At 57.3% G+C, this 93,847-nt stretch carries 94 protein-coding genes, 3 tRNA genes and 1 pseudogene; 62 read left to right on the plus strand and 36 right to left on the minus strand.

The window, feature by feature from the left end; translation table 11 throughout:
- Positions 1-19: 19 nt before the first annotated feature.
- From GRPL_RS24285 to GRPL_RS24255, 8 genes are all read right to left on the minus strand, one after another.
- A complete protein-coding gene (locus tag GRPL_RS24285; protein ID WP_032698204.1) occupies positions 20-799 on the minus strand; it encodes a TatD family hydrolase in 780 nt (259 codons plus the stop codon).
- Positions 796-1,869 carry a patatin-like phospholipase family protein gene (locus tag GRPL_RS24280; protein ID WP_032689578.1) on the minus strand — a complete coding sequence of 358 codons (1,074 nt, stop codon included), beginning with the start codon at positions 1,867-1,869 and terminating at the stop codon, positions 796-798. Before GRPL_RS24280 ends, GRPL_RS24285 begins: the two co-directional genes overlap by 4 nt.
- Before the next feature lie 250 nt (positions 1,870-2,119).
- Positions 2,120-2,281 (minus strand): DUF1328 domain-containing protein, encoded by a 162-nt coding sequence (locus tag GRPL_RS26390; protein ID WP_004857650.1) that lies wholly within the window; start codon positions 2,279-2,281, stop codon positions 2,120-2,122.
- Between the two features lie 254 nt (positions 2,282-2,535).
- A complete protein-coding gene (gene osmY, locus GRPL_RS24275; protein ID WP_032689579.1) occupies positions 2,536-3,147 on the minus strand; it encodes a molecular chaperone OsmY in 612 nt (203 codons plus the stop codon).
- 217 nt (positions 3,148-3,364) lie between these two features.
- Positions 3,365-4,954 carry a peptide chain release factor 3 gene (prfC, locus tag GRPL_RS24270; protein WP_004857644.1) on the minus strand — a complete coding sequence of 530 codons (1,590 nt, stop codon included), beginning with the start codon at positions 4,952-4,954 and terminating at the stop codon, positions 3,365-3,367.
- Positions 4,955-5,045: 91 nt separating this feature from the next.
- On the minus strand, positions 5,046-5,723 hold the full coding sequence (yjjG, locus tag GRPL_RS24265) for a pyrimidine 5'-nucleotidase (protein ID WP_032698205.1): 678 nt from the start codon (positions 5,721-5,723) through the stop codon (positions 5,046-5,048).
- Positions 5,724-5,824: 101 nt separating this feature from the next.
- Positions 5,825-6,271 (minus strand): ribosomal protein S18-alanine N-acetyltransferase, encoded by a 447-nt coding sequence (gene rimI / locus GRPL_RS24260; protein WP_032689581.1) that lies wholly within the window; start codon positions 6,269-6,271, stop codon positions 5,825-5,827.
- Complete coding sequence (locus GRPL_RS24255) at positions 6,240-6,653, minus strand: DNA polymerase III subunit psi (protein WP_032698206.1); 414 nt, start codon at positions 6,651-6,653, stop codon at positions 6,240-6,242. Before GRPL_RS24255 ends, rimI begins: the two co-directional genes overlap by 32 nt.
- Before the next feature lie 205 nt (positions 6,654-6,858).
- Here GRPL_RS24255 and rsmC point away from each other — a divergent pair, with 205 nt between their 5' ends.
- From rsmC to GRPL_RS24235, 4 genes are all read left to right on the plus strand, one after another.
- On the plus strand, positions 6,859-7,887 hold the full coding sequence (gene rsmC / locus GRPL_RS24250; RefSeq protein ID WP_032697940.1) for a 16S rRNA (guanine(1207)-N(2))-methyltransferase RsmC: 1,029 nt from the start codon (positions 6,859-6,861) through the stop codon (positions 7,885-7,887).
- Between the two features lie 169 nt (positions 7,888-8,056).
- Positions 8,057-8,143 (plus strand) — tRNA-Leu (locus GRPL_RS24245).
- Between the two features lie 28 nt (positions 8,144-8,171).
- Positions 8,172-8,258 (plus strand) — tRNA-Leu (locus GRPL_RS24240).
- 31 nt (positions 8,259-8,289) lie between these two features.
- Positions 8,290-8,376 (plus strand) — tRNA-Leu (locus GRPL_RS24235).
- Between the two features lie 21 nt (positions 8,377-8,397).
- On the opposite strand, the gene GRPL_RS24230 is transcribed toward GRPL_RS24235, so the two are convergent.
- Positions 8,398-8,637 carry a DUF1435 domain-containing protein gene (locus tag GRPL_RS24230; protein ID WP_032689583.1) on the minus strand — a complete coding sequence of 80 codons (240 nt, stop codon included), beginning with the start codon at positions 8,635-8,637 and terminating at the stop codon, positions 8,398-8,400.
- A gap of 263 nt (positions 8,638-8,900) precedes the next feature.
- Between GRPL_RS24230 and GRPL_RS24225 the strand changes: the two genes are divergently transcribed.
- Together GRPL_RS24225 and fhuF are read left to right on the plus strand one after the other, a co-directional pair.
- Complete coding sequence (locus GRPL_RS24225; protein ID WP_032689584.1) at positions 8,901-9,947, plus strand: GGDEF domain-containing protein; 1,047 nt, start codon at positions 8,901-8,903, stop codon at positions 9,945-9,947.
- 117 nt (positions 9,948-10,064) lie between these two features.
- A complete protein-coding gene (fhuF, locus tag GRPL_RS24220; RefSeq protein ID WP_032698207.1) occupies positions 10,065-10,859 on the plus strand; it encodes a siderophore-iron reductase FhuF in 795 nt (264 codons plus the stop codon).
- A 43-nt stretch (positions 10,860-10,902) separates the two neighbouring features.
- Here the strand turns inward: fhuF and GRPL_RS24215 are convergent, their stop codons facing one another.
- Positions 10,903-12,246: a PTS sugar transporter subunit IIC gene (locus GRPL_RS24215; protein ID WP_032689586.1), complete on the minus strand. Its 1,344-nt coding sequence runs from the start codon at positions 12,244-12,246 to the stop codon at positions 10,903-10,905.
- Positions 12,247-12,585: 339 nt separating this feature from the next.
- On the opposite strand from GRPL_RS24215, the gene GRPL_RS24210 reads away from it, so the two are divergent.
- Positions 12,586-13,044, plus strand: coding sequence for a YbaK/EbsC family protein (locus tag GRPL_RS24210; protein WP_032689587.1), 459 nt, complete (start codon positions 12,586-12,588; stop codon positions 13,042-13,044).
- A gap of 16 nt (positions 13,045-13,060) precedes the next feature.
- Here the strand turns inward: GRPL_RS24210 and bglJ are convergent, their stop codons facing one another.
- The 4 genes from bglJ to pobA all read right to left on the minus strand — a co-directional run bounded on the left by bglJ (position 13,061) and on the right by pobA (position 16,777).
- Complete coding sequence (gene bglJ / locus GRPL_RS24205; protein ID WP_032698208.1) at positions 13,061-13,738, minus strand: DNA-binding transcriptional activator BglJ; 678 nt, start codon at positions 13,736-13,738, stop codon at positions 13,061-13,063.
- The gene (locus GRPL_RS24200) at positions 13,687-14,439 is read right to left on the minus strand and encodes a helix-turn-helix domain-containing protein (protein ID WP_032698209.1); all 753 of its coding nucleotides are present in this window, start codon (positions 14,437-14,439) and stop codon (positions 13,687-13,689) included. Before GRPL_RS24200 ends, bglJ begins: the two co-directional genes overlap by 52 nt.
- Positions 14,440-14,700: 261 nt before the next feature.
- Positions 14,701-15,570 (minus strand): helix-turn-helix domain-containing protein, encoded by an 870-nt coding sequence (locus GRPL_RS24195; protein WP_032689590.1) that lies wholly within the window; start codon positions 15,568-15,570, stop codon positions 14,701-14,703.
- A 22-nt stretch (positions 15,571-15,592) separates the two neighbouring features.
- Positions 15,593-16,777, minus strand: a complete 1,185-nt coding sequence (pobA, locus tag GRPL_RS24190) for a 4-hydroxybenzoate 3-monooxygenase (RefSeq protein ID WP_032689591.1) — start codon at positions 16,775-16,777, stop codon at positions 15,593-15,595.
- 286 nt (positions 16,778-17,063) lie between these two features.
- Between pobA and GRPL_RS24185 the strand changes: the two genes are divergently transcribed.
- The 6 genes from GRPL_RS24185 to opgB all read left to right on the plus strand — a co-directional run bounded on the left by GRPL_RS24185 (position 17,064) and on the right by opgB (position 22,893).
- A complete protein-coding gene (locus GRPL_RS24185) occupies positions 17,064-17,840 on the plus strand; it encodes a threonine/serine exporter family protein (RefSeq protein ID WP_032689592.1) in 777 nt (258 codons plus the stop codon).
- On the plus strand, positions 17,831-18,304 hold the full coding sequence (locus GRPL_RS24180) for a threonine/serine exporter (RefSeq protein ID WP_032689593.1): 474 nt from the start codon (positions 17,831-17,833) through the stop codon (positions 18,302-18,304). The genes GRPL_RS24185 and GRPL_RS24180 overlap by 10 nt, the downstream gene beginning before the upstream one ends.
- A gap of 201 nt (positions 18,305-18,505) precedes the next feature.
- On the plus strand, positions 18,506-19,045 hold the full coding sequence (dnaT, locus tag GRPL_RS24175; protein ID WP_032697935.1) for a primosomal protein DnaT: 540 nt from the start codon (positions 18,506-18,508) through the stop codon (positions 19,043-19,045).
- 2 nt (positions 19,046-19,047) lie between these two features.
- On the plus strand, positions 19,048-19,785 hold the full coding sequence (gene dnaC / locus GRPL_RS24170; protein ID WP_015585195.1) for a replicative helicase loader DnaC: 738 nt from the start codon (positions 19,048-19,050) through the stop codon (positions 19,783-19,785).
- A gap of 65 nt (positions 19,786-19,850) precedes the next feature.
- The gene (locus GRPL_RS24165; protein ID WP_032689595.1) at positions 19,851-20,345 is read left to right on the plus strand and encodes a YjjA family protein; all 495 of its coding nucleotides are present in this window, start codon (positions 19,851-19,853) and stop codon (positions 20,343-20,345) included.
- A 256-nt stretch (positions 20,346-20,601) separates the two neighbouring features.
- Positions 20,602-22,893, plus strand: coding sequence for a phosphatidylglycerol--membrane-oligosaccharide glycerophosphotransferase (gene opgB / locus GRPL_RS24160; RefSeq protein ID WP_032698210.1), 2,292 nt, complete (start codon positions 20,602-20,604; stop codon positions 22,891-22,893).
- A 59-nt stretch (positions 22,894-22,952) separates the two neighbouring features.
- On the opposite strand, the gene GRPL_RS24155 is transcribed toward opgB, so the two are convergent.
- Complete coding sequence (locus GRPL_RS24155) at positions 22,953-23,771, minus strand: GNAT family N-acetyltransferase (protein ID WP_032689597.1); 819 nt, start codon at positions 23,769-23,771, stop codon at positions 22,953-22,955.
- Positions 23,772-23,803: 32 nt separating this feature from the next.
- Here GRPL_RS24155 and GRPL_RS24150 point away from each other — a divergent pair, with 32 nt between their 5' ends.
- Positions 23,804-24,337 (plus strand): GNAT family N-acetyltransferase, encoded by a 534-nt coding sequence (locus tag GRPL_RS24150; RefSeq protein ID WP_032689598.1) that lies wholly within the window; start codon positions 23,804-23,806, stop codon positions 24,335-24,337.
- 280 nt (positions 24,338-24,617) lie between these two features.
- On the opposite strand, the gene GRPL_RS24145 is transcribed toward GRPL_RS24150, so the two are convergent.
- The 5 genes from GRPL_RS24145 to GRPL_RS24125 form a co-directional block, all read right to left on the minus strand.
- Positions 24,618-25,628, minus strand: a complete 1,011-nt coding sequence (locus tag GRPL_RS24145; RefSeq protein WP_032698211.1) for an Ldh family oxidoreductase — start codon at positions 25,626-25,628, stop codon at positions 24,618-24,620.
- An 11-nt stretch (positions 25,629-25,639) separates the two neighbouring features.
- Entirely contained in the window at positions 25,640-27,241 is a 1,602-nt protein-coding gene (locus tag GRPL_RS24140; RefSeq protein ID WP_046853121.1) for an APC family permease, read from the minus strand.
- A gap of 15 nt (positions 27,242-27,256) precedes the next feature.
- Positions 27,257-28,861, minus strand: coding sequence for an aldehyde dehydrogenase (NADP(+)) (locus GRPL_RS24135; protein ID WP_032698212.1), 1,605 nt, complete (start codon positions 28,859-28,861; stop codon positions 27,257-27,259).
- Positions 28,862-28,875: 14 nt separating this feature from the next.
- Positions 28,876-29,796 (minus strand): dihydrodipicolinate synthase family protein, encoded by a 921-nt coding sequence (locus tag GRPL_RS24130; protein ID WP_032689600.1) that lies wholly within the window; start codon positions 29,794-29,796, stop codon positions 28,876-28,878.
- A gap of 152 nt (positions 29,797-29,948) precedes the next feature.
- Positions 29,949-30,776 carry an AraC family transcriptional regulator gene (locus GRPL_RS24125; RefSeq protein ID WP_032689601.1) on the minus strand — a complete coding sequence of 276 codons (828 nt, stop codon included), beginning with the start codon at positions 30,774-30,776 and terminating at the stop codon, positions 29,949-29,951.
- Positions 30,777-31,086: 310 nt separating this feature from the next.
- Between GRPL_RS24125 and GRPL_RS24120 the strand changes: the two genes are divergently transcribed.
- Genes GRPL_RS24120 through GRPL_RS24105 form a run of 4 tightly spaced genes read left to right on the plus strand, consistent with a single transcriptional unit; the run spans position 31,087 to position 34,646 of the window.
- Positions 31,087-32,034, plus strand: a complete 948-nt coding sequence (locus GRPL_RS24120) for a 4-hydroxyproline epimerase (protein ID WP_032698213.1) — start codon at positions 31,087-31,089, stop codon at positions 32,032-32,034.
- A complete protein-coding gene (locus GRPL_RS24115; protein ID WP_032698214.1) occupies positions 32,031-33,140 on the plus strand; it encodes an NAD(P)/FAD-dependent oxidoreductase in 1,110 nt (369 codons plus the stop codon). The genes GRPL_RS24120 and GRPL_RS24115 overlap by 4 nt, the downstream gene beginning before the upstream one ends.
- A complete protein-coding gene (locus GRPL_RS24110; protein ID WP_032698215.1) occupies positions 33,137-33,400 on the plus strand; it encodes a 2Fe-2S iron-sulfur cluster-binding protein in 264 nt (87 codons plus the stop codon). The genes GRPL_RS24115 and GRPL_RS24110 overlap by 4 nt, the downstream gene beginning before the upstream one ends.
- Positions 33,381-34,646 carry an FAD-dependent oxidoreductase gene (locus GRPL_RS24105; RefSeq protein ID WP_032698216.1) on the plus strand — a complete coding sequence of 422 codons (1,266 nt, stop codon included), beginning with the start codon at positions 33,381-33,383 and terminating at the stop codon, positions 34,644-34,646. The genes GRPL_RS24110 and GRPL_RS24105 overlap by 20 nt, the downstream gene beginning before the upstream one ends.
- A 1-nt stretch (position 34,647) precedes the next feature.
- Here the strand turns inward: GRPL_RS24105 and hpaR are convergent, their stop codons facing one another.
- Entirely contained in the window at positions 34,648-35,094 is a 447-nt protein-coding gene (gene hpaR, locus GRPL_RS24100) for a homoprotocatechuate degradation operon regulator HpaR (protein WP_032689606.1), read from the minus strand.
- Positions 35,095-35,383: 289 nt separating this feature from the next.
- Between hpaR and GRPL_RS28535 the strand changes: the two are divergent.
- The 13 genes and pseudogenes from GRPL_RS28535 to yjiA all read left to right on the plus strand — a co-directional run bounded on the left by GRPL_RS28535 (position 35,384) and on the right by yjiA (position 49,975).
- Positions 35,384-36,777: pseudogene (locus GRPL_RS28535) on the plus strand (fumarylacetoacetate hydrolase family protein).
- Entirely contained in the window at positions 36,774-38,240 is a 1,467-nt protein-coding gene (hpaE, locus tag GRPL_RS24085; RefSeq protein ID WP_032698218.1) for a 5-carboxymethyl-2-hydroxymuconate semialdehyde dehydrogenase, read from the plus strand. The pseudogene GRPL_RS28535 and the gene hpaE overlap by 4 nt, the downstream one beginning before the upstream one ends.
- Positions 38,241-38,311: 71 nt before the next feature.
- Positions 38,312-39,169, plus strand: coding sequence for a 3,4-dihydroxyphenylacetate 2,3-dioxygenase (gene hpaD, locus GRPL_RS24080; protein ID WP_032689610.1), 858 nt, complete (start codon positions 38,312-38,314; stop codon positions 39,167-39,169).
- A gap of 9 nt (positions 39,170-39,178) precedes the next feature.
- The gene (locus GRPL_RS24075) at positions 39,179-39,559 is read left to right on the plus strand and encodes a 5-carboxymethyl-2-hydroxymuconate Delta-isomerase (protein WP_032698221.1); all 381 of its coding nucleotides are present in this window, start codon (positions 39,179-39,181) and stop codon (positions 39,557-39,559) included.
- A 352-nt stretch (positions 39,560-39,911) separates the two neighbouring features.
- A complete protein-coding gene (gene hpaH, locus GRPL_RS24070) occupies positions 39,912-40,715 on the plus strand; it encodes a 2-oxo-hept-4-ene-1,7-dioate hydratase (protein WP_032689612.1) in 804 nt (267 codons plus the stop codon).
- Between the two features lie 10 nt (positions 40,716-40,725).
- A complete protein-coding gene (gene hpaI, locus GRPL_RS24065; RefSeq protein ID WP_032698223.1) occupies positions 40,726-41,523 on the plus strand; it encodes a 4-hydroxy-2-oxoheptanedioate aldolase in 798 nt (265 codons plus the stop codon).
- A 21-nt stretch (positions 41,524-41,544) separates the two neighbouring features.
- Positions 41,545-42,903 (plus strand): 4-hydroxyphenylacetate permease, encoded by a 1,359-nt coding sequence (gene hpaX / locus GRPL_RS24060; RefSeq protein WP_032689614.1) that lies wholly within the window; start codon positions 41,545-41,547, stop codon positions 42,901-42,903.
- 9 nt (positions 42,904-42,912) lie between these two features.
- The gene (gene hpaA / locus GRPL_RS24055; RefSeq protein ID WP_032689615.1) at positions 42,913-43,803 is read left to right on the plus strand and encodes a 4-hydroxyphenylacetate catabolism regulatory protein HpaA; all 891 of its coding nucleotides are present in this window, start codon (positions 42,913-42,915) and stop codon (positions 43,801-43,803) included.
- 323 nt (positions 43,804-44,126) lie between these two features.
- Complete coding sequence (gene hpaB, locus GRPL_RS24050; protein ID WP_032689616.1) at positions 44,127-45,689, plus strand: 4-hydroxyphenylacetate 3-monooxygenase, oxygenase component; 1,563 nt, start codon at positions 44,127-44,129, stop codon at positions 45,687-45,689.
- Between the two features lie 20 nt (positions 45,690-45,709).
- Positions 45,710-46,222 (plus strand): 4-hydroxyphenylacetate 3-monooxygenase reductase subunit, encoded by a 513-nt coding sequence (locus GRPL_RS24045; protein ID WP_032689617.1) that lies wholly within the window; start codon positions 45,710-45,712, stop codon positions 46,220-46,222.
- Positions 46,223-46,557: 335 nt separating this feature from the next.
- On the plus strand, positions 46,558-48,708 hold the full coding sequence (gene btsT, locus GRPL_RS24040) for a pyruvate/proton symporter BtsT (RefSeq protein WP_032689618.1): 2,151 nt from the start codon (positions 46,558-46,560) through the stop codon (positions 48,706-48,708).
- A 95-nt stretch (positions 48,709-48,803) separates the two neighbouring features.
- Entirely contained in the window at positions 48,804-49,007 is a 204-nt protein-coding gene (locus GRPL_RS24035) for a YbdD/YjiX family protein (RefSeq protein ID WP_004857555.1), read from the plus strand.
- Between the two features lie 11 nt (positions 49,008-49,018).
- Complete coding sequence (gene yjiA, locus GRPL_RS24030; protein WP_032698225.1) at positions 49,019-49,975, plus strand: GTPase; 957 nt, start codon at positions 49,019-49,021, stop codon at positions 49,973-49,975.
- A gap of 49 nt (positions 49,976-50,024) precedes the next feature.
- Here yjiA and GRPL_RS24025 read toward each other — a convergent pair whose 3' ends face one another.
- Positions 50,025-50,504, minus strand: a complete 480-nt coding sequence (locus GRPL_RS24025; protein ID WP_032689619.1) for an Hcp family type VI secretion system effector — start codon at positions 50,502-50,504, stop codon at positions 50,025-50,027.
- 258 nt (positions 50,505-50,762) lie between these two features.
- The gene (locus GRPL_RS24020) at positions 50,763-51,455 is read right to left on the minus strand and encodes a hypothetical protein (protein WP_032698227.1); all 693 of its coding nucleotides are present in this window, start codon (positions 51,453-51,455) and stop codon (positions 50,763-50,765) included.
- Positions 51,456-52,030: 575 nt separating this feature from the next.
- On the opposite strand from GRPL_RS24020, the gene GRPL_RS24015 reads away from it, so the two are divergent.
- Positions 52,031-52,576 carry a YfaZ family outer membrane protein gene (locus GRPL_RS24015; protein WP_032698228.1) on the plus strand — a complete coding sequence of 182 codons (546 nt, stop codon included), beginning with the start codon at positions 52,031-52,033 and terminating at the stop codon, positions 52,574-52,576.
- A gap of 66 nt (positions 52,577-52,642) precedes the next feature.
- Here the strand turns inward: GRPL_RS24015 and GRPL_RS24010 are convergent, their stop codons facing one another.
- Complete coding sequence (locus tag GRPL_RS24010) at positions 52,643-54,013, minus strand: NAD-dependent succinate-semialdehyde dehydrogenase (RefSeq protein WP_032698230.1); 1,371 nt, start codon at positions 54,011-54,013, stop codon at positions 52,643-52,645.
- A gap of 212 nt (positions 54,014-54,225) precedes the next feature.
- On the opposite strand from GRPL_RS24010, the gene GRPL_RS24005 reads away from it, so the two are divergent.
- From GRPL_RS24005 to GRPL_RS23995, 3 genes are read left to right on the plus strand one after another with little or no spacing between them, the layout of a single operon-like run.
- Entirely contained in the window at positions 54,226-55,041 is an 816-nt protein-coding gene (locus tag GRPL_RS24005; RefSeq protein ID WP_032698231.1) for an AraC family transcriptional regulator, read from the plus strand.
- A 46-nt stretch (positions 55,042-55,087) separates the two neighbouring features.
- Positions 55,088-55,753 carry a LysE family translocator gene (locus tag GRPL_RS24000; RefSeq protein ID WP_032698232.1) on the plus strand — a complete coding sequence of 222 codons (666 nt, stop codon included), beginning with the start codon at positions 55,088-55,090 and terminating at the stop codon, positions 55,751-55,753.
- The gene (locus GRPL_RS23995) at positions 55,746-57,029 is read left to right on the plus strand and encodes a DUF445 domain-containing protein (protein WP_074398969.1); all 1,284 of its coding nucleotides are present in this window, start codon (positions 55,746-55,748) and stop codon (positions 57,027-57,029) included. Before GRPL_RS24000 ends, GRPL_RS23995 begins: the two co-directional genes overlap by 8 nt.
- A gap of 43 nt (positions 57,030-57,072) precedes the next feature.
- Here the strand turns inward: GRPL_RS23995 and metC are convergent, their stop codons facing one another.
- Complete coding sequence (gene metC / locus GRPL_RS23990; protein WP_032689625.1) at positions 57,073-58,263, minus strand: cystathionine beta-lyase; 1,191 nt, start codon at positions 58,261-58,263, stop codon at positions 57,073-57,075.
- 37 nt (positions 58,264-58,300) lie between these two features.
- Positions 58,301-59,533, minus strand: a complete 1,233-nt coding sequence (locus tag GRPL_RS23985; protein ID WP_032689626.1) for a dicarboxylate/amino acid:cation symporter — start codon at positions 59,531-59,533, stop codon at positions 58,301-58,303.
- Between the two features lie 224 nt (positions 59,534-59,757).
- Here GRPL_RS23985 and GRPL_RS23980 point away from each other — a divergent pair, with 224 nt between their 5' ends.
- From GRPL_RS23980 to GRPL_RS23960, 5 genes are all read left to right on the plus strand, one after another.
- Positions 59,758-60,684, plus strand: coding sequence for a LysR family transcriptional regulator (locus tag GRPL_RS23980; RefSeq protein WP_032697909.1), 927 nt, complete (start codon positions 59,758-59,760; stop codon positions 60,682-60,684).
- Between the two features lie 51 nt (positions 60,685-60,735).
- Positions 60,736-60,975: a DUF2164 domain-containing protein gene (locus tag GRPL_RS23975; RefSeq protein ID WP_032698233.1), complete on the plus strand. Its 240-nt coding sequence runs from the start codon at positions 60,736-60,738 to the stop codon at positions 60,973-60,975.
- A 96-nt stretch (positions 60,976-61,071) separates the two neighbouring features.
- Positions 61,072-62,223, plus strand: a complete 1,152-nt coding sequence (locus GRPL_RS23970; RefSeq protein ID WP_032689629.1) for a double-cubane-cluster-containing anaerobic reductase — start codon at positions 61,072-61,074, stop codon at positions 62,221-62,223.
- Positions 62,224-62,232: 9 nt separating this feature from the next.
- On the plus strand, positions 62,233-63,000 hold the full coding sequence (gene yjiL / locus GRPL_RS23965) for a putative 2-hydroxyacyl-CoA dehydratase activator YjiL (RefSeq protein WP_032698235.1): 768 nt from the start codon (positions 62,233-62,235) through the stop codon (positions 62,998-63,000).
- Positions 62,997-63,251: a putative Se/S carrier protein gene (locus GRPL_RS23960; RefSeq protein WP_032689631.1), complete on the plus strand. Its 255-nt coding sequence runs from the start codon at positions 62,997-62,999 to the stop codon at positions 63,249-63,251. The genes yjiL and GRPL_RS23960 overlap by 4 nt, the downstream gene beginning before the upstream one ends.
- Before the next feature lie 215 nt (positions 63,252-63,466).
- On the opposite strand, the gene GRPL_RS23955 is transcribed toward GRPL_RS23960, so the two are convergent.
- From GRPL_RS23955 to GRPL_RS26405, 4 genes are all read right to left on the minus strand, one after another.
- A complete protein-coding gene (locus GRPL_RS23955) occupies positions 63,467-64,531 on the minus strand; it encodes a DUF2955 domain-containing protein (protein ID WP_032689632.1) in 1,065 nt (354 codons plus the stop codon).
- On the minus strand, positions 64,521-65,588 hold the full coding sequence (locus GRPL_RS23950) for an HlyD family secretion protein (protein ID WP_032689633.1): 1,068 nt from the start codon (positions 65,586-65,588) through the stop codon (positions 64,521-64,523). Before GRPL_RS23950 ends, GRPL_RS23955 begins: the two co-directional genes overlap by 11 nt.
- 6 nt (positions 65,589-65,594) lie before the next feature.
- The gene (locus tag GRPL_RS23945) at positions 65,595-66,059 is read right to left on the minus strand and encodes a MarR family winged helix-turn-helix transcriptional regulator (RefSeq protein WP_032689634.1); all 465 of its coding nucleotides are present in this window, start codon (positions 66,057-66,059) and stop codon (positions 65,595-65,597) included.
- Positions 66,060-66,349: 290 nt separating this feature from the next.
- Positions 66,350-66,514: a DUF1127 domain-containing protein gene (locus GRPL_RS26405; protein WP_064497381.1), complete on the minus strand. Its 165-nt coding sequence runs from the start codon at positions 66,512-66,514 to the stop codon at positions 66,350-66,352.
- Positions 66,515-66,691: 177 nt separating this feature from the next.
- Here GRPL_RS26405 and GRPL_RS23940 point away from each other — a divergent pair, with 177 nt between their 5' ends.
- The gene (locus GRPL_RS23940) at positions 66,692-68,104 is read left to right on the plus strand and encodes an aminotransferase-like domain-containing protein (protein ID WP_032698236.1); all 1,413 of its coding nucleotides are present in this window, start codon (positions 66,692-66,694) and stop codon (positions 68,102-68,104) included.
- A gap of 152 nt (positions 68,105-68,256) precedes the next feature.
- On the opposite strand, the gene GRPL_RS23935 is transcribed toward GRPL_RS23940, so the two are convergent.
- From GRPL_RS23935 to GRPL_RS23920, 4 genes are all read right to left on the minus strand, one after another.
- Positions 68,257-68,562, minus strand: coding sequence for a BrnA antitoxin family protein (locus tag GRPL_RS23935; RefSeq protein ID WP_032689635.1), 306 nt, complete (start codon positions 68,560-68,562; stop codon positions 68,257-68,259).
- Positions 68,549-68,836 carry a BrnT family toxin gene (locus GRPL_RS23930; RefSeq protein WP_032698238.1) on the minus strand — a complete coding sequence of 96 codons (288 nt, stop codon included), beginning with the start codon at positions 68,834-68,836 and terminating at the stop codon, positions 68,549-68,551. Before GRPL_RS23930 ends, GRPL_RS23935 begins: the two co-directional genes overlap by 14 nt.
- A gap of 246 nt (positions 68,837-69,082) precedes the next feature.
- A complete protein-coding gene (locus GRPL_RS23925; RefSeq protein WP_032689637.1) occupies positions 69,083-69,526 on the minus strand; it encodes a FosA family fosfomycin resistance glutathione transferase in 444 nt (147 codons plus the stop codon).
- The gene (locus tag GRPL_RS23920) at positions 69,520-70,428 is read right to left on the minus strand and encodes a LysR family transcriptional regulator (protein ID WP_032698239.1); all 909 of its coding nucleotides are present in this window, start codon (positions 70,426-70,428) and stop codon (positions 69,520-69,522) included. The genes GRPL_RS23925 and GRPL_RS23920 overlap by 7 nt, the downstream gene beginning before the upstream one ends.
- Before the next feature lie 87 nt (positions 70,429-70,515).
- Here GRPL_RS23920 and GRPL_RS23915 point away from each other — a divergent pair, with 87 nt between their 5' ends.
- The 18 genes from GRPL_RS23915 to trpS all read left to right on the plus strand — a co-directional run bounded on the left by GRPL_RS23915 (position 70,516) and on the right by trpS (position 86,260).
- The gene (locus GRPL_RS23915; RefSeq protein ID WP_032697902.1) at positions 70,516-71,319 is read left to right on the plus strand and encodes an NAD(P)H-dependent oxidoreductase; all 804 of its coding nucleotides are present in this window, start codon (positions 70,516-70,518) and stop codon (positions 71,317-71,319) included.
- Positions 71,320-71,445: 126 nt separating this feature from the next.
- A complete protein-coding gene (locus tag GRPL_RS23910; protein WP_032689640.1) occupies positions 71,446-72,024 on the plus strand; it encodes a TetR/AcrR family transcriptional regulator in 579 nt (192 codons plus the stop codon).
- Positions 72,025-72,166: 142 nt separating this feature from the next.
- The gene (locus GRPL_RS23905; protein WP_032698240.1) at positions 72,167-72,979 is read left to right on the plus strand and encodes a winged helix-turn-helix domain-containing protein; all 813 of its coding nucleotides are present in this window, start codon (positions 72,167-72,169) and stop codon (positions 72,977-72,979) included.
- Positions 72,976-73,494 (plus strand): FidL-like protein, encoded by a 519-nt coding sequence (locus GRPL_RS23900; protein WP_032689643.1) that lies wholly within the window; start codon positions 72,976-72,978, stop codon positions 73,492-73,494. Before GRPL_RS23905 ends, GRPL_RS23900 begins: the two co-directional genes overlap by 4 nt.
- Before the next feature lie 405 nt (positions 73,495-73,899).
- Positions 73,900-74,178, plus strand: a complete 279-nt coding sequence (locus GRPL_RS23895) for a BMC domain-containing protein (RefSeq protein WP_010634659.1) — start codon at positions 73,900-73,902, stop codon at positions 74,176-74,178.
- A 16-nt stretch (positions 74,179-74,194) separates the two neighbouring features.
- On the plus strand, positions 74,195-74,479 hold the full coding sequence (locus tag GRPL_RS23890) for a BMC domain-containing protein (protein WP_004857488.1): 285 nt from the start codon (positions 74,195-74,197) through the stop codon (positions 74,477-74,479).
- Positions 74,480-74,493: 14 nt separating this feature from the next.
- Positions 74,494-74,772, plus strand: coding sequence for a BMC domain-containing protein (locus GRPL_RS23885; RefSeq protein WP_015585230.1), 279 nt, complete (start codon positions 74,494-74,496; stop codon positions 74,770-74,772).
- A gap of 53 nt (positions 74,773-74,825) precedes the next feature.
- On the plus strand, positions 74,826-76,433 hold the full coding sequence (locus GRPL_RS23880) for an acetaldehyde dehydrogenase (acetylating) (protein WP_050500286.1): 1,608 nt from the start codon (positions 74,826-74,828) through the stop codon (positions 76,431-76,433).
- Positions 76,434-76,459: 26 nt separating this feature from the next.
- Positions 76,460-76,717, plus strand: coding sequence for a EutN/CcmL family microcompartment protein (locus GRPL_RS23875; RefSeq protein WP_032698241.1), 258 nt, complete (start codon positions 76,460-76,462; stop codon positions 76,715-76,717).
- 15 nt (positions 76,718-76,732) lie between these two features.
- Positions 76,733-77,875, plus strand: coding sequence for a 1-propanol dehydrogenase PduQ (locus GRPL_RS23870; RefSeq protein ID WP_032689644.1), 1,143 nt, complete (start codon positions 76,733-76,735; stop codon positions 77,873-77,875).
- Positions 77,876-78,024: 149 nt separating this feature from the next.
- Positions 78,025-81,417, plus strand: a complete 3,393-nt coding sequence (gene cutC / locus GRPL_RS23865; protein ID WP_032689645.1) for a choline trimethylamine-lyase — start codon at positions 78,025-78,027, stop codon at positions 81,415-81,417.
- 56 nt (positions 81,418-81,473) lie between these two features.
- Positions 81,474-82,421 (plus strand): choline TMA-lyase-activating enzyme, encoded by a 948-nt coding sequence (cutD, locus tag GRPL_RS23860; protein ID WP_004857478.1) that lies wholly within the window; start codon positions 81,474-81,476, stop codon positions 82,419-82,421.
- Between the two features lie 12 nt (positions 82,422-82,433).
- Positions 82,434-82,874, plus strand: coding sequence for a BMC domain-containing protein (locus tag GRPL_RS23855; protein ID WP_032689646.1), 441 nt, complete (start codon positions 82,434-82,436; stop codon positions 82,872-82,874).
- On the plus strand, positions 82,871-83,491 hold the full coding sequence (locus tag GRPL_RS23850; protein ID WP_032689648.1) for a phosphate propanoyltransferase: 621 nt from the start codon (positions 82,871-82,873) through the stop codon (positions 83,489-83,491). Before GRPL_RS23855 ends, GRPL_RS23850 begins: the two co-directional genes overlap by 4 nt.
- 12 nt (positions 83,492-83,503) lie before the next feature.
- Positions 83,504-84,196: a hypothetical protein gene (locus GRPL_RS23845; RefSeq protein WP_032697895.1), complete on the plus strand. Its 693-nt coding sequence runs from the start codon at positions 83,504-83,506 to the stop codon at positions 84,194-84,196.
- 14 nt (positions 84,197-84,210) lie between these two features.
- Positions 84,211-84,630 carry a DMT family transporter gene (locus GRPL_RS23840; protein WP_032689651.1) on the plus strand — a complete coding sequence of 140 codons (420 nt, stop codon included), beginning with the start codon at positions 84,211-84,213 and terminating at the stop codon, positions 84,628-84,630.
- Between the two features lie 17 nt (positions 84,631-84,647).
- On the plus strand, positions 84,648-84,977 hold the full coding sequence (locus GRPL_RS23835; protein WP_004857466.1) for a DMT family transporter: 330 nt from the start codon (positions 84,648-84,650) through the stop codon (positions 84,975-84,977).
- 275 nt (positions 84,978-85,252) lie between these two features.
- The gene (gene trpS, locus GRPL_RS23830; RefSeq protein ID WP_032698243.1) at positions 85,253-86,260 is read left to right on the plus strand and encodes a tryptophan--tRNA ligase; all 1,008 of its coding nucleotides are present in this window, start codon (positions 85,253-85,255) and stop codon (positions 86,258-86,260) included.
- An 18-nt stretch (positions 86,261-86,278) separates the two neighbouring features.
- Here the strand turns inward: trpS and GRPL_RS23825 are convergent, their stop codons facing one another.
- The gene (locus GRPL_RS23825; protein WP_032689654.1) at positions 86,279-87,688 is read right to left on the minus strand and encodes a diguanylate cyclase; all 1,410 of its coding nucleotides are present in this window, start codon (positions 87,686-87,688) and stop codon (positions 86,279-86,281) included.
- 415 nt (positions 87,689-88,103) lie between these two features.
- Between GRPL_RS23825 and GRPL_RS23820 the strand changes: the two genes are divergently transcribed.
- From GRPL_RS23820 to GRPL_RS23810, 3 genes are read left to right on the plus strand one after another with little or no spacing between them, the layout of a single operon-like run.
- Positions 88,104-89,171: an HlyD family secretion protein gene (locus GRPL_RS23820; protein ID WP_032698244.1), complete on the plus strand. Its 1,068-nt coding sequence runs from the start codon at positions 88,104-88,106 to the stop codon at positions 89,169-89,171.
- The gene (gene rbbA / locus GRPL_RS23815) at positions 89,168-91,909 is read left to right on the plus strand and encodes a ribosome-associated ATPase/putative transporter RbbA (RefSeq protein WP_032698245.1); all 2,742 of its coding nucleotides are present in this window, start codon (positions 89,168-89,170) and stop codon (positions 91,907-91,909) included. The genes GRPL_RS23820 and rbbA overlap by 4 nt, the downstream gene beginning before the upstream one ends.
- The gene (locus GRPL_RS23810) at positions 91,909-93,033 is read left to right on the plus strand and encodes an ABC transporter permease (RefSeq protein ID WP_032689657.1); all 1,125 of its coding nucleotides are present in this window, start codon (positions 91,909-91,911) and stop codon (positions 93,031-93,033) included. Before rbbA ends, GRPL_RS23810 begins: the two co-directional genes overlap by 1 nt.
- 53 nt (positions 93,034-93,086) lie before the next feature.
- Here the strand turns inward: GRPL_RS23810 and GRPL_RS23805 are convergent, their stop codons facing one another.
- Positions 93,087-93,404 (minus strand): hypothetical protein, encoded by a 318-nt coding sequence (locus GRPL_RS23805; RefSeq protein WP_032689658.1) that lies wholly within the window; start codon positions 93,402-93,404, stop codon positions 93,087-93,089.
- Positions 93,405-93,847 lie beyond the last annotated feature (443 nt).

The following is a 93,847-nucleotide window of genomic DNA, read 5'->3' on the forward strand; positions in this document are numbered from 1 at the left end:
ACAGGTCACAGGTCACAGGTCACAGGTTACAGAACAACGCTTTCGTATTGTCTAACAACGCATTCGCAATGACATCCGCAGGTTCCTGCCGCAGTTCACATAACGAGGCAAAGACGCGGGCCACCTGCTCGGGTCGATTTGGCTGCCCCTGAAAACCATTGAGCGGCATATCCGGCGCATCCGTCTCCAGCAGCAGTGCCGATAGCGGCAGACGCGCCATCACATCACGCGTTTTACTGGCACGTGGGTAGGTTATGGTCCCGCCGACGCCAATTTTATAACCTGACTGAACAAAACGTTCCGCTTGCTGCAGGCTTCCCGCGAAACCATGCACCACGCCGGTTCTCGGCAAGGCATGTTTTTTCAGCAGCATCGCCAGCGTATCGTGAGTACGGCGGGAGTGGAGAATCACCGGCAGATCGTACCGCTTCGCCAGCCGCAGCTGCGCTTCCAGCATGCTCTTCTGGCGCTCAAACTGCGGATCTTCACGATACAGATCGAGCCCCGTCTCCCCCACGGCGACCACCTTTCGGTGGCGTTGGCGCAGGCACTCTTCCAACCGCTCAAGACTGCGCTCATCATGCCGTTCGATCGCAATGGGATGCAGTCCTACGGCGGCATAAATCGCTTCATGCTGCTCCGCCAGCGCTAATACGCGGGGGAAATTTTCCGCTTCAATGGCCGGGACAATTATCTGCGTCACCCCGGCTTGCGCCGCCCGGGCAAGACTCTCGGCCGCATGGCCGGCGAAGGGCGGGAAATCAAAATGACAATGCGTATCGATAAACGTCCACGTCATGCCAGATCCTCGTTATCAAAGCTGGCATCATTAGCCTGCGGGGCAGTAACGAAAGTGGCCGGATGGGAATCGTTGGCGACGGAAGCCGCCGGCACCACAACCGAGGCCGGCTGCGTGACTCGCGGCAAATGACGCACCAGCGGTGGACGGTCTGCCAGCAGTTTGCCGACCGTCGCCAGGAAATAACGCCCGCACTGCCGCCCGGTCTTGTAGTCTTCCAGCAGCGCCGGTAGACGGCTTCCCAGCGCCATACTTTTAAGCGGTTTCTGCGGATAAATTTCCAGGATGCGCAGCTTACCCGGCGGCTTCTCAATAAACTGTTGGGTAGTGCGATAGGTGGCCTCGTGATGCTGGACCAGGTTCACAAACGGCTGCAGGCTGCTTTCCCCCAGCCAACGCTCCATTCGCTTAAACCACTGCGGGGTATAGAACATCTGTGAAGGCACCGTACGGATAACCACGATGGTTTGCGCCCCGCGTCGGGCCGCCTCCTGTACGGGAATCGCATCGCTGACACCGCCATCCAGATAGCTGATGCCATCCAGCATGACGCCGCTGCGATAAAAGCCGGGGATCGCGCTGGAAGCGCGGATCAAATCGAGCCACGTGGTCTGCGTGGGGGCAAAATAGTCTGGCGTATAATCATCGCCCCGGCAGGCGCACATCCACAGCTCTTTCCCCAGAGCGAACTGCTCTTCCGCATAGCTCATCGCCAGCGGCATTTTTTGCGCCGTGGTCTCCACCAGCCAGTCAAGGTCGATAAGATTGCCGCCGCGGACAAAACGCATAGGATCGAAAAATTGCCGGGCCGTGGTGTAACGGGTGATGACCTTGCGGGCGTAGCCCTGCTGGTTGCACATGTAGGCCGACAGGTTCTGCGCCCCGGCGGATGTCCCCAGCATAATGTCAAAGGGGTTGAATCCCGCGCGCATGAACTCATCCAGTACTCCGGCGGTAAAAATACCTCGCTGACCGCCACCCTCGCACACCAGGCCAAGCTTGCCCGGAAGAAATGGTTTGACCGACAGCGGCGCAATATTGCCAAGCGTTACGGGAATTCGATGTCCCACCCTGCTTTCCTGTTATGTTTTATTGTACCAGCCCAAAATAATCCGGCGGGGTCTCCCCCCAGCGCTCCCGGCCCGTCGGGCGACGTTCACCGCCCACAAGGGATCTGAAATCCTGGCGTCCATCGCCGCGCCGTCCTGCAATTATTACCCCCCTGAAACCACGAAAGCCAGTCCTGAGGACTGGCTTTATGTAAAACGCTATGTCATTAAAACGCCTTTCGCGTCCTGCGCGGCAGGGAAAGACCGCTTTCTATGGGCGCCGGCGCCCGGTAAACAGGCTAACCAGGAACAGAATAATACCGACGACAAAGACGATTTTTGCAGCCCAGGCAGCCGTACCCGCCAGGCTACCAAATCCTAACGCGGCGGCAATCAGTGCAATGACCAGAAAAATAATGCCCCATCGAAACATAATGTGCTCCTTACCATAGTGGATAACGGTCGCTTTTCTGCGCGCTCAGGCCGCGCATAAATCAACCCTGTCATGCTCTTTTTCTTAACTCGTCATACGTCGAATTGCTGGTGCTCGGGCGATGCCCGTGTTCCTCGATAAAATGACCTGAATAAGCGCCAGAGGATTCATTTGTTTACCTCCCGCATGTCATTCAACGCGCAATTCAAAGAGTTGAATAGTTAACGGGAAATAACGTTATTAAATGAATGGGTTTATTTAACGCTAAGATTATTTTCTACGTTTTTTACACCCGAAACGGCTTTGGCAATGTCTGCCGCGCGATCCGCCTGCTGACGAGAATCAACGGTTCCGGATAAATGTACGGTCCCGGCACGGGTTTCAACCGTGACCTTTCGCGACGGTACAATGTCATCCGCCAACAGTTTGGCTTTGACTTGACTGGTAATGGCCGTATCGCCTGCGTACCCCTTCAGGCTAGCAGACTTCTCTGCGACCACGTTCAACTGGTCATGCACGGTGGTCACGCCTTTGACCGTTTTCGCGGCGTTCACCGCCAGATCTTTTTGCTCCGCACTGTCAACCGAGCCGCTCAGCGTCACCACTTTATTCTCGGTTTTCACAGAGATATCGCTGCTGCGAATATTTTTATCGTCAATCAGCGCCGCTTTCACCCTGGCGGTGATAGTGCTGTCATCCATAAAATCGCCAACTTTGTTCAGCGAGCTGTCGACGGCCTGCCCGGCGCTGGAGGCAACCGATTGTGCGCTGTTCGCCGGCGGATTTTCTGCATATGCCGAGGCGCTTATCATGGCTGAGCCTAAGAAGAGAGCCAGCAACGTCCCGGCATCCTTTAGTCTTGTCATCTCTCTGTCCTCGTTATTTCTATATCGCTAAAGCAAAATAAGTAGCTTATTAAGCCAGAATCTTAAAAATTACTTATTAAATATAGTAGAAGGTCATGAAAGAGACGGAAAATATGCACAAAAAGTCACGCTGACGGGATCTTTAAGAACTTTCTATAACGCAGGAAACAACAACAAAATAGCGTGGAGCGCGGTGAGAGCCGCGCTCCGGAAGGGATTAGTGCTCGCGAGTTTTACGGAACAGAACGTCAGGATAGCGTTCCTGCGTCAGGTTCAGGTTAACCATCGTTGGCGCGATATATGTCAGATTATCACCGCCATCGAGGGCCAGCTGAATTTCGTTTTTACGCTTAAATTCCTCAAATTTTTTCACGTCGGTGGATTCCACCCAACGTGCGGTCGCCACGTTCACCGATTCGTAGATCGCTTCCACGTTGTATTCACTCTTCAGACGAGCCACGACCACATCAAACTGCAGCACCCCGACCGCGCCGACAATAAGATCGTTATTGGCGATCGGACGGAAGACCTGTACCGCGCCCTCTTCAGAAAGCTGTACCAGCCCTTTGAGCAGCTGCTTCTGCTTCAGCGGATCCTTCAGGCGAATGCGACGGAACAGCTCCGGTGCGAAGTTCGGGATACCGGTGAACTTCATCATCTCGCCCTGGGTGAAGGTATCACCGATCTGAATCGTGCCGTGGTTGTGCAGACCGATAATATCGCCCGGCCACGCCTCTTCCACATGAGAACGGTCGCCGGCCATAAAGGTCAGCGCATCGGAAATCACCACGTCTTTGCCCGTACGGACCTGACGCAGCTTCATGCCCTTCTCATACTTACCGGACACCACGCGCATAAAGGCCACGCGGTCACGGTGTTTCGGATCCATGTTGGCCTGAATTTTAAAGACGAAACCGGTAAATTTCTCTTCTTCCGCCGTCACTTCACGGGTATCGGTTTTGCGCGGCATCGGCGCCGGCGCCCACTCAACCAGGCCATCCAGCATATGATCCACGCCGAAGTTACCTAAGGCCGTACCAAAGAAGACCGGGGTGATTTCACCGGCGAGGAACAGATCTTTATCAAACTCGTTTGAAGCGCCCTGTACCAGCTCCAGCTCATCACGCAGCTGCTGCGCCAGATCTTCGCCGACGGCCAGATCGAGATCCGGGTTATTCAACCCTTTTACGATCCGCACTTCCTGAATCGTGTGGCCCTTACCGGTCTGATAGAGATAGGTCTCATCTTTGTAGAGATGGTACACGCCCTTAAACAGCTTACCGCAGCCAATCGGCCAGGTGATCGGCGCGCAGGCAATACGCAGCTCGTTCTCCACTTCATCCAGCAGCTCCATCGGATCGCGGATATCACGGTCGAGTTTGTTCATGAACGTCAGGATCGGCGTATCGCGCAGCCGGGTCACTTCCATCAGCTTACGAGTACGATCTTCAACGCCTTTTGCCGCATCGATGACCATCAGACAGCAGTCCACCGCCGTCAGGGTACGGTAGGTATCTTCGGAGAAGTCTTCGTGGCCCGGGGTATCCAGCAGGTTAACCAGGCTGTTGTGATACGGGAACTGCATCACTGACGTGGTAATGGAGATACCACGCTGCTTTTCCATCTCCATCCAGTCTGATTTTGCATGCTGGCTCGAACCACGGCCTTTCACGGTACCGGCGGTTTGAATCGCCTGTCCGAACAGTAATACCTTCTCGGTGATGGTCGTTTTACCGGCATCCGGGTGAGAGATAATGGCAAAAGTGCGGCGTTTAGCCACCTCTTGCAGATAAGGAGACAACGTCATAATTGATTCTTCTTTGTAAACGCGGCAACCGGCCACGCATGTGGAATACGAAAAATTGCGGCTATTTTACCCATCAATGGGGGGGAGGCAATCAGTGTTTACACAGGAGCTGCTCCAGGTCGCTTAAAGAGGTCACCGTCCAGTCGGGGTGAAGATCGGCAGGCAGTTCACGCTGATGAGCGTTCAGCCAGCAGGTGGCAAGGCCGGCATTCACCCCGCCGCGGATGTCGGACTCTGCCGTATCGCCGACCATCAGTACGCGGGAACGATCGGGATGACCCGCCTGCGCCAGCGCGTATTCGAAAATGCGCGCGTCCGGCTTCGCCACGCCGACCTCTTCAGAAATAATCAATAAATCAAAGTGATCGCGTAAGCCGGTGCGTTCCAGACGGATCTGCTGCAGCGAGGTAAACCCGTTGGTGATGATCCCCATTTTTACCTTCCCCTGCAGGGCATTCAGCAGCGATATCGCCCCCGGCAGCGGAGAGCAGATCTCGGCCATCGCATTCATAAAGGCGTCGTTGAGTTCGCCCGGCGGCACCCTGAGGCGCTCCGACCAGCTATTAAAACGCTGATGTTGCAGCTGCAGCGAAGTGATCGTACCGTTTTGATAATCCACCCACAGTGGTTTATTCACGGCCTGATAGTCCTGAAAATCTTCAGCGCTAAAGGTCACGCTATAGTCGAGAAACATTCGCTGCAGACCGGTAAAAGAATCAAACGTAAACAGCGTTTCGTCGGCATCAAAGAAAATCCAGTCCCACTTCATCGTATCACCCTGTCATTGCCCGCCCTACAGGCGTCTTGTTACAGCAGATCTGAGCATCGCAGCGTCAGACCTACCCTTAAAAAAGCCTGGCGAACAGGCTGTTACATACTGACTGGCAACGCCATTATGATCGCATCCTCACGCCCGTCGGCCGTGGGATAATAGTCACGACGAATGGTTGCCTCGTTAAAACCTAAGCTCTCGTACAGTGCGAGAGCGGCTACGTTCGACGCACGCACTTCCAGCCACAGCGTCACGACCCCGCGTTTCTCAACCTCATCAATCACCTGCTCCAGCAGCGCTCGCCCAAGGCCGCGCCGCTGAAAAGCCGGGTCGACGGCGATGTTAAACAGCGTCGCTTCATCGAGGATAATTTGCGTAATCGCAAAGGCCGCCATCTCGCCATCAACCGTCAGTTGAAGGTTCAGATAACGCTCGCCCTGATTACTGGCAAAGGTTTGTTCGCTCCACGGAAAAGCGTGGGCGCGTTGTTCTATTTGCCATGCACGGGGCAAATCAGCCGTGTTGAGGGTAGAAATCGTGTTCATGAGCGCAGATTTGTTGCCAGAGTGCCATACGGGCAGGCGCGCTGGTCTGGAGTTCATCAAAAGCGGGCGTCGAAAGCTGCGCGCCCGCCAACGGTAACGGTGCGTCAGTACCCAGCCGCCAGCTGTTGCAGCGGCTATCCTGCGGCAACATAGCCACGCGATCCGGCGTGAGCTGCAGTACCTGATCCGGCGACAGCGCCAGAGCACGCAGAATATCTCTGGCGAGCGGTTCAGTCAGCGACGGCGGGTTTTCCGCCACCATCACCAAACGAATATGCCCAGGAAGCGAGATAGCGATTTCACCCTGTAACACCCCGGGGCGACGCAGCGACCACCGGGTGATACCCAGCTGCTGTAATTGCCACTCTCGTCGGGAAGTCATAGCGAAACACTCCTGTTAATTAAGCGCGCAATATAGCAAATCCCGCTTATCTGCGCCAACAAACTACGTACGACGTGCCTGTCGCTCGGTCAGAGATGAGGTGTATAGCGTTATCCGCGCGCAGGCGGCCCCAGCAGCGCCAACAAAGAGGCAGCATTCTGGATAACGTGTATAATCGGCGCCAGTCTTAATGAAGGAGTGTTTCATGTCTGCTTTTACCCCGGCAAGTGAAGTCTTGCTGCGCCACAGTGATGATTTCGAACCCGCACGCGTTCTGTTTGCCGGTGACCTGCAGGATGACCTGCCCGCACGTCTGGACACCGCGGCCAGCCGCGCCCACACCCAACAGTTTCACCACTGGCAAGCCCTGAACGGCCAGATGGGCGAAAACGTACGTTTTAGTCTGGTAGCCGAAGCCAGCGACGTTGCCGATTGCGATACGCTGATTTACTACTGGCCAAAGAACAAACCGGAAGCGCAGTTTCAATTGATGAACCTGCTGTCGCTGCTGCCGGTCGGGATTGACGTTTTCGTCGTCGGTGAAAACCGCAGCGGCGTTCGCAGCGCCGAACAGATGCTGGCCGAATATGTCCCCCTGACGAAAGTGGACAGCGCACGTCGCTGCGGGCTGTATCACGGGCGTCTGGAAAAACAGCCGACGTTCGATCCGCAGCAGTACTGGGGCGAATACGCGCTGGAAAATCTGACCATTAAAACGCTGCCAGGCGTATTCAGCCGTGACGGACTGGACATTGGCAGCCAGCTGCTGCTCTCAACGCTGACGCCGCACACCAAAGGTAAAGTGCTCGATGTTGGCTGCGGCGCAGGCGTGCTGGCGACCGTACTGGCCAGCCACTCGCCGAAGGTCCGACTGACGCTCTGCGACGTCAGCGCGCCAGCGGTCGAAGCGAGCCGCGCAACGCTCGCCGCCAACGGCATTGAAGGTGACGTGTTCGCCAGCAATGTGTTCTCCGAAGTGAACGGTCGCTTCGACATGATTATCTCCAACCCACCGTTCCATGATGGCCTGCAGACCAGCCAGGAAGCTGCGCAAACGCTGATTCGCGGCGCGGTCCGTCATCTGAACAGCGGCGGGGAGCTGCGTATTGTCGCCAACGCCTTCCTGCCGTATCCGGATGTGCTGGATGAAGTCTTCGGCTTCCATGAAGTGATTGCTCAAACCGGTCGCTTTAAGGTTTACCGTACCGTCATGACCCGTCAGGCGAAAAAATAATTTTTTGTCTTCTCCGGCGGCAGGGCAACCCCGCCGCCGGTTCTCCCTCCGCAAATTCGACCATTTTTGCAACAATCAATCCAGGCCACACAATTAACTATTGACGAATAGCTGAAAACCACTAGAATGCGCCTCCGTGGTAACGATACTTTCATAGTGTCGATGGTATGCGAAGGTGGCGGAATTGGTAGACGCGCTAGCTTCAGGTGTTAGTGTCCTTACGGACGTGGGGGTTCAAGTCCCCCCCCTCGCACCATAAACCACGCAGATATCGCTCGCACTGTGCGAAGGTGGCGGAATTGGTAGACGCGCTAGCTTCAGGTGTTAGTGTTCTTACGGACGTGGGGGTTCAAGTCCCCCCCCTCGCACCAACGAGGCGATATCAAAAATTAAGAATACTGTGCGAAGGTGGCGGAATTGGTAGACGCGCTAGCTTCAGGTGTTAGTGTCCTTACGGACGTGGGGGTTCAAGTCCCCCCCCTCGCACCAATATTCTTACCCTTCTCTGTATTACCCCATCAGTTTCAAATTCAACGCCATCAGCATGATTCCACTGATTAACGCCACGCATGACGGTAACAGTACGAAATGCCGTAAGCGCCGGTGCCAGATCATCAATGCCGTCATCAATAGCCCGACCGTAACCAGCCCACGCCAGGCATCTACCGACAGACCAGCCCCTCCCAGTGCAGCAACCAGTATCCCAGGCAACAGCACTGCCCATCCACTGCCCAAAGCTCGCTGCAACATGTTCTCACCTTTCCAATCGATAATGATAACCAATATCATATGATAGCCTTTATCATTTGTCATGTTTTGCCTGTCAGGATATTTCGTTCTTTACGTTCGGCCTGATGACATAGATCGGTGAAGGTGATAAATTAAACGCGCCGTACTAATGTATTAAAATATTTGATTATTTCGCAAAAACCGCACTGTGTGCAGTGCTTTTTATCGTTCATTTTTGGCAGCCATCATTTTGAAATTTAATGACTAATAACGACACGCCCAATATGACTGCACAATCCTGGCAAAAACATTATGACAAAAAATATCAATATTCCTTACGGCTCTTTTTGCTGCTGACTTTTATTTCTGCGGTTTTCTCGCTAGTCAGTCCGCTGTATACCCCTGTCAGCTTTACCCTTCCCTGCGTCCTGATCGTTATTCTCAGCGCCGCCCTGGCGCTATGGCACTGGAAGTTTTCACAGCGCAAAATAAATATTCCTTTTATTTCTCTGATATTTGGTGTGCTGTGGGCCTCGCATATAACGGAAAAAGCATTGTTACTGCCAGCGCCTCATTTTAACTTTCTGGTCATTGCGTTATTAAGCATATTGTTTATTGGCGCTATTGCATTCCCCAATAATATCACTGCCTTTACCCTGCACTCTTTACCCACATTTATCGCCTGTCTGTTCCTTGCCGAAGGTGAACAGTGGTTACGTATGTTGTATTGTCTCACGCTCCCCATTGCCGGCATTACGTTGCAAAACATCATTCAAAAACGCAGCGATGCCTTTACCCAGGGGCTGATGGATAAATTACTGCAGGAACGCAACACCCTGAACGATCTGAGTATGCTGGACCCTCTCACCGGCTTATATAACCGGCGCGGCCTGCAGAACCGCCTGGATACCCTTCTGGCGGTGAGTGACAGTGACCATCATGTGCTGCTGCTGGATATTGACCACTTTAAAGCCTACAACGACCACTATGGCCATATGATGGGCGATCAGGCATTGATTCAGGTCTCCGCCGCGATTCGCAATGCCGTACGATCGCGTGATATTGTCGCGCGCTTTGGTGGTGAAGAGTTTATGGTGCTGTTAACAAACAGCACCACGGAAGCGGCTTCTCTGGCCGCAGAGCGTATCCGCCAGCAGGTCTACGATTTGAAAATTCCTCATATGTTTAATGAAAGCGTCGCCACCAATGTCACCATCAGTATTGGCATGACGCCTCTCATGGATTCCGATATCGATGGCGCCCTGAAAAGAGCCGATACGGCGCTCTACGAAGCCAAAGGCCAGGGCCGCAACATTATTCTCGCCAGCTGATCCCGCCCCGCCGCCGCGTGGTACAGCGCACGCGGCGCAGACAAATATCTTGCCATCGTCCGGACAACTAACTAGTATCACTAATCATTCTCATTTAGATTCATATCTGGCGATTTGATGGTTTACCGTTCTGCTTCATTCCGCAATGACATCGACATCATCTGGCAGGCTCCGTTGCTGCCGGCCAAAGATGCGTTGGCGAATGCAATTCGGGAAAAAATCACCACCCTTCGTCCTCATCTGCTGGATTTTCTTCGCCTGGATGAAGAGGCCCCGCCATGCGCATTGACGCTCGCTGAATGGTCTGCGCCCACGGTACTCAGCTCCCTGCTGGCCACCTGGTCCGATCATATCTATCGCAACCAGCCGACGATGCCGCGTGAACAAAAGCCGCTGCTCTCACTTTGGGCGCAATGGTACATCGGCCTGCTGGTGCCGCCGCTGATGCTGGCGCTGCTCAGTGAAGAGACCGCTATCAGCGTCGCGCCGGAGCGTTTTCGCGTTGAATTTCACGAAACGGGCCGCGCGGCCTGCTTCTGGATCGATGTCAAGGCAGACTCCTCCGCCAGAAGCCATTCGCCGCAAACGCGTATGGAAACGCTGGTGACCAACGCCCTGCTGCCGGTGGTACAGGCGCTGGAAGCAACCGGAGATATCAATGGCAAGCTTATCTGGAGCAATACCGGCTATCTGATCAACTGGTATCTGGGGGAAATGAAAGCGCTGCTGGGTGACGAGCAGGTTACAGCCCTGCGTCAACACTGCTTCTTTGAAAAGCAGTTTGCCGATGGCCAGGACAATCCGCTGTGGCGAACGGTGATTTTACGCGAAGGATTGCTGGTGCGCCGCACCTGCTGTCAACGTAATCGTCTGCCAGACGTTCATCAGTGCGGGGACTGCACGCTGAAATAATGCCATTCACGGCGGGCGGCATGCGGACCGCCCGCCGGTTATCTTATGCTGTCTGCTGGCTCTCTTCTTCCATGCGCTGAGCTTCTTCAGCCTCCTGCGCCAACAGCTGTTTCTCATACACCTTAAAGAACGGGAAGTAGATAATCGCCGAGACGCAGGCCAGAATAACCACCAGTATTGCCGCCCGGAAATCCCAGCCCAATGCCCACGCGCCGCCAATTGGCGCCGGAGCCGTCCACGGTACAACTGAAATCACTCGCCCAATCAGATCCAGCTTCATCGCCGCCCAGGCCAATATGGCGTTAACCATCGGCGCCAGCAGGAACGGAATAAAGAAGACCGGGTTCATGACGATAGGGGTGCCGAAAATAACCGGCTCGTTAATATTAAACAGGCTTGGCACGACGCTCAGTCGACCGATTGAACGCAAATGCGCCGACCGGCTGCGCAGGTAGCAGAAGACCAGCCCCATTGTGGCGCCAGACCCCCCGATAACAATAAAGAAGGTCCAGAACGCCTCCATAAAGATATGCGGCAGCGGCGCGCCCTGAGCCAGCGCCTGCTGGTTCATCCCGAGGTTAGTCAGCCAGAACATTTGCAGCATGCCAGAGACAATCGCCGCGCCGTGGATCCCGGCGAACCACAGCAAATGGCCGATCAGCACCGCCAGTAAAATCGCCGGCAGCGAGTCCGCTGCGGATACCAGGGGTTTAAAGATGGCCATGATGGCCTGCGGAATAAGCATGTCAAAATGGTGCTGAATAAACAGGCTGAGCGGATAGAGCGTCAGCACCACCACCAGTACCGGAATGAGCAGATCAAAGGAGTTTTTGATCATCGGCGGCACCTGATCCGGCAGGCGAATACCTATATTGTGCGCCTTCAGGAAACGCATCATTTCAACGCAGTACACGGCCACCAGAATCGCCGTAAAAATCCCCGTGCCGCCGAGGCTGTCGACCGGCAGGGTGCCGTTCGTTTTTGGCGCTGCCACCAGCAGAAAAGCCATAATGGACAACATGCTGCACATAAAGGGATCGAGCTGATTGGTCTTCTCATAGTGCTTGCCGAGGTTATAAGAGATCGCGGCACAAATGTAGATAGACATAATGCCCATCGTCATATCGAACGGCGTCAGAATCCGCCCTTCAAACTCTTTCGCCAAATCCAGCCAGGCGCGCGCAAACCCCCAGGTCGTATCTGGCGAAAACGGCGGGTAGGCAAAGACCAGCAGGAATGACCCGACAATCATAAACGGCATCGCCGAGATAAAACCGTCACGGATAGCCATCACGTGGCGCTGCGACGAGATTCGCCCGGCGACAGGGCTTATATAATTTTCTACAAAGCGAAATATCAGATTAAACGCAGCATGGTTAGCAGACATAGCAGCCCTCCTGACAGGCTTTAGATACTGGCCCAACAACGATTATTCTGCCGTTGTGATGAAAGTTGTTCTGTGAACGGACAACCACGCCGGCCATTCCATTCTCTATACTGTTCAAGTCAGCACGATTCATACACGGCTCTTTGTTATATGTGATACAGGGAAGTTACCCATCCAGTATTCATCTGAGCGAGCAGAACAGCAACCGGTTACAGTAACCGGTTACGGTGATTGTGAAGAAGATCCAGAAATTGGAATAATTCCTGATTCTCAATCAACAATATTTACACTCCCCCGGGCTTGTGACAGATTAAATCGGTCATTAATCAGGAGATCCCAATGAGCCTGCAGTCCGTGCGGCAGTTTTTTGCCGAACATGCCCCCGATATCGACATCATCGAACTGAATCAAAGTACGGCCACCGTTGCCCAGGCAGCCGCCGCGCATCATGTCGAACCTGGGCAAATCGCCAAGACCCTTTCATTAAAAGTGAAAGAACAGGTCATCCTTGTCGTCGCCAGCGGCAACGCCCGGCTGGATAATAAAAAACTGAAGGACGCATTTGGCGCGAAAGCGCGCATGCTCAGCAGTGACGAGGTGGTGATATTGACCGGGCATCCGGTGGGCGGCGTGTGCCCTTTCGGGCTGGAAAATCCGCTGGCGATCTACTGCGATATTTCGCTAAAACAGTACCCGGAAGTCTTACCGGCCGCAGGCGCTATCCATAGCGCAGTACGCATTTCACCGGACAGAATGGCGCAGTTGACCGAAGCCACCTGGATTGATGTTTGCCAGTAGAATCCCTGAAGCACAGCTACGCTATCCCTGCCTCCGCAGCATCTCCGCCGCACGGCGGCGGGAGATGGATCAGAATATCGGCTGCGCTCAGCAGACCGAGAGCTGAGCTGATGCCCAGCCTGGCCATCGCATTGTATTTGTGGGCATGAATGGTTTTGATATTCCGGTCCATCTGAACCGCTATCTCTGACAATGAATGGCCGCAGGCGATATAGCGAAGGATTGTTTGCTCGATTGAACTGAGGCGATGACCGTATAGCGCCTTGCGGCTGGCTGGTTCGTTAAGAGGGGCGAGTTGCTGCTCAAGTAGCTGAAATAGCTGCTCCTGCAACGTTTCACGACCGCAGGATTTATTTAACACGCCGTGCAGGTGAAATGGCACCAGTTGAGTAATTAAGTCACGCTCTTCTCCGCTATTCGCCAGAATAATTCGCAGAATATTCGGATGGGTATAAGCAGCCTCCTGAAAAAAAAGTAAACTATCCAGTCGCAGCTGACGATGACCGGAAAGTGAAAAAATAATCGCAGTGACATGCCTGATATTCATCATTTGCGTCAATGACTGAACATCTTTGAAAAAATGAACGCCACTATTTTCGTTATAACGATCGTTTAAGATAAAACGAAGCGCCGTCTCGGTCATCACGCACTGTTCGATGACAGCAATGCGTTGCGCTTCGTTACGCTTCTCCATTCCTGCGACTCTCCATATTCTGAGGATATATTTAACTCTTTCATCCCTTGTTCGCTATTAATCCAGGCATACATCTGCGCATTGCCATTCAAGGATAAACGGCGCATGGCGCTATTCTTTTGCGCGCTAATCGTTTTATTACTTTTTTTCAATAAGAAGGCTATTTGATTAATTTCCCAACCCTTTGCCAGCAGCCGTAAAACCTTGCGCTCGGATAAAGTCAAAGTGCTTACCATCTCCGGGCTCATCGACACCGTATCGGTTTGCGTATTGAGAAAAGTCGCTTTAGCACTGGAGGCAGACGACTCCTCCGGGCGCCTCGCTCCTCCCGTGCATATCGCGGCACCTAAACGTGCCACCGGCGCCGTGTCGGAAACTAATGTACTGTTATCGCGAGCTAAAAATATCTGAGCCTCGCGATCGCTGGCGCGTCCGATAATATAAACCCAATGAATATCTTTATACTGAGTCATTAAAAAACAATAATATTCACAAACTTCCTGAGGCTGGCTGAGAACGCCGGACAGGTCGACAATGACCAGCCGGGTTCGACCCAGTTCGGTTAGCGTGAGTTCCTCCGGCGAACGGCAGCGGCTGAATATATAGTCGGGGAGACATTCACTGGTGATTGTTTTTAAACCGGACTGCATAACCGGAAGTTTGCTGATGATGATGCCGTACTGATCATGTCCTGGTAACATAAATCCTCCGTTTTCTGTAGAAGATTCACGTCTGGCATAAAACAGATGGCCCCCTGGCAACCATAATATTATTTTGCCAGGTGAATCTGTGTCACCCCTGGCGAACGTTTCGGCCCTACGCTCTGTACCAAATGTTAGAGTGGGGAATTGCATTGCTGGCCTTCGCAATAAACGACATTAGCATACATAAAGAGCAACAATAAATTAGAAAAAATGAAAGCAGACTTTAGAAAGAATTACGCAAACCTATCACATCAGAGTTTATTTAATTTCATTCCTGAATGTTTTTGGCGACACGCCGCTATAGCGACGAAAAAAACGGGAAAAATAAGTTGCATCTGAAAACCCTAAGTAATCAGAAAGTTGAGTCACAGTCATCGTGGTATATTGCAAATTACGCCGCGCCTCCAGCATCAGTCTTTGGTGCAAAACACCCAGAGCACTGCAGCCATGAAATTCACGGCACAAATAATTGAGGTGCGTCGCCGACAGCCCAACCTGGCGGGCATATTCTGCCAGCGGCAGATGTTCCCGGTAATGGCTTTCAATAAGGCGGGAGAAATGACGCATGACGCTGCGCTTTCGTTCCGCTTTCCCTTCGGCGACCGACGTCGGGAGGCACTGCCGGTTCAGCCAAACCAGCAGCGCGCCTAAGAGCGAGTGCAGCATCATTTCCCGGGCATCCAGCTCTTCGCAATACTCTTCCCGTAGTGCTGTAAACAGCGCGCGGATATGCCCGCGGGAGTGCTTTACGGGCACGCACTGCGGCTGAGCGAGAACATCAAGCTGACGGCCAAACTGGCGTTCAAAATGGCTGAGCAGCGGCAGCGCCAGCGACAGAACATAACCCTGAGTGCCGGGTGAAAAACGAAACCCATGAATGCACAACGCCGGTACCACCTGAATACAGGATTCGGTCATCACGGTAGTTGTCCCTTCAATTTCGATCTCCGCCCTGCCTTTATGTAAATAGAGCAGCTGCACCATCTCCGCATGCTGATGCATGCGGATATGCCACTCATACAGGCTGCTGCGCTGCACAATCGACTCGCAGTGCAGGAGATCGGGCGTAGGCCAGTCGCGCTCTTCGCCATACAATTTAAAAACGGGAACGGTATTGGTGTCCTGCATGACAACTCCAGCTGTTGATTCCCTACGCCACTCGCTCCATGGGCAAGCCCACATAATTTTCTGCTATGGTGGTCAACCCGGCGCGCGATCCGAGGTAATAGCGACGGTCTGCCGCCTGCATTTTTTTATCGAACTCGCTTTGCTGCGGAAAATCATGCAGCAGGCGAGTCATGAACCAGCTGAACCGCTCCCCTTTCCACACCCGATCAAGAGCAAAACGAGAATAGCTCGCCAGCAGATCGGTGCGGCCGCGGTGATAATACTCCCGCAGAATGCGCCACAAATAGTTCACATCGGAAGCGGCCAGATTCAGCCCTTTTGCTCCGGTCGGCGGCACGATATGCGCCGCATCGCCCACCAGGAACAGCCGCCCGTACTGCATCGGCTCCACCACGTAGCTGCGCAGCGGCGCAATACTTTTCTCAAGTGAGTGACCAGTCACTAACTTGCCAGACAGCTCATCCGGCAGGCGGCGCTTCAGCTCGTCCCAGAAACGTTGATCCGACCATGCGTCAACCTTGTCGCTCAGCGGCACCTGCAAATAGTAGCGGCTTCTTGTTAGTGAGCGCTGACTACATAAAACAAATCCCCGTTCATGGTGAGCATAAATCAGCTCCGGGTTAACCGGCGGCGTGTCTGATAACAGACCCAGCCAGCCAAACGGCCAGACGCTTTCATACTCTTTAAGAATCTCACGCGGGATGCTTTGTCGCGAGACACCGTGAAAACCATCGCAACCGGCGATAAAATCACACTCCAGGCGGCAGATTTCCCCGCCGCTGACGAAGGAGACTGACGGCCGATCGCTCTTCGCATCCTGAATCATCACCTCGCTGACGCCATAAATAATCGGTGCGCCGCAGTCAGCCCGAGCCGCCATTAAATCCCGGGTCACTTCGGTCTGACCGTATACCATCACGCTTTTTCCACCGGTCAGCTCCGTCAGCGCAACCGGTACCCGCTGCCCCTCAAATAAAAACTCAACCCCATGATGCACCAGCCCCTCTGCATCCATGCGCTGCGATACTCCGGCCTCTCGCAGTAGACCGACGGTGCCGCTTTCCAGAATCCCCGCCCGAATACGCCCCAGCACATAGTCCGGCGTTTGCCGCTCGAGAATAACGGTTTCGATCCCGGCACGATGCAACAGTTGCCCCAGTAGCAGCCCGGAGGGGCCAGCCCCGATAATCGCGACCTGTGTTTTCATAGGATTGTCTCACTCTCAGCGGTTAATTATTTGTTTGTTTTTTGTTTAATAAAAGTTCCCTCCTGCATTTTTGATAACCCGGGCGAGAAAAAGAAGGCAAAAATCCGTGCAAAAAATGCACTTTTCAACAGTTTTAAAGAAGTGTGGCGGAGTTCAAATTCTATTTCGGCCGCCTGCGGAGACTTTTTGCACATTGTTTGATCCGCTCCCCCTCAGAGAAAGCGCGAGTTCAGGTTAAAGTATCAACAGACATGACGGCATCGGATGTGACGGACAGCGGGTACTTATGCAAGCAGATCGGGCAGTTCAGCGCACAATTACGCGACTATGTATTCAGTGTGGACTTTTCTTGTTACAGCATGGCGCAGAGAGCGCGCTGGTTGAGGAGCTCTCGACTCGTCTGGGGCGGGCGCTCGGTATGGACAGCGTTGAAAGCGCCATCTCCTCGAATGCAATTGTGCTCACGACGATTAAAGACGGCGAGTGCCTGACCTCTACGCGTAAAAACGTCGATCGCGGCATCAATATGCACGTAGTGACGGAAGTGCAGCATATTGTGATTATGGCCGAGCATAAGCTGCTGGATTATAAAGATGTGGAGAAGCGCTTTACGCAGATTAAGCCGCTGCGCTATCCGCGCTGGCTGGTGGTTCTGATGGTGGGACTCTCCTGCGCCTGTTTCTGCAAGCTCAACAACGGCGGCTGGGACGGTGCGCTGGTCACCTTCTGCGCCAGCACTATCGCCATGTATATTCGCCAGCTCCTGACCCATCGCTCGATGCATCCGCAGATAAACTTCTGTATCACCGCCTTTGTCGCCACCACCATCTCCGGGTTGATGCTGCGCCTTCCCGCCTTTACCAACACGTCAACGGTGGCGATGGCCGCCAGCGTGCTGCTGCTGGTGCCCGGCTTCCCTCTGATTAACGCCGTTGCGGATATGTTTAAAGGGCATATCAATACCGGCCTGGCGCGCTGGGCGCTGGCCAGCCTGCTGACGCTGGCCACCTGTATTGGCGTGGTGATGGCAATGACCATGTGGGGGCTACGCGGATGGGCATAATTTCGTATCTGTTCACGCTGCTTCAGGATATGGCGCTGTCGGCCATTCCGGCCGCCGGGTTTGCTATGGTGTTTAACGTACCGCAGCGCGCGCTGCGCTGGTGTGCGCTGCTGGGAGCAATCGGCCACGGTTCGCGCATGGTGATGATGACCGCAGGGTTCAATATTGAGTGGGCAACGTTCCTCGCCGCTCTGCTGGTTGGCAGCATCGGCATTCAATGGTCCCGCTGGTACCTGGCGCATCCCAAAATTTTCACCGTCGCGGCCGTGATCCCGATGTTCCCCGGAATTTCCGCCTATACGGCAATGATCTCGGCGGTGAAAATCAGCCATTTTGGCTACTCGGAAGAGATGATGATCATGCTGCTGAGTAATTTCCTCAAGGCCTCCTCCATCGTTGGCGCCCTCTCTATCGGTCTTTCCATTCCGGGTCTCTGGCTGTACCGTAAGCGCCCACGGGTATAGCAGGGATTTGGCCCGACGCTGTGCTACTATAGCCAATGGATTTCAGTTTGCTTTACTGCGACAGCAGAGGCGATCCCGATACGCTGCCTGAAGCCAGCGGGTCGGATTAACGCCCGTAGTCAGCAATAAAGCGCCTGAAAGACGACAGGTATCCGGGGGCGATGACCCCTCTCTATTGTTGTTCAGAATTGAGATAGTGTTATGTCTTCGCGAATATTAACCACCGATTTTAGCGGCCTGGATGATTTTATTCAGGACCACGCGGCCGTTCTCGCAAAATCGGCCAGCGGCGCGGTTGCCGTTTTTGCCAACAATGCCCCAGCGTTTTACGCGCTCACGCCGGAACGCCTGGCGCAACTGTTGGAACTGGAAGCAAAACTGGCTCGCCCCGGCAGCGATGTTGCGCTCGATACGCAGTTTTTCGACGAACCCAGCGCAGCGCCAACCGCTATCCCCGTGGGGAAATTCGCCATGTATGCCGACTGGCAGCCGGACGCGGATTTCCAGCGCATGGCCGCGCTCTGGGGCATCGCCCTCAGCCAACCGGTGACGCCGGAAGAGCTGGCGGCGTTTGTCGCCTACTGGCAGGCGGAAGGCAAAGTCTTTCATCATGTGCAATGGCAGCAAAAGCTGGCGCGCAGCGTACAGATCGGCCGGGCCAGCAACGGCGGCCAGCCGCGGCGCGATGTGAATACGGTCAGCGAACCGGATAGCCATATTCCACGAGGTTTCAGAGGATGAGCATGAAAAACGTTGGCGACCTGATGAAGCGTCTGCAAAAAATGATGCCAGCCCATGTCGAACCGGCGTTTAAAACCGGCGAAGAGCTGCTGGCCTGGCAAAAAGAGCAGGGCAAACTGCGTTCTGAAGCGCTGGAGCGCGAAAACCGCGCCATGAAAATGCAGCGGACGTTTAACCGCTCCGGCATCCGTCCGCTGCACCAGAACTGTTCGTTTGAAAACTACCGGGTCGAGTGCGAAGGCCAGATGAACGCGCTGTCCAGGGCACGCCAGTACGTTGAAGAGTTTGATGGCAACATCGCCAGTTTCATCTTTTCCGGCAAACCCGGCACCGGCAAAAACCATCTGGCTGCCGCCATTTGCAACGAGTTGCTGCTACGCGGGAAATCGGTATTGATCATCACCGTCGCTGATATTATGTCGGCGATGAAAGAGACGTTTGGCAATCGGGAAACCAGCGAAGAACAGCTCCTTAACGATCTGAGCAAGGTCGATCTGCTGGTGATCGATGAGATCGGGATGCAGACGGAGTCGCGCTACGAAAAAGTGATCATCAATCAGATCGTCGATCGCCGATCCTCCTCAAAGCGCCCGACCGGGATGCTGACCAACAGCAATATGGACGAGATGAACAAGCTGCTCGGCGAGCGCGTCATGGATCGTATGCGTCTTGGCAACAGCCTGTGGGTCATCTTCAACTGGGACAGCTATCGTCATCGGGTCACCGGCAAAGAGTATTGAGATATTTCCGAACCCTGCCGGGGTTATACTGCAGAAATGCTTAAGTAACCATGATGAGTACACTGATGAAATCTGCAAAACTCTTATTCCGCACGACCTTGATTGCCGGCGTATTTTTTACCGCCGGCGCCCACGCGGCTTCCTGGCAGGACTCCCTCTCCAGCGCCGCCAGCCAGCTTAGCAGCCAGAGCGGCTCTCAGGAAAGCGGCGCCCTGTCGATGTCCTCGCTGACCAGCCTGCTGAACGGCGGCAATCAGTCCCTGACCGCCAGCAGCATGAACAATGCCGCCGGGATTATGTCCTACTGTGCCAAACAAAAACTGGCCTCGGTCACCAACACGGAAAACGTCAAAAATCAGGTTCTGGATAAACTCGGCCTCAGCACGCCGGAAAAACAGAAAGAGGACACCAGCTATCTGGAAGGGTTGCAGGGGCTTCTGAGCAATAATAGCGGTCAGCAGCTGAACCTCAACACGCTCGGCAGCAGCCCGCTGGCGGAGAAAGTAAAAACCAAAGCCTGCGATCTGGTCTTAAAACAGGGCGTTAACTTCCTATCCTGATTTTTTTCACTGACGCCGCGTTTAATGCCTTAGCGCTGTTAACGCGGCCGCAGCCATGATTTTCGTCATTCTTCAGCACACAATCCCGTGGTTGAGGGATGTGACCCCGATCAAAAATGACCATTTCTAAACCAATTCTGAACTACTGCACAGTTTCATGACTCTACAATTGCAGCCATATGGCACTGCAATTACAGTGTAGCGTGGAAAATAGTCTATCCTGCCAGCGGTCAACTGGCGCTAATGAGGATGAATTGTGTCAGAGTTGTTATCCATCGCCTTGTTCCTCACCTCGGTGGTGATTTATGCCTTAAAAGCCGGTCGTAACACCTGGTGGTTTGCCGCCACGTTAACGGTGCTGGGGCTGTTTGTGGTTCTTAATATTACCCTCTATGCCAGCGACTACTTCACCGGGGACGGTATTAACGACGCGGTCCTCTATACGTTGACCAACAGCCTGACCGGGGCCGGCGTCAGTAAATATATTCTTCCCGGCGTCGGGCTGGTGGCGGCGCTGGTGACCGTATTCAGCGCGCTGGGATGGGTGTTGCGCCGTCGCCGCCATCATCCTCATCACTTTGGCTACAGCCTGCTGGCGCTGGTGCTGGCGCTGGCCTCCGTGGATGCCAGCCCGGCGTTTCGTCAAATCAGCGAACTGGTCAAATCGCAGTCCCGCGACGGCGATCCCGATTTTATCGCCTATTACAAAGAGCCGGCGAAGAGCATTCCGAACCCGAAGCTGAACCTGGTGTATATCTACGGGGAAAGCCTCGAACGCACCTATTTTGATAACGACGCCTTTCCCGACCTGACGCCCGAACTCGGCAAACTAAAAAACGAAGGACTCGATTTCAGCAACACCACCCAGCTTCCGGGTACCGATTACACCATCGCCGGCATGGTGGCTTCCCAGTGCGGCATTCCGCTGTTTGCGCCGTTTGAAGGCAACGCCTCCGCCTCGGTCTCCAGCTTCTTCCCGCAGAATATCTGCCTCGGCGACATTCTGAAAAACTCCGGCTATGAAAACTATTTCGTGCAGGGCGCCAACCTGCGTTTCGCCGGCAAAGATGTGTTCCTGAAATCCCACGGTTTTGACTACCTGTACGGCGCTGAAGAGCTGAAAAGCACGGTTGCCGACCCCGCTTACCGCAATGACTGGGGCTTCTATGATGACACCGTTCTGGATGAAACCTGGAAAAAATTCGAAGAGCTTTCTCAATCCGGTAAACGCTTCTCGCTCTTTGCGCTGACGGTCGACACCCACCATCCGGACGGCTTTATCTCCCGCACCTGCCAGCGTAAAAGCTATGATATCGGCGGGAAAAAGAACCTCTCCTTTAGCGCGGTCACCTGTAGTCAGGAGCATATCGCGGCGTTGATTGAGAAAATCAAAGCCTCCCCGTATTTCAAAAATACGGTCATCGTGGTCTCTTCCGATCATCTGGCGATGAAAAACACCGCCTGGGACTATCTCAACAAACAGGATCGCAGCAACCTGTTCTTTGTTCTGCGCGGCGACCAGCCGCAGCAGGAGACGCTGGCCGTGAAGCGCAATACCATGGACAACGGCGCCACGGTGCTGGACATCCTTGGCGGCGATAACTTTATCGGTCTGGGCCGCAGCAGCCTGTCCGGGCAATCGCTGTCCGGTATTTTCATGAATATGAAAGAGAAAGTGCTGGCATGGAAACCGGATATCATCCGCCTGTGGAACTTCCCGAAAGAGATGAAAGACTTCACCATCGACAGCCAAAAGAACACCGTCTCATTCTCCGGCAGCCATTTCCGCCTCCCCCTGCTGCTGCGGGTATCCGATAAACGCGTTGAGCCGCTGCCGGAGAGCGAATATTCCGCCCCGCTGCGCTTCCAGCTGGCCGATTTTGCCCCACGGGATAACTTCGTGTGGATCGATCGCTGCTACAAAATGGGCCAGCTGTGGTCCTCTGAACTGGCACTCTCCACCGACTGGTGCGTTTCCCAGGGCCAGCTCGGCGGCGAACAGAAGGTGCAGCATGTTGATAAGCCCCGGTGGCAGGGAAAAACGGCGTTTAAAGATACCGTTATCGATATGGAGCGCTACAAAGGCAACGTCGATACCCTGAAGATCGTCGATAACGATATTCGTTACAAAGCCGACAGCTTTGTCTTTAACGTTGCCGGCGCGCCGGAAGAGGTCAGGCAGTTCAGCGGAATTTCCCGCCCGGAATCGTGGGGCCGCTGGTCCAACGCCCAGCTCGGCAGCGAAGTGAAGATTGAATATAAAGAACCGCTACCGGAAAAATTCGATCTGGTGATTACCGCCAAAGCCTACGGGCCGAACGCCAATAAACCGATCCCGGTCCGCGTGGGCAACAGCGAACAGATCCTCACCCTGGCCAACGAGGTCTCCACCACCACGCTACATTTCGACAACCCGTCGCGCAGCGATACGTTGATTATCGTCCCGCCGGATCCGCAGTCCACCAACGAAGGGAATATCCTTGGCCACGCGCCGCGTCAGCTGGGAATCGGCATGGTGGATCTTAAAGTGGTAAAAAGCGACGGTTAACTCTGCCGCCCCGGCTCATGACCTGAACCGGGGCGCATTCGCTAGCATTCGGCAGGCGGTTACCCGCTGAACTCCACGCACATCTCATACTGCTTTAGCGCCAGGGTCGCATACCCCGCCGCGCTAAACAGCGGCGTAAATGATTCGGGAATGATCACCGAAGTACTCAGGCCGGGGAACTGCCGGGCCAACGCCCTCAGCATCTCATGCGCCAGTCCGCGGCCGCGAACGGAGGGCTCAACCCACAAAAACTGTAGCTGCGGCGTGGAGGTTAAGGTTGCCAGCACCGCAAAAGCCTGCTGATTCAGAGTGAGCGTCCGGCATGGCAGCGTAGCGAAGGTAAACGGGTCCATCAGCCACGGCAGACGACCATTGATCTCCGCTCCGGCTCTGCGCAGCAGAGGGAGCACATCGCCCTCTTCCAGCACCGCTGCCGCGGCATCCTCTGCCCGGGTACTGACAAATCCGCATAGCCCATGATGTACAACAAAGCCTAACGACTGGTACAGCGCCACCGCCGCATAGTTTTCGCGGATCACCTCCAGCCACATCCGCCGCACGCCCTGCTCGCGTAGCGAGGTCATGAGCGGTGTCATCAGCCGACGGCCCATGCCTTTTCCACGCCAGGCCGGACGCACCGCAAAGGCCGCCAGCCTCGCCTCATCGCCGCGCCGGGCCACGATGGCGATTGCCGCCGGCGTCTCGCCATCCAGCCAGACGCAGGAATCAAGCAGGCTCAGCCCCTCAGAGCTGAAGCGCTGAACGAACACCGCCAGCGGCAGCGAAACCGGCACCAGGTAATCTTCAAAACAGTCGCTGAGGATCGTCGTGAGTTGCGCAACGCTGAACTGGGTAGCGGAAACGGCGGTAAGCTCCATACATTTCTCCCGGAGGCTGCTATGATGAGGTGATGAAAACTAACACTATAACTGCCGCCGCGACGTTACGCCTGACTCAAGAGCGCGACATACCTCTCCTGCCCGCAATTGAGCGCTCGGCGGCCCAGTCTTTTCGCCAGATCCCGGCGCTAGCCTGGCTGGCGGAAAGCGAAGTAATAAGCCCCGAGCGCCACCGGCTGTTCCTTGAAACTGACCATAGCCTGCTGGCCGTGGCCGATGAACAACCGATAGGCTTCCTGCTGAGCGAACCGCTGGATGATGCGCTGTTTATCGTCGAGATCGCCGTTCATCAGGCGTGGCAGGGACGAGGCATTGGCCGCATGATGCTGGAGCAGGTCATTAAGACCGCCCGGCAGGCGGCATATCCGGCGGTCACGCTCACCACCTTCCGCGACGTGCCATGGAACGCGCCGTTTTACACGCGTCTGGGATTTTCAATGCTGAGCGAGCTAAGGCTGCCGGCGGGACTGGCGGCGAAAAGGGAGCTGGAAACGGAACACGGTCTGCCGCCGGAAACGCGCTGCGCCATGCGCCTGACGCTGTAAGCCGTTTCCGGTCAGGGCTGCGATATGCAGATCGGCGGCATGGTGGTGTTTGGCACCGCCATCCGTGTCTGACCTTCGACAAGGGCCCCCCCTGCGGCCGGTGGCTGACGAGCCCCCTGCCCGAGGAGCTGGACACCTTGTTCTGATGACGTTCCCGGATAGCGGCTGACGCCTTATCTGGCTGCCAGAAAACCCATTCTCCCGTCGCCAGGCATCGCGCCACCGGGGAAACCACCGCCCTCCCGTTGCCCGGGCCCCGACAAATCCGCAGGCGGCTCAACTACTCGCTCAACGCGGAAATCTCATCAAATAACGAACGGCTAATGGTGACGCCCTGGCGTTCACTCTCCTGACGGCAGAGATAGCGCCGTTCGCCCGGGAGTCTCGCCCCTTGCGCCTGCATGCTGTTAAACAGCGTCTCCGCGCGAGCCAGATGCGCATCAGCCTCCGCGCCGAGGAACCGCTGCGGATCCAGCGCCAGAATCAGCTCTCCGCCATAGGGTAGCCCGCCCGCGCCACCGTCCCACGCCAGCGATTCCGCGCTGGTCATATCGCCAATCAGCGGCCCGGCAAGCAGCTCGACCATCGCCGCCAGCGCTGAGCCTTTGTAGCCGCCAAAGGTCAGCATCGCCCCGGCCAGCACCTCTCCGGCGTCCGTGGTGGGCTGACCCTGGCTATCAATCCCCCATCCTTCCGGCAACGCTTTCCCGGCACGTTGATGCAACTGAATCTCGCCGCGCGCCGCCACGCTGGTGGCCATATCAAAAATAAACGGCGGCTTATCTCCCCGCGGCCAGCCAAAGGCGACGGGATTGGTGCCAAACAGCGGCAGGCTGCCGCCCGCAGGCGCCACCCATGCATGGCCCGGCGTACAGGCCAGTCCGACCAGGCCGGCATCCGTTAACGGTTCAATATCGGCAAACAGCGCCGAAAAATGCACGCAGCGGTTGATGGCCAGCGCGGCGATACCGCTGCGGCGCGCCTTCTCCACCAGCAGCGGCAACGCCCGCTCAAACGCCAGCAGCGAAAACGCGCCGCCAGCATCGACGCGAACAATCCCCGGCGCCCGGTCGTCAATCTGCGGCCCGGCATCCGGGGAGACTTTACCTTTACGCAGGGTGTCAACGATTCCCAACAGCCGCCACAGGCCGTGGGAAGCGCAGCCATCGCGCTCCCCACCGGTGACGTTGCGCGCTACCGCCGCCGCGTGATCCTCGTTGAATCCGTTAGCGCTCAGCGCCCGCATCGCCAGCGCATAAGCTTCGGGTAACGACAGGGTTACCGTTTCCATGACCTTCTCCTCTACTCTTCTTCGTCTCCGCTAAAATTAGCCTGGGGGAGACAGCTGCGCGCGCCCCAGTAATAAATTGCCAGCGACATCACCGCGACCAGCACCGTATCCCAGGGGTGAGGTATCTCATTAGTACCACCAAAACTGCCCAGCCAGGAAAAAAGCATGATCAGCGCATAGAAGACGATCAGCCACAGCGAGGATTTCACCTGTTGCGCCAGGCTGACGGTATGTACCGGCACTTTGCCTTTGCACAGGATGTAGACCACAAACATGACGATTTGCAGCCCCAGCAGCCAGGAGAGCGTGGTCCAGCCGGACCAGTACACGATCAGCGCGGAGATCATGAACGACACCGGCCCAATAATCGCGAACGCCCGCACGCGGAAGGGACGCGGCAGATCCGGCGCGTTACGGCGCAGCCCTGCGGCGGTCACCGGCGCGATCGCATAGCTCAACACCAGCGCGGCAGAGACCACGCTGATCAGCTGCTCCCAGGAGGGGAACGGCAGCGTCCAGAAGATGGACAGACCGAAGGTCAACCACAGCGCCGGACGCGGAATGCCGGACTCTTTATCAATGTGGGTAAAGGCTTTAAAGAAGGTTCCGGCTTTCGCCCAGCCGTAGATAACGCGCGGCGTCGCGTTCATGTAAATATTGCCGGTACCACTCGGGGAGATGATCGCATCGCTAATCACCATAAAGGCCAGCCAGCCCATACCGAGGGTGATAGCGATATCGCGATACGGCAGCGAGAACTGTTTACTCACTTCCGCCCAGCCGCCGCTTAACATTTCCGTCGGAATACTGCCGAGAAACGCCAGCTGCAGCAGCACGTAGATAATGGTCGACAGCACCACCGACAGAATCAGCGCCACCGGAATCGTACGCTGCGGATGCTGAACCTCGCTGGCGACGGAAATAATCGGCGTCAGGCCCAGATAGGCAAAGATAATCCCGCCGGCGCTGATCGCCGCTTCTACTCCGGACATACCGAACGGCGCAATCCCCTGAGTATGCAGGTTTTCCGGCTTAAAGAAGGTGAACAGGGTAATCACCACCAGCAGCGGCACCAGGAACTTGAGCACGCTGATAAAGTTATTCGAGCGGGCAAAGGTTTTGACGCTGTAGTAGTTAAGAGCAAAGAAAAAGCACAGCAGCAGGAACTGCACCACCCAGCCCAGCAGGGTCGGCGAGCTGGATCCCGGCTGGGTCAGCGCCGGGAACCAGGCGGCGGCATACTGACGGGCGGCGACAATTTCGATAGAAATGAGGCTTGAGAAGGCAATCAGCGTAATAAAACCCAGCAGATACCCCATCAGCTCACCGTGCGAAAAGACCGGATAACGAATAATCCCCCCGGCGCGCGGCAGCGCCGCCCCCAGTTCGCAGTAAACGATACCCAGCAGCAAAACCGCAAAGCCGCCGATCACCCAGGAAGCGATCCCGGCAGGCCCGGCAATCGACGCGACGTGGCTGGCGGCAAAGAGCCAGCCGGAACCAAAAATCGCCCCCAGGCCAATAAACGTCAGATCGGTTAAGGTCAGCTGCTTTTTAAACTTACCCGACTCAGCAACGCGGGTTTGACTGTTATGCGTAGTGTGAATAGTCATCGTGATGCCCTTCCGTCAACATGAGGGGGAAATCGCTTCCCGGGTCCACTGGCCGTTCACCAGGCGCAGCAGGTTCAAAGGGTTAGCATCCTGCAAGGCCGGCGGCAGCAACGCGGCAGGGGCGTTCTGCAGGCAAACCGGCCGCAGAAAACGTTCGATCGCCCGGGTCCCTACCGATGTGCCGCGCGCGTCGGTGGTGGCCGGCCAGGGGCCGCCGTGCACCATCGCATCGCACACTTCCACGCCGGTGGGATAGCCGTTAAACAGCACCCGCCCGGCTTTATCGCTGAGCAGCGGCAGCAGACGCGTCGCCAGGGGACGATCGTCCGCATCGGCATGCAGCGTCGCCGTCAACTGCCCCTGCAGCGTACTCACCAGCGCCATCATCTGCGCCTCGTCCGCCACTTCCACCAGCACCGACAGCGGGCCAAACACCTCGGTTTGCAGCACGCTATCCGGTGCCATGAACGCCTCCGCCGTCGCCAGGTACAACAACGCCTGCGCCCGCCGGCCGCCGGCCGCTTCACCGCTGGCCAGCCGCTGCACACCCGGACAGGCGTCGAGCGTCTCGACACCGGCGCGATAGTGGTGCAGGGTCGGCGCGTTGAGCAGAACCTGAGCGGGCGCGGCCTGAACCTGTTCACATAACGCGGCTTTAAAGCGCGCCAGCCCTTCGCCCTTGAGCGCCAGAATCAGGCCCGGGCGGGTGCAAAATTGCCCGCCGCCAAGGGTAAACGACGCCACCAGATCTTTGGCCAGCGACGCCGCACGCGCGGCGAGCGCCTGGGGCAGAATAATCAGCGGATTAATCGCCGACATTTCCGCAAACAGCGGGATTGGCTGCGGGCGCTGCTGCGCCAGCTGGAGTAGCGCTTTTCCTCCCGTCAGCGAGCCGGTGAATCCCACCGCCTGAATCGCCGGATGACGCACCAGTTCGGCACCGATATCGGTACCAAAAATCATGTTGAACACTCCGCCGGGCAAGGCGCATTTCTCCACCGCCCGCACGATGGCCTGCGCCGTCTGCTCTGCGGTTGCCATATGCCCGGGATGAGCCTTAACCACCACCGGGCAACCGGCCGCCAGCGCCGAGGCGGTATCGCCGCCGGCGGTAGAGAAGGCCAGCGGAAAGTTGCTGGCGCCGAATACCGCAACCGGGCCAAGCGCCACCTGGTACTGGCGCAGATCCGCTCGCGGTAAGGGTTGACGCGTCGGCAGCGCCGTATCAATGCGCGCCCCCAGAACATCGCCGCGCCGCAGCAGACCGGCAAACATTCGCAGCTGACCGCTGGTGCGCGCCCGTTCGCCCTGTAAACGCGCCAGCGGCAGTGCGGTCTCAGCATGGGCAATGGCAAAAAAGGTCTCGCCCAGCCGGTCCAGTTCATCGGCAATGGTCTCCAGAAAGCGCGCGCGCGTCTCTGGCGAGGTTTCGCAATAGGCGGCAAAAGCCTGCGCCGCCGCCTGCGCCGCCAGTGCGGCCTCCTCCCGGGAGGCCGGATAAAAACGGTGGCCGGTGGCATCGCCATCCGCAGCCTTCAGGCTGAGGAGCGTGGCTTCGCCGCTGGCGACGCGACGCCCGGCGATAAACTGCCGACCCGCCGTCATTTCTGTTTCGCTCATCGTCGCTCCCCGCCTCACAGGCCCACGTCCGGCAGCACAGGACGCGTCGCCAGCGCCTGTTCCACGATGTTCACCACCTGCTGACGGGTCTCCCCTTCCAGCGCCAGGCGCGGCGGACGGGTGACGGCGCTGCCGCGTCCCAGCAGCTCTTCGCACAGCTTGATGCACTGCACCAGATCCGGGCGCGCATCCAGGTGCAGCAGCGGCATAAACCAGCGATACAGCGCCATGGCTTCGTCATAACGTTTCTGTGCGGCAAGACGGAACAGGGTTTCGCCCTCACGCGGGAAAGCGTTCGACATTCCGGAAATCCACCCTTCCGCTCCCACGGCGATGCTCTCCACCACCACGTCATCCAGCCCGGCGAACAGCACGAAGCGGTCGCCGACGGTGTTACGCAGATCGACGAAACGACGGGTGTCCCCGGATGAGTCTTTGAAGCAGACGATATTGTCGCAATCGGTCAGGGTGGCGAGGATATCTGGCGTGACGTCGTTCTTGTAAATCGGCGGGTTGTTATAAACCATAATCGGCAGGTCGGTGGCGGTGGCCACGCTGCGGAAGTGAGCGGCGGTTTCGTGCGGCTTCGAAGAGTAGACCAGCGCCGGCATCACCATAATCCCGTCGACGCCAACGCGCTCGGCCTCTTTCGCCATCTTCTGCGCGAACGCGGTAGTGAACTCGGCGACCCCGGCGATCACCGGAATTTTGCCGCCCGCCGCATCCTTTGCCACTTCAATAATCTGCAGTTTTTCCTCGGTTGTCAGCGAGGTATTTTCCCCGACGCTGCCGCACACCACCAGCCCGGAGACACCGTCTCTGACCAGGTTTTTCATCACCGCATGGGTGGCGTCTAAATCGAGGGAGTAATCATGACGAAACTGCGTGCTGACTGCCGGAAATACGCCGCTCCAGTGAATCGCTTTTTTGCTCATGCTCGGTTCCTTGTCGTCATTTTGTTAAGTCAAAGTGAATGAATGGTGAATTTTCACTGACAGATTGACGTTTCATGGACCCGGCGGCTTGTCGGTTTTCTTCCAATACGATGACGAAATTAGCACAGTCGCACAAAAGTGTGAGCCGGCGATTATCCCGCCAGCGTCAGGCGAAAATCACGCGGCGTAGAGCCGGTCATCGCTTTAAACTGACGGCTGAAGGCGCTGTGATCGGTATAGCCGCACTGCAGCGCAATATCGGTAATCGGCGTCTCTCCCGCCAGCAGCTCGGTGGCTTTTTCGAGGCGGACCTTATGGATCATTTGCCGCGGCGTGAGGTGAAAGATCCGTTTGCAATAGCGTTCGATCTGCGCCACGGACATGCCGCTCAACCCGGTCAGCTCTTCCATGGTGATCGGTCGATGGTAGTGGCGACGAATATGATCGTCGACGATCGCCAGCCGCTGCCACGCCGGGTGTCGGGCATGCGCCTCTTGAAGATCGTGCGAGATCCCCGCCATGCCGATCACCTGGCCGTGAACATCGCGCAGCGCCAGCTTTTGCGTCAGACACCAGCCGCGCTCACGTCCGTTATAGAGGTGCATTTCGAGCTGGTCGCGCAGGGTCACCCCCTCTCTCAACACCCGCAGATCCTGTTCGGTATAGCCCTGCCCCAACGCCGATGGAAAGACGTCGGCCGAGGTTTTGCCTAACAGCGAGGAGACGCTTTTAAAGCCGCAGCGACGGGCCAGCGTCAGGTTCGCCAGCAGGTAGCGCGCCTGGGCATCTTTGATAAAAAAGACCACATTGGGAATCGCGTTCAGCAGCGGCGCGATAAGCGCCAGCGCATTGAGCAACGACGGCATGTTTTCCGGACGCTGGCGCGCCAGCCCTTCGCAAATCTGGCTCAGCTCATCCACGGCCAGATCCGTATCCTCAACCGGAGCGTGCTCCGAAGCAGCAGCAGTAACGCAGAACATATGGCTTCCTCATGGCGGGTGACGGGAGGATATTTATTCACCTTCTGGTAACACATCAAGCAGCAATACCGCGTTTTGCGATCCTGACTCCGGTTTATATTTTCCCCTGAGTACGCCGCTGGCGCGATCGCGACTTTCGGTTTACCACAGCAATAAGCAAATGATTAATAAGAAATAACTATGCCATCCATAAACAGACGCCGCCGTTTACTGTGCCGATTTCGTCATTTCCTCTGATGAAAGCGTTCAAGCCGGAGGCGGTCTGTTGCGCCAGCATGATGAAACAAATCGTTAACCTCCGGAGATAGCCATGACTGTGCCACGTCACCCCATTGAACTCAGAGCCATTGATTCTCATACCGGCGGTGAACCGACCCGCCTGATCGTGGACGGTTTTCCGGATCTCGGGAACGGCAGCATGGCGGAGCGCCGCCAACGCTTCGCCCGCGAATTCGATCGCTGGCGCCAGGCGGTTATCCTGGAGCCACGCGGCAACGATGTGCTGGTGGGGGCGCTGCTGTGCAAACCGGTCTCACCGCAGGCAACCGCCGGGGTGATTTTCTTCAACAACGCCGGCTTTCTGAACATGTGCGGGCATGGCACCATCGGGCTTATCGCCTCGCTGGCATGGCTTGGTCGCATCAAGCCGGGCATCCACCTGATTGAAACGCCGGTGGGCAACGTCAGCGCGACGCTACATGAAGACGGCAGCGTCTCGGTGGAAAATGTTCCTGCCCGGCGCGGCAAAAAGCAGCTCAGCGTCAACACCGCGGTGGGTACCGTCAGCGGTGATATTGCCTGGGGCGGCAACTGGTTTTTCCTCATCAACGATCACCCTTTCACCCTCGAACCCGCCCAAATTCCGCAGCTCACCGAGTATGCGTGGGCCGTACGTGAAGGGCTGGAAGCCGCCGGGATCCGCGGCGATGACGGTGGCGAAATCGACCATATCGAACTCTTTGCCGATGATGCCGATGCCGACAGCCGCAGCTTCGTACTGTGCCCGGGGAAAGCCTGGGATCGTTCGCCGTGCGGCACCGGAACCAGCGCCAAACTGGCCTGTCTGGCCGAAGATGGCAAGCTGCAGCCCGGCGAACTCTGGCAGCAGGCCAGTATTATCGGCAGCCAGTTTACCGCCAGCTATACGCGCAGCGACGCCGGTATCATTCCGACGATCCGCGGCGCAGCCTGGGTGTGCGGCGATACCCGGCTGATCCTCAACCCGGACGATCCCTTCTGCTGGGGGATCGTGCCGTGAACCACGGCGACGTCATCGTGATCGGCGCCGGGATCGTCGGTGCCGCCTGCGCGTGGCAGCTGGCGAAACGCGGGCAAAAAGTGATTCTGCTCGACGATCGCCAGCCGGGCGCCACCGCAGCCGGAATGGGGCATCTGGTGTGTATGGATGACGATCCCGCCGAACTGGCGCTCTCCGCCTGGTCACTGGCACGCTGGCGCACCCTCACGCCGCAAATGCCCGAGCGCTGCGCCTGGCGCGGCTGCGGCACTCTGTGGCTGGCGGAAACCTCCCAGGAGCTGGAGATCGCCCGGGAAAAACAGCGGCGGATGGCCGCATATCAGGTCTCCAGCGAGATGCAGACCCCTTCACAGCTGACGCAGCGAGAACCGCTGCTGCGGGCAGGATTACAGGGCGGACTGTGGGTTCCCGGCGATGGTATCGTCTACGCCCCTGAAGTTGCGCGCTGGTTTATCGCCGACGCGGGAGACAACCTGACCTGCCTCACCGAAGGCGCCATGGAAATCGCCGAGCCGGCGGTGACGTTGACCTGCGGAAAACAGCTGCGGGCGCCGGCTATCGTTGTCGCCTGCGGCCTCGGCGCCAATGGGCTGCTGGGGGAAAACTGGCTGCGAGCAAAGAAAGGCCAGCTGGCGATCAGCGACCGCTACGGCCCGTTACTCCATCATCAGCTGGTCGAACTGGGCTACGGTGCCAGCGCCCACGGCGGCGGCACCTCGGTGGCGTTTAACGTCCAGCCGCGCCCCACCGGACAGCTGCTGATCGGCTCTTCGCGGCAGTTTGATAACTCAGAACGCCAGCTGGATTTGCCGCTGCTGGCGCAGATGCTCGACCGCGCCCGGCACTTCCTGCCCGCCCTGGCCGGGCTGAATATTATCCGCTGCTGGAGCGGCTTTCGCGCCGCGTCAGAGGACGGAAATCCCCTGATAGGTCCCCACCCGTCGCGTCCCGGCCTGTGGCTGGCGCTGGGTCATGAAGGGCTCGGCGTCACCACCGCCCCCGCCAGCGCAGAGCTGCTCGTCGCCCAGTTATTGGGCGAGCGCTGCCCGTTAGCCCCCGACGCGTGGCTACCGGCCCGCCTGCTGAAAAAAGAGGCTATCGCATGAGCCAGACTATCCCGGTGATGATTGAAGGTGAAACACGCGACGTTCCGGTGGGAATCAGCGTCGCGGCAGCGCTGTCGTTGACGGCGAATCCCACCACACGCGTGGCCGTCGGCGGACAGCCCCGCTCCCCTTTTTGCGGCATGGGTATTTGCCAGGAGTGCCGGGTGACCGTCAACGGACGGCGGGTGCTGGCCTGCCAGACGCTGTGCCAGCCCGGAATGACGATTGAAAGGAGCTGCCATGCAAACCCTGCGCTGTGACATTCTGATTCTCGGCTGCGGCCCGGCGGGTCTCGCCGCCGCACTGGCGGCCGCGTCCTGCGGTAAGCAGGTCGTTATCCTCGACGATAATCCGCGCCCCGGCGGGCAGATCTGGCGCGAGGGTCCGCAGGTGCAGCTCCCTGCCCTGGCGCGCCGCTACCGGGAAGCCGTTGCTGCGGAGAAAAATATCACCTCGCTGAACGGTGCCCGGCTTATCGCCCGCCCCTCGGCGCATAGCGTCCTGTTCGAAACCGCCGACGACAGCGGGCTTGTCGAATGGCAAAAGCTGATCCTCTGCTGCGGCGCACGGGAACTCTCGCTGCCTTTCCCCGGCTGGACGCTGTCCGGCGTCACCGGCGCCGGCGGGTTACAGGCGCAAATCAAACACGGTCTGACGCTCCGGGGGCAAAAAGTGGTGATTGCCGGCAGCGGTCCGCTGCTGCTGGCGGTGGCCGCGACGGTGAAAAAAAGCGGAGGTGAAGTACGACAGATTGTTGAGCAGGCCCCGCTCAGCGCATTACTGCGTTTTGGCAGCAGCCTGTGGCGCTGGCCGGAAAAACTTCGCCAGCTGGCTACCCTCGCCCCGCGACGCTATCTGAGCAGTAGCCAGGTGATTCGCGCCCACGGCGAGACGCAGCTCGAAGCCATTACGCTGCGCGATGCCCGCGGCATTGAACGGACAATCGCCTGCCAGCGGCTGGCTATCGGTTACGGCCTGGTAGCCAATATTGAAACCGCGCTGCTCTTCGGCTGCGCGCTGGCTGACGAGGCAATAGCGGTGAATCGCTGGCAGCAGACCAGCGTCGCGAACATCTACGCCGCGGGCGAATGCACCGGTTTTGGCGGCAGCGAACTGGCGCTGGCAGAAGGTGAAATTGCCGGCTTTGCGGCAGCTGACGCCGAGGCTTGCGCCCAGGCCCTCTTCGCCCGTCGCGGGCGCTGGCAGGCATTTGCTCATGCGGTCAACCGCACATTCACCCTGCCAGAGAGCCTGAAAAACGCCGCCACGCCGGATAGCCTGCTGTGCCGCTGCGAAGATGTGCGCTGCGGCGACGTTGCCGATGCCGATAGCTGGCACCAGGCAAAACTGACCCGCCGCTGCGGAATGGGCGCCTGTCAGGGAAAAACCTGCGCGACCACCGCCCGCTGGCTGTACGGCTGGCCGCTACCGCAGCCGCGCGAGCCGCTCTCTCCCGCCAGAGCCGAAACCCTTATCGCGCTGGCCGATACCCGAACAATGCGCTGATCTACTCTTCCTCATCACTGTGCCCGGCACCCTGACGGTTGCCGAGCGCAATAAACTCTTCCAGCAGCGCAGTCAGTTGCTGCATCTTTTCACTGGTGAACTGGGCTTCAATCAGGCGATAGGCCTCTTCCACCTGCGCCTGCGCGCTTTCATACAGCGTGTAGCCCGCCGGCGTCAGCGAAATATACAACTTGCGCTGATCGTTGACCGGCTTGAGACGCAGCACCAGACCGTCACGCTCCATACGGGTCAGAATACCGGTCAGGCTGGGGCGCAGGATGCAGGCGCGGAACGCCAGATCGTGAAAGTCCATCGACGGATTTTCCGCAAGGATGCGCACAATACGCCACTGCTGCTCGGTGAGATTATGGCGTTTAACGATCGGTCGGAAATGGCCCATTGCCGCTTCCCGCGCCTGCAACAACGCAATGGTTAACGAATCATGCATCACATACCCTCGACATCGCACTCTTAAGTTTATTAATAAGTTAATAATTAGCGCCTATCCTGCCATGACGCAACCGGTTTCTGCACCTGAAAAGTACCAGCCGAGACAATAAAAAACGACAACTAACTGATTAATAACATATAAAAAATTACACTGTAAATTTATTGTTAATCAGATCACAAAACATTCACTTCTGTTTGCCAAACCCCGCCACAAGGAATAAAAGATGATCATTAACATATTAATGAATATCCCTTAGCATCCGACATCAGTACCAGAGGAGTGGTGAATGAAAGGTACCATCTTCGCCGTTGCGCTTAACCATCGCAGCCAGCTTGACGCCTGGCGCGACGCGTTCCAACAGGCCCCTTACAAAACCCCGCCGAAGACCGCGGTCTGGTTTATCAAACCGCGCAATACCGTCATCGGTGCGAACGAGGCCATTCCCTATCCGCAGGGTGAAACCGTGCAGAGCGGCGCCACCGTCGCGCTGATTGTCGGCAAAACCGCGCGTAAGGTTTCCGCCGCCGACGCGGCCTCTTTTATCGCCGGCTATGCGCTGGCCAATGACATCAGCCTGCCGGAAGAGAGCTTCTACCGCCCGGCGATTAAGGCCAAATGTCGCGATGGCTTCTGCCCCATCGGCACCCTCGCCCCGGTGCATAGCGTGGACAATCTGACCATCATCACTGAAATCAACGGCCGCGAGGCCGACAGCTGGAACACCGGCGATCTGCAGCGCAATGCCGCCGAACTGTTAAGCGCGCTGAGCGAGTTTGCCACCCTGAATCCCGGCGATGCCATCCTGATCGGTACCCCTCACGCCCGCGTCACGCTGCAGCCCGGCGATCGCGTGCGGATCCTCGCCGAAGGTTTCCCGGCGCTGGAAAACCCGGTTGTTGCAGAAGGAGAGCTGGCATGAAACAGGCACGTATTGAATGGCAAGGCACCCGCTACGACGCACAGATCGATGAACGCGACCAGCTTCGCCTCGCCGATGGCACCCTGCTTAAAGCAGGCGACTTTCGCTGGCTGCCTCCCGCCGACGGAACGCTGTTCGCGCTGGGTCTGAACTATGCCGACCACGCCAGCGAGCTGGAGTTTAAGCCGCCGGAGGAGCCGCTGGTGTTTATCAAAGCGCCGAACACCTTTATCGGTCATCAACAAGAGTCGGTACGCCCGGACAACGTGGAGTACATGCATTACGAAGCCGAACTGGTGGTGGTGATAGGCAAAACCGCGCGCCGCGTCGCCGAAGCCGATGCCATGGACTATGTCGCCGGCTACACCGTCTGCAATGACTACGCCATTCGCGACTATCTGGAAAACTACTACCGCCCGAACCTGCGGGTGAAAAGCCGCGACACGCTGACGCCCATCGGGCCGTGGATCGTCGCGAAAGAGGCGATCCCGGATCCGCATAATCTGACTCTGCGCACCTGGGTCAACGGCGAGCTGCGCCAGCAGGGCACGACGGCCGATCTGATCTTCAGCGTTCCGTTCCTGATCGCTTACCTAAGCGAATTTATGACCCTGCAACCGGGCGACATGATCGCCACCGGCACGCCGAAAGGGCTGTCCGATGTGGTGCCGGGTGACGAAGTGATCGTCGAAGTCGAAGGCGTCGGCCGCCTGGTCAACCGCATCATCAGCCAGCAAGCGTATGAGGAGAAGCTGTCATGAAAAAAATTAACCATTGGATCAACGGCAAAAACGTCGCGGGCGCAGAGTATTTCCACACCACCAACCCGGCCACCGGCGAAGTGCTGGCGGAAGTCGCCTCCGGCGGTGAAGCCGAAGTGAATCAGGCCGTTGCCGCCGCGAAAGAAGCGTTCCCGAAATGGGCCAACCTACCGATGAAAGAGCGCGCGCGCCTGATGCGCCGGCTGGGCGATCTGATCGATCGCGACGTCCCGGAGATCGCGGCAATGGAGACCGCCGATACCGGCCTGCCGATCCATCAAACCAAAAATGTGCTGATCCCGCGCGCTTCGCACAACTTCGAGTTTTTCGCCGAAGTGTGCCAGCAGATGAACGGCAAGACCTATCCGGTTGACGACAAGATGCTCAACTACACCCTCGTGCAGCCGGTCGGCGTGTGTGCGCTGGTCTCGCCGTGGAACGTGCCGTTTATGACCGCCACCTGGAAGGTGGCGCCGTGTCTGGCGCTGGGCAACACCGCGGTGCTGAAAATGTCAGAGCTGTCGCCGCTGACCGCCGATCGTCTGGGCGAACTGGCGCTGGAAGCCGGTATTCCGGCCGGCGTACTCAACGTGGTGCAGGGCTACGGCGCCAGCGCCGGCGATGCGCTGGTGCGTCATCACGACGTCCGCGCGGTGTCGTTTACCGGCGGTACCGCCACCGGGCGCAACATCATGAAAAATGCCGGTCTGAAGAAGTATTCCATGGAGCTGGGCGGCAAATCCCCGGTGCTGATTTTTGAAGATGCCGATATCGAGCGCGCGCTGGATGCCGCCCTGTTCACCATCTTCTCAATCAACGGCGAGCGCTGCACCGCCGGGTCGCGCATCTTCATTCAGCAGAGCATTTACCCGGAATTCGTTAAACGCTTTGCAGAACGCGCCAACCGCCTGCGCGTGGGCGATCCGACCGATCCGAATACCCAGGTCGGGGCGCTGATCAGCAAGCAGCACTGGGAAAAAGTCTCCGGCTATATTCGCCTCGGGATCGAAGAAGGCGCCACCCTGCTGGCCGGCGGCCCGGACAAGCCGTCCGATCTGCCCGCGCATCTGCAAGGCGGCAACTTCCTGCGTCCGACGGTGCTGGCAGACGTGGATAACCGGATGCGCGTCGCGCAAGAGGAGATTTTTGGCCCGGTAGCCTGCCTGCTGCCGTTTAAAGACGAAGCGGAAGGGCTGCGCCTGGCGAACGACATCGAATATGGCCTGGCGTCCTACATCTGGACCCAGGACATCAGCAAAGTGCTGCGTCTGGCGCGCGGCATCGAAGCCGGCATGGTGTTCGTCAATACCCAGAACGTCCGCGACCTGCGTCAGCCGTTTGGCGGCGTGAAAGCCTCCGGCACCGGCCGTGAAGGCGGCGAGTACAGCTTTGAAGTGTTCGCCGAAATGAAAAACGTCTGTATTTCCATGGGTGACCATCCGATCCCGAAATGGGGCGTATAACCGTCATCCGTCGAGCCGCGCCCAGGCTGGCTGCGGCTCACACTATTCAGGTTATGTAAGGAGAACACCGCATGGGCAAATTAGCGTTAGCCGCCAAAATCACTCACGTGCCATCAATGTATCTCTCTGAACTACCGGGGAAAAATCATGGTTGCCGTCAGGCTGCTATCGACGGCCATAAAGAAATTGGCAAGCGCTGCCGTGAAATGGGCGTCGATACCATTATCGTTTTCGATACCCACTGGCTGGTCAACAGCGCCTACCATATTAACTGCGCCGACCATTTCAAAGGCGTCTATACCAGCAACGAACTGCCGCACTTTATCCGCGACATGACCTACGACTACGACGGCAACCCGGAGCTGGGTCAGCTGATTGCCGACGAAGCGGTCAAACTGGGCGTGCGGGCGAAAGCGCACAACATTCCCAGCCTGAAGCTGGAGTACGGCACTCTGGTGCCGATGCGCTACATGAACAGCGATAAGCATTTCAAAGTGGTGTCGATTTCCGCGTTCTGCACCGTTCACGATTTTGCCGACAGCCGCAAGCTGGGCGAAGCCATCGTCAAGGCGATTGAAAAATATGACGGTACCGTGGCGGTGTTCGCCAGCGGCTCACTGTCGCACCGCTTTATCGACGACCAGCGCGCCGAAGAGGGAATGAACAGCTACACCCGCGAGTTTGACCATCAGATGGATGAGCGCGTGGTGAAGCTGTGGCGTGAAGGCAAGTTTAAAGAGTTCTGCACCATGCTGCCGGAATACGCCGACTACTGCTACGGCGAGGGCAATATGCACGACACGGTGATGCTGCTCGGCGTGCTCGGCTGGGACAAATATGACGGCAAGGTGGAGTTTATTACCGACCTGTTCGCCAGTTCCGGCACCGGCCAGGTGAACGCCGTGTTCCCGCTTCCGGCCCAGGCGTAAGGAGCCACTATGCCGCATTTTATCGCTGAATGTACCGACAACATCCGTGAGCAGGCTGATTTACCCGGCCTGTTCGCCCAGGTTAATCAGGCGTTGGCCGCCACCGGCATCTTCCCGATAGGTGGCATCCGCAGCCGCGCCATCTGGCTGGACACCTGGCAGATGGCCGACGGCAGGCAGGATTACGCCTTCGTGCATATGACGCTGAAAATCGGCAGCGGGCGGAGTATGGAGAGCCGGGAAGAGGTCGGCGAAATGCTGTTCGGGCTGATTAAAAGCCACTTCGCCGCTCTGATGGAGAGGCGCTATCTGGCGCTGTCATTTGAGATTGAAGAACTGCACCCGACGCTGAATTACAAACAGAACAACGTCCACGCCTTGTTTAAATAGCGCGCCTTTTCGCCCGGTGGCGCTGCGCTTACCGGGCCTACAAAAGGCTAACTGATGCCGAACCGTAGGCCGGGTTAGCGCAGCGCCGCCGGCCAGAACAATGCACCAACCGTAGGCCGGGTCAGCGTAGCGCCACCCGGCGCCGTGACACCGCGACATCGAACGAGGTAACAGCACCGTATGCCGGGTTAGCGCAACGCCGCCGGCCAGAACAATGCACCAACCGTAGGCCGGGTCAGCGCAGCGCCGCCGGCCAGAACAATGCACCAACCGTAGGCCGGGTCAGCGTAGCGCCACCCGGCGCCGTGACACCGAGACACCGCGACACCGAACGAGGTAACAGGAAGCCACTATGCTCGATAAACAAACCCGCAGCCTGATCGCCCAGCGACTGAATCAGGCCGAAAAACAACGTGAGCAGATCCGCGCGATCTCGCTGGATTATCCGTCGATCACCATTGAGGACGCCTACGCCGTCCAGCGCGAGTGGGTCGAGATGAAGATCGCCGAAGGGCGGGTGCTGAAAGGCCATAAGATCGGCCTGACCTCAAAAGCGATGCAGGCCAGTTCGCAAATTAGCGAGCCGGACTACGGCGCGCTGCTCGATGATATGTTTTTTCACGATGGTAGCGACATTCCAACCGATCGTTTTATCGTGCCGCGGATTGAAGTCGAGCTGGCTTTCGTGCTGGCGAAACCGCTGCGTGGCCCGAACTGCACCCTGTTCGACGTCTATAACGCCACCGACTATGTGATCCCGGCGCTGGAGCTGATCGACGCCCGCTGCCACAACATCGATCCGCAGACCCAGCGCCCGCGCAAAGTCTTCGACACCATCTCCGATAACGCCGCCAACGCCGGGGTGATCCTCGGCGGGCGTCCGATTAAGCCCGACGAGCTGGATCTGCGTTGGATCTCCGCTCTGCTGTACCGCAACGGGGTGATCGAAGAGACCGGCGTTGCCGCCGGGGTGCTGAACCATCCGGCAAACGGCGTCGCCTGGCTGGCGAATAAGCTGGCGCCATACGATGTCCAGCTGGAAGCCGGGCAGATCATCCTCGGCGGCTCGTTTACCCGCCCGGTACCGGCGCGCAAGGGTGACACCTTCCACGTCGATTACGGCAACATGGGCGCAATCAGCTGCCGCTTTGTGTAAGGGGAAGATGATGAATAACACGTTTAAAGAGGCGCTGCAGGCCGGGCGGCCACAAATCGGCCTGTGGCTGGGGCTGTGCAGCAGCTACAGCGCCGAACTGTTAGCCGGCGCCGGGTTTGACTGGCTGCTGATCGACGGCGAACACGCGCCGAATAATGTACAAACGGTGCTGACCCAACTGCAGGCGATCGCCCCCTACTCCAGCCAACCGGTGGTTCGCCCGTCGTGGAATGATCCGGTGCAGATCAAGCAATTGCTGGACATCGGCGCACAAACGCTGCTGGTGCCGATGGTACAAAACGCCGATGAAGCGCGGCTGGCGGTGAAAGCCACCCGCTATCCGCCGGCCGGTATTCGCGGCGTCGGCAGCGCCCTGGCGCGTGCTTCCCGCTGGAACCGCATTCCGGACTATATCCATCAGGCCAACGATGCCATGTGCGTGCTGGTACAGATTGAAACCCGCGAGGCGTTGAAAAATCTGCCGCAGATTCTCGCGGTAGAAGGCGTCGACGGTGTGTTTATCGGCCCGGCGGATCTGAGCGCGGACATGGGCTTCGGCGGTAATCCGCAGCATCCTGAGGTGCAGGCGGCCATTGAAAGCGCCATCGTCCTGATTCGCGAGGCGGGTAAAGCCCCGGGCATTCTGATGGCCAATGAACAGCTAGCGAAACGCTACCTCGAGCTGGGGGCGCTGTTCGTCGCCGTCGGCGTCGACACCACCCTGCTGGCCCGCAGCGCAGAAGCGCTGGCAGCACGGTTTACCGACGCAATCACCACCACAACTGATAACAATAAATCTGTCTACTGAACGGATAATGTGGAGCGCATCATGACGACCTCTACCCTGCAACATAATGAAAATAAAGTCGTTGAAGTAGAAAACCGGGTGATCAAAAAGCTGTTCCGCCGCCTTATCACCTTCCTGTTCGTGCTTTTTGTTTTCTCATTTCTGGACCGCATTAATATCGGCTTCGCCGGGCTGACGATGGGCAAAGATCTCGGTCTGACCTCCACCATGTTTGGTCTGGCCGCGACGCTGTTTTACGTCACCTACGTGATGTGCGGGATCCCCAGCAATATCATGCTGGCGAAGGTCGGCGCCCGCCGCTGGATCGCCGGGATCATGGTGGTGTGGGGGATCGCGTCAACCTGTACGATGTTTGCCACCAACCCGCATACGCTGTATATCCTGCGCATGCTGGTCGGTATCGCTGAAGCCGGCTTCTTGCCAGGGATCCTGGTCTATCTGACCTGGTGGTTCCCGGCCTTTCACCGCGCCCGCGCCAACGCCCTGTTTATGATAGCGATGCCGGTGACCATGATGCTTGGCTCTATCCTCTCCGGCTATATTCTGGCGCTTGATGGCCTGTGGAATCTGAAGGGCTGGCAGTGGCTGTTCCTGCTGGAGGGGCTGCCGTCGGTGGTGCTCGGCGTGGTGACCTGGTTCTTCCTCAACGATACCCCGGATCAGGCCAGCTGGCTGGATAAGGAGGAGAAGCAGGCGCTGAAAACGATGATTGAACGCGAGCGCGAAAGCGCCAGCGTTATCCCAACTTCCGCACGCTCTACCCTACGGGAAGTGCTGACGCCGGCGGTGCTGATGTACACGCTCGCCTACTTCTGTCTGACCAATACCCTGAGCGCTATCAATATCTGGACTCCGCAGATCCTGCAAAGCTTCAATACCGGTAGTAGCAACATTGTGATCGGCATGCTGGCGGCAATTCCGCAGTTCTGTACGATTTTCGGGATGATCTGGTGGAGCCGGCGATCCGACCGGCGTAAAGAGCGCAAGATGCATACCATCCTGCCCTATCTGTTCGCCGCTGCCGGATGGTTGCTGGCCTCTGCCACCCACCACGGTCTGATCCAGCTGATCGGCATCATTATGGCCTCCGTGGGTTCTTTTACCGCGATGGCGATTTTCTGGACTACCCCGGATCGGGTGATCAGCCTGCAATCGCGGGCGGTGGCGCTGGCGGTCATCAACGCTATCGGCAACATCGGATCCGCCGTCAGCCCGCTGCTGATTGGTATTCTGCGTGATGCCACCGGCAGCTTTAGCTCCGGACTGTGGTTTGTCGCCGGACTGCTGATCGTCGGCGCGTTGGTACTGACCCGGATTCCGATGAGTGCGCGGGAAGACGCCGCCACCGAGGCAGGACTCGCCGCACAGAAAAGTCATTAAGGAGTGCCCATGTGTCAGCCCTCAATCGCCAATATCGATATCAACAAAGATTACGATGAGAGTCTGGGGACCGAGGATGTGCACTATCAGTCGTTTGCCCGCATGGCGGCCTTTTTTGGCCGCGACATGCAGGCGCATCGACACGACCAGTACTTTCAGATGCACTTTCTCGATACCGGGCAGATTGAACTGCAGCTCGACGATCACCGCTACTCGGTGCAGGCGCCGCTGTTTGTCCTGACGCCGCCGTCGGTGCCGCACGCTTTTATCACCGAGTCCGACAGCGACGGGCACGTGCTGACCGTGCGCGAAGATCTGATCTGGCCGCTGCTGGAGGTCCTCTATCCCGGCACGCGGGAAGCGTTCGGGCTGCCGGGTATGTGTCTGTCGCTGGCGGATAAACCCGATGAACTGACGGCGCTGGCGCACTACTGGCAGCTGATTAAACGCGAATCGACCGCCCAGTTGCCGGGGCGCGAACATACCCTGGCGCTGCTGGCGCAGGCGGTGTTCACGCTGCTGTTGCGTAACGCCAGGCTCGACGACCATGCCGCCAGCGGGATGCGCGGCGAGCTGAAGCTGTTTCAGCGCTTTAACCAGATGATCGACAGCCACTACCACCAGCACTGGGCGGTACCGGATTATGCCAACGAGCTGCACGTTACCGAATCACGGCTGACCGATATCTGCCGCCGCTTTGCCAACCGACCGCCGAAGCGGCTGATCTTCGACCGCCAGCTGCGCGAGGCCAAACGGCTGCTGCTGTTTTCCGACAGCGCGGTCAATGAGATAGCCTGGCAACTGGGGTTTAAAGACCCCGCCTATTTCGCTCGTTTTTTTAGTCGCCAGGTCGGCTGCTCGCCCAGCAGCTACCGTGCGCAAAAAGTACCGGTGTCTTAATTCCCCGCTGGCGGGCTACGATCCGTAGAGCGGGTAGGCCCTAAAAACCGCCCGTAACGTCACCCGGCCAGCGTAGCACCGCCGGGAAAAAGGCTGGCTTCTACAGCGAAAACACCCTCTCGATCACAGAACCGCACTCCCCCTGAAAAGTACCTGCCGTTGTCGCAAACGTCCCTTCACGAATGGCGCAATAACCGCTTCAATTGAACAACAAAAACAAAACATAAATTTAACATTGAGACCCGAACTCATTCGCAGGCAGCCGCCAGACAGGCAGCCCGAAGCAGGGACGGGATATTCCGATAAATACTGAAGAGGCCCCTATGAAACCTGAAGATTTCCGCGCAGACGCGAAACGCCCGTTAACCGGTGAAGAGTACCTGAAGAGCCTGCAGGATGGCCGCGAGATTTACATCTACGGCGAGCGCGTCAAAGACGTCACCACGCACCCGGCCTTCCGCAACGCCGCCGCCTCCGTCGGCCAGCTGTACGATGCGCTGCATAAACCAGAAATGCAGGACTCCCTGTGCTGGAACACCGATACCGGCAGCGGCGGCTATACCCATAAATTCTTCCGCGTGGCGAAAAGCGCCGATGACCTGCGCCAGCAGCGCGATGCGATCGCCGAGTGGTCGCGCCTGAGCTACGGCTGGATGGGCCGCACACCGGATTACAAAGCCGCCTTCGGCTGCGCGCTGGGCGCGAACCCGGCCTTCTACGGCCAGTTCGAACAGAACGCCCGCAACTGGTACACCCGCATTCAGGAAACCGGCCTGTACTTTAACCACGCGATCGTCAACCCGCCGATTGACCGTCATAAACCGGCCGATGAAGTGAAAGACGTCTACATCAAGCTGGAAAAAGAGACCGATGCCGGGATCATCGTCAGCGGCGCGAAAGTGGTCGCCACCAACTCGGCGCTGACCCACTACAACATGATCGGTTTTGGTTCTGCGCAGGTGATGGGGGAAAACCCGGACTTCGCCCTGATGTTCGTCGCGCCAATGGATGCCGAAGGGGTCAAACTGATCTCCCGCGCCTCCTATGAGATGGTTGCCGGGGTCACCGGATCGCCGTACGACTACCCACTCTCCAGCCGCTTTGATGAAAACGATGCGATCCTGGTGATGGATAAGGTGCTGATTCCGTGGGAAAACGTGCTGATCTATCGCGATTTCGATCGCTGCCGTCGCTGGACGATGGAAGGCGGCTTTGCGCGTATGTATCCGCTGCAGGCCTGCGTACGCCTGGCGGTCAAGCTCGACTTTATCACCGCCCTGCTCAAACGCTCGCTGGAATGTACCGGCACCATGGAGTTCCGCGGCGTACAGGCCGATCTCGGCGAAGTGGTCGCCTGGCGCAATATGTTCTGGGCGCTGAGCGACTCCATGTGCTCCGAAGCGACGCCGTGGGTGAATGGCGCCTGGCTGCCGGATCACGCCGCGCTGCAGACCTACCGCGTCATGGCGCCGATGGCCTACGCCAGGATCAAAAATATTATCGAACGTAACGTGACCAGCGGTCTGATCTATCTGCCATCCAGCGCACGCGATTTGAACAACCCGCAGATCGACCAGTATCTGGCTAAATACGTTCGCGGCTCCAACGGCATGGACCACGTTGAACGTATCAAGATCCTCAAGCTGATGTGGGACGCGATCGGCAGTGAATTCGGCGGCCGCCACGAGCTGTATGAAATCAACTATTCCGGAAGTCAGGACGAAATCCGCCTGCAGTGTCTGCGTCAGGCGCAAAGCTCCGGCAACATGGACAAAATGATGGCGATGGTCGACCGCTGCCTGTCCGAGTACGACCAGAACGGCTGGACGGTGCCGCACCTGCACAACAACTCTGATATCAATATGTTGGATAAGCTGCTGAAGTAATTCGGCAGCGGGAGGTCACAATGCAATTAGATGAACAACGTCTGCGTTTTCGCGATGCCATGTCCAGCCTGTCGGCGGCGGTCAACGTCATTACCACCGAGGGCGACGCCGGCCGCTGCGGCATCACCGCCACCGCCGTGTGCTCGGTAACCGATACGCCGCCGTCGGTGATGGTGTGCATCAATGCCAACAGCGCGATGAACCCGGTATTCCAGGGGAACGGCAAACTGTGCGTTAACGTACTGAACCATGAGCAGGAAGTGATGGCTCGCCATTTCGCCGGCATGACCGGGATGGCCATGGAAGAACGCTTTAGCCTCTCCTGCTGGCAAAAAGGAGCGCTGGGACAGCCGGTTCTGCAAGGGGCGCTGGCCAGCCTTGAAGGGGAGATAAGCCAGGTGCAGACCATCGGTAGCCACCTGGTCTATCTGGTCGAGATCAAGAACATCACCCTGAGCCAGGAAGGCCATGGGCTGATTTACTTTAAGCGCCGTTTCCATCCGGTGATGATGGAAATGGAGGTTGCGGTATAACGTTCTGCTACCTTCGCTTCTGACATTCTCTTTTCTGTCCCCCCTTTCTCTGTCCTCCTCTCTTTTTCCTCTCCCCTACGGGGAGGAAAAAGAGGTGGAAAAAATCTTGTGATCTCAATCACATGTTTACCCGCTGCTCATTTCCTGGCCAACCGCTTATCCCGCCTGGTAACCGCTTAACCCCACATAGAACCACTCACAGATTTACCCAACTTTACGCGCGCGGAGTTCTGGCAAGATCGTCCCCAGCATAGCTAACCAATACCTCCTCAACCCCTAACTTAAACCCAGACGGCTTCGGCCCATTATTCATCTTATTAACGCCAGGTTTTACTATGGATACTAAAAAGTTATTCAAGCACATACCCTGGGTGATTCTTGGAATCATCGGGGCATTTTGCCTCTCAGTCGTCGCTCTGCGCCGCGGTGAGCACGTCAGTGCGCTGTGGATCGTGGTGGCGTCAGTTTCCGTCTACCTCGTCGCCTACCGTTATTACAGCCTGTATATCGCGCAAAAGGTGATGAAGCTCGATCCTACGCGTTCTACGCCGGCGGTCATTAACAACGATGGTCTGAACTACGTCCCGACCAACCGCTACGTGCTGTTCGGCCACCACTTTGCCGCTATCGCCGGCGCCGGTCCTCTGGTGGGCCCGGTTCTCGCCGCGCAGATGGGCTACCTGCCGGGTACCCTGTGGCTGTTGGCGGGGGTGGTGCTGGCCGGGGCGGTACAGGACTTTATGGTGCTGTTTATCTCCTCGCGCCGTAACGGCGCCTCGCTGGGTGAGATGATCAAGCAAGAGATGGGGCCGGTTCCGGGTTCCATTGCGCTGTTCGGCTGCTTCCTGATTATGATCATCATCCTCGCGGTGCTGGCGCTGATCGTGGTAAAAGCGCTGGCAGAAAGCCCGTGGGGCGTCTTTACCGTCTGCTCGACCGTTCCGATCGCCCTGTTTATGGGGATCTATATGCGCTTCCTGCGCCCGGGTCGCGTGGGTGAAGTGTCGGTGATTGGTATCGTCCTGCTGGTGGCGTCCATTTACTTCGGCGGCATCATTGCCCACGACCCGTACTGGGGCCCGGCGCTGACCTTTAAAGACACCACCATCACCTTTACCCTGATCGGCTACGCGTTTATCTCCGCGCTGCTGCCGGTGTGGCTGATTCTGGCGCCGCGTGATTACCTCGCGACCTTCCTGAAAATCGGCGTTATCGTTGGCCTGGCGCTGGGCATCGTGATCCTCAACCCGGATCTGAAAATGCCGGCGGTCACCCAATACATCGATGGTACCGGTCCGCTGTGGAAAGGTGCGCTGTTCCCGTTCCTGTTTATCACTATCGCCTGCGGCGCGGTGTCTGGCTTCCATGCGCTGATCGCCTCCGGCACCACGCCGAAGCTGCTGGCTAATGAAACCGACGCCCGCTTTATCGGCTACGGCGCGATGCTGATGGAGTCCTTCGTGGCGGTGATGGCGCTGGTTGCGGCGTCGATCATTGAGCCGGGCCTCTACTTCGCGATGAACACCCCGCCGGCAGGCCTGGGCATCACCATGCCGAACCTGCACGAAATGGGCGGTGAAAACGCCGCGTTGATTGCCGCGCAGCTGAAGGATGTGACCGCTCACGCAGCGGCGACCGTCAGCTCCTGGGGCTTTGTGATTTCACCTGAGCAAATCCTGCAAACGGCGAAAGATATCGGCGAGCCGTCGGTACTGAACCGCGCGGGCGGCGCGCCGACTCTGGCCGTGGGTATCGCTCATGTGTTCCACAAAATCATGCCGATGGCGGATATGGGCTTCTGGTACCACTTCGGTATTCTGTTTGAAGCGCTGTTTATCCTTACCGCGCTGGATGCCGGTACCCGCGCAGGCCGCTTTATGCTGCAGGATCTGCTGGGCAACTTCGTGCCGTTTCTCAAGAAAACCGACTCGCTGGTGGCGGGCATTATCGGCACCGCGGGCTGCGTCGGGCTGTGGGGCTACCTGCTGTATCAGGGCGTGGTCGACCCGCTGGGCGGCGTGAAGAGCCTGTGGCCGCTGTTCGGTATCTCTAACCAGATGCTGGCCGCCGTGGCGCTGGTGCTGGGTACCGTGGTACTGGTCAAAATGCAGCGTACCAAATACATCTGGGTTACCGTGATCCCGGCCGCATGGCTGCTGCTGTGCACCACCTGGGCGCTGGGTCTGAAACTGTTCAGCACCAACCCGCAGATGGAAGGCTTCTTCTTCATGGCTCAGCAGTATAAAGAGAAGATTGCTTCCGGCGGCGAACTGACCGCGCAGCAGATTGCTAACATGAACCATATCGTGGTGAACAACTACACTAACGCCGGTCTGAGTATTCTGTTCCTGGTGGTGGTATACAGCATCATCTTCTACGGCATCAAAACGTGGCTCAACGTGCGTAACAACAAAGTCCGCACCGACAAAGAGACCCCGTACGTGCCCGTTCCGGAAGGCGGCGTGAAAACCTCGTCACATCATTAAAAAAACGGCGGGTGGCGCTACGCTGACCCGCCCTACAAGGTTCTGTAGGCCCGGTCTGCGTAGCGCCACCGGGCTTTTTCTTATCAGGATGAGTTATGTTTGGTAACTTAGGCGAAGCAAAAAAATACCTGGGTCAGGCAGCCAAAATGCTGATTGGCATTCCGGACTACGACAACTACGTCGAACATATGAAAGCCAACCACCCGGATAAGCCTTACATGACCTATAACGAATTCTTCCGCGAACGCCAGCAGGCCCGCTACGGCGGCGACGGCAAAGGCGGCGTACGCTGCTGTTAATGGAGGCAAACATGGCACCGATTGCAGTCACCCTGTTGACCGGTTTTCTTGGCGCGGGTAAAACCACCCTGCTGCGCCATATTCTTAACGAACAGCACGGCTTTAAAATCGCCGTTATCGAAAACGAATTTGGCGAAGTTGCCGTTGACGATCAGCTGATTGGCGACCGCGCCACGCAGATCAAAACCCTGACCAACGGCTGCATCTGCTGTACCCGCTCCAACGAGCTGGAAGACGCACTGCTCGACCTGCTCGACAGCCGCGATCGCGGCGACATTGATTTTGACCGGCTGGTGATTGAGTGCACCGGCATGGCCGACCCCGGCCCGATTATTCAGACCTTCTTCTCTCATGAAGTTCTCTGCGAACGCTATCTGCTTGACGGGGTGATTGCGCTGGTGGATGCGGTCCATGCCGATCAGCAGATGAACCAGTTCACCATCGCCCAGTCGCAGGTGGGCTACGCCGATCGGATTCTGCTGACAAAAACGGACGTGGCGGGCGACAGCGACAGGCTGCGCGAACGGCTGGCGAGGATTAACGCCCGGGCGCCGGTTTATACCGTGATCCACGGTGATATCGACCTGAGCCAGCTGTTTAATACCAGCGGCTTTATGCTGGAAGAGAAGGTGGTGAGCAGCGCGCCGCGCTTTCACTTTATCGCCGATAAGCAAAACGACGTCGCGTCTATCGTGGTCGAACTGGATTACCCGGTCGATATCAGTGAAGTGTCGCGGGTGATGGAAAACCTGCTGCTCTCTTTCGCCGAGCAGCTGATGCGCTACAAAGGGATGTTATGGATTGACGGCGAGCCAAATCGCCTGCTGTTCCAGGGCGTCCAGCGCTTATACAGCGCCGACTGGGATCGCCCGTGGGGCGATGAAACGCCCCACAGCACGCTGGTGTTTATCGGCATTAATTTGCCGGAAGAGGAGATTCGCGCGGCGTTTGCCGGATTGCGCAAGTAACGGTTCGGACTTCTCCCTCTCCCGGAGGGAGGAGGTCAGCATGAAGGCATCAGGCGGTACAGAATTCATTCCAGGTATCACGATAAATAATGTTCCCTTCGGTGTGCTTCCAGACGATGGCCTCATAACGCAATTCGAGTGTTTCAAGGTGCGTGCTGCTCAGACCGGTGGGTGAAAGGTACGGTGCAATCGTGGTGATTTTGACGTTGTCGAGGACGATATTGAAATACTCGGCTTCAAGGCCTGATTCCATAATACGGTACATCCTGATCGTCGCTTTTTTCAGGGTACGACCTTCGCACACCGCGCGATACAGAACGGGTGTCGTCTGGTCGAACTCTTTCACTATGGCGATCGGACGATGAACGCGCGTACCGGTAAGTTTACCCCAGTGCGGATCAACGGGAATGGTGATGCCGTGCGAGAATGATTTTAATTCGATAGAACCTGCACGCAGGGGCATTAAACAGCCGCCAACAATCGGCGAACCGTTTTCATCCTCAAGCCACAGGTGTGCGGGAGTAGACATATATAACTTCCTTATAAGCAAATGTAATAAACCGTTTTCTCTGGCGTTTACCATTTCACATAACGTGCAAATATATATATTATGAATATAGCGAACACCCCCACAGGCCAGAGGGGACCAGAGGGGACCAGAGGGGACCAGAGGGGAAAAAATAAATAAATGCCATTGCGAATAACAAAGTCAGCAATCCAGGCCCGTGGAGCGAAACCAAGGACCTAAATATCCTACAGAAAATCCTTTTAATAATATTCATCACAATTATTGAATCATCCTGGTAATAATTTCTGCAATGTCATTGTCCGATGCCCATTGTGCCTTAAGCGCCCCAACTCGCTCAAACAATGGTTCTATCAGAAAATACATCATCTCCAGTCCCTGAGCGTAGAGTACAGAGTAATAGGCCGGCCAGGTAAACTGGAGTCGATGAGCGCTATCTGCTGCCTTCTGGACAATCCCATATATGCCAGAGAGTGTAATCGCCATCCCCGTCGCACGTCCCGCTAAGACTCGCATATCAAGGTTTAGGTTCATACCGACCGTAACTGAGGAGGTGACCGCTAATATGAAACCATAACCGGTCAGAGAACTCGCCGCAATGTGTATATTGACCGCCATCAGCATTTTTTTGATATGCTCTAGTTGATCGGACGTTTTATATTTAAATATTTCTTCAAAATATACTTTGAACATTTCATAAACAACATCGTCATGTTGAAAAAGGTGAATGACCGCGAGAGTAAATCGTCCATCTTCATTTTTTTGCCGCTGACAAACATCCTGATATTCATCAGTAAAGCAGGATGCGTAATACAACGCGCGTTTTGCGCCAGCACCGGTCAATGCAATCTGATCTGCCACCGCGTTTTCAACGCCCGCCAGCGCATGATCAAGTTTCAATGCGAGAATGTTATTGGATTGCAAATAACGGATGACTTCATTTCTGTAGTACATAGCCGCTCCTGGCCATTATGGATTCCGCAAAAGGTCGTCGGAAGGCTATATTGAAAAGAAATGCCCACCAGAAGATATATTCGTTCTCAACGATTTTATTTTAATTCAAAAAAAATCAGTTAAATTCATTAAACATTACAGAACTGTCGCTCCGCTTTTCTGCGTATCACACGGTAATACGCTGATCGAAAACGGGGTGAGCATAATCTTCCCCCTGACTCAGCAATACCGCGTTGAATATGAACGACCGCCCGCTCAATTCATCAGCAAAAATGTAAATTAAAATTTTTATTGGTAACAATTGAAATACTTTCAAGAATAATCACAGAGGTAGACTATTTTCTCTGCAACTCATTTTCCCCGTTTGTTCAATTCAGGTTTAGCCAAACAGCTAAACTGACCCTAAACGGTAAAACGTTAATGATTGACGCCGCGACAAATAAACTAATTCACAACATCTGCAGATGTATTTCAATAACAAACCCAGAATAAAAAATCGAAAATAGTCATATTTGCAGTTGTAAAAATCGTTTGATAGGGTATCCGCAGATTAGTTTTACGACGAGGCATCTACTATGAAAAAGCTCAATATCCTTATCCTTTCTGCGCTAACCGCGGTTTCTGGCTCCGCAATGGCGATGGGCTTTACCGTCGAGCAGGGTAAAAACTTTACCAACCTTAATATGGAACTGGGTAAATCCTCCTCCGGCCTTTATGCCGAAAGCAACTGGCTGAAAAATACCGATGACGGTACCCAGACCGGCGGCGTTGGCGCAGGTTATAACCTGGAAGTTGGCCCGGTGATGCTCAATGCCGGCGCGAAAGCCATCTACCTTGGGCCGAAAAAAGGCGATAACGGCGTGGCGTTCCCCATCGGCGGCGGCGTTAACGTTGCGCTGACCGACAGCATCTACGTCTTCGGCGAAGGTTATGCCGCGCCGGAAGGCCTGAATAACAGCGTGAAAAACTACGTTGAAGCCAACGGCGGCGTGAGCTGGACGCCCATTACCCCGGTGACGCTGAAAGTGGGTTACCGCCATGTCAGCGTTGACGGCAAAGACGGTCGTCCGAACCACACCCTGATTGATGGTGCCTATATTGGCGGTGGGGTCACTTTCTGACCTGCCGGTAAGCGTAAAAAAACCTGCCATCCGGCAGGTTTTTTATTCACGGCTCACAACGTCCGATTACCGGCGAATCACCACCAGCTTCTGGTTCACAAACTCTTTAATCCCCAGATCGGACAGCTCACGGCCAAAGCCAGAGCGCTTCACGCCGCCGAACGGCAGCTCCGGCGCGGTATCGGTTAACCAGTTGATATAGACCATCCCGGTTTCGATCCGCGACGCCATCCGTTTCGCCCGTTCGATATCCTGGCTGAACACGGCGCCCCCCAGACCATAGTGCGAATCGTTCGACAGCTTCACCGCCTCGTCGTCGTCCTTCACCACGTAGATTTGCGCCACCGGGCCGAAAAACTCTTCAAAGTACGCCGGGTTATCACGGGTAATGCCGGTCAGAATGGTTGGCTCGAAAAAGCTGCCTTCCCGCGGCGCCGGTTTACCGCCCAGATGCACTCTGGCACCGTTTTTCACCGCCTCATCCACCTGTCTGGTCAGCGTTTGCAGCGCATCTTTCGAGGAGAGCGGGCCCAGCGTCGTACTCTCGTCCAGCGGATCGCCGATTTTCACCTGGCGGAAGGCTTCGGTGAACTGGCTCAAGAACTGGTCGGCAATGTTTTCGTGCAGGATAAAACGTTTCGCCGCGGTGCACACCTGGCCGGCGTTGTTGAGTCGCGCCTGTACGCCAGTCTTCACCGCCTTCTCCAGACTGGCATCATCCAGTACCACAAACACATCATTACCGCCCAGTTCGAGGGTCGCCTTTTTGATGTATTTTGCCGCCTGGGACGCCACCACGCTGCCGGCCTTTTCCGAACCGGTCAGCGCTGCCCCCTGGACGCGATCGTCGGCGATGATTTTCGCCACCTGCTCCTGGGAGATAAAGAGGTTGGTCCACGCCCCTTCGGGCGCTCCCGCCTCACGCACCAGATGGGCGAAGGTCTCTGCACAATGCGGAACGATACTCGCATGTTTGGCGATAACCGGGTTCCCCGCCGCCAGGTTTGGCGCCAGTACCCGCATCAGCTGGTAGTAAGGAAAGTTCCAGGGTTCCACGGCCATCAGCACGCCGACAGGATGGTGTTCAACCCAGGCCTCGCCGATGTCGGAGGGATATTTCACCGGAGCCAGAAACGATTTCGCATTATCGGCATAGTAGCGGGCGATTTGCGCACAGAGCTTCACCTCACCGCGGCTTTGCGCAATCAATTTCCCCATCTCCTGGCTGGCGATTTTCGCCAGCTCGTCAACCTGGCTGTCGATAAGATCCGCCAGCCTGTGCAGAACGGGTAGGCGCCGGTCGATATCCCCCTTCGACCAGGCGGAATGGTAGAGCGCATCCGCCTTCTGCAGCGCCGCTTCGACGTCCGCATCGCTGTGCGCAGCGTACTGTTTAATCAGCTGATTATTTGCAGGATTCACCGTCTGATAAGCCATATCGTATGTCTCCTTGTTATCGCTATTTATGTAGTCATAAAAACTACTCAGGGTATTAAGGGTAGTAGAGATGGCTAATCGCGCGGGTAAAGTTAGGTATATACGGAGGATTCTGGAGAGATATCGCCGCCGATGACGCGAGCGTCGCGCCCGCAGACAGACCCGGACGGGCGTGCTATAAACCCCCTATCCCCTTCGCTAAGGAGTCTTTCGTGAGCCATACGCGCGATATCCTGCAAACCTTCTGGCGCGACGAACAGCTGCCCTGGCTGGAACTGCGCAGCACCCGGCAAAGTCGCCAGTCCTATAAACGGCACCGCCATCCGCAGCTCTCTGTAGGGGCGATTATCGAAGGGGAAACGTGCTGTTTGTGCAACGGCCGGGAATATCTGCTGCGTCCCGGCGATCTGATCATTATCCCCGCTCAAGCGCCGCACAGCTGTAACCCGCGCGATGGCCGGCCGCGCAGCTACCATATGCTGTACCTCGATATGACGTGGTGCCGGCAACGGCTGCCGCTTTTCCCGAGTCAGGCGCAGGTGCACGCGCCGCATCCTGTGATCCGCGATCCTGAGCTTTTCGCACAATATCAGCAGATTGTGGTGCTAATGGAGCAGCAGAAAACGGCAGCGCTCCCCGAACAGGTTGCACAACTGCTGCGGGCGCTCCCGCTATGCCCCGCCCCGCCACTACCGCTGCGCGCTACCAGTTCGCAGCTCTTCCGTCGCCTGGCGGCCGATTTACAGGAACCGCCCACCCTTGATGCGCTGGCCCACGAGTTCGCCCTGCGCAAAGAGACGCTGATTCGCACCTTTAAGCAGGACACTGGCCTGACGCCCGCCAGCTTTATGAATATGGCACGCATCGAATTTGCCAAAACGCGCCTGCGCGCCGGAGATGAGATCGCCGACGTCGGCTACCAGGCCGGATTTGCCGACCAGAGCCATTTCCACAAAACCTTTGTCAGCTACACCGCCGCTACGCCGCGCCAGTACGCGCTAGGCCGATCAATATCAGACAATAATTAGCGCCCCGCTTGCCATAGGCTGATCTCAGGTTCTTTGTGAGGTCGCTATGGACATGTTGACGTCGTTTTTCCCGCCCGCGTTTCCCGCGCTGGCGCTCTCCCACTTCGTTGCCCTGCTTAGCCCGGGGCCAGATTTCTTTTTACTGATGGGCTACGCCATCCGCTATCGCCTGCGCGGCAGCGTCGGCCTGTGCGTCGGTATCGCCGCCGGAAACGGGCTGTACATTGTGCTGGCGATTATCGGCTGGGGGATACTGCGTCAGACGCCGCTGCTGTTTACCGTCGTCGAGCTGTTGGGCGCCGCATATTTGCTGTGGATTGGCAGCCTGCTGCTGAGAAGCCGCCCGACGACGCTGAATGTCCACAACAGCGCCTCGGCTTCACGCCCGTCGCTGGTAAAACAGCTTCTTCTGGGGCTGGGTTCTTCACTGCTCAATCCTAAAAACGCCCTGTTTTATCTGGCGCTGATGACCTCGTTGCTGGGCCCGGACGTCACGCTGGTGCAGCAGGTCGTCAGCGGAGTCTGGATGACCAGTATCGTGCTGCTGTGGGATCTCTTGCTGGTGACGATGATCGCCCTACCGGCGGTGCAGCGTCGCCTTTCCGCCGTAGTCTGGCGCGTTGAGCGAGCGGCGGGCGGCGTACTGATGGCTTTTGGTTGTTGGATTGTGTGGCAGTTTTTGCACGAGTCCGCCGTCAGGCTATATGCTTAAGCCTATGGAAAAAATTGCTGAACTGAAACGCGCCAAACTGCTGGCGCTGTCGCTACTGCTGATTGCGGTCGCCATTTTTATCACCACGCTGCTACTGCCGCCGACGCCGTGGGTCAGCGCGCTCAAGGCTATCTCCGAAGCGGCGATGGTCGGAGCGCTGGCCGACTGGTTCGCGGTGGTGGCACTGTTTCGTCGTATCCCGCTGCCGTTTATCTCCCGACATACGGCGATTATTCCCCGCAATAAGGACAGGATCGCCGATAATCTTGGCTATTTTGTGCAGGAAAAATTTCTCGATACGCCCTCGCTGGTGGCGCTCATCCGTCGCTATGAACCTGCCCTGATGCTCGGCAACTGGTTCAGCCAGCCGGAAAATGCCCGCCGGGTGGGCCACCATCTGCTGCAGGTGATGAGCGGTTTTCTGGAGCTGACCGATGACGCCCGTATTCAGCGCCTGCTGCGCCGGGCGGTACATAAGGCGATTGATAAGGTCGATCTGACGCAGACCAGCGCCATGATGCTGGAGGGATTAACCCGCAACAATCGCCATCAGAAGCTGCTGGACTCGCTCATTACCCAGCTCATTGCATTGCTGCAGCGCGACAGCTCGCGCGCGTTTATTGCCCGTGGCATTGTCCACTGGCTGGAGACCGAGCATCCGCTGAAGGCCAAAATTCTGCCCACCGAATGGCTGGGCGAACACAGCGCCGACATGGTGACCGACGCGGTGAATACGCTGCTCGACGAAGTCACCCAGGATCGCAGCCATCAGATCCGCCAGGCGTTCGATCGCGCCACCTTAAAACTGATCGATAACCTGAAAACCGATCCGCTGCTGGCGGAAAAAGCGGAGGGCATCAAGGCCTACCTGAAAAATGATGAGGCCTTTAACCGCTACCTCAGCGAGGTATGGGCCGACCTGCGGGCGTGGATCAAAAACGATGTCACCCGCGACGACTCGCGGATTCAACAGCGGATTGCCGATGCCGGGCAGTGGTTTGGCGAAACGTTGCTCCACGATGACGCGCTGCGCGAGTCGCTAAACGAGCACCTGGAGCAGGCGGCCCATCGAGTGGCGCCAGAGTTTGCCGCCTTCCTGACTCGTCATATCAGCGATACGGTCAAAAGCTGGGATGCGCGGGATATGTCGCGGCAAATTGAACTCAATATCGGTAAAGACCTGCAGTTTATCCGCATCAACGGCACCCTGGTCGGCGGCTCTATCGGCCTCGTACTGTGGCTATTCTCGCAGATCCCGGCGCTGTTTGTGCATTAAGCGAGCGCAAAACAGGGCCCCGCACGCTGGCGGGGCCCGGTGTTTAGCCGATGCGGGTAAACCCGGCCTCCAGATCGGCAATCAAATCGCCGACATCCTCCAGCCCGATATGTACCCTGACCAGCGTCCCGCTGAAATCCACCTCGCCAGCTGGACGAATACTGTTCAGCTCTTCCGGCTGGTTAGCCAGAATCAACGACTCGAACCCGCCCCACGAGTAGGCCATATGGAACAGCGAGAAGTTGTCGAGGAACATCGACATTTGCTCATCCGTCAGGCGCTTTTTCAGTACGAAGGAGAACAGGCCCGAGCTGCCGGTGAAATCCCGCTGGAAATATTCATGGCCCGGACACTCTGCTAAAGCCGGATGATTCACCCGCGCCACTTCCGGCCTCGCCGACAGCCAGCGAGCAATGTGGATACTGCTCTCTTGATGCTGTCTGAGGCGTACCGCCAACGTGCGCAGCCCGCGGCTGCCGTTATAGGCGGTATCCGCATCCAGCGTCTGCCCCATCAGATAGGAGTTTTCGCGCAGACGATCCCAGCAGCGGGCGTTGGAGACCGCCGTACCCAGCATGGCGTCGGAATGGCCAATGGTGTACTTGGTGCCTGCCTGAATCGAGATATCCACGCCGTAGTCCAACGCCTTAAACAGCACGCCCGCCGCCCAGGTGTTGTCGATCATGATAACGATCTGCGGATTTACCGCGCGGATCGCGTTGACCATTCCCGGTACATCCTGGACTTCCATGGTGATTGAGCTGGGGGACTCCAGAAAGACCACTTTGGTCTCCGGGCGGATCAACCCGGCAATCCCGGCGCCGATCAGCGGATCGTAATAGGTGGTTTCAACGTTGAATTTGCTGAGGATCTTATTGCAGAAGTCCTGCGTTGGCTCATAGGCCGCGCCGGTCATCAGGATATGGTCGCCGCTTTGCACGAACGCCAGAATCGCATTGGTCACCGCCGCGGCCCCGCACGGATAGAGCGCGCAGCCCGCGCCACCTTCCAGTTCACTCATCGCTTTCTGAAACGCGAAATGAGTGTAGGTCCCGCGACGGCCGTAGAACAGCTCGCCGTTGGCGCGATTGGCGGTAGCAAATTTTTTATCTTTCACCGTCTCAAAGACCAGCGAAGAAGCGCGCTGGATAACCGGGTTTACCGCCCCCTGGGTGTAGCGTTTATCGCGTCCGGCGATAATTAACTGCGTGTCGAGCTTGAGTGAATTCTTCATAACGTCTCCTGTAATATCCTTATATCCGTGCGAAAGCTTATACGGCGGCAGCCGTGGATTTCAGTTCAGCCGGTGCCGGCTTTTTTCCGGCGAAGCGTTCCACAATCTGCGCGGCGTTCAAATCATGAATCACGTTGATCAGAGTAGCCGGGGCATCGGTGATGGTGCCCAGTACCACCAGCATCGGGATCGCCTCCATCGGCAGCCCCAGCGTGGTGACGATAAAAATTTCACCGAGGAATGCGCCGCCCGGTACGCCGCCAACGATAATGGCGGAGAGCACGGCGATCAGCATGGTCAGAAAGAAGGTTTCGCTGGTGAACTCCATCCCCAGCACCGAATAGATAAAGACGATCTTCAGCGCGGCGATCATGGCCACACCGCCCTTATTCAGGTTAACCAGCAGCGGAATAGAGACATCGACGATTTCCGGGTTAATGCCCATCGCTTTACCGGCGCGCAGGGTGACGGGCAGCGTCCCTAATGAGGAGCAGGTCCCGAGCGCGGTCGCCGACGGTTCAACCGCATTGCGCCAGAATGCTTTCACCGCCGGCATGCCGCCGCCGATATATGAATAGAGAATCGAACCGAAGATAAAATAGGCCAGCGTGGCAACCATAAACAGGCCGATTGCCCGGGCAAAGGTCAACAGCAGCCCCGAGTCCTGGCTGGCCATCGTCGCGGCGAAATAGCAGCCCAGACCTATCGGCGCGACTTTCATAATGATCGAGACGATCTTCATGATGACGGTATTGGCATCTTCCAGCAGCGAGGCTATGCGTTTACCCGCCTGTTCCGATTGCCCGATGGCCACACCGGCAATAATCGCCATCACGATCAGCGCCAGAATATTGGACTTCGAGAACAGCCCGATAAAATCGCTGGTGGTGATCATGCTGACAAAATCCATCTTCCCGCTGCCCGCCTGCACCGACTGTGACAGATCGATGGTGACCCCCTGCGCCGGGTTGTACCATAAGGCAAGCGCGACGATGCCGGCCGCGGGAATAAAGGCCATCGCAATCGAAACAATGAAGATAATCGCCATAATGCGTCCCAGCCTTTTCAGGTCGGTCATACTGGCGATCGATGACATCACGCTGATGCCCACCAGCGGGACAATAATCATAAATAGCAGGTTAAGGAATATCTGACCTATCGGCTGTAATTTAACCGCCAGTCCTGGGGCGTAAATACCTGTCAGGCCGCCGATCACCAGGGCAATTAATAAAATAATAGAGGATTTGTAGGGTTCGAGTCGTGACCACATAACCGGTACCTTTTAATTAAAATTATATTAAATGAGATTAAATTCACAATTTAATGACTTTCTGCGGCGCCTCCTTTTATTTTGTGATGCAACTCACTTAAGTTGTTATTTTTTCATTTTGCCAGCAAGTTGTTTCCTGTGATTCAATAGTTGCATGTTTCAGATACGAATGTAACGGCTCATTCGTACCGTTTTTGCAAATCACTTGTGAATTTAAGGAAAAAATGAGCACACCAATTTCACTCAAGCATCTGGAGTTTTTTATCAAAATTGTCGACTGCGGAGGATTATCCGAGGCCGCCGCACAGCTTAACGTCTCGCCTTCTGCGGTCAGTAAAAGCCTCTCGGCAATGGAAGATACGCTGGGCACGACATTAATTAAGCGTACCACCCGCAGTATTACCTTGACCGACGCCGGGCAATATCTATTTAATCGCGCCAATAAGTTACTAAAAGAGTTTGATGATACGTTAAATACCACTTCCGGCTATTATCATAATCCGCAGGGTGAATTACGAATTACCTGCTCCATTGCCTTTGGCTACTCCCGGTTGGTCAACCTGGTGGATAAATATCGTCAGCAGTACCCGGATGTGAATCTGTATATTGATTTGAACGATAATTTCGTCAACCTCAATGAAACCGACTTCGATATCGCTCTGCGTATCTCCACCGCTCCGCCGCAAAACTACGCCATGCGCAAACTGGTTTCGATTCGCTGGGCTTATTGTGCGTCACCCGGCTATCTGGCTAAAAAAGGGATGCCGGTGCGGCGCAGCGATCTGGTGAATCATGATTGCCTGGTTTATCCCGGCTTGACGCCGGTGCTGAAGGTGACCGACGAGCACGATCGCCCGCATCAGCTTAAGCTGCACATGCCTATCCAGGCCAACAGCAGCCTGGTGCTGTTAAAATCGGTGCTGGAAGATCAGGGCGTTGCCTACCTGCCGACCTATCTAATCGGCGATCATATTCAGAAAGAGGAGATCACGCCGCTGATCCTCGATGGGACGATCGCCTGCGAAACGCACGCGCTGTATGCGCTCTATTTCCCCAGCAAATACAGCAATCCTAAAGTACGATCGTTTATCGATTTCCTGGTGGCAGAACTCGGCCCGGTGCCCGCGTGGGATAGCTGGATCCCCAGCTAACCTTATCTCCTCTGCCTTTTGATGCATTCAGAGCCCATTTAAGGAGCAAAAATGGCTGACATTACCCTGACTTCCGGCGAACGCGATCTGCTTCGCGAAAAGCTATGCGCATACTGCGAACAGAATTTTGACCTTGAACTGGAGCAGTTTGACGCCGAGTTCTTTGTCGATTTTATCGCGAAAGAGCTCGGCCCTATGTTCTATAACGCCGGGATTGAGGAGGCGATCCGCACCCACGTGGCTTACAGCGAGCGCATTCAGGAAGAGATGGATTTGAAGAAGGTCTACTAACGCCGCGGGATGCGTGGAAGATCAACAAACACATACAAATAACAGGGTTATACTGGCGACTCTTTCATCATCTCCCGTGTACGGGGAAGGAAAATCATGTCGCTCATCACCGATCTACCCGCCATCTTCGACCAATTCTCGGAAGCTCGTCAGCAGGGTTTTCTCACCGTCATGGACCTTAAAGAACAGAATGTGCCGCTAGTGGGCACCTACTGTACCTTTATGCCACAGGAGATAGCCATGGCGGCGGGCGCTGTCGTCGTCTCGCTGTGTTCCACCTCCGATGAGACCATTGAAGAGGCGGAGAAAGACCTGCCGCGCAACCTCTGCCCGCTGATTAAAAGCAGCTATGGCTTCGGCAAAACCGATAAATGCCCCTACTTTTACTTCTCTGACCTGGTGGTCGGCGAAACCACCTGCGATGGCAAAAAGAAGATGTACGAGTACATGGCCGAGTTCAAGGCGGTACACGTGATGCAGCTACCGAACAGCGCCAGCGACGCCGCCTCCCGGGCGCTGTGGAAAGCGGAGATCAAGCGCCTGCAGCAGGTGATTGAAACGCGTTTCGCTACGCCAATCAGCGAGGCGGCGCTGCGCGAAGCCATCGTGTTGAAAAATCGCGAACGCCGGGCGCTGGCCAATTTCTATCGCCTCGGGCAGTTAAATCCACCGGCGCTCAGCGGCGGCGACATTCTGAAAGTGGTTTACGGCGCGACCTTCCGCTTCGACAAAACCGCGCTGATTGATGAACTCAACGCGATGGCAGAACGTATCCATCAGCAATGGCGCGAAGGTCAACGACTGGAGGCCCGCCCGCGTATTCTGATTACCGGCTGCCCAATCGGCGGTGCGGCGGAAAAAGTGGTCCGCGCCATCGAAGACAACGGCGGCTGGGTGGTGGGTTATGAGAACTGCACCGGCGCGAAAGCTACCGAGCACTGTGTGGCGGAAGACGGCGACGTCTACGATGCCTTAACCGATAAATATCTCGCTATTGGCTGCTCCTGCATTTCGCCCAACGATCGGCGCCTGCAGCTGCTGAGCCAGATGGTCGAGGAGTATCAGGCCGATGGCGTGGTCGACGTCATCCTGCAGGCCTGCCATACCTATGCCGTTGAATCGCTGGCGATTAAGCGCCACGTACGTCAGCGGCACGACATTCCCTATATCGCGATTGAAACCGACTATTCGACGGCAGACCTCGGCCAGCTCAGTACCCGTGTCGCCGCATTTATCGAAATGTTGTAAGGAGCGCGCGTGATCTACACGGTAGGCATTGACTCCGGCTCCACCGCGACAAAAGGTATCCTGCTGGCAGACGGCGTCATTGCACGCCGTTTCCTCTGCCCGACCCCCTTTCGCCCCGCCGACGCCATCAACGACGCCTGGGAGACGCTGCGCGCAGGCCTCGCGGAAACGCCCTTTTTAACCCTCACCGGCTATGGTCGCCAACTGGTCGATTTTGCCGATAAACAGGTGACGGAGATTTCCTGTCACGGGCTCGGCGCACGTCTGCTGGCGCCGGAAACCCGCACGGTGATTGATATCGGCGGCCAGGACAGCAAAGTCATCCAGCTGGATGCGCAGGGCAACCTCAGCGACTTTCTGATGAATGACAAATGCGCGGCCGGTACCGGTCGCTTTCTGGAGGTGATTTCGCGAACCCTCGGCGCCAGCGTCGAGCAGCTGGACGCCATTACTGAAGGCGTTGAAGCGCACGCCATCACCAGCATGTGCACGGTATTCGCCGAATCGGAAGTGATCAGCCTGCGTTCAGCCGGGGTCGCACCGGAGGCGATTCTGGCCGGGGTGATCAACGCCATGGCCCGGCGCAGCGCGAACTTTATCGGCCGCTTATCCGCGCAGGGGCCATTGCTGTTTACCGGCGGCGTCAGCCACTGCGCGACGTTCGCCGCGATGCTGGAGCGTCAGCTCGGCCTGACGGTGCACAGGCACCCGGACGCCCAGTTTGCCGGCGCCATCGGCGCGGCGCTGATCGGCCAACGCCTGAGGCGGCGAGGATGACGGCATATCTGTTTTTATTTCATTCGACGGTAGGGGTGGTACGGATGCGCAAAGCCCTGCAGGCGGCGGGATTATCCTTTCAGGTCAAGGACATTCCACGTCAGCTGCGCGGCGGCTGCGGGCTGTGCATTTATCTGCACTGTCTGCCGGGAGAAGAACAGAAGTGGGTTATCCCCGGCCAAACGGAAGCCATATTTCGCGTTGCCGGGGATGATTACCAGCTGCTGGCTAACTTTCCGCAGCAGGCATAAGGGCTATCCCTGCCAGGGCGTCAATCATCGCCCGGCGGCGCTTCGCTTGCGCGGGCCTACAGCCGATCGCCCAGCCCCGGTCTTGTTTGCAGGCCGGGTAAGGCGCCAGCCGCCAGCCGCCACCCGGCATAACGCGCGCGCAGTGGCCGTAGCGCTCGCCCATGGGATCCCTATCAATCCCCCGATCGCCAGCAGAGCGCGTTGGCGGCCTGAGGCTATTCCGTGATGACGAACCGCGTCGGCGCAAAGCAGTTCAGAATCCGGTGCACAAGGAAAACCAACGTCAGCGTAACGATAAGCGAGGCGGTCACCGAGGTAATACGGTACAGATCGCTGAAGATCAGATCCTGGTCCGGGTGCAGGTTCTGGCCGAACATGATCCCGATGGTGGTGATGCTGGCGAAGCCCACCCCGGCGCCAACCTTTTCCATCACGTGCAGGCGCGCGCTAAAGGCCAGACCCAGGCCAATCAGCGGCATCATCAATACCATATGGTTGCTGAAATCGTAGATAAGCAGCTGCACCACCAGAATATACAGGCAGGACAACACCACCCCCGCGACACGCCACACCGAGCTTATCACCGCGCCGCGATAGTGCATCGGGAACAGGATCAGGATCCCCGCCATCAGCGCCGAAAGAGAGTCACTGAGATCGCAGATCTGGAAGACCACGAAAATCAGGGTGGCGACGGTGCCGGAGAGCAGCGATTCATGGCGCACCCTGGCGGCGTCTTTCTCGATTCGCGGCGGCGGCTTACGCGGTTCGACGTCCGGAATCAGGTAATTCATTAACGCGCTGAGCGCCACCGCCATCACACAGGCTTCCATATTAGAGAACAGCAGCGTGTGCCAGTTGCTGGTGGGATAGCTCATAAAGTTGAGCATCGTGCTCTGACAGACCACCCCCATCGACCCCAGCAGAAACAGCGGCCCCTGGCTCATGAAGCGAAAACGCATCACGTAGAGGCCAAAAACCACCAGCGTCATCACAATCGGCCATTGCGACAGATAGCCGACGATCAGCACCATTTCAACGCAGTTTACCGCCGCACTGAAGATAAACTGCCTGGCGACGTGACGATTAAAAACCGGCACCAGCGACAGCAGCATCAGCGGATAGACCACAAAGAAGACGCCGTACTGCACATCGTAGAAGGTCGAGATACTCAGCGCTATCATCCCGGCAAAGGCGATCCGCAGCGTCTGACGAAAGTCATTCGCCGTGTAAACGATATTACCGTGCGGGGTAAAAACGCGAGCCAGCGTATTAATAGACATAGTGCAGCAGGCTCACCAGATGGATCTGCAGGCCGGCAAAGGTGCGGGCAAACGGACCCTCGCTGTTATAGAGCTGAACCGTGGCACGGGCGCCGGTCGGCAGCGGTTTATCCAGCGGTTCATCAAGAGCGACGTGGATCCGCATCCGCTGGGCATCGCGCACCCAGCGGGTAGACTGCTCCGGCTGCGATAGCTGGCCGTTAACCTCTTCCTGGCCGGCTAAAATCCCGGCGTCGCTGCTGGTCACGTGCGCCGGAAAGACTTTCCCCGGCAGGGCATCGAAGACCACCGCGGCATCGGTATTCACCCCGGTGTGGCGCAGGCTCTTCTCACGAAAATCAGCGACAATATCGGTATGGTTGCTGACCAGCGCCAGCAGCGGCGTGGCGGCAGTGGCATACAGACCCGGATTGAGCTGCAGGTTGCTCACCATCCCGTCCGTTTCGGCGTAGACTTTGCTCCAGCCAAGGTTGAGCTGCGCCTCTTCCAGCGCGTTGCGGTATTTTTGCAGCGTCACGTTACGGTTATCGTCGCGCTCCCCGCGCTGTATCAGCAGATTCTGGATACTGGCATTCAGCGCGCTGACCGACTGTTCGCTGGTCTGCCAGGTGGTGCGCACCTTATCGAGATCCGATTGCGAAACGTTCTGCATGGTGCTCAGGCGCTGATAGCGATCCAGAGTCACTTTATCGTTGCGGGCGGTGAACTGTGCGGTGCGCAGGTTGGCGCGCGCGGCGGCAAGCTGGGCATCAAGCTGCTGATTGCTCAGCTTCGCTTGTTCATAGGCTATCTGCGCGGCCTGGACTTTGTTGATAAACGGCGTCGGATCCAGCTCATAGAGCAGGTCTCCTTTCTTCACCTGGCTATTGTTGTGCACATAGACCTGCGACACATAGCCGGAGACGCGCGGTGAAACGGGCGTGACGACCCGCATGACGGTCGAGTCCGGCGTCAGCGGGATCCAGATATCGGCAACGATAAACCAGGCGAATATCGTCAGGAACGCGACAATACTTACCCTTACCCAGCGGGCAAATTTTTGTTCAGGGGTCATCATAGTTTTTTAGATCTTGTTATCTTCTTCGCGGATTGTCCGCAAATTGCAGGCGATGTGATTTAAGGTAGCGCTGAAGGTGGCGAGATCCGCCGCAGGAATGGTCCGGGTGACGCGGGATTGATAGGTCTCAATCACACGGTTCAGATCTTCCAGTATCGACCGGCCTTCCGCCGTCAGCGTCAGCAGGCGTATGCGTTTGTCATATGGCGATGTTGAACGCACCAGATAGCCCTGGTTTTCCAGCTGCGTGAGGGTGCGCATAAGCGGCGGCAGTTCAATACCCTGCACCTCCGCCAGCTCGCTGACCGACACGTTGTCCCCCAGCTGATGCAGCTGCATCAGCACCGTCCAGCTTGACTGGGTCAGGCCGGTATCGGTGATAGCAGAGTCGATGGTCGCGCGCCACTGGCGGACCACCATCGCCATCCGCATCCCCATCGGGCGGCGGGCGAACAGTTCGTCTTCGGTCATGTTTCTTTCCTCAGTTAGCTGAGAAGAAAATAATACTTATCAGGGTAAGTATCAAGAAACAGTGGGCGCAGAAGCATTAATTGATAAATATTGTGAATGTAATAATCCTGGCGGACATTTCCCCGGTCGCGCTATCGCTTTCCGGGGCTATGGCATCGTGCGGTTTTGTCGCCCGGACAGGTATGCAGCACCGCCCCCGGGAAAACCCCGGCCGCGCGGCGCTTACCGGGGCTATGGACTGGTCGCCCGGATAGCGCGTTTAGGCCATCATCCGGGGAAAAACGCATTTTTTAATTGAGCTGATCTCGCCTCAGCCCGACATCCTTGAGCTGTTCATCGCTCATTCGCTGCAAAACCCGTCGCGTTTGCTGCCGTAACCACCATTTTCTTATCATGCGGCCCAGTAATACGAAACCGATAAACGGCTGTTTTGCCCGGTTCTCGTGAAATTCCATCCTCTACCTCCTCGCCTTGCCAGAGGCTTTATCTTCGCGGATCTGAAGCCCAACAATACAGATGCACAAAATACTTTTCTTTAACATACAGATTGGCTAAAACGATATCTGCGTGGCTTTTTTTTCATCCATCTGTACTGGTTTATCTATCTGTATGGCGGCAATAAGGGATACAGCATGACGCGTTACCAACATCTGGCCAGTCTGCTGGCAGAACGTATTGAGCAAGGGCTGTATCGCGACGGCGAAAAACTGCCGTCGGTACGCAGCCTGAGTCAGGAGCACGGTGTCAGCATCAGTACCGTGCAGCAGGCCTACCAGACGCTGGAACAGCAGCGGCTGATCACCCCGCAGCCGCGTTCCGGCTATTTTGTCGCCCCGCGTAAAGCCCAGCCGCCGGTACCGCCGATGTCGCGCCCGGTTCAGCGCCCGGTGGAGATTACCCAATGGGATCAGGTGCTGACCATGCTCGACGCCCGTAACGACAAAACCATCATCCCCTTCGGCGGCGGCTCACCGGACGTCACTCAGCCGAGCCTGAAACCGTTGTGGCGTGAGCTTAGCCGGGTGATTCAGCATAACCTCAACGAGGTGCTGAACTACGACGAGCTGGCCGGGCGCCGCGAACTGCGGGAGCAGATCGCCCGCCTGATGCTGGACGGCGGTTCCGTCGTCACCGCCAACGATCTGGTGATCACCAGCGGTTGTCACAGCGCGCTGTCGCTGGCCCTGCTGTCGGTGTGCCAGCCTGGCGACATCGTCGCGGTGGAGTCGCCGACCTATTACGGCACCATGCAGCTGCTGCGCGGTCTGGGGATCAAAGCCATTGAGATCCCGACCGATCCGGACAGCGGGATCAGTATTGAAGCGCTGGAGCTGGCGCTGGAGCAGTGGCCGATCAAAGGCGTTATCCTCGTGCCGAACTGTAATAATCCGCAGGGTTTTATCATGCCGGACGCCCGCAAACGCGCGGTGCTGACCCTCGCCCAGCGGCACGATATCGTCATTTTCGAAGATGATATTTACGGCGAACTGGCCACCGACTACCCGCGTCCGCGCACCATTCACTCGTGGGATATCGACGGCCGGGTAATGCTGTGTAGCTCGTTTACCAAAACTATCGCTCCAGGCCTGCGTATCGGCTGGATCGCGCCCGGCCGCTACTACGATCGTCTGCTACAGATGAAATACGCCGCCAGCGGGACCAACGTTCCTTCAACCCAGCTGGCCGCCTGTAACTTTATCCGCGAAGGCCACTACCATCGCCACGTGCGGCGGATGCGGCAGATTTATCAGCGGAATATGGAGATCTACACCTGCTGGCTGCGGGAATACTTCCCCTGCGGGATCTGCGTCACCCGACCGAAGGGCGGCTATATGCTGTGGGTTGAGCTCCCCGAGCACGTCGATATGGTCTGCGTCGCAAAGCAGCTGTGCCGCCTGAAAATCCAGGTCGCGCCGGGTTCGCTGTTCTCGGCGTCCGGGAAATACCGCAATTGCGTCAGGATCAACTGCGCCCTGCCGCCGATCGACAAGCACCGGGAGGTGATGGTGAAGCTGGGGGATGCGGTGAAGGTGGCGATGGAGTGAGTTTTTCACCGTCGCGAACTGGCTTGCCCCCCGGTGGCGCTTTGCTTACCGGGGCTACGGGTTCCCGGTCGCCTGCGGACTCGTCGCCCCACAAGACGCGGCAAGCGCCCCCAGTGGGGCAATCTCTATCGCGCGCCGAACGCCGGGAATAGCTACGATTTCTTATTCTGCTCGCGCAGCATGGCTTCTCTTAAAATCGCATTCAGCCGCGTTTGATAGCCTTTTCCCGGGCGCTTAAGCCACTCCATCACATCGGCATCAATGCGCACTGAGGCCTGCGTTTTCAGCGGCCGATAAAATTTACCGCGAACCGCCTCTGACCACGGCTCATCGTCCGAAGAGGGGATGTCGCTGTAATCAATGTCATCATCTGATTTTTTCGCCAGCGCGTTGAGTTCGTCTTCACGCTGAGCGGTAAGCGCTGTCGGGTTATCGCGTTTATGTTTAACCATGTTCATAACGATTCCTCTCTTTCTTGTCCGCCTTCCGGGCGCTGATAATACGAATGACCTCCGTTCCACTTTCAAAACGGACCGAATGCGCCACAAGAACAACAGTAACTCCATGAACGAGCCCGATGGTTTGCCAGCGATACTCACCATTTTCATAGCGATCATGTCGGGAAAGATGTTGCGGGTCGTCAAAGACTAACACCGACTCCTCGAAGCGAATCCCATGTTTTTTTAGGTTGCTTGTTGCCTTGTTTGCATACCATTCAAACCCCATTGGCATAACATTCATCCTGATTGTATATACAAAAAAGTATATACAATTGTCTGAAGATTATACTGACAGTGTTGGAAAAAACCTCACATTTTCAGAGTAGAGTTTGTAAAGATTTTCCCCCGGTGGCGCTACGCTTACCGGGGCTACAGGTTTGCAGCCGATGGAGCCAGTAGCCCGGACAAGGCGCGCCAGGCGCCGCCTCCGGGGAGCAACCGCAGGGCGATTCAGGCGGTGGCGCAGCGCTCAGCCGGGCTACGGGTTCCGGCTCGCCTGCGGCTCCTCGCCATAAAAAACCATCCCTTTATACGGCTGCTCGCGGCAGGCGGCCAGGCGCTGAGCGAGGCTGCCGACGTGCAGCTCCAGCTTGTGGCCATCGGGATCGAGGAAGTAATAAGACGCCCCTTCGCTGCGGTTCACCTTCCACATCGTCACCCCGGCCACTTCCAGACGGGCGGCAAACCCGGCGAAGTCAGCTTCGGCAATGCTAAAGGCGTAGTGGGTATAGTCGCTCTCCTCCGGCGGAGTGATGCGCCGCTGCGGATCGAGGGACAGGCACAGCCACAGATCGCCGCAGGCAAGATAGGCTCCGCCGTCCCAGCGGGCGTGCAGCGTCATCCCCAGCAACTGGTGATAAAACGCCACGCTCGGCGCCAGGCGGCTGACCGCCAGGGTCAGGTGATTCAATCCGCTTAACATGACTTATCCTCTAATGACATCACGATTTTCTGACGCAGCCATTGATGGGCCGGATCGCGATGCCAGCGTTCGTGCCACAGCATCAGCATATCAAACCCGGCCACCGCCAGCGGCGGCTCGACGACCATCAGACCACTTACCCCACGCGCCAGCCGCTCCGGTACCACCGCCACCAGCTCGCTGTTGCGCAGCGTCTCCAGCATAAACAGGAAATGTGGCACCGAAAGGACAACCCGTCGCGCCAGGCCAAGATTAGCCAGCGCGATATCGGTCGCGGCATGAAAACCGCCGCCGTCCGGCGAAACAATCACCTGTTCCAGCTGGCAGAACTGCGCCAGGCTGAGCGCCGATTGCAGCGCCGGATGCCCGACTCTGCCCGCCAGCACATAGCGTTCACTGAACAAGACGCGCTGATGCAGCTCCGCCGGCGCGCCGTCACGGGTATGGAAAAACAGATCCACTTCGTCACGCTCTGCCTGCGACACCAGCCGCGAGGGCTGCAGCTCAAAGACCGCCAGGCGGCTGCCTGGGGAGGCCCGACGCAGCGTGTGCAGCGCCGGAAGTAAAATCGCCGAGGCCATATAATCTGTCGCCGCGACGCGCCAGGTTTGCGCCGCCGTCGCCGGATCAAAATGGCTGGCAGGCGCCACCGCCAGCTCGAGTGCGGCGAGCGCATCGCGCAACGGTCCGCGCAGTTCATCAGCGCGGGCGGTCGGCAGCATCCCGCGCGGCCCGGGCAGCAGCAGCGGGTCGGCAAAAATTTCCCGCAGGCGCGCCAGCTGAATGCTCACCGACGGCTGCGACAGGTTGAGCCGCTGCGCCGCCCGCGTGACGTTATTCTCACTCAGCAACACGTCGAGGGTGCGCAGCAGGTTGAGATCCAAACGATGTAAATTAATCACGGCTATACCTGAGATTTAAGCAATTAATTTCTACTATAGTGTCAGCTTGCTTACTCTGCAGCTCTCCATCGCTCAGAGGTGATTACCATGAAAGTACTGCTGATTTACGCCCATCCGGAACCGCGCTCGCTGAATGGCGGTTTAAAAGATTTTGCCGTGCAACATCTGCAGCAGGCCGGGCACGAGGTGCAGGTCTCCGATCTCTACGCCATGCGCTGGAAAGCGGGCTTTGATGCTGACGACAGCAGTGCCCCGCCGGTTGGCGAGTTCTGGCGCTCGACGCTCGATTCAAAGCAGGCTTTTGAACAAGGAACCCAAAGCGCAGATATCGTTGCGGAGCAAGAGAAACTGCTGTGGGCGGATACGGTGATTTTTCAGTTTCCGCTGTGGTGGTTCTCGATGCCCGCCATTATGAAAGGCTGGATCGACCGGGTTTACGCCTATGGTTTTGCCTATGGCGTCGGCGAGCACAGCGACCGCCACTGGGGCGACCGCTATGGTGAAGGGACGCTGGCGGGCAAACGGGCGATGCTGATCGTCACCACCGGCGGCTGGGCGGAGCATTACGCCCCGCGCGGTATCAACGGCCCCATCGACGACATCCTGTTCCCCATCCAGCACGGAATGCTGTTCTACCCCGGTTTTTCGGTGTTGCCGCCGCTGGTGTTCTATCGCACGGAGAAAACGGACGAGCAGCGCTTTGCCCGGCAGTGCCGCGAGCTGGGGCAGCGGCTGGATACGCTGGCGGAAACGCCCCCCATCCCGTTCCGCCGGCAAAACCACGGCGACTATCTGATCCCCTCCCTGACGCTGCGCCCGGAGCTGGCGCCTGGCGAATGCGGATTTGCGCTGCATCAGACGACAAAGTCATGTCTTCCCGGTGATTGCTGAGATACCGCAGATATCACCGGAATTCATATGACGAATTGTGACCCCCCGCGCAATAACGACAATCCACGGCGCGACACCGCCCCGCATCTTGATCGCTATCAAAAATAATCATACCGTCTGGTCGGTATGATTCGGGCCATGAATATGGAAGCCCAGCACCGAAAAAAAGATCCTGCCCGCCGGCATCAGCAGCTGCTGGAGTCGGCGGCAATGATTGCCGGCCGGGATGGCATCGCGTCGCTCTCGCTGAATGCCGTCGCCCGTGAAGCAGGCGTCAGTAAAGGCGGGTTGCTGCATCATTTCCCCAACAAGCAGGCGCTCATTTTTGCGCTGTTCGCCCGTCTGCTGGCCATTATGGAAGAGGCCATCTCGGGGCTGATGGCGGCCGATAATGTCTCTTATGGCCGTTTTACCCGCGCCTACCTGCACTATCTCTCTGACCTGACGGATACCGACGAAAGCCGGCAGCTGATGGTGTTGTCCCTGGCGATGCCGGATGAGCCGGTGCTGAGAAAATGCTGGCGAGACTGGATGCTGGGGCATCTGGCGCAGGGCGATGCGCTGGATAATAGCCATACCGGCACCCTGGTGCGCTATGCGGCGGACGGTATCTGGCTGTCGGAACTGACGGAAGGACGCACCATGGGCGCCGACCACCGCCGATCGCTGGTGCGCGATCTGACGCGGATGACGCTTCCGGCGTGATGCCGGAAAAGCCTGCCCCGTCAGGCGTCATGGATGGTTGCAGGCCGTCTGGGCACCCGGGCATACGTGAAATATGTAGACGCTCCCTGGACCAGACTGACAAATAAAATAGCCTCATGTAGGCTCTTAGATTGAGGCCGCGATGCGCTACAACATCAATGCCCGTCTCATTTATGATGCAACGGACGGCACACTCACCCTACCGGGAAGCAGCGAACCGGACAGCCAGCTGTCTATCACTGCCAGCGCGCTGCTCTACTATTTCCTGCGCCATACCGATGTTATCAGCCGCGATGAGGTACTGAAAAAAGTCTGGGATGACAACGGATTAACGTCATCCAATAGCAACCTCAACCAGTATCTGAGCATGCTGCGCAAAACCTTCCGTCATTACGACATCGAGAACATCATCGTCACGGTGTCGCGCGGTATGCTGCAGCTCAACCCCGAATTAACCATCGCCATCATTGACGACATACCGGAGGCACCGCCCGCGCCCGCGGCAGAAGTCGCGCCGGTGCAGGAGTCCGAGCCCCCCCTCGCCTGCGCCGAGGAAGCGCCCGCCCTCTCACGGCATGCGCGGGGCACCTGCTGGTATATGGCCGGCGCCAGTCTGCTGGCCATCGCGCTACTGTTGCTGGCGTTTGCTTTCGTCGGCGGCAGTGAATCCCGTCCCATCACCCTGACGCAGATGACCCACAGCCAGTGCGAGCTGCTGGCCAGTGACGAGATGCTGCGTTCGGTCTCCGCCAGCGCCTACGGTAAGAATTTTGATGAGGTACGCCAGCGGCTGAAGCTCGAGTGCAAACCCGGCGAGCGTCTGGTCTTCTTTTATGGCGACCGGCTGGAAACCAACGGGCTGGGCCGGGTGTTCCTCGCCCACTGCGCCATGCATGAAGACAACCCGTTCAGCTACTGCGATAACTATTTCTACTACTCCTGGAAGCCGCAATGAGACTCGCTCCTCGCCCCTTTTTCGCCCTCTCTACGCTGGTATTTATCGTCGCGACCGGGGTCAGCGCCTGGAAACTGCTGCCCGTTGAAAAAGACGGGGTGATGAGCTGCTCAACCAAAGCCATTATGCGTTTTGAGAACATGGAGAAAGAGAACGTCAACGGCAATATTCATTTTAATTTTACCGCCAACGGCAAGGGTTCGATGGTCGTCGAGGGCTATACCGACTCCGCGGCCGGCTGGCTCTATCTGCAGCGCTACGTCAAGTTTAACTGGACCAGCCAACGCATCTCATCTACCGAACGCCACTACCGCATCAGCAAGTGGGAATCCAGCGCCTCGTCAATCGATGAGTCGCCGGACGTGATCTTTGCCTACTTTATGCGTGAAATGTCCGACAGCCATGATGGCCTGTTTCTCAACGCCCAGAAGCTCAACGAGAAAGCAATTCTGCTGAGCTCCATCAACTCTCCACTCTATGTCTGCACCCTGAAATCCGGCAGTCAGTTCGATTAATCCCACTCCCCTGCTTTCCCGGTATCGCCTCGCCGCGAAAGCGCACTTTTTGCATTTATCTGGCGGTAAAAAACATGACCATACCCACACTTAATGGAGGGTAATATTACCCCGCGTCCGCAATAAATTAGCACCCCATTAACATTCCCCGCGGCGCGTCTCAACGCGCTAAAAACCACCCGTGACAACGCCAAATCCCGCACGCTAGATCAGCATAAACAGATAAATCAGCGGCTATAAAAGGCTAAATCACAGAGTAAAAATCTAAAAATAAAACTTTCACGGATTTAAATTTCACTCCATCTGCGTTTCCCTATAGTGGACGTCGAACGCCGCTGCCGCGTGTTGACGCCGTTACGCGGACGGTTTTCCCGAATCACAAAACCTGTTCTGGAGGAGATCACAATGGGTGATGCATTGGGGCTTATTGAAACCAAAGGCCTGGTGGCCTGCATTGAAGCAGCGGATGCCATGTGCAAATCCGCCAACGTCGAGCTGATTAGCTATGAAAACATCGGCTCCGGCCTGGTCACCGTCATGGTGAAGGGCGATGTCGGCGCGGTAAAAGCGGCGGTGGATTCCGGCGTGGAATCGGCGCAACGCATCGGAGAAGTGGTGACCTCGCTGGTGATTGCACGTCCGCATAACGACATCAACAAAATCGTCATTAAACACAAGGCTTAAGGCCAGGAGAACGCAAATGGGTGATGCATTAGGTCTGATTGAAACCAAAGGTCTGGTGGCTTGTATCGAAGCGGCGGACGCGATGTGTAAAGCCGCCAACGTCGAGCTGATCGGCTATGAAAACGTCGGTTCCGGCCTGGTCACCGCGATGGTGAAAGGTGACGTCGGCGCGGTGAAAGCGGCGGTGGATTCCGGTGTGGAATCGGCACAGCGCATTGGGGAAGTGGTGACCTCGCTGGTTATCGCCCGTCCGCATAACGACATCAACAAGATCGTCGCACATTACAAAGTGACGGAATAACGGGAGACAACATGATGAAAGAAGCGCTTGGTCTGATCGAAACCAAAGGTCTGGTGGCCTGTATTGAAGCCGCCGATGCGATGTGTAAAGCCGCCAACGTCGAGCTGATTGGCTATGAAAACGTCGGCTCCGGGCTGGTCACCGCGATGGTAAAAGGCGACGTCGGTGCGGTCAATGCGGCCGTTGACTCCGGTGTGGAGGCGGCAAAACGCATCGGTGAAGTGGTCACCTCTCGCGTCATTGCGCGTCCGCATAACGATATCGAAAAAATCGCGTCGCAGCATAAAGCATGACCTGACAGGGCGCGCCCCGTCTCCACTCTTTTAGTCTGATGAAGGATAGACTCATGATTGAACTGGATAACGATTTGCAGTCCCGCCAGAACGCGCGGGAACTGGTGCGCAGCGCCAAAAAGGCTCAGGCGATTCTGGCCACCTTTTCGCAGCAACAAATCGACGCCATCGTGAAAAACGTGGCCCAGGAAGCCGCGCACCACGCCGAAGCGCTGGCGAAAATGGCTGCGGAAGAGACCGGATTTGGCAACTGGCAGGATAAAGTGCTGAAGAACCGTTTCGCTTCGCTGCGCGTTTACGACGCCATCAAAGATATGAAGACCGTCGGCATCATTCATGACGATCCGCTAAAAAAAGTGATGGACGTGGGCGTGCCGCTGGGCGTGATTTGTGCGCTGGTCCCGTCAACAAACCCAACCTCTACCGTGATCTACAAAACGCTGATTGCCCTGAAAGCCGGCAACGCGATTATCTTCTCCCCGCATCCGGGCGCGCGTCAGTGTAGCTGGAAGGCGATTGAGATCGTCAAGCGCGCCGCCGAAGCCGCAGGCGCGCCGGCAGGCAGCGTTGATGCCATTAGCCAGCTGACCCTCGAAGCCACTTCAGAACTGATGCACAGTAAAGACGTCTCGCTGATTCTGGCCACCGGCGGCGAAGGCATGGTGCGCGCGGCCTATGCTTCTGGCACCCCGACCATCAGCGGCGGCCCGGGAAACGGACCGGCCTTTATCGAGCGCAGCGCCGATATTCATCACGCGGTGAAAGATATTATCACCAGCAAAACCTTCGATAATGGCGTGATCTGCGCCTCCGAGCAGTCGATCATCGTTGAACGCTGCATTTACGACGAAGTACACCGCGAGCTGGAAGCCCAGGGCGCCTACTTCATGAATGAAGGTGAAGCGGCCAAAATGGCGGCTCTGCTTCTGCGCCCGAACGGCACCATCAACCCGAAAGTGGTGGGTAAAACTGCGCTGTATCTCAGCCAGCTTGCTGGCTTCAGCGTTCCGGCCAGCACTAAAGTGCTGATCGCCGAGCAGACCACCGTCTCTCACCAGAACCCTTACTCTCGCGAAAAACTGTGTCCAGTTCTCGGCCTGTATGTGGAAGAGGACTGGAAAGCGGCCTGCCACCGGGTGATGGAACTGCTGACCAACGAAGGCCTCGGCCATACGCTGGTAATCCATACCCGCAATCAGGATGTGATTCGTCAGTTCTGCCTCGAAAAACCGGTTAACCGCATTTTGATTAACACCCCGGCGGCGTTAGGGGGCATCGGTGCAACCACCAATATCACGCCGGCGCTGACGCTCGGCTGCGGCGCCGTTGGCGGCGGTTCCAGCTCCGATAACGTCGGCCCGATGAACCTGCTCAACATCCGCCGGGTCGGCTACGGCGTACGTTCCATCGATGAACTGCGCGCGCCGGGCAGCCGCCCTGAACCGCAGCCGACCATCGTCACGCCGGCAGCTAACCCGCAACGCAGCATTCTCGACGACGTGCGCTTCACCTCTCCTGGCGCCGCGACCCCCGTCGCGACCACCGGCAGCGCAGGGGCAGATAACCGTTTTGCTGTCGCCGCCGTCGAAGCGGAAGGCGAGATCAACGAGCAGAACGTGGAACGCATCATCCGCCAGGTGCTTGAGCGCTTAGGCCAGTAACGCATTGAAATAAGGCGATAAAAACAATGATTCTCGCAAAGGTAGTCGGACATGTCGTCGCCACGCAGAAATGCGCTGAGCTACGCGGCAGTAACCTGCTGCTGATCGTCAAACTGGACGATGACCAGCAGCCCATGAAGGACCAGACCTGGGTCGCCGTCGATAGCGTCGGCGCCGGCATGCACGACATCGTTCTGGCTGAAGAGTATTTCGCGCTCAACGCCGAGCATTACAAAGCCATGTCGGTGGTTGCCATTGTCGAGAACGTGTTTCGGGACGCTTAAGGAGTGAATAACCCAATGAGTGAATTTTTGCTGAAACCCCGGATCCGCTTTGGCCAGGACGCGCTCGCGGTTCTGGACGAGCTCCCCGCCCGCAACGTCCTGCTGGTGACCGACAAGGCGATGGTCAAATTTGGTCTCGCCGAACGCGTGACGGGCCCCTGGCGCCAGCGCGGCATCACCTTCCAGGTCTGGGATGACGTGGTAGCGGATCCGGATATCGCCACCATAGTCCGCGGGATGAAGTTGATGGATGCCAGCTATCCGGATCTGGTGGTGGCGTTGGGCGGCGGGTCGGTCATTGACGCGGCCAAAGCGGTTATTTTCGCCCTGGCGCAGACCCGTCCGCAGGCCGGACGCCAGCGTCCCTGCTTCGTGGCGATCCCGACCACCAGCGGTACCGGTTCCGAAGTGACCGCCTTTTCGGTCGTCAAGGCCGATGCCGAAAAACTGGTGCTGGTGGATCCGACGCTGCTGCCGGATATCGCCATTCTCGACCCGGCGCTGGTGGCTTCGGTCCCGCCGGCGATCACCGCCGATACCGGAATGGACGTTCTGTGCCACGCGCTGGAGGCCTACGTCTCCCGCGCCGCCAGCGACTTTTCCGATGCGCTGGCTGAAAAAGTGGTGCAGCAGGTTTTCCGCTATCTGCCCACCTGCTGGCGCAGCGGCGACAACCTGCTGGCTCGCGAAAAGATGCACAACGCCTCCTGCATGGCGGGCATGGCGTTTACCAACGCCTCGCTGGGCATTACCCACAGTCTGGCCCATGCGCTGGGCGGCGTTTTTCGCGTCCCCCACGGCCGTGCGAACGCGCTGTTAATGGCTGAGGTAGTGGCCTGGAACGCCGATTATCACGGGCAGTGCGCGACCGACGCCGCGCGCAAATATGCGCGCTTAGCCCATCTGCTGGATCTGCCTGCGGCCAATACCCGCCAGGGCGTCGCCAGCTTACTGGTCGCTATTCAGACATTAAAAGACGAGATGACGATGCCGACCGGCATTAGTGACACCGGCATTGCCAGTGCTGAGTTTGAGCAACGCCTGACGGAGATGGTTGGCCAGGCGCTACGCGACAGCTGTACACCGACCAATCCACGCACGCCGGACGCCAACGCGTTGATCGAGCTTTATCGCCGAGCCTGGAGCGGCAGCCGGTAATTGCCCGGCGGCGCTGCGCTTGCGCGGGCCGACAAGGGGCCGAATGTCAGGCCGGGTCAGGCGTCAGCCGCCCCCCGGCAGAAACACAGACACAGTACTCACCGCAGGGTTGCTATCAGCCGCGGAACAGAACATCTGGAGAATACTACATGGCACACTACAGCTTAACGCCGCGCGTCCACGTGCTGGCTGAACGTTTACTCTCACAAAAAAGCACCCTGTGCACCGAACATGCCGCCACGTTGAACGCCCTTGATGGCGATATCGCGGGCATTCCTGCCGCCGTCAAGCCGGCGCGTCGTTTCTATGAGTTGATGCGCCAGCTGCCGCTGTGCATCAGCCCCGATGAGCTCATTGTCGGCGACCAGACCCGCAAACCGCACGGGGCAATTTTTCACGATGAAAGCGCCGCGCAGCGTCCGTCGGCATTCCGTTTCCTGAATCTCAGCAGCGACCTGGACTCCCCGGATTACCGGCTGATTATTGAAAAAGGCGTGCTGGCGATTAAACACCAGCTGGAAGAGAAAACCCGCAGCCTGGGTAGCGCCGTCAGCCGCAGCGGTATGGATGAAGTCAACGGCTGCCGCGCCGCCATTTACGCCTGCGACGCCCTCCTCGCCCTGGCGCAGAATCTGGCCACCAGCGCCGAAACGCTCGCGGCGGCGGAAAGCAACCCGTATCGCCAGGCCGAACTGCTGGAGAGCGCGGCGATTCTGCATCACGTTCCGGCCCACCCGGCACGTAACTTCAAAGAGGCCTGCCAGGCATTTTATCTGTTTCAGCTGGCGCTGCAGCTGGACAACGGCAGCTATGCGGTGAACCCGGAAGGTGCCGATAAGGCGCTGCTGCCGTGGTATCAGCGCGACATCGCCAACGGCACCCTGACGCCGCAACGGGCCTATGAAATCGTTGAGTGCCTGTGGTTCAAGCTGGCACAGCTGAGCGAAGTCCGCGCCGCCTGCGCCATCGACGGCTACCCGATGTTCGACGCCCTGCGCCACGGCGCCAGCCTCGATGACCCCAGCACGATCATCAACGAACTGTCCGCGCTGTTCCTCTGCGCACAACGCAATCTGAGCGCGCTCAATCTGCCGGTACGCCTGTTCCACGGCGTACAAAAAGTTTCCGCCGCGCCATTTGCCGCCTGTAGCGAAACCACAACAGCAGAAGGGCTGACCCCGCGCATGCAGCGCCTGCGTAACCACTACCTGACGGTGCGCCCGAGCGTCTCTATTTACCGCGCGCTGGCCTTTACCGAGGTGGTGAAAGCGAATCCGGGTATGCCGACCATTCTGCTGCGCGCCAAAGCTTTCCGTCACGCCTGCGAAACCGCGCCGATTCTGATTCAGGACGATGAGCTGATCGTCGGCCATCCGTGCGGCAAGCCGCGCGCGGGGGCCTTCTCGCCGGATATCGCCTGGCGCTGGGTGCGCGACGAGCTCGATACCATGAGCACCCGTCCGCAGGATCCGTTTGAGATCAGCGAAGCAGATAAGAAAACCATCCGCGAAGAGATCGTACCGTTCTGGGAAGGTCGCTCGCTGGATGAGATCTGTGAAGCCCAGTACCGCGAAGCGGGCGTGTGGGCGTTCAGCGGCGAAACCTTCGTCAGCGACCTCTCCTACCATCAGATCAACGGCGGCGGCGATACCTGCCCGGGCTATGACGTGCTGCTGTTCACCAAAGGGATGAACGGCATTAAAGCCGACGCTGAGGCGCATCTTGCCAGCCTGAGCATGGAAAACCCGGAAGATATCGACCGCATCTATTACTACAAGGCGGCGATTGAAACCTGCGAAGGGGTGATCAACTACGCTCACCGCATCGCCGCGCGCGCCCGTGAGCTGGCCGCTATTGAGCAAAACGCCCAGCGCCGCGCCGAGCTGCTGACCATTGCCGAAGTGAACCAGAACGTCCCGGCGAACCCGCCGAAGACCCTGCAGGAAGCGCTGCAAAGTATCTGGACCGTGGAGTCGCTGTTTGAAATTGAAGAGAACCAGACCGGGCTGTCGTTGGGCCGCGTAGACCAGTACTGCTACCCGATGTTTGAAGCCGATATCCGCGAAGGCCGCCTGACTCACGAAGCTGCGCTGGAGCTGCTGCAGGCGTTTATCATCAAATGCGCCGAGCTGATGTGGATGTCGAGCGAGCTGGGGGCGAAATACTTCGCCGGTTATCAGCCGTTTATCAACCTGACCGTTGGCGGACAGAAGCGCTCCGGCGGCGATGCCTGTAACGACCTGACTTACCTGATTATGGACGCCGTGCGCTTTGTGAAGGTTTACCAGCCGTCGCTGGCCTGCCGTATCCACAACCAGTCACCGCAGAAATATATGGAAAAAATCGTCGACGTCGTCAAGGCGGGGATGGGTTTCCCGGCCTGCCACTTCGATGACTCCCATATCAAAATGATGCTGCGTAAAGGCTTCGATTTCGAAGACGCGCGCGATTACTGCCTGATGGGCTGCGTCGAACCGCAGAAATCCGGCCGTATCTATCAGTGGACCTCTACCGGTTACACCCAATGGCCTATCGCTATCGAGTTCGTCTTAAACCGCGGCCGGATGGTGCTGTTTGATAGCTATCAGGGGCTGGATACCGGCGACCTGCGCGAACTGCGCACCTTCGAAGCCTTTGACGCGGCGGTGAAACAGCAGATTGCCCATATCGTCCGTCTGTCGGCCATTGGCACAGTGATCAGCCAGCGCGTGCACCGCGACGTGGCGCCGAAACCGCTGATGTCGCTGCTGGTGGAAGGCTGCATGGAGAGCGGCAAAGACGTCGCCGCCGGCGGCGCGATGATCAACCACGGCCCGGGGCTGATCTTCTCCGGTCTGGCGACCTACGTCGATTCGATGGCGGCGATTCGTAAGCTGGTATTCGAAGATAAGAAATACACCCTCGAACAGATGCGCGATGCGATGCTGGCGAATTTCGAAGGCTTTGAAGCCCTGCGCCGCGACTGCCTGAACGCGCCGAAATACGGTAATGACGATAACTACGTTGACCAGTACGCACTGGATATTACCGAGTGGACCGAGCGCGAGTGCCGCAAGTACAAAATGCTCTACTCCACGCTGAGCCACGGCACCCTCTCTATCTCCAACAACACGCCGATTGGCGAGCTGACCAACGCCACGCCGAACGGCCGCCTGGCATGGATGCCGCTTTCCGACGGCATCAGTCCGACGCAGGGGGCGGATAAGCAGGGTCCAACCGCCATCATCAAGTCAGTCAGCAAGATGAACGTGGAGACCATGAACATCGGCATGGTGCATAACTTCAAGTTCCTCCAGGGGCTACTGGATACCCCGGAAGGTCGTCACGGCCTGATTACCCTGCTGCGCACGGCGTCGATTCTCGGCAACGGCCAGATGCAGTTCAGCTATGTCGATAACGAAGTGCTGAAAAAAGCCCAGCAGGAACCCGAAAAATATCGCGACCTGATCGTCCGCGTCGCCGGCTACAGCGCCTACTTCGTTGAGCTGTGCAAAGAGGTACAGGACGAAATTATCAGCCGTACGGTGATTGAGAAGTTCTGATAAGGACACGGACGTTTTTGGACACGGATGTCCCGATCGTTTTACTGGAGGTAGCTGTGAGCGCAAAACAAGAATTAACCGGGCGAATATTCAATATTCAGAAATATTCGATCTACGACGGCGATGGAATTCGCACACTGGTTTTTTTCAAAGGCTGCAATATACGCTGCCCATGGTGCGCTAACCCGGAGGGGCTGAATAGCCAGTTCCAGGTCATGTTCTCGCACGACAAATGCATTAACTGCGGCGACTGCGTCAATGTCTGCCCGGCCGGCATTCACTACCGGGCAGAAGAAAACGGCGAGATGAAGCATTTTGTCGACCGTAATAAAGACTGTATTGGCTGCCGCAAATGCGAAGAGATTTGCACCCAGAACGCGCTGGATATTATGGGTAAAGACGTCACCGTCAGCGAGCTGATGGATATCATCATGCAAGATTATGACTTCTACATCGCTTCCGGCGGCGGCGTGACCATCGGCGGCGGCGAAATGAGCCTGCAAACCGATTTTGCCGTGGCGCTGTTCAGCGAATGCAAAAAGATGATGCTCAATACCGCCATCGAAACCCAGGGTACGACCCCGCTGGCCAATTATCAAAAGCTGGCGCCGGTAACCGACACCTTCTTATTCGATATTAAGCAAATCAACAGCGAACACCATAAAGCGTTATTTGGCATCGGCAATGAAGGTATTCGCCGCAATCTGGAATGGCTGGTGGACTCCGGCGCTAACGTGATTATTCGCATGCCGTTGGTTCGCGGATATAACGACTCATTCGATGCCATTACCGGGGCTATTGATTACGTGCAGAAACTGGCGAAGCGCGGAAATATCCGCCGTATCGACATGCTGCCGTACCACCAGTTGGGCCGCAAAAAATACGAGCGCCTGGATATGCCCTACCCCATTACCCAGGACCCGTCTTATTCGTCCGAAGAGCTGAACCAGCTGGAGACGTTCTTCACGCAGTTTGATTTTGATATTCGCTTAGTCCGCCATTAACAGGAGCCGACAATGAAAAGTTTAGGCGTAATTGAAACGCGAGGGCTGGTCACCGCCATTCAGGCCGTAGACGCCGCTTGTAAAGCCGCAGGCGTGACCTGCATTGGCTATCGCAAAATCGGATCGGGGCTGGTCAGCGTCTGCTTCGAAGGCGAGATCAGCGCCATCCACACCGCTATTGAGCGCGGCGTTGAGGTGGCGGGCGCTGCGCAGCACGTCAAGTCGCTGGTCATCGCCCGTCCGGAACCCAGCGTGGTGGCGGCGCTGAGTCATCTGAAAGGTCGCCCGGAGGCAAAAACGCCCGCGAACCACGCTGACATGAAAAACGTGGACGAGAAAAACGCAGTACCGCTACCGATGGAAAAAGTCGCGCCGCAGACGCCGCCTTCCCCGCCAGCACCGGGGGAGCCTGAAGATAAAAATGCCGCGATGAAGAAAGGGAAGAAGGCATGATCGACACCCTGCTACATGAAAAAATCACCGCCCGGCTGACGCGCTCCGCGCCCGATATCCCGGTCGGTATCTCTAACCGCCATGTTCATCTGTCTCAGCAGGATGTCGAGGCGCTGTTTGGCCAGGGTTATGCGCTGACGCCGTTTAAACCCCTGCGCCAGCCGGGGCAGTTTGCCGCCCAGGAGTGCGTTACCGTCGTCGGCCCGAAGGGCTCGCTCGCTCAGGTTCGCGTCCTCGGGCCAACCCGCCCGGTGACTCAGCTGGAAATCTCCCGCGCCGACTGCTTTACCCTCGGCATCAAAGCGCCGGTTCGCGAATCTGGCCAGCTGGAGAACGCGGGTAACGCGCTGCTGATCGGCCCGGCAGGCCACGTCGAATTGCGTTCTCAGGTGATCTGCGCCTGGCGGCATATCCATATGTCGCCGCAGGATGCGCGGCAGTTGAACGTCGCCAATGGCCAGAAGGTGAGCGTCCGCAGCAACGGCGAACGCCAGTTGACCTTCGACGAAGTGGTGGTGCGGGTGCGCGAGGACTTCGCGCTGGAATTTCATATTGATACCGAAGAAGCCAATGCCGCCGGACTGAAAAACGGCGCGCAGGTCACGCTCATCGCTTAACGGAGACCAGCCATGACCGACGAACAGATGGAATACCTGGTGGAACGCATTATTCAGCGCCTGCGGCCGCCGGTACTGGTGATGGTTGGCCCGGCCGCGGGCTATCGCCAGGCCATCCGCAGCCGTCTGGCGGGATGCGGACAGCGTCTGCAGCTGGCGCTGGACGAAGGAGTGCCGGATGCCGCGCAATGGCAGGCGGTCGGTGAAACGCTGCCGGGCGATACCTGGCAGGAAGCGCTGCCGTCGGCAAGCTGGCGGGCCGTGGTGGTGCCGTTTCTCGACTATCCGCTGGCGGCCGATCTGGTGAACGGCACCTTGCAAAACCCACAAGCCAGGCGGTTGCATGCAGCTCTGCTTGCCGGCCTGCCGGTACTGGCGCTGCGCTATCACTGCGATCCGGCCAGCGAGTTAAACCAGCTGCGCGGAGCAGACAGCGCTACGCCCTACGCCGAACATATGCAGTCCACGTTGACGAGGCTGACGGCATGCGGTGTCACGCTGTGCACCATGAATGAGCTACTGGCGAAGCTGGCGGCAGGAACAGAGGCGCTCGCTCAGGTACCCACCGCCGGCACGCGGCGTTATCTCACTGTCACAGACATCGTGAATAATCCGGCGCTGGCCTGCGCCCCCGAAGCGCAGTTAACCGATGCCGCTATCGATTTTTTGAAAAACAGAAAAAAAGAACCCTACCTTAATAAATAGATCCGGAGTTTATTATGTCTTCAAAAACAAAATGTTGGCTATGGATGCTGTTGGTTATCCTTTCGGAAACCTCGGCCACTTCCACCCTGAAAATGTTCGGTAGCAGCGAAGGGAGCACCAAAATGCTGCTGCTCGGGCTGCTGGTGCTGCTGTACTGCACCTGCTACTACTCCCTTTCCCGCGCGGTGAAAGATATTCCCGTTGGTCTGGCATACGCCACCTGGTCCGGTACCGGAATTCTGGTGGTGTCGACGCTGGGAATGGCATTTTACGGTCAGCATCCGGACACCGCGGCGATTATCGGCATGGCCGTTATCGCCAGCGGCATCGTTATCATGAATCTGTTTTCCAAAATGGGTAGCGAAGAGAGCGAAGATACGCCAGCTAAACCGGTTGCTTCACCCTCATCTCTGGACAAAAAAGTCGCCAACTAACGCAAAAGGAATCGTATATGTTTAATCTCGGATTTTTATGGTTGGCGCTGTCTATCGGCTCCGAAATCACCGGTACCTCGATGATCAAAAAGACCAACGGCTTTAGCAAACTGGCGCCATCGGTACTGGTGGTCTGCGCCTACGGCCTGTGCTACTTCGCCCTCACTCGCGCGATGAGCACGATTCCGGTGGGCGTCGCCTACTCGCTATGGTGCGGCTTTGGTATCGTCGGCGTCACCATCTGCTCGATGATCCTCTACAAACAAAAACCGGATCTGCCGGCGATCCTCGCCATGGTGCTGATTATTTCCGGCGGCATCATCATGAACGTCTTCTCCAGCATGTAAGTCCCGCCTGCGCCTTCATTGAGTTCCATGAGGGCGCAAAACCGCACTCTGTAAACCGTTATTGCCGCAATAAAAAAAACCGCTTTCACTGCCGCCGCGTTTCGTGGCAGGATAGTCTGATGAACAGAATCGTCGTCATTGCCCGCCCATATCGTTGGTGGCTGCCTGCATAACAGGCGGCACGATTCACTTTTCCATTTTTAAAGCCGCCGGAAGGCGGCTTTATCGTTTCTCAGCGACGTCTTTCGGCTTAATAGCATCGTAAGGAGTCTCTGATGAACACCAACCCGACCATTCTTACCGGCGATCGCCCCACCGGCCAGCTGCATCTCGGCCACTACGTGGGATCGCTACGCCAGCGCGTGCAGCTTCAGCACGATCATCAACAGTTTATCCTCATCGCCGATCTGCAGGGATTAACCGATAACGGCAGCGACCCACAGAAAATCAGCAGCAATATCTTTGAGGTGATGGCCGATTATCTGGCGGTAGGTATCGACCCGCACAAGACCACGATTTGCCTGCAATCGGCGCTTCCCGCCCTGGCGGAGCTGAGCGCGCTGTATATGAATATCGTCACCGTCGCCCGCGTCGAACGTAACCCGACGGTCAAAAGTGAAATCGCCCAGAAGGGATTCTCCCGTTCACTACCGGTCGGTTTTCTGGCCTACCCCATCAGCCAGGCGGCCGATATCACCGCGTTTAAGGCGGGTCTGGTGCCGGTCGGCGACGATCAGCTGCCGATGATCGAACAGACCAATGAGATCGTCCATAAAATGAATAGCCTGACCACGACGCCGGTACTGCAGCACTGTCGGGCGCTGCTCAGCGATGTCAGCCGCCTGCCCGGCATTGACGGCGGCGCCAAGATGTCAAAGTCGCTGGGCAATACGCTCACGCTCTCGGCCAGCGAAGAGCAGATTCATCGTGCGGTCGGCGCAATGTATACCGACCCGACCCATCTGCGGGTCAGCGATCCTGGCCAAATCGAAGGCAATGTTGTCTTTACATACCTCGATGCTTTCCATCCCGCCCCTGCCTTCGTCGCTGAAATGAAGGCGCATTATCAACGCGGCGGACTGGGTGACCGACAGTGCAAAAACGCGCTGGAGGAGTGTCTGCAGACGCTGCTGGCGCCCATTCGCCAACGCCGGGCAACGTATATTGCGGATAAAGGAATGTTGCTGGAGTTGCTGCGCCAGGGTAGCGAGCGGGCGCATCGTCTCACGCAGCAAACGTTGCATGAGGTGATGCGCGGATTAGGATTGCCGGTTCTGTTCTGAGCGCCGGGGCGCGACGCCTTAATGCTGCGGGTCCTGCTCACCCTGGTGCATCTTCACGCAGTCGCGCCCGCTGCGCTTGGCCACGTACAGCGCGCTGTCAGCGTTGCGCAGCAGCCGGTTATAATCCGGATGGCCGGTATGCACGGCAAAGCCCGCACTGGTGGTAATCGCGATATTGGTCTCGCCGCCGACGTTAAACGGGAGCTGGCTAATGCTTTTACGTAAGCGCTCAAGGAGCGCAAAAGCCTCGGCCGCGCCGGTTTCCACCAGCACCAGCAGAAACTCTTCGCCGCCGTAGCGAAAGATATAATCGCTGGAGCGGATGTTATTGCTGAGCAGGTCGGCAACGTGCTTGATTGCCCGGTCGCCCACCATATGGCCCCAGTTATCATTAATCTCTTTAAAATGGTCAATATCCACAATCGCCACCGTCATCGGCAGTTCATGTTCCATAGCGAGCGTGACCTCATGCTTGAGGACGACCGGCAGATAACGGCGGTTTAACAGGCTGGTCAGGGTGTCTTTGCCGTTCTGCATCTGCGACAGACTGCTGAAGATAACCCCGAGCTGGCTGCTGATTTTCTGGCAATGGATGTGGATGCTCTGGAGCAAAGTTTGCGTATTTTTATATTCTGCGCTGCTGTCTGAGGATTTCCAGCCGGCGATTAAATTGTCTACCTGCGTAATCAAGTCGGCGATCTCCTCCATCTGCGCGTTCTTGTTAAAATAGCGCACGCATTTATGACGGAACCACAGGCCAAACTCAGATTCAGATAATAACGTCCCGTTAATATCGCTCTTATTTTCACTGACAATATTAAAAATCGCGCTATTTTCCCAGCCGGAGAGCGAAACCTGCTGTTTGCCATATTCCATTGGCACATTATCCATCAGGCTATACAGACGAAAGGCTTCTTCATTTTTCGTCGCCCGATAGTGCGATAAGGTGTAGGCATGGCACATCATCTCGATCGCCATATTAATCGCCATTACCGCGTAGTGGATGGTCGCAAGACCGGTCTGGTGATCAATCTTATCGTTATCCCGCACATATTCAATCAGCCCGGCCTTGAGCTGGCGCGCGCCGCGCAGTACGGCCTCGGCGGGGATGCCGATGCGCGCATGAATACTGCCAATATGGTATTGCCTTTCTGCCAGCGCCTGCAGCTGATCTTTCTCGCTGGTCAAAATGTCGTTGACCCACACGGCCAGCGAACGGCTAAGACGTTCCTGAACCAGATCGTAAGTCAGGTGGCGGGCGATATCGGGATCCTGAAAAATGAAGTCATAAAAACGAGCGGCCAGCGCCTCAGACTGCTCAGCGGCAATATTTTTAAGAATCGCCTTCACTTCCGGCTTCAGGCCGTCATACAACGGCAACCACTCCTTAAAAATAACTGAGATATATTTCTTGCTTTCATCGCTCATTAAATAAAGCACTCGCCGACATAAGTCTATTTTCAAGGCCGCAAATCATACAACAGTTCGCCCTGGTCAACCAGATTAAAAATTCAGCAACCGGGCTTCCCGCTCGCCTGTCCAACCGTTTGCGGCGATTGGCGCTGCGACAGCAATAACCCATGTTAATTGTATGGACATACTCGCGGTAAATGCTAGTATCCCATAGACAGTAGCTATATTTATGCGTGTTTCATTTAAGGCCAGGATTGCTGATGATGACCACATTCATAGCACATCTATTTCACCGGGTAGTCGCGCAGCTGGACGTTCGCGCCGGTCGGCCTTGCCCCTCCCCACCTCTGTCTTTCAAAGGGATAACGCTCCGTACGACGGAGAGAAGAAACGCGCATCACTCAGCAATATGGAACAGAGCGAGTAGCGTATGGACAAAATCAAACAGCACTGGGCCTGGTGCCTTATCGGCCTGCTGGCGGTTATCGCCGCCCTGATATGGTGGGCATTGCGTCCGCCGGGACTTCCGCAGGGCTTTGCCGGCAGCAACGGCAGAATAGAAGCCACCGAGGTGGATATCGCCACCAAAACCGCCGGACGCATCGACGCCATTCTGGTCAAAGAGGGGCAGTTTGTGCGCAAGGGCGAGGTGCTGGCGCGGATGGATATTCGGGTGCTGAACGAACAGCGCCTCGAAGCGGCCGCCCAGATTAAAGAGGCGGAAAGCGCGGTCGCCGCCGCCAAAGCGCTGCTGGATCAGCGCCAAAGCGAAATGCGCGCCACGGAAGCGGTGGTGAAACAGCGGCAGGCGGAGCTGAACTCCACCGCAAAACGCCACGTGCGCTCCAGCGCGCTGTCACAGCGCGGCGCGGTGTCAGCCCAGCAGCTTGACGATGATCAGGCGGCAGCGGAAAGCGCCCGGGCAGCGCTCGAATCCGCCAGAGCCCAGGTCTCAGCGGCAAAAGCGGCAATTGAAGCCGCCCGTACCAGCATTATTCAGGCCCAGACCCGCGTTGATGCCGCTCAGGCAACCGAACGGCGCATCCTCGCCGATATTGACGATAGCGAACTCAAAGCGCCGCGCGACGGCCGCATTCAGTATCGCGTCGCCGAACCGGGCGAGGTCCTGGCCGCCGGCGGCCGGGTGCTGAATATGGTCGATCTCTCCGATGTCTATATGACCTTCTTCCTGCCTACCGAGCAGGCAGGCCTGCTGGCGCTGGGCAGCGAAGCGCGCATCGTGCTGGACGCGGCGCCGGGCCTGGTGGTGCCTGCCCATATCAGCTTTGTCGCCAGCGTCGCGCAGTTTACGCCAAAGACGGTAGAAACCAGCGATGAACGCCTGAAGCTGATGTTCCGCGTGAAGGCCCGCATCCCGCCGGAGCTGCTGGAGCAGCATCTTGAGTATGTGAAAACCGGTCTGCCCGGCATGGCGTATGTCCGCCTGGATAGCCAGCGGGCGTGGCCCGATACGCTCACGGTGAGGTTACCGCAATGAGAGGCGTTGAGCAGGATACTCACCCACCGGTCGCCCTGCTGGAACACGTCGGCCAGCGCTTTGGCACCACCGTCGCGCTGCGGGATATCACGCTAAGCATCCCCGCTCGTCAGATGGTCGGCCTGATCGGCCCTGACGGCGTCGGCAAATCCAGCTTACTGTCGCTGATTTCCGGCGCGCGGGTCATTGAGCAAGGTAACGTGATAGTGCTCGGTGGCGATATGCGCGATGCGCGTCACCGCCGGGATGTTTGCCCCAAAATCGCCTGGATGCCGCAGGGGCTGGGTAAAAACCTCTATCACACCCTGTCGGTGTATGAAAACGTTGATTTCTTTGCCCGCCTGTTTGGTCATGACAAAGCCGAACGCGAGAACCGCATCGATGAACTCCTGCGCAGCACCGGACTGGATCCTTTCCGCGATCGCCCTGCCGGGAAATTATCCGGCGGGATGAAGCAGAAGCTCGGCCTGTGCTGCGCGTTGATCCATGACCCGCAGCTGTTGATCCTTGATGAACCCACGACCGGCGTTGACCCACTTTCTCGCGCCCAGTTCTGGGAGCTGATTGACAGCATCCGCCAACGCCAGCCGGAGATGAGCGTACTGGTCGCCACGGCCTATATGGAAGAGGCGGAACGCTTCGACTGGCTGGTAGCGATGAACGCGGGGGAAGTACTGGCGACCGGTAGTGCCGCAGAACTTAAAGCGCAAACCCACAGTCAGACCCTGGAGCAGGCGTTTATCGCCCTGCTGCCGGAAGCCCAGCGCAAGGCGCATAAAGAGGTGATCATTGCGCCGCGTAACGCTCAGGAAAATGACATCGCGATTGAAGCCCGTGGCCTGACCATGCGCTTCGGTAACTTCGTGGCGGTCGACCATGTGAACTTCCGCATCGCTCGCGGCGAGATTTTTGGTTTCCTCGGTTCGAACGGTTGCGGTAAATCAACCACCATGAAAATGCTGACCGGCCTGCTGCCCGCCAGCGAAGGCGAAGCCTGGCTATTTGGTCAGCCGGTCAATCCCAGGGATATCGAAACCCGGCGCCGCGTCGGCTATATGTCGCAGGCTTTCTCCCTCTACAGCGAACTGACCGTCAGGCAGAACCTCGAACTGCACGCCCGTTTATTTCACATTCCGGATGCCGACATCCCCGCTCGGGTGGCGGAAATGAGCCAGCGTTTTATGTTAACGGAGGTTGAAGATGCGCTGCCCGCCTCTCTGCCGTTAGGTATTCGCCAGCGCCTTTCGCTGGCCGTGGCGGTGATCCATCGTCCGGAAATGCTGATCCTGGATGAACCGACTTCCGGCGTCGATCCGGTCGCCAGGGATATGTTCTGGCAGCTGATGGTCGATCTCGCCCGCCAGGATCGAGTGACGATTTTTATCTCGACCCACTTTATGAATGAAGCCGAGCGCTGCGATCGCATTTCGCTGATGCACGCCGGGAAGGTACTGGCCAGCGATACGCCGCAGGCGCTGGTTGCGCAGCGCGGGGCGGCAAACCTTGAAGAGGCGTTTATCGCCTGGCTGCAGGATGCCCAGCGGCCCGTCGAACAAATACCGCCCGCCCCGCCGGTTAGCGCTCCCGCCGGAACGACGGCCCCACGCCAGGCGTTCAGCCTGCGGCGACTGTTTAGCTACAGCCGACGTGAAGCGCTGGAGCTGCGGCGCGATCCGGTACGTTCGACCCTGGCGCTGCTGGGTACCGTGATTCTGATGTTCATCATGGGATACGGCATTAGCATGGACGTGGAAGATCTGCGCTTCGCGGTCCTCGATCGCGACCAGACCCTCAGCAGTCAGGGCTGGTCGCAGAATATCGCCGGTTCGCGCTACTTCATTGAGCAACCGCCGCTGCAGAGCTATGACCAACTGGACAGACGGATGCGCAACGGCGAACTGGCCGTCGCCATTGAAATTCCGCCTGATTTCGGCCGTGATATTGCCCGCGGCACGCCGGTAAAAATTGGCGTCTGGGTGGACGGCGCTATGCCTAACCGGGCTGAGACGGTGCGCGGCTACGTCCAGGCGATGCATCTGGCCTGGCTGCAGGAGATGGCCGGACGGCAGGCGACGCCCGGTCGCGATACCTCGCTGATATCCATCGAGACGCGCTATCGCTATAACCCGGACGTGAAAAGCCTACCGGCCATTGTTCCGGCGGTGATCCCGCTGCTGTTGATGATGATCCCGGCGATGCTCAGCGCGCTGAGCGTGGTACGTGAAAAAGAGCTGGGTTCAATCATCAATCTGTACGTCACGCCGACGACCCGCAGCGAGTTTCTTCTGGGCAAGCAGCTGCCGTATATCGCGCTGGGCATGTTTAACTTCTTCCTGCTGTGCGCGCTGTCGGTCCTGGTGTTTGGCGTGGCGCATAAGGGGAGTTTTCTGACCCTGACGCTGGCGGCGCTGCTGTATGTCACCATCGCTACCGGGTTGGGGCTGCTGATCTCGACCTTTATGAAAAGCCAGATTGCGGCCATCTTTGGCACCGCCATTATTACGCTGATACCGGCCACGCAGTTTTCCGGGATGATTGACCCGGTCGCTTCGCTGGAGGGGCCAGGTCGCTGGATTGGGCAGATTTACCCGACCAGCCACTTCCTGACCATTGCCCGCGGCACATTTTCAAAAGCCCTGAATCTGACCGATCTGTGGGCGTCCTTTATACCGCTGCTGATAGCTATCCCGCTGGTGCTCGGCCTCAGCGTGTGGCTACTGAAAAAACAGGAGGGATGATGCGCGGATTACGCAATATCTATCATCTCGGCATCAAGGAGCTGCGCAGTCTGCTCGGCGATAAGGCGATGCTGACCTTAATCCTGTTCGCCTTTACCGTATCGGTCTATTCCTCAGCGACCGTGATGCCGGGGTCGCTGCATTTGGCGCCTGTCGCGATTGCCGATATGGATAAATCGCAGCTCTCTTCGCGAATTATCAACGGCTTTTATCGGCCGTGGTTTTTACCGCCTGAGCTGATTAATGAAGATGAGATGGATGCCGGGCTGGATGCCGGGAACTATACCTTTGCCATTAATATCCCGCCCAACTTTCAGCGTGATGTGCTCGCCGGACGGCAGCCGGAAATTCAGGTGAACGTCGACGCCACGCGTATGAGCCAGGCGTTTACCGGCAATGGCTATATCCAGAATATTATTAGCGGGGAGGTGAACAGCTTCGTAGCTCGCTATCGGGGTAACGATACCCTACCGGTCGAGCTGGCGGTGCGCATGCGCTTTAACCCCAATCTCGAACAGGAGCGTTTTGGCGCGGTCATGGCCATCATCAATAACATCACCCTGCTGGCCATCGTGTTGACCGGCTCGGCGCTGATCCGCGAGCGCGAGCACGGTACGATCGAACACCTGTTGGTCATGCCAGTAACGCCATTCGAAATTATGCTGGCAAAAATCTGGTCGATGGGGCTGGTGGTGCTGGTGGTTTCCGGGCTGTCGCTGCTGCTCATGGTCCAGGGAGTGCTGCAGGTGCCGATTGAAGGTTCCATCCCGCTGTTTATGCTGGGCGTGGCCCTGAGCCTGTTTGCCACCACGTCCATCGGTATCTTTATGGGAACAATAGCTCGCTCGATGCCGCAGCTGGGGCTGCTGATGATTCTGGTGCTGCTGCCGCTGCAGATGCTGTCTGGCGGCTCGACCCCGCGGGAAAGCATGCCGCAGGCGGTGCAGGATATTATGTTAACCATGCCGACCACGCATTTTGTCAGCCTGGCGCAGGCGATTCTGTATCGGGGGGCTGACTTTGCCATCGTCTGGCCGCAGTTTTTAACCCTGATGGCCATCGGCGGCGTGTTCTTCACTATCGCATTGCTACGTTTTCGTAAAACGATTGGTACGATGGCGTGAGTGGCGCGCGGTGGCCGTCCGTCAGGTGGCGGCCACCGGCGATAAGGACCCAGTTAGTGCTTGCGGTTGATCACGCGACGTAGCAGCCAGGTAAAGCCCATCGCCATGCTGAACAGAATAAACAGCAGAACCACCCAGCTCAGCGAAATACGCACTAACGCGCTGAACGTCATCAGCGGCTGCAGGTAGACGGTAAAGGATTCGCTTACCGGTTTCCCCATCAGCAGCATGACGCTGTCAACGGCCCAGACGCACACCCGGCAAGCAACCCAGATAATCGCCGGCCAGCACAACAGAACCAAAAAGGTGAAGCGTTCCTGCAGGTAACGGATGAACCGGCGCAAAGGCGACCATTTTAAAAGGATCTTCATTTATATTCTCATCGTGCCGCTCGATAACATTGATGCCACACCCATTAGACTGCGTGGGGGGAGGGGTATCTCAGCGACATCGGGATAGCATTAATACAGATCGTACGCGCTACATTATATCGATATTACAGTGACACGAACTCGATCGAGTTAACAAACTGTTAATGACACTAAAACATTTCCCTGCGAAAGTCCAGTTACAACAGCACGTGTCGTTAAATATAAACCAACTATTTTAACATGCTGATAAATAATGATTAAAATAAAAAATATCAGTCAAATAAATATTTTTAAATATAAATCTGGATTTTTTATTTTGTGTTTTTACGTCATTAATAAGCGCAGAAAATAATATTTTCTATTAATAAATAGAGGGTCATAAAAAGAAGCGGGATATATTCAGCACCGCGAGATATGAAAAGCGATATGTACCGACAACCGCC

Source organism: Klebsiella planticola ATCC 33531 (genome assembly GCF_000735435.1).
Lineage (GTDB): Bacteria > Pseudomonadota > Gammaproteobacteria > Enterobacterales > Enterobacteriaceae > Klebsiella > Klebsiella planticola.

What these genes read in the sequence shown, in the direction of transcription:
- GRPL_RS24285 (WP_032698204.1), bottom strand. Translation starts at nt 799, where the DNA reads ATGACGTGGACGTTTATCGATACGCATTGTCATTTTGATTTCCCGCCC.
- GRPL_RS26390 (WP_004857650.1), bottom strand. Translation starts at nt 2,281, where the DNA reads ATGTTTCGATGGGGCATTATTTTTCTGGTCATTGCACTGATTGCCGCC.
- osmY (WP_032689579.1), bottom strand. Translation starts at nt 3,147, where the DNA reads ATGACAAGACTAAAGGATGCCGGGACGTTGCTGGCTCTCTTCTTAGGC.
- prfC (WP_004857644.1), bottom strand. Translation starts at nt 4,954, where the DNA reads ATGACGTTGTCTCCTTATCTGCAAGAGGTGGCTAAACGCCGCACTTTT.
- yjjG (WP_032698205.1), bottom strand. Translation starts at nt 5,723, where the DNA reads ATGAAGTGGGACTGGATTTTCTTTGATGCCGACGAAACGCTGTTTACG.
- rimI (WP_032689581.1), bottom strand. Translation starts at nt 6,271, where the DNA reads ATGAACACGATTTCTACCCTCAACACGGCTGATTTGCCCCGTGCATGG.
- GRPL_RS24255 (WP_032698206.1), bottom strand. Translation starts at nt 6,653, where the DNA reads ATGACTTCCCGACGAGAGTGGCAATTACAGCAGCTGGGTATCACCCGG.
- rsmC (WP_032697940.1), top strand. Translation starts at nt 6,859, where the DNA reads ATGTCTGCTTTTACCCCGGCAAGTGAAGTCTTGCTGCGCCACAGTGAT.
- GRPL_RS24230 (WP_032689583.1), bottom strand. Translation starts at nt 8,637, where the DNA reads ATGTTGCAGCGAGCTTTGGGCAGTGGATGGGCAGTGCTGTTGCCTGGG.
- GRPL_RS24225 (WP_032689584.1), top strand. Translation starts at nt 8,901, where the DNA reads ATGACTGCACAATCCTGGCAAAAACATTATGACAAAAAATATCAATAT.
- fhuF (WP_032698207.1), top strand. Translation starts at nt 10,065, where the DNA reads ATGGTTTACCGTTCTGCTTCATTCCGCAATGACATCGACATCATCTGG.
- GRPL_RS24215 (WP_032689586.1), bottom strand. Translation starts at nt 12,246, where the DNA reads ATGTCTGCTAACCATGCTGCGTTTAATCTGATATTTCGCTTTGTAGAA.
- GRPL_RS24210 (WP_032689587.1), top strand. Translation starts at nt 12,586, where the DNA reads ATGAGCCTGCAGTCCGTGCGGCAGTTTTTTGCCGAACATGCCCCCGAT.
- bglJ (WP_032698208.1), bottom strand. Translation starts at nt 13,738, where the DNA reads ATGGAGAAGCGTAACGAAGCGCAACGCATTGCTGTCATCGAACAGTGC.
- GRPL_RS24200 (WP_032698209.1), bottom strand. Translation starts at nt 14,439, where the DNA reads ATGTTACCAGGACATGATCAGTACGGCATCATCATCAGCAAACTTCCG.
- GRPL_RS24195 (WP_032689590.1), bottom strand. Translation starts at nt 15,570, where the DNA reads ATGCAGGACACCAATACCGTTCCCGTTTTTAAATTGTATGGCGAAGAG.
- pobA (WP_032689591.1), bottom strand. Translation starts at nt 16,777, where the DNA reads ATGAAAACACAGGTCGCGATTATCGGGGCTGGCCCCTCCGGGCTGCTA.
- GRPL_RS24185 (WP_032689592.1), top strand. Translation starts at nt 17,064, where the DNA reads ATGCAAGCAGATCGGGCAGTTCAGCGCACAATTACGCGACTATGTATT.
- GRPL_RS24180 (WP_032689593.1), top strand. Translation starts at nt 17,831, where the DNA reads ATGGGCATAATTTCGTATCTGTTCACGCTGCTTCAGGATATGGCGCTG.
- dnaT (WP_032697935.1), top strand. Translation starts at nt 18,506, where the DNA reads ATGTCTTCGCGAATATTAACCACCGATTTTAGCGGCCTGGATGATTTT.
- dnaC (WP_015585195.1), top strand. Translation starts at nt 19,048, where the DNA reads ATGAAAAACGTTGGCGACCTGATGAAGCGTCTGCAAAAAATGATGCCA.
- GRPL_RS24165 (WP_032689595.1), top strand. Translation starts at nt 19,851, where the DNA reads ATGAAATCTGCAAAACTCTTATTCCGCACGACCTTGATTGCCGGCGTA.
- GRPL_RS24155 (WP_032689597.1), bottom strand. Translation starts at nt 23,771, where the DNA reads ATGGAGCTTACCGCCGTTTCCGCTACCCAGTTCAGCGTTGCGCAACTC.
- GRPL_RS24150 (WP_032689598.1), top strand. Translation starts at nt 23,804, where the DNA reads ATGAAAACTAACACTATAACTGCCGCCGCGACGTTACGCCTGACTCAA.
- GRPL_RS24145 (WP_032698211.1), bottom strand. Translation starts at nt 25,628, where the DNA reads ATGGAAACGGTAACCCTGTCGTTACCCGAAGCTTATGCGCTGGCGATG.
- GRPL_RS24140 (WP_046853121.1), bottom strand. Translation starts at nt 27,241, where the DNA reads ATGACTATTCACACTACGCATAACAGTCAAACCCGCGTTGCTGAGTCG.
- GRPL_RS24135 (WP_032698212.1), bottom strand. Translation starts at nt 28,861, where the DNA reads ATGAGCGAAACAGAAATGACGGCGGGTCGGCAGTTTATCGCCGGGCGT.
- GRPL_RS24130 (WP_032689600.1), bottom strand. Translation starts at nt 29,796, where the DNA reads ATGAGCAAAAAAGCGATTCACTGGAGCGGCGTATTTCCGGCAGTCAGC.
- GRPL_RS24125 (WP_032689601.1), bottom strand. Translation starts at nt 30,776, where the DNA reads ATGTTCTGCGTTACTGCTGCTGCTTCGGAGCACGCTCCGGTTGAGGAT.
- GRPL_RS24120 (WP_032698213.1), top strand. Translation starts at nt 31,087, where the DNA reads ATGACTGTGCCACGTCACCCCATTGAACTCAGAGCCATTGATTCTCAT.
- GRPL_RS24110 (WP_032698215.1), top strand. Translation starts at nt 33,137, where the DNA reads ATGAGCCAGACTATCCCGGTGATGATTGAAGGTGAAACACGCGACGTT.
- GRPL_RS24105 (WP_032698216.1), top strand. Translation starts at nt 33,381, where the DNA reads ATGCAAACCCTGCGCTGTGACATTCTGATTCTCGGCTGCGGCCCGGCG.
- hpaR (WP_032689606.1), bottom strand. Translation starts at nt 35,094, where the DNA reads ATGCATGATTCGTTAACCATTGCGTTGTTGCAGGCGCGGGAAGCGGCA.
- hpaE (WP_032698218.1), top strand. Translation starts at nt 36,774, where the DNA reads ATGAAAAAAATTAACCATTGGATCAACGGCAAAAACGTCGCGGGCGCA.
- hpaD (WP_032689610.1), top strand. Translation starts at nt 38,312, where the DNA reads ATGGGCAAATTAGCGTTAGCCGCCAAAATCACTCACGTGCCATCAATG.
- GRPL_RS24075 (WP_032698221.1), top strand. Translation starts at nt 39,179, where the DNA reads ATGCCGCATTTTATCGCTGAATGTACCGACAACATCCGTGAGCAGGCT.
- hpaH (WP_032689612.1), top strand. Translation starts at nt 39,912, where the DNA reads ATGCTCGATAAACAAACCCGCAGCCTGATCGCCCAGCGACTGAATCAG.
- hpaI (WP_032698223.1), top strand. Translation starts at nt 40,726, where the DNA reads ATGAATAACACGTTTAAAGAGGCGCTGCAGGCCGGGCGGCCACAAATC.
- hpaX (WP_032689614.1), top strand. Translation starts at nt 41,545, where the DNA reads ATGACGACCTCTACCCTGCAACATAATGAAAATAAAGTCGTTGAAGTA.
- hpaA (WP_032689615.1), top strand. Translation starts at nt 42,913, where the DNA reads ATGTGTCAGCCCTCAATCGCCAATATCGATATCAACAAAGATTACGAT.
- hpaB (WP_032689616.1), top strand. Translation starts at nt 44,127, where the DNA reads ATGAAACCTGAAGATTTCCGCGCAGACGCGAAACGCCCGTTAACCGGT.
- GRPL_RS24045 (WP_032689617.1), top strand. Translation starts at nt 45,710, where the DNA reads ATGCAATTAGATGAACAACGTCTGCGTTTTCGCGATGCCATGTCCAGC.
- btsT (WP_032689618.1), top strand. Translation starts at nt 46,558, where the DNA reads ATGGATACTAAAAAGTTATTCAAGCACATACCCTGGGTGATTCTTGGA.
- GRPL_RS24035 (WP_004857555.1), top strand. Translation starts at nt 48,804, where the DNA reads ATGTTTGGTAACTTAGGCGAAGCAAAAAAATACCTGGGTCAGGCAGCC.
- yjiA (WP_032698225.1), top strand. Translation starts at nt 49,019, where the DNA reads ATGGCACCGATTGCAGTCACCCTGTTGACCGGTTTTCTTGGCGCGGGT.
- GRPL_RS24025 (WP_032689619.1), bottom strand. Translation starts at nt 50,504, where the DNA reads ATGTCTACTCCCGCACACCTGTGGCTTGAGGATGAAAACGGTTCGCCG.
- GRPL_RS24020 (WP_032698227.1), bottom strand. Translation starts at nt 51,455, where the DNA reads ATGTACTACAGAAATGAAGTCATCCGTTATTTGCAATCCAATAACATT.
- GRPL_RS24015 (WP_032698228.1), top strand. Translation starts at nt 52,031, where the DNA reads ATGAAAAAGCTCAATATCCTTATCCTTTCTGCGCTAACCGCGGTTTCT.
- GRPL_RS24010 (WP_032698230.1), bottom strand. Translation starts at nt 54,013, where the DNA reads ATGGCTTATCAGACGGTGAATCCTGCAAATAATCAGCTGATTAAACAG.
- GRPL_RS24000 (WP_032698232.1), top strand. Translation starts at nt 55,088, where the DNA reads ATGGACATGTTGACGTCGTTTTTCCCGCCCGCGTTTCCCGCGCTGGCG.
- GRPL_RS23995 (WP_074398969.1), top strand. Translation starts at nt 55,746, where the DNA reads ATGCTTAAGCCTATGGAAAAAATTGCTGAACTGAAACGCGCCAAACTG.
- metC (WP_032689625.1), bottom strand. Translation starts at nt 58,263, where the DNA reads ATGAAGAATTCACTCAAGCTCGACACGCAGTTAATTATCGCCGGACGC.
- GRPL_RS23985 (WP_032689626.1), bottom strand. Translation starts at nt 59,533, where the DNA reads ATGTGGTCACGACTCGAACCCTACAAATCCTCTATTATTTTATTAATT.
- GRPL_RS23980 (WP_032697909.1), top strand. Translation starts at nt 59,758, where the DNA reads ATGAGCACACCAATTTCACTCAAGCATCTGGAGTTTTTTATCAAAATT.
- GRPL_RS23975 (WP_032698233.1), top strand. Translation starts at nt 60,736, where the DNA reads ATGGCTGACATTACCCTGACTTCCGGCGAACGCGATCTGCTTCGCGAA.
- GRPL_RS23970 (WP_032689629.1), top strand. Translation starts at nt 61,072, where the DNA reads ATGTCGCTCATCACCGATCTACCCGCCATCTTCGACCAATTCTCGGAA.
- GRPL_RS23960 (WP_032689631.1), top strand. Translation starts at nt 62,997, where the DNA reads ATGACGGCATATCTGTTTTTATTTCATTCGACGGTAGGGGTGGTACGG.
- GRPL_RS23955 (WP_032689632.1), bottom strand. Translation starts at nt 64,531, where the DNA reads ATGTCTATTAATACGCTGGCTCGCGTTTTTACCCCGCACGGTAATATC.
- GRPL_RS23950 (WP_032689633.1), bottom strand. Translation starts at nt 65,588, where the DNA reads ATGATGACCCCTGAACAAAAATTTGCCCGCTGGGTAAGGGTAAGTATT.
- GRPL_RS23945 (WP_032689634.1), bottom strand. Translation starts at nt 66,059, where the DNA reads ATGACCGAAGACGAACTGTTCGCCCGCCGCCCGATGGGGATGCGGATG.
- GRPL_RS26405 (WP_064497381.1), bottom strand. Translation starts at nt 66,514, where the DNA reads ATGGAATTTCACGAGAACCGGGCAAAACAGCCGTTTATCGGTTTCGTA.
- GRPL_RS23940 (WP_032698236.1), top strand. Translation starts at nt 66,692, where the DNA reads ATGACGCGTTACCAACATCTGGCCAGTCTGCTGGCAGAACGTATTGAG.
- GRPL_RS23935 (WP_032689635.1), bottom strand. Translation starts at nt 68,562, where the DNA reads ATGAACATGGTTAAACATAAACGCGATAACCCGACAGCGCTTACCGCT.
- GRPL_RS23930 (WP_032698238.1), bottom strand. Translation starts at nt 68,836, where the DNA reads ATGCCAATGGGGTTTGAATGGTATGCAAACAAGGCAACAAGCAACCTA.
- GRPL_RS23925 (WP_032689637.1), bottom strand. Translation starts at nt 69,526, where the DNA reads ATGTTAAGCGGATTGAATCACCTGACCCTGGCGGTCAGCCGCCTGGCG.
- GRPL_RS23915 (WP_032697902.1), top strand. Translation starts at nt 70,516, where the DNA reads ATGAAAGTACTGCTGATTTACGCCCATCCGGAACCGCGCTCGCTGAAT.
- GRPL_RS23910 (WP_032689640.1), top strand. Translation starts at nt 71,446, where the DNA reads ATGATTCGGGCCATGAATATGGAAGCCCAGCACCGAAAAAAAGATCCT.
- GRPL_RS23905 (WP_032698240.1), top strand. Translation starts at nt 72,167, where the DNA reads ATGCGCTACAACATCAATGCCCGTCTCATTTATGATGCAACGGACGGC.
- GRPL_RS23900 (WP_032689643.1), top strand. Translation starts at nt 72,976, where the DNA reads ATGAGACTCGCTCCTCGCCCCTTTTTCGCCCTCTCTACGCTGGTATTT.
- GRPL_RS23895 (WP_010634659.1), top strand. Translation starts at nt 73,900, where the DNA reads ATGGGTGATGCATTGGGGCTTATTGAAACCAAAGGCCTGGTGGCCTGC.
- GRPL_RS23890 (WP_004857488.1), top strand. Translation starts at nt 74,195, where the DNA reads ATGGGTGATGCATTAGGTCTGATTGAAACCAAAGGTCTGGTGGCTTGT.
- GRPL_RS23885 (WP_015585230.1), top strand. Translation starts at nt 74,494, where the DNA reads ATGAAAGAAGCGCTTGGTCTGATCGAAACCAAAGGTCTGGTGGCCTGT.
- GRPL_RS23880 (WP_050500286.1), top strand. Translation starts at nt 74,826, where the DNA reads ATGATTGAACTGGATAACGATTTGCAGTCCCGCCAGAACGCGCGGGAA.
- GRPL_RS23875 (WP_032698241.1), top strand. Translation starts at nt 76,460, where the DNA reads ATGATTCTCGCAAAGGTAGTCGGACATGTCGTCGCCACGCAGAAATGC.
- GRPL_RS23870 (WP_032689644.1), top strand. Translation starts at nt 76,733, where the DNA reads ATGAGTGAATTTTTGCTGAAACCCCGGATCCGCTTTGGCCAGGACGCG.
- cutC (WP_032689645.1), top strand. Translation starts at nt 78,025, where the DNA reads ATGGCACACTACAGCTTAACGCCGCGCGTCCACGTGCTGGCTGAACGT.
- GRPL_RS23855 (WP_032689646.1), top strand. Translation starts at nt 82,434, where the DNA reads ATGAAAAGTTTAGGCGTAATTGAAACGCGAGGGCTGGTCACCGCCATT.
- GRPL_RS23850 (WP_032689648.1), top strand. Translation starts at nt 82,871, where the DNA reads ATGATCGACACCCTGCTACATGAAAAAATCACCGCCCGGCTGACGCGC.
- GRPL_RS23845 (WP_032697895.1), top strand. Translation starts at nt 83,504, where the DNA reads ATGACCGACGAACAGATGGAATACCTGGTGGAACGCATTATTCAGCGC.
- GRPL_RS23840 (WP_032689651.1), top strand. Translation starts at nt 84,211, where the DNA reads ATGTCTTCAAAAACAAAATGTTGGCTATGGATGCTGTTGGTTATCCTT.
- GRPL_RS23835 (WP_004857466.1), top strand. Translation starts at nt 84,648, where the DNA reads ATGTTTAATCTCGGATTTTTATGGTTGGCGCTGTCTATCGGCTCCGAA.
- trpS (WP_032698243.1), top strand. Translation starts at nt 85,253, where the DNA reads ATGAACACCAACCCGACCATTCTTACCGGCGATCGCCCCACCGGCCAG.
- GRPL_RS23825 (WP_032689654.1), bottom strand. Translation starts at nt 87,688, where the DNA reads ATGAGCGATGAAAGCAAGAAATATATCTCAGTTATTTTTAAGGAGTGG.
- GRPL_RS23820 (WP_032698244.1), top strand. Translation starts at nt 88,104, where the DNA reads ATGGACAAAATCAAACAGCACTGGGCCTGGTGCCTTATCGGCCTGCTG.
- rbbA (WP_032698245.1), top strand. Translation starts at nt 89,168, where the DNA reads ATGAGAGGCGTTGAGCAGGATACTCACCCACCGGTCGCCCTGCTGGAA.
- GRPL_RS23810 (WP_032689657.1), top strand. Translation starts at nt 91,909, where the DNA reads ATGCGCGGATTACGCAATATCTATCATCTCGGCATCAAGGAGCTGCGC.
- GRPL_RS23805 (WP_032689658.1), bottom strand. Translation starts at nt 93,404, where the DNA reads ATGAAGATCCTTTTAAAATGGTCGCCTTTGCGCCGGTTCATCCGTTAC.